The sequence below is a fragment of the Pseudomonas sp. E6002 genome (genome assembly GCF_013385565.1).
Lineage (GTDB): Bacteria > Pseudomonadota > Gammaproteobacteria > Pseudomonadales > Pseudomonadaceae > Aquipseudomonas.
Genome location: NZ_JACAPT010000021.1, coordinates 1 through 89,079 on the forward strand (window position 1 = coordinate 1; position 89,079 = coordinate 89,079).

General features: G+C 60.7%; 80 protein-coding genes, 1 tRNA gene and 3 pseudogenes. 39 read left to right on the forward strand and 45 right to left on the reverse strand.

The features are described 5' to 3' along the window. Positions 1–238: 238 nt before the first annotated feature. From nadA to HX815_RS16670, 3 genes are all read right to left on the reverse strand, one after another. Positions 239–1,297 (reverse strand): quinolinate synthase NadA, encoded by a 1,059-nt coding sequence (gene nadA, locus HX815_RS16660; RefSeq protein WP_003209852.1) that lies wholly within the window; start codon positions 1,295–1,297, stop codon positions 239–241. A gap of 219 nt (positions 1,298–1,516) precedes the next feature. Then, positions 1,517–3,088 carry a lactate dehydrogenase gene (locus HX815_RS16665; protein WP_218168964.1) on the reverse strand — a complete coding sequence of 524 codons (1,572 nt, stop codon included), beginning with the start codon at positions 3,086–3,088 and terminating at the stop codon, positions 1,517–1,519. Positions 3,089–3,216: 128 nt separating this feature from the next. Next, entirely contained in the window at positions 3,217–4,503 is a 1,287-nt protein-coding gene (locus tag HX815_RS16670; RefSeq protein ID WP_003209847.1) for an OmpP1/FadL family transporter, read from the reverse strand. A 359-nt stretch (positions 4,504–4,862) separates the two neighbouring features. On the opposite strand from HX815_RS16670, the gene HX815_RS16675 reads away from it, so the two are divergent. Then, a complete protein-coding gene (locus HX815_RS16675) occupies positions 4,863–6,821 on the forward strand; it encodes a PAS domain-containing sensor histidine kinase (protein WP_177028598.1) in 1,959 nt (652 codons plus the stop codon). Here the strand turns inward: HX815_RS16675 and HX815_RS16680 are convergent. Further along, the gene (locus HX815_RS16680) at positions 6,818–7,723 is read right to left on the reverse strand and encodes a LysR family transcriptional regulator (RefSeq protein WP_003209844.1); all 906 of its coding nucleotides are present in this window, start codon (positions 7,721–7,723) and stop codon (positions 6,818–6,820) included. The genes HX815_RS16675 and HX815_RS16680 overlap by 4 nt on opposite strands. Positions 7,724–7,830: 107 nt before the next feature. Between HX815_RS16680 and lldD the strand changes: the two genes are divergently transcribed. The 5 genes from lldD (at position 7,831) to pstB (ending at position 12,869) form a co-directional block, all read left to right on the forward strand. Then, positions 7,831–8,973: an FMN-dependent L-lactate dehydrogenase LldD gene (gene lldD, locus HX815_RS16685; protein WP_003209842.1), complete on the forward strand. Its 1,143-nt coding sequence runs from the start codon at positions 7,831–7,833 to the stop codon at positions 8,971–8,973. A 169-nt stretch (positions 8,974–9,142) separates the two neighbouring features. After that, the gene (pstS, locus tag HX815_RS16690) at positions 9,143–10,159 is read left to right on the forward strand and encodes a phosphate ABC transporter substrate-binding protein PstS (RefSeq protein WP_102369780.1); all 1,017 of its coding nucleotides are present in this window, start codon (positions 9,143–9,145) and stop codon (positions 10,157–10,159) included. Positions 10,160–10,225: 66 nt separating this feature from the next. Next, on the forward strand, positions 10,226–11,221 hold the full coding sequence (pstC, locus tag HX815_RS16695) for a phosphate ABC transporter permease subunit PstC (protein WP_003209839.1): 996 nt from the start codon (positions 10,226–10,228) through the stop codon (positions 11,219–11,221). Beyond that, on the forward strand, positions 11,218–12,090 hold the full coding sequence (gene pstA, locus HX815_RS16700; protein WP_003209837.1) for a phosphate ABC transporter permease PstA: 873 nt from the start codon (positions 11,218–11,220) through the stop codon (positions 12,088–12,090). The genes pstC and pstA overlap by 4 nt, the downstream gene beginning before the upstream one ends. Then, positions 12,090–12,869 (forward strand): phosphate ABC transporter ATP-binding protein PstB, encoded by a 780-nt coding sequence (gene pstB / locus HX815_RS16705; protein WP_003209835.1) that lies wholly within the window; start codon positions 12,090–12,092, stop codon positions 12,867–12,869. Before pstA ends, pstB begins: the two co-directional genes overlap by 1 nt. A gap of 118 nt (positions 12,870–12,987) precedes the next feature. On the opposite strand, the gene HX815_RS16710 is transcribed toward pstB, so the two are convergent. The 18 genes from HX815_RS16710 to HX815_RS16795 all read right to left on the reverse strand — a co-directional run bounded on the left by HX815_RS16710 (position 12,988) and on the right by HX815_RS16795 (position 26,876). Beyond that, positions 12,988–13,063, reverse strand: a tRNA-Lys gene (locus HX815_RS16710). A 63-nt stretch (positions 13,064–13,126) separates the two neighbouring features. After that, the gene (gene queC, locus HX815_RS16715; RefSeq protein WP_177028599.1) at positions 13,127–13,804 is read right to left on the reverse strand and encodes a 7-cyano-7-deazaguanine synthase QueC; all 678 of its coding nucleotides are present in this window, start codon (positions 13,802–13,804) and stop codon (positions 13,127–13,129) included. Position 13,805: 1 nt separating this feature from the next. Then, positions 13,806–14,453, reverse strand: a complete 648-nt coding sequence (queE, locus tag HX815_RS16720) for a 7-carboxy-7-deazaguanine synthase QueE (RefSeq protein ID WP_102369782.1) — start codon at positions 14,451–14,453, stop codon at positions 13,806–13,808. A gap of 164 nt (positions 14,454–14,617) precedes the next feature. Next, the gene (gene ybgF, locus HX815_RS16725; RefSeq protein WP_023659229.1) at positions 14,618–15,451 is read right to left on the reverse strand and encodes a tol-pal system protein YbgF; all 834 of its coding nucleotides are present in this window, start codon (positions 15,449–15,451) and stop codon (positions 14,618–14,620) included. A gap of 6 nt (positions 15,452–15,457) precedes the next feature. Then, a complete protein-coding gene (gene pal / locus HX815_RS16730) occupies positions 15,458–15,958 on the reverse strand; it encodes a peptidoglycan-associated lipoprotein Pal (protein WP_003209827.1) in 501 nt (166 codons plus the stop codon). Positions 15,959–16,013: 55 nt separating this feature from the next. Further along, positions 16,014–17,294: a Tol-Pal system beta propeller repeat protein TolB gene (tolB, locus tag HX815_RS16735; RefSeq protein WP_032868196.1), complete on the reverse strand. Its 1,281-nt coding sequence runs from the start codon at positions 17,292–17,294 to the stop codon at positions 16,014–16,016. Between the two features lie 17 nt (positions 17,295–17,311). After that, on the reverse strand, positions 17,312–18,385 hold the full coding sequence (gene tolA, locus HX815_RS16740) for a cell envelope integrity protein TolA (protein ID WP_177028600.1): 1,074 nt from the start codon (positions 18,383–18,385) through the stop codon (positions 17,312–17,314). Then, entirely contained in the window at positions 18,385–18,837 is a 453-nt protein-coding gene (gene tolR / locus HX815_RS16745) for a protein TolR (RefSeq protein ID WP_161635741.1), read from the reverse strand. Before tolR ends, tolA begins: the two co-directional genes overlap by 1 nt. A gap of 23 nt (positions 18,838–18,860) precedes the next feature. Beyond that, entirely contained in the window at positions 18,861–19,556 is a 696-nt protein-coding gene (gene tolQ / locus HX815_RS16750; RefSeq protein ID WP_003209819.1) for a protein TolQ, read from the reverse strand. 1 nt (position 19,557) lies between these two features. Continuing rightward, positions 19,558–20,013, reverse strand: coding sequence for a tol-pal system-associated acyl-CoA thioesterase (gene ybgC, locus HX815_RS16755; protein ID WP_008432379.1), 456 nt, complete (start codon positions 20,011–20,013; stop codon positions 19,558–19,560). Positions 20,014–20,151: 138 nt separating this feature from the next. Then, complete coding sequence (gene ruvB, locus HX815_RS16760; RefSeq protein WP_003209815.1) at positions 20,152–21,210, reverse strand: Holliday junction branch migration DNA helicase RuvB; 1,059 nt, start codon at positions 21,208–21,210, stop codon at positions 20,152–20,154. Next, positions 21,211–21,822, reverse strand: coding sequence for a Holliday junction branch migration protein RuvA (gene ruvA, locus HX815_RS16765; RefSeq protein WP_003209814.1), 612 nt, complete (start codon positions 21,820–21,822; stop codon positions 21,211–21,213). 115 nt (positions 21,823–21,937) lie between these two features. After that, positions 21,938–22,462 carry a crossover junction endodeoxyribonuclease RuvC gene (gene ruvC, locus HX815_RS16770; RefSeq protein WP_003209812.1) on the reverse strand — a complete coding sequence of 175 codons (525 nt, stop codon included), beginning with the start codon at positions 22,460–22,462 and terminating at the stop codon, positions 21,938–21,940. Between the two features lie 155 nt (positions 22,463–22,617). Then, positions 22,618–23,364 carry a YebC/PmpR family DNA-binding transcriptional regulator gene (locus HX815_RS16775; RefSeq protein WP_003209810.1) on the reverse strand — a complete coding sequence of 249 codons (747 nt, stop codon included), beginning with the start codon at positions 23,362–23,364 and terminating at the stop codon, positions 22,618–22,620. Between the two features lie 151 nt (positions 23,365–23,515). After that, positions 23,516–25,291, reverse strand: coding sequence for an aspartate--tRNA ligase (gene aspS / locus HX815_RS16780; RefSeq protein ID WP_003209808.1), 1,776 nt, complete (start codon positions 25,289–25,291; stop codon positions 23,516–23,518). Positions 25,292–25,399: 108 nt separating this feature from the next. Next, the gene (locus HX815_RS16785) at positions 25,400–25,621 is read right to left on the reverse strand and encodes an FmdB family zinc ribbon protein (RefSeq protein ID WP_003209804.1); all 222 of its coding nucleotides are present in this window, start codon (positions 25,619–25,621) and stop codon (positions 25,400–25,402) included. A 218-nt stretch (positions 25,622–25,839) separates the two neighbouring features. After that, on the reverse strand, positions 25,840–26,193 hold the full coding sequence (locus tag HX815_RS16790; RefSeq protein WP_043225921.1) for a ribbon-helix-helix domain-containing protein: 354 nt from the start codon (positions 26,191–26,193) through the stop codon (positions 25,840–25,842). A gap of 209 nt (positions 26,194–26,402) precedes the next feature. Next, positions 26,403–26,876: a Dps family protein gene (locus HX815_RS16795; RefSeq protein WP_003209800.1), complete on the reverse strand. Its 474-nt coding sequence runs from the start codon at positions 26,874–26,876 to the stop codon at positions 26,403–26,405. 428 nt (positions 26,877–27,304) lie between these two features. Between HX815_RS16795 and HX815_RS31825 the strand changes: the two genes are divergently transcribed. Further along, positions 27,305–27,907, forward strand: a complete 603-nt coding sequence (locus HX815_RS31825) for a cold-shock protein (RefSeq protein ID WP_003209798.1) — start codon at positions 27,305–27,307, stop codon at positions 27,905–27,907. 85 nt (positions 27,908–27,992) lie between these two features. Here the strand turns inward: HX815_RS31825 and HX815_RS16805 are convergent, their stop codons facing one another. Further along, a complete protein-coding gene (locus tag HX815_RS16805) occupies positions 27,993–28,199 on the reverse strand; it encodes a SlyX family protein (RefSeq protein ID WP_003209796.1) in 207 nt (68 codons plus the stop codon). Between the two features lie 3 nt (positions 28,200–28,202). Then, a complete protein-coding gene (locus HX815_RS16810; protein WP_003209794.1) occupies positions 28,203–28,628 on the reverse strand; it encodes an HIT domain-containing protein in 426 nt (141 codons plus the stop codon). 883 nt (positions 28,629–29,511) lie between these two features. Between HX815_RS16810 and HX815_RS16815 the strand changes: the two genes are divergently transcribed. Then, positions 29,512–30,783 carry an OprD family porin gene (locus HX815_RS16815; RefSeq protein WP_003209790.1) on the forward strand — a complete coding sequence of 424 codons (1,272 nt, stop codon included), beginning with the start codon at positions 29,512–29,514 and terminating at the stop codon, positions 30,781–30,783. Positions 30,784–30,974: 191 nt separating this feature from the next. Here HX815_RS16815 and HX815_RS16820 read toward each other — a convergent pair whose 3' ends face one another. Then, positions 30,975–31,817 carry a mechanosensitive ion channel family protein gene (locus HX815_RS16820; protein WP_003209787.1) on the reverse strand — a complete coding sequence of 281 codons (843 nt, stop codon included), beginning with the start codon at positions 31,815–31,817 and terminating at the stop codon, positions 30,975–30,977. 134 nt (positions 31,818–31,951) lie between these two features. Beyond that, on the reverse strand, positions 31,952–32,437 hold the full coding sequence (locus HX815_RS16825; RefSeq protein ID WP_003209785.1) for a YajQ family cyclic di-GMP-binding protein: 486 nt from the start codon (positions 32,435–32,437) through the stop codon (positions 31,952–31,954). Positions 32,438–32,563: 126 nt separating this feature from the next. Between HX815_RS16825 and HX815_RS16830 the strand changes: the two genes are divergently transcribed. Genes HX815_RS16830 through HX815_RS16840 form a run of 3 tightly spaced genes read left to right on the forward strand, consistent with a single transcriptional unit; the run spans position 32,564 to position 36,145 of the window. Further along, positions 32,564–33,481 (forward strand): putative 2-dehydropantoate 2-reductase, encoded by a 918-nt coding sequence (locus tag HX815_RS16830; RefSeq protein ID WP_177028601.1) that lies wholly within the window; start codon positions 32,564–32,566, stop codon positions 33,479–33,481. 46 nt (positions 33,482–33,527) lie between these two features. Then, a complete protein-coding gene (locus HX815_RS16835; RefSeq protein WP_003209782.1) occupies positions 33,528–35,564 on the forward strand; it encodes an ATP-binding protein in 2,037 nt (678 codons plus the stop codon). A gap of 2 nt (positions 35,565–35,566) precedes the next feature. Beyond that, positions 35,567–36,145: a cob(I)yrinic acid a,c-diamide adenosyltransferase gene (locus tag HX815_RS16840; RefSeq protein ID WP_008432363.1), complete on the forward strand. Its 579-nt coding sequence runs from the start codon at positions 35,567–35,569 to the stop codon at positions 36,143–36,145. A gap of 148 nt (positions 36,146–36,293) precedes the next feature. Here HX815_RS16840 and HX815_RS16845 read toward each other — a convergent pair whose 3' ends face one another. The 3 genes from HX815_RS16845 to secA form a co-directional block, all read right to left on the reverse strand. After that, a complete protein-coding gene (locus HX815_RS16845) occupies positions 36,294–37,238 on the reverse strand; it encodes a Nudix family hydrolase (protein ID WP_102369787.1) in 945 nt (314 codons plus the stop codon). Between the two features lie 41 nt (positions 37,239–37,279). After that, complete coding sequence (gene argJ / locus HX815_RS16850; protein ID WP_003209777.1) at positions 37,280–38,497, reverse strand: bifunctional glutamate N-acetyltransferase/amino-acid acetyltransferase ArgJ; 1,218 nt, start codon at positions 38,495–38,497, stop codon at positions 37,280–37,282. 122 nt (positions 38,498–38,619) lie between these two features. Next, positions 38,620–41,355, reverse strand: a complete 2,736-nt coding sequence (gene secA / locus HX815_RS16855; RefSeq protein WP_003209775.1) for a preprotein translocase subunit SecA — start codon at positions 41,353–41,355, stop codon at positions 38,620–38,622. 305 nt (positions 41,356–41,660) lie between these two features. On the opposite strand from secA, the gene HX815_RS16860 reads away from it, so the two are divergent. Further along, positions 41,661–42,116: a DUF721 domain-containing protein gene (locus HX815_RS16860; protein ID WP_008432358.1), complete on the forward strand. Its 456-nt coding sequence runs from the start codon at positions 41,661–41,663 to the stop codon at positions 42,114–42,116. Positions 42,117–42,238: 122 nt separating this feature from the next. Here the strand turns inward: HX815_RS16860 and HX815_RS16865 are convergent, their stop codons facing one another. Further along, complete coding sequence (locus HX815_RS16865) at positions 42,239–43,717, reverse strand: helicase HerA-like domain-containing protein (protein WP_177028602.1); 1,479 nt, start codon at positions 43,715–43,717, stop codon at positions 42,239–42,241. A 196-nt stretch (positions 43,718–43,913) separates the two neighbouring features. Here HX815_RS16865 and HX815_RS31925 point away from each other — a divergent pair. After that, a pseudogene (locus HX815_RS31925) lies at positions 43,914–44,945 on the forward strand (cache domain-containing protein); the annotation flags it as partial. A gap of 93 nt (positions 44,946–45,038) precedes the next feature. After that, positions 45,039–45,803 (forward strand): methyl-accepting chemotaxis protein, encoded by a 765-nt coding sequence (locus HX815_RS31930; protein WP_371132408.1) that lies wholly within the window; start codon positions 45,039–45,041, stop codon positions 45,801–45,803. 10 nt (positions 45,804–45,813) lie between these two features. Here the strand turns inward: HX815_RS31930 and HX815_RS16875 are convergent, their stop codons facing one another. Together HX815_RS16875 and purU are read right to left on the reverse strand one after the other, a co-directional pair. Beyond that, a complete protein-coding gene (locus HX815_RS16875; protein WP_023659227.1) occupies positions 45,814–46,014 on the reverse strand; it encodes a hypothetical protein in 201 nt (66 codons plus the stop codon). Positions 46,015–46,098: 84 nt separating this feature from the next. Continuing rightward, a complete protein-coding gene (purU, locus tag HX815_RS16880) occupies positions 46,099–46,947 on the reverse strand; it encodes a formyltetrahydrofolate deformylase (protein WP_003209762.1) in 849 nt (282 codons plus the stop codon). A gap of 349 nt (positions 46,948–47,296) precedes the next feature. On the opposite strand from purU, the gene mvaT reads away from it, so the two are divergent. Next, a complete protein-coding gene (gene mvaT / locus HX815_RS16885) occupies positions 47,297–47,671 on the forward strand; it encodes a histone-like nucleoid-structuring protein MvaT (protein WP_003209760.1) in 375 nt (124 codons plus the stop codon). A 90-nt stretch (positions 47,672–47,761) separates the two neighbouring features. Here the strand turns inward: mvaT and sbcB are convergent, their stop codons facing one another. Next, positions 47,762–49,189: an exodeoxyribonuclease I gene (sbcB, locus tag HX815_RS16890; protein ID WP_003214166.1), complete on the reverse strand. Its 1,428-nt coding sequence runs from the start codon at positions 49,187–49,189 to the stop codon at positions 47,762–47,764. Positions 49,190–49,378: 189 nt separating this feature from the next. On the opposite strand from sbcB, the gene HX815_RS16895 reads away from it, so the two are divergent. From HX815_RS16895 to HX815_RS16920, 6 genes are read left to right on the forward strand one after another with little or no spacing between them, the layout of a single operon-like run. Further along, a complete protein-coding gene (locus tag HX815_RS16895) occupies positions 49,379–50,071 on the forward strand; it encodes an RDD family protein (protein WP_003214165.1) in 693 nt (230 codons plus the stop codon). Next, complete coding sequence (locus tag HX815_RS16900) at positions 50,068–51,048, forward strand: stage II sporulation protein M (RefSeq protein ID WP_177028604.1); 981 nt, start codon at positions 50,068–50,070, stop codon at positions 51,046–51,048. Before HX815_RS16895 ends, HX815_RS16900 begins: the two co-directional genes overlap by 4 nt. After that, the gene (locus HX815_RS16905) at positions 51,035–52,564 is read left to right on the forward strand and encodes a DUF4129 domain-containing protein (RefSeq protein ID WP_177028605.1); all 1,530 of its coding nucleotides are present in this window, start codon (positions 51,035–51,037) and stop codon (positions 52,562–52,564) included. Before HX815_RS16900 ends, HX815_RS16905 begins: the two co-directional genes overlap by 14 nt. Further along, positions 52,561–53,718 (forward strand): DUF4350 domain-containing protein, encoded by a 1,158-nt coding sequence (locus tag HX815_RS16910; protein ID WP_177028606.1) that lies wholly within the window; start codon positions 52,561–52,563, stop codon positions 53,716–53,718. The genes HX815_RS16905 and HX815_RS16910 overlap by 4 nt, the downstream gene beginning before the upstream one ends. Next, complete coding sequence (locus tag HX815_RS16915; protein ID WP_177028607.1) at positions 53,715–54,695, forward strand: MoxR family ATPase; 981 nt, start codon at positions 53,715–53,717, stop codon at positions 54,693–54,695. The genes HX815_RS16910 and HX815_RS16915 overlap by 4 nt, the downstream gene beginning before the upstream one ends. A 7-nt stretch (positions 54,696–54,702) precedes the next feature. Then, positions 54,703–56,034, forward strand: coding sequence for a DUF58 domain-containing protein (locus HX815_RS16920; protein ID WP_177028608.1), 1,332 nt, complete (start codon positions 54,703–54,705; stop codon positions 56,032–56,034). 16 nt (positions 56,035–56,050) lie between these two features. Here HX815_RS16920 and HX815_RS16925 read toward each other — a convergent pair whose 3' ends face one another. Together HX815_RS16925 and HX815_RS16930 are read right to left on the reverse strand one after the other, a co-directional pair. After that, positions 56,051–56,410, reverse strand: a complete 360-nt coding sequence (locus HX815_RS16925) for a PilZ domain-containing protein (protein WP_008432342.1) — start codon at positions 56,408–56,410, stop codon at positions 56,051–56,053. Between the two features lie 226 nt (positions 56,411–56,636). Continuing rightward, on the reverse strand, positions 56,637–57,011 hold the full coding sequence (locus tag HX815_RS16930) for a tol-pal system YbgF family protein (protein ID WP_003214151.1): 375 nt from the start codon (positions 57,009–57,011) through the stop codon (positions 56,637–56,639). A gap of 175 nt (positions 57,012–57,186) precedes the next feature. Between HX815_RS16930 and pyk the strand changes: the two genes are divergently transcribed. Beyond that, complete coding sequence (gene pyk / locus HX815_RS16935) at positions 57,187–58,638, forward strand: pyruvate kinase (RefSeq protein WP_177028609.1); 1,452 nt, start codon at positions 57,187–57,189, stop codon at positions 58,636–58,638. A 199-nt stretch (positions 58,639–58,837) separates the two neighbouring features. On the opposite strand, the gene HX815_RS16940 is transcribed toward pyk, so the two are convergent. Then, positions 58,838–59,587 carry an enoyl-CoA hydratase-related protein gene (locus HX815_RS16940; RefSeq protein WP_003214147.1) on the reverse strand — a complete coding sequence of 250 codons (750 nt, stop codon included), beginning with the start codon at positions 59,585–59,587 and terminating at the stop codon, positions 58,838–58,840. Between the two features lie 30 nt (positions 59,588–59,617). After that, positions 59,618–60,550 carry an iron-sulfur-binding ferredoxin reductase gene (locus HX815_RS16945; protein WP_102605688.1) on the reverse strand — a complete coding sequence of 311 codons (933 nt, stop codon included), beginning with the start codon at positions 60,548–60,550 and terminating at the stop codon, positions 59,618–59,620. Between the two features lie 216 nt (positions 60,551–60,766). Between HX815_RS16945 and HX815_RS16950 the strand changes: the two genes are divergently transcribed. From HX815_RS16950 to HX815_RS16970, 5 genes are all read left to right on the forward strand, one after another. Then, positions 60,767–62,290, forward strand: a complete 1,524-nt coding sequence (locus tag HX815_RS16950) for a fumarate hydratase (protein ID WP_003214142.1) — start codon at positions 60,767–60,769, stop codon at positions 62,288–62,290. Between the two features lie 217 nt (positions 62,291–62,507). Continuing rightward, positions 62,508–64,274, forward strand: a complete 1,767-nt coding sequence (locus tag HX815_RS16955; protein ID WP_008435493.1) for an ATP-binding protein — start codon at positions 62,508–62,510, stop codon at positions 64,272–64,274. After that, entirely contained in the window at positions 64,268–65,593 is a 1,326-nt protein-coding gene (locus HX815_RS16960) for a sigma-54 dependent transcriptional regulator (RefSeq protein WP_177028610.1), read from the forward strand. The genes HX815_RS16955 and HX815_RS16960 overlap by 7 nt, the downstream gene beginning before the upstream one ends. 289 nt (positions 65,594–65,882) lie before the next feature. Beyond that, on the forward strand, positions 65,883–67,202 hold the full coding sequence (locus HX815_RS16965; protein ID WP_010169987.1) for an MFS transporter: 1,320 nt from the start codon (positions 65,883–65,885) through the stop codon (positions 67,200–67,202). Positions 67,203–67,325: 123 nt separating this feature from the next. Beyond that, complete coding sequence (locus tag HX815_RS16970; protein WP_177028611.1) at positions 67,326–67,958, forward strand: flavin reductase family protein; 633 nt, start codon at positions 67,326–67,328, stop codon at positions 67,956–67,958. A 140-nt stretch (positions 67,959–68,098) separates the two neighbouring features. Here the strand turns inward: HX815_RS16970 and HX815_RS16975 are convergent, their stop codons facing one another. Both HX815_RS16975 and HX815_RS16980 read right to left on the reverse strand, forming a co-directional pair. Then, on the reverse strand, positions 68,099–68,347 hold the full coding sequence (locus HX815_RS16975; protein ID WP_003214132.1) for a hypothetical protein: 249 nt from the start codon (positions 68,345–68,347) through the stop codon (positions 68,099–68,101). 43 nt (positions 68,348–68,390) lie between these two features. After that, a complete protein-coding gene (locus HX815_RS16980) occupies positions 68,391–68,732 on the reverse strand; it encodes an antibiotic biosynthesis monooxygenase family protein (RefSeq protein ID WP_003214130.1) in 342 nt (113 codons plus the stop codon). Between the two features lie 326 nt (positions 68,733–69,058). On the opposite strand from HX815_RS16980, the gene HX815_RS16985 reads away from it, so the two are divergent. Further along, positions 69,059–69,988: an AraC family transcriptional regulator gene (locus tag HX815_RS16985; protein ID WP_177028612.1), complete on the forward strand. Its 930-nt coding sequence runs from the start codon at positions 69,059–69,061 to the stop codon at positions 69,986–69,988. A 29-nt stretch (positions 69,989–70,017) separates the two neighbouring features. On the opposite strand, the pseudogene HX815_RS31935 reads toward HX815_RS16985, so the two are convergent. The 5 genes and pseudogenes from HX815_RS31935 to edd all read right to left on the reverse strand — a co-directional run. Then, a pseudogene (locus tag HX815_RS31935) lies at positions 70,018–70,119 on the reverse strand (N-acetyltransferase); the annotation flags it as partial. Between the two features lie 21 nt (positions 70,120–70,140). Further along, positions 70,141–71,610, reverse strand: coding sequence for an ATP-binding protein (locus HX815_RS16990; RefSeq protein WP_087694634.1), 1,470 nt, complete (start codon positions 71,608–71,610; stop codon positions 70,141–70,143). Further along, complete coding sequence (locus HX815_RS16995) at positions 71,600–72,331, reverse strand: response regulator (RefSeq protein WP_003214124.1); 732 nt, start codon at positions 72,329–72,331, stop codon at positions 71,600–71,602. The genes HX815_RS16990 and HX815_RS16995 overlap by 11 nt, the downstream gene beginning before the upstream one ends. Positions 72,332–72,485: 154 nt before the next feature. Next, positions 72,486–73,442: a glucokinase gene (locus HX815_RS17000; protein ID WP_003214122.1), complete on the reverse strand. Its 957-nt coding sequence runs from the start codon at positions 73,440–73,442 to the stop codon at positions 72,486–72,488. Further along, positions 73,439–75,265 (reverse strand): phosphogluconate dehydratase, encoded by a 1,827-nt coding sequence (edd, locus tag HX815_RS17005; RefSeq protein WP_177028613.1) that lies wholly within the window; start codon positions 75,263–75,265, stop codon positions 73,439–73,441. The genes HX815_RS17000 and edd overlap by 4 nt, the downstream gene beginning before the upstream one ends. Positions 75,266–75,486: 221 nt before the next feature. Between edd and gap the strand changes: the two genes are divergently transcribed. The 8 genes and pseudogenes from gap to HX815_RS31945 all read left to right on the forward strand — a co-directional run bounded on the left by gap (position 75,487) and on the right by HX815_RS31945 (position 84,493). Beyond that, a complete protein-coding gene (gap, locus tag HX815_RS17010; protein ID WP_003214117.1) occupies positions 75,487–76,488 on the forward strand; it encodes a type I glyceraldehyde-3-phosphate dehydrogenase in 1,002 nt (333 codons plus the stop codon). A gap of 184 nt (positions 76,489–76,672) precedes the next feature. After that, positions 76,673–77,191: an RNA polymerase sigma factor gene (locus HX815_RS17015; RefSeq protein WP_003214115.1), complete on the forward strand. Its 519-nt coding sequence runs from the start codon at positions 76,673–76,675 to the stop codon at positions 77,189–77,191. 61 nt (positions 77,192–77,252) lie between these two features. Beyond that, a complete protein-coding gene (locus HX815_RS17020; RefSeq protein WP_177028614.1) occupies positions 77,253–78,221 on the forward strand; it encodes a FecR domain-containing protein in 969 nt (322 codons plus the stop codon). A 117-nt stretch (positions 78,222–78,338) separates the two neighbouring features. After that, positions 78,339–80,918 carry a TonB-dependent receptor gene (locus tag HX815_RS17025; protein WP_177028615.1) on the forward strand — a complete coding sequence of 860 codons (2,580 nt, stop codon included), beginning with the start codon at positions 78,339–78,341 and terminating at the stop codon, positions 80,916–80,918. 131 nt (positions 80,919–81,049) lie between these two features. Continuing rightward, positions 81,050–81,658, forward strand: coding sequence for a biliverdin-producing heme oxygenase (locus HX815_RS17030; RefSeq protein WP_003214109.1), 609 nt, complete (start codon positions 81,050–81,052; stop codon positions 81,656–81,658). 170 nt (positions 81,659–81,828) lie between these two features. Continuing rightward, complete coding sequence (locus tag HX815_RS17035; protein ID WP_003214107.1) at positions 81,829–82,230, forward strand: YbaN family protein; 402 nt, start codon at positions 81,829–81,831, stop codon at positions 82,228–82,230. A 265-nt stretch (positions 82,231–82,495) separates the two neighbouring features. Then, a pseudogene (locus HX815_RS31940) lies at positions 82,496–83,635 on the forward strand (HAMP domain-containing protein); the annotation flags it as partial. A gap of 102 nt (positions 83,636–83,737) precedes the next feature. Next, complete coding sequence (locus tag HX815_RS31945; protein ID WP_371103562.1) at positions 83,738–84,493, forward strand: methyl-accepting chemotaxis protein; 756 nt, start codon at positions 83,738–83,740, stop codon at positions 84,491–84,493. A 149-nt stretch (positions 84,494–84,642) separates the two neighbouring features. On the opposite strand, the gene HX815_RS17045 is transcribed toward HX815_RS31945, so the two are convergent. Next, a complete protein-coding gene (locus HX815_RS17045) occupies positions 84,643–85,206 on the reverse strand; it encodes an NAD(P)H nitroreductase (RefSeq protein WP_003214103.1) in 564 nt (187 codons plus the stop codon). 139 nt (positions 85,207–85,345) lie between these two features. On the opposite strand from HX815_RS17045, the gene HX815_RS17050 reads away from it, so the two are divergent. Genes HX815_RS17050 through HX815_RS17060 form a run of 3 tightly spaced genes read left to right on the forward strand, consistent with a single transcriptional unit; the run spans position 85,346 to position 88,969 of the window. After that, positions 85,346–86,773: a di-heme oxidoredictase family protein gene (locus HX815_RS17050; RefSeq protein WP_177028617.1), complete on the forward strand. Its 1,428-nt coding sequence runs from the start codon at positions 85,346–85,348 to the stop codon at positions 86,771–86,773. Between the two features lie 31 nt (positions 86,774–86,804). Next, positions 86,805–87,869 carry an imelysin family protein gene (locus tag HX815_RS17055; protein WP_102369806.1) on the forward strand — a complete coding sequence of 355 codons (1,065 nt, stop codon included), beginning with the start codon at positions 86,805–86,807 and terminating at the stop codon, positions 87,867–87,869. A 2-nt stretch (positions 87,870–87,871) separates the two neighbouring features. Then, complete coding sequence (locus tag HX815_RS17060) at positions 87,872–88,969, forward strand: DUF1513 domain-containing protein (protein ID WP_008435520.1); 1,098 nt, start codon at positions 87,872–87,874, stop codon at positions 88,967–88,969. Positions 88,970–89,079: the final 110 nt, after the last annotated feature.

Sequence of the window (89,079 nt, forward strand, 5' to 3'; positions counted from 1 at the left end):
GGGTAAATCGGCAAGGATGCCGATTTAGCCGCGCCGGGCCATGGATGGCCCGTCGCGGCGGCCCGCGGAACCGGGCCGGAGTGCGGGCATGCCGAGCCTAAGCGAGGCACCGAGTGGTGGGGCAAAGACCTTTTGGTTACTTTTGGGGCGTTTGCCAAAAGTGACCCGCTGTAAGAGCGGAACCATAGGTGGCCGTTACCGCAGCAATGGACATGTACACAAACCAACCCACCGCAAATCAAGCATTCCCCGCCAACCTCAACCGAGCCGCCTGAGTAAAATCCAACATCCGTTTCAGCGGTCTAACCGCCTGCGGAATCACCGAAGGCTCAACAAAAATCTCATTACTCCCCTCACGCAAGCACTGCAGCGTGCGCTCCAGGGTATTCATCGCCATCCACGGGCAATGCGCACAACTGCGACACGCCGCCCCATTCCCCGCCGTCGGCGCCTCGACAAACACCTTGTCCGGGCACAGCTGCTGCATCTTGTAGAAAATGCCGCGGTCGGTGGCCACGATAAACGTCTTGTTCGGCAACCGCTGCGCCGCCGCAATCAACTGGCTGGTAGACCCCACCGCATCCGCCAACTCAATCACCGAAGTGGGCGACTCCGGATGCACCAGAATCGCTGCATCCGGGTACAACGCCTTCATGTCCTCCAACTGCTTGGACTTGAACTCCTCGTGCACGATGCACGCACCATCCCACAGCAACATGTCTGCACCCGTCTGACGCTGGATATAGGTGCCCAGGTGCTTGTCCGGCCCCCAGATAATCGTCTCGCCGTTATCCATCAGGCTTTCGACAATCTCCAGCGCACAACTGGAAGTCACCACCCAATCAGCACGGGCTTTCACCGCCGCCGACGTGTTGGCATAAACCACCACGGTGCGCTCAGGGTGCTGATCACAGAATGCCGAGAACTCATCCACCGGGCAGCCAAGGTCCAGAGAGCACGTGGCTTCCAGTGTCGGCATCAGGATGCGTTTTTCAGGCGTGAGGATCTTGGCCGTCTCCCCCATGAATCGCACGCCCGCCACCAATACGGTCTTGGCCGGGTGCGCCGCGCCGAAGCGGGCCATTTCCAGGGAGTCGGAGACACAGCCACCGGTTTCTTCGGCCAGGGCCTGAATCACCGGGTCGCAGTAGAAGTGTGCCACCAGCACCGCGTCCTGAGCCTTGAGCTCGGCGGCGATGGCGGCGCGGTAGCCCGCCTCTTCTTCGGCGCTCAGCACCTTGGGCTGCTTGGCGTCGAGGTGGGCTTGGACCAGAAGGCGTTCGGAAATTTGCGTCATGTTCGCAAGACCTGCAGGCGCAGTTGCGCGAAAGTCGAGTGTACCACCGGCTCTGGAGCCTTTCGGGCGCCGCCGGACGAAGTGATTGTGTTCATCAAGCACGGTGAAGCTGCGCAAGGCTACAGAATATCGAATGGTTTCAAAAGCCTAATCTGGGATTCGGCCAGGCATGAAAAAGGGAAACCCGGCCAGGGGTTTCCCTTTTTTACAACGACCGGTTTAACCGGGCAAAGCGGACGGATCGTCTTGCAGCAACGCCCACTGATGCATGTTCGCCAGGGCATCCTTCAGGATGGTTTCATCGGCGCCCTTGGCACTCTTGCCTTCCCGCGCCGCATATTCCAGCAGTACCAGGTAGTCGCGATGGCTGGTGGCCTCGTTCGGTACCACGCTGTCTTTAACCAGTCGAGCCATCTCGTATCGCTGGGTGCGGGTGTTCTGGCTGGCGCTTTGGTCCACGGAGGCGTTGGTCAGGAAGCCATCCTTGTAGGTGATGTTCGCCGCACTGCTGGCCTTGTCGTCGACCTGCACATAGAGGTAGTTCTGCGACTCGCGCCTGGTATCGAAAGCCGGCGGCTTCCCGCCATCCAGGCCCTGATGGAAACTGGCCTTGAGGCTTGATCGCTGGACCTGATCGATCGTGCGATTGGAGAGGTCATTGCCGCCGATGCGCGTTTTCTGGGAAATCCCATAGGCAAACGTATCGGTTTCCCCTGGGCGCGCCGGGTTGGGGGAGCTGGCCGCCTGGCTGATGGAGGCCTTGAAATCCGCCAGGCCCGTCAGCAGACCTTGATCTGCCGCGCTGCGGGTCAGCGGCGCAGGCGCTTTGGCGCCCTGCGGGTAGTTGCTGTTCATGGCGGTAAACGCATCCTTGAACATCGCCATCAGGTCAGCATCGGCTTTGCCCCGCGACTGGGCCTTGTCGAACTGGGCCAGGTAGCTTTTCAGCGCGATTGCCTGTTGCTTGGCGTTGCCGAGGATGCCGGCGTTCTTCAGATCGACCGAGAGATTCACTTCCCCCGCCGGGCTACTCATGCGCGTGGTGCGGCCCTGGCTGTCCGCATGGAATGCAAGCGTGAGGTCGTCAGTATTGCTCACTTTCAATTTGCCGCTGAGGTCCACCGAAGCCAATACGCTGGAATCAAACTGCGTCAGCTTGCTCAGCTCGAGTTTCGGCGGCTGGGCGGCCAGGCCGTCGATCGCGTCCTGGAAGGCTTCGCCCAACTTGGCGACTTCCTTGAGTTCGGCGGCGCTGAGGGCGCCACCGTCCACCTTCGCCTGCGCGGCCAAGCCTCCGAACTGGCTGGCCAGGCTGAAGGTGACGGTCTTGCCGCTGGCCGTCTTGACGGTCAGGCTGACCAGGTTGTCGGCCCTGCTGTGCAGCAGCGCCTGTTGAACCTTGAGTTCGGCGGGGCTTTGGGTCCTGGAAGAGCTGGTGCTCAGCGCCGACTGGGAAATGTCGGTACCGCTCTTCGCAAATTGTTCGATCAGGGTGGCGCCCAGGCCGCTGAAGCCTGTGCCTCTGGGCAGTGCAGGGAAATTCGTGCTGATCGCTTTGGTGACCGCATCGTCGCTGTCACTTTCCCAGGCATTGATCGGCCCATGGCCGGGCAATTGGCCGTTGCGGGAATACGTCTCGGCTTGAACGTCTACCGTGACATTGCCAAGGCTGACCACCGAGGAAGGTCGCACGGCAGCGGCGTCCGTTTCTGGCGCCTGCGTAGCTGGCGGGGTAACGGCGGGTCGATTGGTAAGGGCGATGGCCGAGCTGATCGGCGAAAGCGTAGTCATGACGATCCCTGTCTTGAGCTGGATTGCAGCCAATTTAACCAAGACAGGGAAGGTTTGGTAGCGCGACCGATACAATTGCTAGCAAAGAGCCATGTCAGAAAACTGACTCTTTGCCCTCTTCCGGTGCATCAGAAGCGGTAAGTCACCGAACCGCCGAAACCGTTGGCGCTGTTTTCATACTTGGCGTCGTAGGTCAGCGCCAGTTGCGGATTATTGTCGCGGACCTTGATCGGCTCTTCTTTCAGATAGGAATAAGCGACGTCGAAGGTCAGGTTATCCACTGGCGTCCAGCCAGCGCCCAAGCTGAACACCGTGCGATCGCCCGTAGGAATACGTACGGACCGGTCGGTGTTGTTGGTGGGCGTCTGGTCCACCGAAAAGCCGGTACGCAGCACCAGTTGCTTGTTCAACTGGTACGACAGGCCGATGGCGTGAGACCAGGTGTCATGCCAGTGCTGTTCTTCGGTGATGGAGTTCAGGCCGGCCAGTTCGGTGGCGAGGTCAGAGACGCCACTGTTGTTGATCGTAATCTTCTTCAACTGGCTCCAGCGGGTGTAGGTGCTGCCGACGTACAGGGTCCAGTCATCGTTGAGTTTATGGGTGACCGAGAAGTCCACGGACGACGGCGTGGTGACATCCAGCTTGGCGTCATACCGCTGCGGGCCGCCATCCACCAGGTCGGTGAGCACCCCCGAGGCGTTGGTTTTGCCCGACAGGTGATACACAACCTGCGAGTGGTAGGTCACACCAATGCGCGTGCTTTCAATCGGCTGCACCAGGATACCGGCGTTGAAACCGGTGGCGGTGTCGTCGCCCTTGACCTTTACGTTTTCCGTGCCGAGGCCAAATGCCGGGACCTTGGAGTCCAGTTCGCCACTGATACGGTTGAAGGTCGGACCGAAGCCCACCGAAACCTTGTCGTTGAAGGCATAGCTGACGGTTGGCTGCACGGTGATGACTTGAACCTTGCTTTTGTTGCCAAAGCCATTGCCCTGGAAGCTGTGTTCATAGTCGGTCACGAGGCCGAACGGCGCGTAGATTCCCAGGCCAAACGCCCAGTGTTCATCAATCGGCGTCACCAGGTAGCCCATCGGTACGGCGATGCCGGGGACCATATCGCCTTTGTTGGTGCCGGGGTTGTCCACGCCACCTTGGCTGGAGCTGGCATCCTTAATGTTCGACTTGGCATCCAGGTAGGTCGCCCCGATGCTCACTTCATTCTGCTTGAGGCGAGACATACCCGCCGGGTTGCCAAACACCGTGCTGGCGTCATCCGCGGAGGAGGAACGCCCGGCGTAACCGGTCCCCATTGAACTGATGCTTTGTTCGTTGAGGGCGAAACCACCGGCAAACAAGGAAGTGGAGGCAAGGGAAATCGACAGCGCCAAAGCGCTCTTGAAGAGTTTTTTATTCATTATTAGAACTCGAATTATTGGGCAGCGAGGGGAAGCTACCAATCTTCGAGCGGGCAAATTATGAAGAGTTTTTCATGCGCAAAATTGTCCGACAATCCTAGTTTTTTCAAGGACTTCGATGGTTTTTCCAGCACTTATTCAGACCCCGGAACCTGAATATGACTGACGGGTTTTAATCTCGCCGTCACGCTTGGAGCATGCCGGATTGCCTGCCATCGAATAAGCGTCAAGGCGCTGGTGATATAAGTGTCGCAATGACATGATGACGGCCATTTAACACGCGTGGCAGCACTCAAATGAATAGCACTATCGGGACGGGTCCTGAGACAAACAGCCCACCTGAATCTGGCGAGAGTGATTTGTCCGCCGCGGGCCTCAACCACAGCGAAGCCTTCACCGAACGCGTGCTTGCCAGCATCAACGATTGCATCAAGGTGCTGGACCTCGACGCCCGCCTGACCTTCATGAGCGAAGGCGGCAAGCAGATCATGGAAGTCAGCGACTTCAATGCGATCCGCGGCTGCCCCTGGCCCGACTTCTGGCACGACCAGGGCAATCTCGATGCCAAGGCTGCCGTTGAAGCCGCCAAGGCCGGTCGCAATGCCAGCTTTGTCGGCGCTGCCCACACCCTGGCCGGCAACCTTAAATGGTGGCACGTGAACGTCAGCCCGATCATGGGCAGTGACGGCCTGCCGGAGAAAATCCTCTGCGTGTCCCGGGACATCACGCCCCTGCGCGAAGCCGAAGAGTCCCTGCGCAAACTCAACGAGTCCCTGGAACAGCGGGTGGTCGAACGCACTCGCGATCGCGACCGTATCTGGCGCCTGTCGCCGGACCTGATGCTGGTGGCACAACTCGACGGTGTGATCTCCGCCGTGAACCCGGCCTGGACACGCATGCTCGGCCACGCCGAAAACGACCTGGTGGGCAGCCAGTTGCTGGCCCTGGTTCACCCCGACGACCTGGCCGTCTCATCCTCGGCGGTCAGCCGTTTGGGCGATGGCAAGAACTTCCCCAATTTCAAGAACCGTTACCGCCACCAGGACGGCAGCTACCGCATGATCGCCTGGACGGCCGTGCCCGACAGCGACTACATCCACGCCGTGGGCCGCGATATCCAGGCTGAGGAAGAAGCCAAGGAAGCCCTGCGACTGTCGGAAGACGCCCTGCGTCAGTCACAGAAACTGGAAGCCATCGGCCAGCTCACTGGCGGTGTCGCACATGATTTCAATAACCTGCTGACGGTGATCAAGTCCTGTGCCGACTTGCTCAAGCCACCTGCCCTGAGCGAAGCACGCCGCGTGAAATACGTGGAAGCCATCGCCAGCACGGTCGATCGCGCGGCCCGCCTGACGGCACAGTTGCTCACATTCGCCCGCCGCCAGGCTTTACGACCCGAGGTGTTCAACGTCGGCGAAAGTGTAAAGCGGGTGGGCGAGATGATGGACAGCCTGACCGGCTCGCGGGTCAAGGTAAGCATCCAGGTGCCTGACGACGCCTGCTTTATCAACGCCGACGAAAGCCAGTTCGATACCGCGCTGGTCAACATGGTGGTGAACGCCAGGGATGCCATGGCTGGCAACGGGCATTTGACCATCACCGTTTCGACGGCAACCTGGCTACCCTCGGTTCGCGCTCACCCGGTACGTGTCGCCGATTACGTGACCATCGAACTGGCGGACACCGGCTCGGGTATCCCGCCGGAAAAACTCGACGCGATCTTTGAGCCCTTCTACACCACCAAGGGTATCGGCCAGGGCACCGGCCTGGGCTTGTCCCAGGTGTACGGCTTCGCCAAGCAATCAGGCGGGGAAATCCTGGTACAGAGCGAGTGCGGCAGGGGTAGCCAATTTACGCTGTACCTGCCCAAGGTCGAGCCAAGTGCCATGCCGGTACCTCAAGACACCAGCGTTTCGCCCATCGTCTCAGGCTTGTGCGTGCTGATGGTCGAGGACAACGCCGATGTGGGCCTGTACACCTCGCAAACTCTGGAACAGATGGGCTTCCACGTGCTGTGGGTGCCGGATGCGAACAGCGCGCTGGAAGCCCTGGCTCCCAACCCGGAAAGCTTCCAGGTAGTGTTCTCCGATATCTCCATGCCCGGCATGAGTGGCCTGGAGTTGCTGGACGCAATCGAAGCCTTGTACCCATGGCTGCCGGTGGTGCTCACCACCGGCTACAACGATGAATACGCGCGTATCGCCCAGGAAGAGGCCAGCCGTTTTGTCTTGCTGCAGAAGCCGTATTCCACCGAGGTGCTGGCCCTGCTGCTGCAAAAAGTCGTCAAGAGCCGCCTGCCCCTGGTCGCACAAGGCTAGACCGCAGGCCGGGTCGTGTCCGGAACATTCCCCATCTCCAGGGCCAGATCCAGCCAGGCCCGCGCCGCCGGTGGCAAGTGCGCCTGTCGCCGCCAAGCCAGGGCGATGTGCCAATCAGTCTGGGGCTCGTCCAGCTGGATCAGGGCGATGCCGGCGTGCAGGTGTTTGTAAGCCAGCATGCTCGGTAGAAACGCGACACCCAGGCCTGCGGCAACCAGGTCGACGATAAAGTCGATCTGGGCACTGCGGGCGGTGATACGCGGGACTACGCCTCTGCGCTCGCAGGCTGTGAGAATGATCCGGTTAAGCGCAAACCCGGCCTCGAACAGAATAAAGGGCGAGTCAGCCAGGTCGGAAAAATCGACGCTTTTACGCCCGGCCAAAGGATGGTCGATCGGCATCACCACCATCAGTGGCTCGACGCGCACATCCTGATATTCAAATTCTCCCGCCACCGGTACCAGCAACGCGGCCAGGTCCACCTCCCCGGCCTCCAGGCATTCGCCCAACTTCTTGCTGCCATGCTCGATCAGCTCGATCTCGATTTCCGGATAACGCTGTCGATACAAGGCAAACATCGCCGCAAACAGCACCCCACTGCCCACCGGCGGCAAGCCGATGCGCAATACACCGCGCTTGAGCCCCAGCAAGTCGTTGATCTCGGCCACCAGGTCACTGCGCTCCGCCAGCAACACCAGCGCTCGGCGGTAGGCAATTTCGCCGGCGGCCGTGAGCTCGCTCTTGTGGCCGATGCGATTGAACAGCGGCGTGCCCAATTCATCTTCCAGAGTCTTGACCGCCTTGCTGACGGTAGACTGGGTGAGCGAAACCACCTCGGCTGCTTGTGAGAAGCTGCCCTGGCGAACTACTTCGACAAAGGCCAGCAACGTACGAAGGTTCATGAGTATTCCGTTTGCGACTTGATTCAAGTTGGAAAAGTTGTTTTTACCATGAAAGGCCTTTGTCTATCCTCACCCCACCGTTTTCTTCACTCGGGGCATCACTGTTCATGATCATTTCGTCTGCATCGGATTACCGCGAAGCCGCCCGCCGCAAACTGCCGCGTTTCCTGTTCGACTACATCGACGGCGGCGCCTACGCCGAACACACCCTCAGGGCCAACAGCTCGGACCTGTCGGATATCAGCCTGCGCCAGCGCATCCTGCGCAACGTCGAAAGCCTGAGCCTTGAAACCACGTTGTTCGACCAGCCATTGGCGATGCCGGTGGTCCTCAGCCCGGTGGGCCTGACCGGCATGTTTGCCCGGCGTGGTGAAGTCCAGGCGGCGAAGGCGGCAGCGAACAAGGGCATTCCGTTTTGCCTGTCGACCGTTTCCGTGTGCCCGATCGAGGAAGTGGCGTCCCAGAGCCCGCAATCGATCTGGTTTCAGCTGTATGTGCTGAAAGACCGCGGCTTCATGAAAAACGCCCTGGAGCGCGCCCAGGCCGCCGGGGTGAAAAACCTCGTGTTCACGGTCGACATGCCCACCCCCGGCGCGCGTTATCGCGACGCCCATTCGGGTATGTCCGGTGCCTACGGGCCGCAACGCCAAATCCTGCAGGCCATGACCAAACCGGCCTGGGCCTTCGATGTGGGCCTGCTGGGTCGCCCCCACGACCTGGGCAACATCTCCAAGTACCTGGGCAAGCCCACCCAACTGAAGGACTACATCGGCTGGCTGGCCAACAACTTCGACCCTTCCATCAGTTGGAAAGACCTGGAGTGGATCCGCGAATTCTGGAAAGGCCCGATGATCATCAAAGGCATCCTCGACCCACAGGATGCCAAGGACGCGGTGAGCTTTGGTGCCGACGGCATCGTCGTATCCAACCACGGCGGGCGCCAGCTTGATGGCGTGCTGTCCACAGCCAAGGCACTGGCGCCTATCGTACAAGCCGTGGGCAGCGATCTGACGGTGCTGGTGGACTCCGGCGTACGCTCGGGGCTGGACGTGGTGCGCATGCTCGCGCTGGGCGCCAAGGGCGTTCTGCTGGGCCGTGCACAGGCTTACGCACTGGCCGCCGACGGGCAGCGTGGCGTGGAGAACCTGCTGGATATCTTCGCCAAGGAAATGCGCGTGGCCATGACGTTGACCGGAGTCACGTCGATCGCCCAGATCGATGAGTCGATCCTGGTGCGCAGCCAGGGTTGATCAGTGCAGCGACCTCGGAACATCCCTTCCGGGGTCGCCCACAGATATTTCTAAATGTTTCTTCATAAAGCCAAACCGTCATTAAACAGACACATTTCAGGAATTAAATCGTCACGTCCCAGGCAGGTGGAGTCCTCCACCTGCCCCCTTCCTTTGAGGTGTCGTCGTGATGTTGCTGACCAAAAAGAGTCTGTCAGTGTTGTTCACTGCCCTGTGCCTGAGTGGTGTCGCTCACGCCACTGACGTCACGGGCGCAGGCTCCAGTTTCGTCTACCCGGTGCTGTCCAAGTGGTCCCAGGAATACAGCAAAAGCTCCAGTGACCGGATCAACTACCAGTCCATCGGCTCCGGTGGTGGTATCGCCCAGATCAAGGCGGCTACCGTGGACTTCGGTGCGTCCGACGCGCCGCTGTCGGCGGATGAACTGAAGGCCGGCGGCCTCGGCCAATTCCCAAGCGTGATTGGCGGCATCGTGCCGGTGATGAACGTCGAGGGCGTTGCAGCTGGCCAGCTGAAACTCGATGGTGATGTGCTGGCGAAGATCTTCCTCGGTGACATCAAGGCCTGGAACGACCCGGCGATTGCCGCCCTCAACCCCGGCTTGAAACTGCCGGGCGCGAATATCACCGTGGTCCACCGCTCGGACGGCTCGGGCACCTCGTACAACTTCACCAACTACCTCTCCAAGGTCAGTGATGGCTGGAAAACCAAAATCGGTTTCGGCACCACCGTGCCGTGGCCGGTCGGTGTGGGCGGCAAGGGTAACGAAGGTGTTTCGGCCTACGTGAAGCAGATCAAGAACTCCATCGGCTTTGTTGAATACGCCTACGCCCTGCAGAACAAGATGACCTACGCCTCACTGAAGAACGCGTCCGGCAAATTCGTCGAGCCCAACGCCAAGGCCTTCCAGGCAGCGGCTGATACTGCCGATTGGGCCAACGCCCATGACTTCAACCTGATCATGACCAACGCACCGGGCGAGAACGCGTGGCCGATCACGGCGACCACCTGGATCATCATGTACAAGCAGGCAAAAAACGTTGAGCAAAGCCAGGCCGCTTTCAACTTCTTCAAATGGTCGTTGGAGAAAGGTCAGCAGCAGGCTGCGGCATTGGACTACGTAGCGTTGCCCGATTCCCTCGTGACCCGGATCGAAGGTTACTGGAAGTCTGACTTCGCCCACTGATCCGCCTCTATAGCCCCCTTCCTCAAGCATCTGCATGCTTGATGGAGGCGGGTGAGCACTTCTGATATGAACGACACCGTGCAACCCTTGGTTATGACTACTCACGCAAGCGACGTGTCGGGTGATAGCCGCGCCGCTCGCGATCAGCGCCACGATCTGTGGTTCAAACGCTCGATGTTCGGGGCCGCGATGCTGGTGCTGCTGCTCTTGGCAAGCATCGCCGCCTCCACCCTGTGGGGCGGTGGCCTGGCCTTCAAGACCTTCGGTTTCGGTTTCATCACCAGCACCGAGTGGGATGCGGTCAACAACCACTTTGGCGCCCTGGTACCGATCTACGGCACCTTGGTCACCTCGTTGCTGGCGTTGCTGATTGCGGTGCCGGTGAGTTTCGGCATCGCGATTTTCCTCACCGAAGTGGCGCCGCCCTGGCTCAGAATGCCGGTCGCCTCCGCCGTTGAATTGCTCGCGGGCATTCCCTCGATTATCTATGGCATGTGGGGCCTGTTTGTTTTCGGGCCCTTTATGGCTGAACACTTGTCACCCTGGATCAATGACTACCTGGGTGCGCTTCCGTTTATTGGCTCGCTGTTCCAGGGGCCACCGCTGGGCATCGGGATGCTGACCGCCGGCATCGTGCTGGCGATCATGATCACGCCGTTCATCACGTCGGTGATGCATGAGGTTTTCCGCAGTGTGCCGACTCAATTGAAGGAGTCGGCCTACGCACTGGGCAGTACTACCTGGGAAGTGGTGTGGGACATCGTCCTGCCCTACACCCGTTCGGCAGTGGTCGGCGGGATCTTTCTCGGCCTCGGTCGCGCCCTGGGTGAAACCATGGCCGTCACCTTCGTGCTGGGCAACGCGCAACAGTTCTCCGCCTCGTTGCTGATGCCCAGCAGTTCCATCGCGTCCGTCATCGCCAACGAGTTCAGCGAGGCGTACACCGACCTGCATCGTTCGGCGCTGATCGCCCTGGGCTTCCTGCTGTTTATCGTGACATTCGTGGTGCTGGCACTGGCGCGGCTGATGCTCATGCGCCTGTCCCGCAAGGAGGGCCTATGAGCAGCAACGAACGCCTGTACCGCAAGCGTGCCTTGAAGAACCGGGTGGCCATGCTGCTCAGTTGTGGCGCGACAGTCTTTGGCCTGCTGTGGCTGGCGTGGATTCTGCTGACCACCATCATCAACGGCTTTCAGGCGCTCAACCTGCGCCTGTTTACCGAGATGACGCCGCCACCCGGAACAGACGGAGGCCTGGCCAACGCGTTTTATGGCAGCGCCCTGATGTCCGGGATTGCGCTGCTGATTGGCACGCCCATCGGGCTGATGGCCGGTATCTGGCTGGCGGAATTCGCACGGCACTCGCGCCTGGGTACCACGGTGCGTTTCATCAACGACATCCTGCTGTCCGCGCCGTCGATCGTGCTGGGCCTGTTCATCTACACCGGGGTGATCCTGCCGCTGAACCTGCTGACCAATCACCAGGTAGGTTTCTCCGCCATTGCCGGTGCCCTGGCGCTGGCCTTGCTGGTGATTCCGGTGGTGGTGCGCACGACCGACGAGATGCTCCAACTGCAACCTTCCACCATGCGCGAGGCGGCCCTGGCCCTGGGCGTACCCCAGTGGAAACTGACGTTGCAGATCGTGTTGAGAGCGGCCAAGGCCGGCGTGGTGACCGGCATTCTGCTGGCGCTGGCGCGGATTACCGGGGAAACCGCGCCGCTGCTGTTCACCGCCTTCGGCAACCAGTTCTGGAGCAGCAACCTGCTCAAGCCGATTGCCAGCGTGCCGGTGGTTATTTTCCAGTACGCCATGAGCCCCTTCGATGACTGGCACTCCCTCGCATGGGCAGGCGCCTTGGTACTGACGATGTTCGTGCTGGTGCTGAGCTTGCTGTCTCGCCTGATTCTTTTGCGCAATAGGTCCCACTGATGCAATCGACCCGCCTTGACCCTGAAAAAACCAAAATCCGTGTCCGTGGATTGGAGTTTTTCTACAACAACCAACGTTCGCTGAAATCCATCGACATCGACATTCCGGAAAAACGCATCACCGCGATCATCGGCCCATCGGGCTGCGGCAAGTCGACCTTGCTGCGGGTGTTCAACCGTATCTACTCGATGTACCCGAAGCAGGAAGCCCGCGGTGAAGTGCTGCTCAATGGCGAAAACATCCTCGCCCCCGGCTACTCGATGAACCGCCTGCGCAGCCACGTCGGGATGGTCTTCCAGAAGCCGGTGCCGTTCCCGATGTCGATCTACGACAACATCGCCTATGCCGTGCGTCACCACGAAAAGCTGTCGCGCCGGGAAATGGATGATCGAGTCGAGCAAGCCTTGCGCGGCGGCGCGCTGTGGGATGAGGTGAAGGACAAACTCAAACAAAGCGCCCAGAGTCTTTCCGGCGGACAACAGCAACGCCTGTGCATCGCCCGCACCATTGCGCTGCGCCCACAGGTATTGCTGCTGGATGAACCGACCTCGGCGCTCGACCCGATTTCCACCGGGCGCATCGAGCAGTTGATCACCGAGCTGAAAGAGCAATACACGGTGATCATCGTGACCCACAACATGCAGCAGGCCGCCCGGGTGTCGGACAGCACGGCGTTCATGTTCATGGGCGAACTGATTGAGCATGGCAATACGGATGAGATCTTCACCAAGCCGAAGATGAAACAGACCGAGGACTACATCACCGGGCGGTTTGGCTAGCTTTAACAAAAAAGCCGATCACTCTCTGTCGCGAGAGTGATCGGCTTTTTACTGGGCAAAAAAAAACCCGGAAATCCTCACTTGCGTGGGCCTTCCGGATTTTCTAAACCGCCAAAAATGGTGGGTCGTGTGGGATTCGAACCTACGACCAATTGGTTAAAAGCCAACTGCTCTACCAACTGAGCTAACGACCCGCTGTGTGGTGGCGCGTATAATACTGATTTCTAAGGATTATTCAACACCTTATTTAAAATAAATCAGAAATAACGCGTTGGGTCAGTAATTCCGGCCGCTTGGAAGCCCTCTGCACGCAGTCTGCAGCTGTCGCATTTCCCACAAGCGCGACCATCAGTGTCTGCCTGATAGCAGGAAACAGTCAGCGAGTAATCGACGCCAAGTCCTACGCCTGCCTTCACGATATCGGCCTTGCTACGGTTCTGCAGTGGCGCCAGGATGCGAAAGCCCTGCCCTTCTACACCGGCCTTGGTCGCCAGGTTGGCCATGCGCTCGAACGACTCGATGTACTCGGGACGGCAGTCCGGGTATCCGGCGTAGTCCAGGGCGTTGACGCCGATGAAGATGTCGCGGGCATTGAGCACCTCGGCCCAGCCGAGGGCCAGGGACAGCAAGACCGTGTTGCGTGCCGGCACGTAGGTCACCGGAATGCCTTCGCTGGGGCCTTGCGGCACGTCTATGGAGCTGTCGGTCAGCGCCGAGCCACCCATGCCGTCGAGATTCAGGCCGATCACCTTGTGCTCCACCGCGCCCAGGTCTCGGGCGACACGGGCGGCAGCGTTCAGTTCGGCACGGTGACGCTGGCCGTAGTCGAAGCTCATGGTGTAGCAGCTGTAGCCTTCTGCACGGGCCATGGCGACCACGGTCGCGGAGTCGAGGCCGCCGGACAGCAGGATCACCGCACGTTTTTGATCAGTCATCTCAGCGCCCCGGCTCATCGTTCCACAGGTACTTGTGCAGCTGCAGTTGCAGACGCACCGGAAGGTTGTCTGCAACGACCCAGTCGGCCAGGTCGCGAGCATTCAGGTCATGATGGCTGGGGGAAAACAGCACTTCGCCGGCCCGGCGGTCCAGACCATACTGGATCAGCTTGGAGGTCGCCCAGTCGTAGTCTTCACGGGAACAGATGACGAACTTGACCTGGTCGTTGGCCGTCAGCAGCTCAATGTTCTCGTAGCGGTTGCGGTGCACTTCCTTGGAGCCTGGGGTCTTGAGGTCGACGACTCGGCTGACCCGAGGGTCGACTGCAGAGATATCGAGGGCGCCGCTGGTTTCCAGGGACACCTCGTAACCGGCATCGCACAACTGCTTGAGCAAGGGAATGGCATTGGGCTGTGCCAGTGGCTCGCCACCCGTGACGCAGACATAACGCGGCTGGTAACCGGCCACCTGCTCAAGGATGTCTTCAAGGGTGCGCACGGTGCCGCCGCTGAAGGCGTAGGCGCTGTCGCAGTACTGGCAACGCAGCGGGCAACCGGTGAGGCGCACAAATACAGTGGGCAGCCCGGCAGTGCGCGTTTCACCCTGCAACGAGTAAAAAACTTCGGTGATACGTAATGTGTCTTGCATAGTCGCCACGGGCGTAACAGCTAAACAGGCTGTCCGCCTCCGTCAGGCACTTCAAGGAATTGCGCCAACGCGTAAACCCCAGGAAGCGTGTTTCATAAAAGGGCGTGGATTCTAACGAAAAAACCCGCGCAGGGCGCGGGTTTCTTCTGAACGGGTTGCGACGCTTACATGCGTTGCAGATCCCGCTGAGCCAACTGGGCCGCAGAGGTACCCGGATACTGGGCCACCACCTGCTGCAGAATGCCTTTGACCTTGTCGGTATGACCCAGGCGGCGTTCTACGTCAGCCAGTTTGTACAGCGAATCCGGCACCTTGGCGTGCTTGGGGTACAGCTGGCTGACCTTGGCAAATGCCTGGCCTGCGCCCTGCAGATCACCCTTGGCCAGGTTCACCTCACCCAACCAGTACTGGGCGTTGCCCGCGTACTGGCTGTTCGGGTATTTGCGCAGGAATGCGGTAAAAGCCTGGCTGGCCTTATCGAAATCCTTGGCTTTGATCAGGTCGAAGGCTGCATCGTAATACAGCTTTTCCTTCGCCGGATCACCCGGTTCGCTGCTGGCGGCAGGGGCTTGGCTGGCAGCCGCGGCCCCTGCCGCTGCACCACCGGCGGCGCTTGCGGCGCCACCGGCAGAAGAATTATCAGGAGTGGCGGCTGGTGTAACGCCGGCTCCAATGCGTCGATCAAGATCCTGGTAACGCTCCAGGCCTTCTTGCTTCAGCTGGTTCACTTGATTCTGCAGAACCTCAATCGTGCCTTGTTGCTGCGACAATTGATCCTGCATGCGTTGCAGCTGGTTGAACAGTTCGCCCTGTGCCGAAGGCGCGGCAGTTGCCGCGCCCCCGGCATAGGCGCCGTTCGTGCCATAACCCGCTGGCGGATAACTGCTCCCGCTATTGTTATAGCCAGAGTTGCTATCTTCCACAGGAACCGCAGCCCACACCGCAAGCGGTGCCAGGCTGAGAGCCAATACAGTTAGAGCACGACGGCACGTTCGCATGACGAATTACTTACGCAGTTCGACGCGACGGTTTTGAGCCCAGGACTGCTCGTCGTGGCCAGTAGCAACTGGACGCTCTTTACCGTAGGAAACCAGTTCCAGTTGGCCTGGAGCAACACCTTGCAGAACCAGGTAGCGCTGAACGGCTTTCGCACGACGCTCGCCCAGTGCCATGTTGTACTCACGAGTACCACGTTCGTCGGTGTTACCTTCCAGAACAACGCGAGCGCCGTTAGCTTTCAGGTCCTTCGCGTGAACGTCCAGAGCGCGCATGGCTTCTGGTTTCAGGTCCGAACTGTCGTATTCGAAGTAGAAAGTGGTGATAGCGCGCAGAGCAGCTTCTTCGCTCAGGGAGCCGTCAACTGCACCAGTGTTAGCGCCGTAACCAGCGTTTGGATCAACAGCTGCGCCTTCACCGGCATTGTCGCCGCCTTTAGACGAGCAACCAACGGCTACGGACAGAGCCAGAGCCAGAGCAGCAAACTTACCAAACTTCAGCATTTCCATCGTGAAACTCCTAATGAACCCCAGTGTGTTAAGTACTTCTTTTTGTAGCGCCGCGTCAGTTCAGGTAAGGGGACCAGGACGGTTCTCTGACTTCGCCTTGAGCGGTAGGAAGCGGGAGCCTTACGCGTCCATTAATGGACACGAGCATCAAGACTCCCCGGCCCTGCTGGCGGGTGGCGTAGATTACCATGGTGCCGTTGGGCGCAACAGTAGCTGACTCATCAAGGTTAGTATCTGTAAGGATTTTTACGGTTCCACGCTGCAAATCCTGGGCCGCAACCCGGAAATTAGTGAAACCATCCTGACGGTGAATCATCACCAACGTCTTTTCATCAGCCGAAAGCTTCGGTGCAGCGTTGTAGTTACCAATAAAGGTCACTCGTTCGGCGCCGCCGCCGTTGACGCTGGTTTTGTAGACTTGCGGCTTGCCGCCACGGTCGGAGGTGAAGTAGATGGTCGAGCCATCCTTGCCCCAGAACGGTTCGGTGTTGATGCCCGGGCCGCTGGTAACACGGCTCAGTTGGCGCGAAGCCATGTTCATCACGTAGATGTCCGGGTTGCCATCCTTGGACAAGACGAATGCCAGGCGTGAACCATCCGGCGACCAGGCTGGCGCGCCATTCAGGCCTTCGAAGTTGGTGATCTGCTCACGGCGACCGGTATCGATGTGCTGGACGAAGATCCGTGGACGCTTCTGTTCAAAGGACACGTAGGCGATACGCTTGCCATCTGGCGCGAAACGCGGCGACAGGATCGGCTCACGGGATTGCAGCAGCGTCACTGCACGCGCGCCGTCATAGTCGGAACGCTGCAAAGTGTAACGAGTGTTGTCTACCGAAAAACGCTCGGCCGTTACATAGAGCAAGCGCGTGGAGAAGGCACCCTTGATCCCGGTCAGTTTTTCAAACGACTGGTCGGAGATGTAGTGCGCCATGTCCCGCAGCTGATCCGTGGTGCCCGACACGCTGCCGGTTAGCACTTGCTGCTCGGTCGCGACGTTGAACAGGGTGTACTGGATCTGGAGGCGACCGCCGGCGGGCGTGATGCTGCCCACCATCAGGTACTGGGCGTTCAGCGCTTTCCAGTCACGGAAGATGACTTCGCTGGCCTGGGTCGGCTGGCTGATCATGTTGCCTTTGTCGATCGGTGCGTAGTAGCCGGAGTTGCGCAGGTCATCGCTGATGATCTGCGACATGTCGTCCGGCAGCACGCTGCCGCCCTGCCAGCCAAACGGCACAACGGCGATCGGGGTGGCCCGATCGCTACCGCTGGTGACCAGGATGTTCTTTTCATCCGCCGCCGCTATCCCTGCCATGCAGCAAATAACGACAAGCATTCCTCGAAGAAGGTTTCTCACAAGGCTAGATCCTCAGGTGTGAATGTCATCTTGAATGAACGGTAGGGAGCGAAGTCGCTTGGTTTCATTCCCTGCATCTCGGTCAACCGGCCAATGTTCTTGACCGCTGCTACCGCCGAACTGTCGAACGAACCGTCGCCACTGGACTTGGCCACGCTGACCGAAGTCACCGTACCGTCCGGCAACATGCCGATCTGCAGCACTACTGTCATGCCTTTACGTGCCGAAGGAGGACGGGTCCACCCTTCCGCTGCCCGTGAACGAATCAGGTCGTCGAAACTGCCCGCGACTTCATCACCACGTTCATCGGCCAAGGCTTGCTGGCGCTGCGGCGTGTCGGAAAGCAAATCGGCCAAGGCCTGGGCCTTTTTGTCTTCGGTCGATTTACGCGCTGCTTCCTGGGCCTTTTTCTTGGAGGCATCGGCAGCAGCTTTCTTCTTCGCATCGTCGGCGATCTTCTTCTTCGCCTCGTCAGCTTCAGCTTTCTTCTTGGCGTCGTCCGCGGCTTTCTTCTTCGCGTCTTCGACTATCTTTTTCTTCGCGTCTTCAGCGGCCTTTTTCTTGGCCTCTTCTTCGGCAGCCTTCTTGGCTTCTTCTTCAGATTTCTTCTTGGCTATATCAGCCAATTGTTTCTCTTCAGCCTTCTTGGCTTCGGCAGCTTTATCGGCTTTCTTGGCTTCATCAGCCTTTTGCGCCTCTGCAGCTTTCTTCGCCTCGTCAGCCTTTTTCGATTCCTCGGCCTTTTGAGCCGCCTCTTCTTTCTTTTGTTCCGCAGCAGCCTTCACCGCTTCCTGCTCGACCTTCTTCTGTTCCATCTGCTCGACTTCAGTCTGGCGCGCAGCCGACTTCTGGGCCTCACCCGCAATCTTCTGATTGGTCTGGGTGGTGGCCTGGCTTTTCGATTTCAGCTGATACAGGGTCGCCTGCACGATCGGCTTGGCTGGCGGCAGGTCCGGGGTCATGGCAGAGCTGACGAACAGCATGCCAAACACCAGGACGTGCAGGGCAATTGCCCAGACGCTAGGCCAGAAGTAGCTTTCCGAGGCGGACGGCTCTCGCTGTTGGTGCATCAGGGCGCCTCGGTAATCAAGCCAACATTACCGACCCCGGCCTTCTGCAGCCCGCCCATGGCGCCCATGACGGAGCCGTAGTCGACGACCTTGTCGCCGCGAATGAACACCTGGGTGTGCTTGCCACCTTCGTTGCCGGCGCGAATGATCTTGGTCACGGCATCAGTCATCTGCGGCAAGGTCATGGCCTTGTCCTGCTGTTTCTGAGTGTCGACTTCGCTGCCAAGGTTCCAGTAATAGGTCTTGTCAGCCTTGATCGAAATGGTCAGGACCTGGGTGTTGTTGTCCTGCGGCAAGGCTTCGCTGGAAACCTTGGGCAGATCAACCTTCACGCCCTGATTGAGCATCGGCGCGGTCACCATGAAGATAACCAGCAGCACCAGCATCACGTCGATGTAAGGCACTACGTTCATCTCGGCGACCGGCTTGCGCTTTTTGCGAGCTCGAGCGATTAAAGCCATTGGGAATTACCTGCTTATTCTTCGCTGGTGTGCACTTTACGGTGCAGGATCGCCTGGAATTCATCGGCGAAGGTGTAGTAACGGCTGATCAACGTTTCGCCACGAGCGGCAAAACGGTTGTAGGCGATTACTGCGGGAATAGCTGCGAACAGGCCGATGGCGGTGGCGATCAGCGCTTCGGCGATACCCGGGGCCACGGTGGCCAGGGTCGCTTGCTGGGCCTGGGCCAGGCCGCGGAAGGAGTTCATGATCCCCCATACGGTACCGAACAGGCCGATATACGGGCTGACGGAACCTACGGTGGCGAGGAACGGCAGGCTTTGCTCAAGCTTTTCTTCTTCGCGGGAGATGGCGACGCGCATGGCACGGGCCACGCCTTCCATGACCGCTTCCGGGTCAACGCCTGGCTGCTGGCGCAGACGGGAGAATTCCTTGAAGCCGGCGCGGAAGATCTGCTCGACGCCCGAATCCGGGTCCGGGTTGCTGCCCGCCTGGCGGTACAGCTTGGACAGGTCGATACCCGACCAGAAGCGCTCTTCGAAGCTCTCCAGGGCACGTCGACCAGCACGCAGCAGGTTGCTGCGCTGAAAAATCATGACCCAAGAGGTAACCGATGCGGCTACCAGGACCAGCATCACCAGTTGAACCACGACACTGGCATTGCTGACCAGGCTCCACATGGAGGAATGGTCGACGACGGTAGGTTCCACGCTAAATCTCCTGCTCTGAATGTTTACCCGCGCCGCTCACGCCGGCAAAGGCCGCGCGTAGAGTTTCGGGAATGGCCCGGGGTTTCAAACTATTGGTGCGAACACAGGCCACCAGGAACTGCCCCTCACAGAGCAGCGTTGCATCCGTAGCCCGCCTGACCTGCTGTTTAAAGCGCAGGCTGGCACGGTTCAATTCGGTTATTTCTGCGCTGACCAGCAGCTCGTCGTCCAGTCGCGCCGGCGCGTGGTAACGCGCCTCGCTGGAATGCACGACAAACAACAGGTCCTCCCCTGCCAGCTGGGATTGGGCAAAGCCCAGCTCCCGTAGCCGCTCGGTTCGAGCCCGCTCCATGAACTTTAGGTAATTGACGTAATAAACGATGCCGCCAGCATCGGTGTCCTCGTAATAAACGCGACAGCGATGTGCGAACGACTGATCCCCGTTTTGCGCGCGCATACTCTAGTGCTTACTCCTCAGGTTGCCAATCCGGCCAGGCAACTGTTTTTCATTCTGTGGCACATTTCTAACGAAAGAATGACGACGCCAGCCACTAGGACAGCACAAACTCCGAATAAATCGAATCGCCAAGCGTTTTTAATCGTCTACTGCATCGAGGAATTCGTCTACTACGGGCATCTCGCCCAATCGTGACGGAATGTTTAACCCAAAGTGCAGATACGCATGCCGGGTGACCACACGCCCCCTTGGCGTGCGCATGATGTAGCCCTGCTGAATCAGATACGGCTCCAGTACATCCTCAATCGTATGCCGCTCTTCGCTGATGGCGGCGGCGAGGCTGTCCACGCCCACCGGGCCGCCGTCGAACTTCTCGATCATGGTCAACAGCAGGCGCCGGTCCTGGTGATCAAAGCCATGCTCATCCACATCCAGCAGGTTCAGCGCCAGGTCTGCCACGGGCTTGGTGATATGCCCCTTGGCCCGCACTTCGGCAAAGTCGCGCACCCGGCGCAGCAGACGGTTGGCAATCCGCGGGGTACCACGGGCGCGGCGGGCGATTTCAAAGGCGCCTTCCGGGTCCAGGGGCAAGCCAAGGATGCTCGCCGAACGGCTGACGATGGTGGCCAGATCCGCCGTGCTATAGAACTCTAGACGTTGAACAATCCCGAAACGGTCTCGCAGCGGGTTGGTCAGCATGCCCGCACGGGTGGTCGCACCCACCAGCGTGAACGGTGGCAGGTCGAGCTTGATCGAGCGCGCCGCCGGGCCTTCACCGATCATGATGTCCAGTTGGAAGTCTTCCATGGCCGGGTACAGTACTTCCTCGACGATGGGCGAAAGCCGGTGGATCTCGTCGATAAACAGTACGTCGTGGGGCTCCAGGTTGGTCAGCAGCGCCGCCAGGTCGCCCGGGCGCTCCAGCACGGGGCCGGAGGTGGACTTGATCGACACGCCCATTTCCTGGGCGATGATGTTGGCCAGGGTGGTCTTGCCGAGCCCGGGCGGGCCGAAGATCAACGTGTGGTCCAGGGACTCGCTGCGCCCGCGCGCGGCCTGGATGAACAGCTCCATCTGCTCGCGCACGGTGGGCTGGCCGATGTATTCGGCAAGGCTCAGGGGGCGAATCGCCCGGTCCTGGATTTCTTCACGATCACGAGGCCCGGTGGCCGCGATCAGACGATCAGCTTCAATCACTTAAATCATTCCCTTCAGGGCGCGGCGGATCATGTCTTCGCTGCTCAGGTTCTTGTCCTTGATGGCTGACACGGCCTTGCTCGCCTCTTGCGGCTTGTAGCCCAGGGAGATCAGCGCGCTGACCGCATCGCTTTCAGCGCTGGCCACCGGCACACCCGGCGCATCAGGCTGGTTGGGCACCAGGGCAAACATGCTCGGCACAACCTCCCAGGCCTTGAAGCGGTCTTTGAGCTCCACCAGCAGGCGCTCGGCGGTTTTCTTGCCAACGCCCGGTACCTTGGTCAGCGCGGACGTGTCCTGGGCCGACACACAGCGCACCAATTCATCCACTTCCAGGCTCGACATCAGCGCCAGCGCCAGCTTCGGCCCCACGCCGTTGAGGCGGATCAGCTCACGGAAAAAATCCCGGTCACGCTTGCCAACGAACCCATAGAGCAATTGCGCGTCTTCGCGCACCACCAGGTGAGTGTGCAGGGTCAGCGGTTCACCGACCGACGGTAAGCGGTAGAGGGTGGTCATGGGCACTTCAAGCTCATAACCCAGCCCGTTTACATCCAGAATCAGGTGCGGTGGCTGTTTCTCAGCCAGGGTGCCGCGCAAGCGTCCAATCACGTTCGAATCCTTAAGAATCGGCTCAAATCAAGGCCTGGCCGGTAATAACGCGGGCATGCCGGCCGACAGCACAGGCCGTTCATGCACCCCACGCAGAATGAATGCGCTGATGCTATCAGAGACGCAGCCGGCCGCCACGACTGCGTGCGGTCCCCAAGCCATGGGGCATCAGGCTGGAACGGGTATGGGCATGGCAAATGGCAATGGCCAGGGCGTCGGAGGCATCGATTTGCGGTTTGGCGGTGAGTTTGAGCATGTGCATGACCATCATCATCACCTGCTCTTTATTGGCAGCACCGGTACCGACCACGGCTTGCTTGACCTGGGTCGCGGTGTATTCAGCGATCTCCATGCCCTCCTCGGCTCCGGCCACAATGGCCGCACCGCGGGCCTGGCCGAGCTTCAGGGCGGAGTCGGCGTTTTTCGCCATGAACACTTTTTCGATGCCCATGGTCACTGGCCCATAGGTCTGGATCACTTCACGCACGCCGCGATACACGATCTGCAAGCGCTCGGCCAACTCGCCGGCGCCGGTACGGATACAGCCCGACGCCACGTACACGCAGCCTCGCGGGGTCTGTTGGACCACGCCAAAGCCGGTGATTCGCGAACCGGGGTCGATACCTAGGATTAGAGTCATAACGCCTGCAGTTGGATAAAAAATTCTTGATATAGCCAAGATCAAAATGTGGGAGCGGGCTTGCTCGCGAAGGCGGTGTATCAGTCACCGTATTGACTGACTGACACGCCGCCTTCGCGAGCAAGCCCGCTCCCACATTAGATCTGCATCATCCTTCAGCCTAGCTGTTCAGCCACCGATTCCGGAATATCGGCATTGGAATAGACGTTCTGCACGTCATCCAGGTCTTCAAGCATGTCGAGCATCTTGAGTACCTTCTGCGCCCCGTCCAGGTCCAGCTCGGCGCTGGTGGTCGGCAGCATCACGATTTCCGCGTCTGTGCCTTTGAAACCAGCCGCTTCCAGGGCGTTACGCACCGAATAGAAGCCCGCGAACGAGGTGAACACGTCGATGGAACCGTCTTCGTTGGTCACCACGTCGTCGGCATCGGCCTCCATTGCCGCCTCAATCAGCGCATCTTCATCCACGCCCGGCGCGAAGGAAATCTGCCCCTTGCGCTCAAACAGGTAGGCCACCGAACCGTCAGTGCCGAGGTTGCCGCCACATTTGCTGAACGCATGGCGCACGGCAGCCGCGGTACGGTTGCGGTTGTCGGTCATGCACTCGACCATCACCGCCACGCCACCCGGGCCGTAGCCTTCGTAGCTCAACTCGACCATGTCGTCTGTATCGGCCGCACCGGCACCACGGGCCACGGCGCGGTCGATGATGTCGCGGCTCATGTTGGCGCCGAGGGCTTTGTCCAGGGCCAGGCGCAGGCGCGGGTTGGAACCCGGGTCACCGCCACCCTGGCGCGCGGCAACAGTCAGCTCGCGAATCCACTTGGTGAAGATCTTGCCTTTCTTGGCATCCTGACGCTCTTTGCGGTGCTTGATGTTCGCCCACTTGGAATGGCCAGCCATAACACAACTCCGAAATTCTGTAGAAACCTGTCGATCCCGCCCCAGGCGGGACTTCCCTCTTTAACGTGCAGCCCTTGTAACGCAAAGGCGCATCCGAAGATGCGCCCTTAGCTGACAATGTAAAACCTTATCGCGCTTTCACGCTGCGGCCTTACTCAGCCTTTGGTGTCTCGCGCAGACGGATATGCAGCTCGCGCAGTGCCTTGGCATCCACCACACCCGGCGCTTGCGTCATGACGTCGGCAGCACTTTGGGTTTTCGGGAAGGCAATCACTTCACGGATCGACTGGGCACCGGTCATCAGCATCACCAGACGGTCCAGGCCAAAGGCCAGGCCGCCATGGGGTGGCGCGCCGTATTTCAGGGCGTCGAGCAGGAAGCCGAACTTCTCTTGCTGCTCATCTTCGTTGATGCCCAGCAGGCGGAAGACCGATTGCTGCATTTCCTTGCGGTGGATACGGATCGAACCGCCACCCAGCTCGGTGCCGTTGAGCACCATGTCGTAGGCACGGGACAGAGCGCCAGCCGGGTTGGCTTCCAGCTCTTGCGGCGTGCACTTCGGCGCGGTGAACGGGTGGTGCAGTGCGCTGAAGCTGCCGTCGTCGTTTTCTTCGAACATCGGGAAGTCGACAACCCACATCGGCGCCCACTGGCAGGTCAGCAGGTTCAGGTCGTTGCCGACCTTGATCCGCAGTGCACCCAGCGCTTCGCTGACGATCTTCGACTTGTCGGCACCGAAGAACACGATGTCGCCGTCAACTGCGCCAACACGATCCAGGATCACATTGAGGTTGGCTTCAGGGATGTTCTTGACGATTGGCGACTGCAGGCCTTCGACGCCCTTGGCGCGCTCGTTGACCTTGATGTACGCCAGGCCCTTGGCACCGTAGATGCCGACGAACTTGGTGTAGTCGTCGATCTGCTTGCGCGGCATGCTCGCAGCGCCAGGCACGCGCAGTGCGGCGATACGGCATTTCGGGTCGTTGGCCGGGCCGCTGAACACCTTGAAGTCGACATCTTTCAGTTGGTCTTCAACGTCAACCAGTTCCAGCGGGTTACGCAGGTCTGGCTTGTCGGAACCGTAACGGCGCATGGCTTCTTCGAAGGTCATGTGCGGGAATTCGCCGAACTCCAGGTTCAGCACTTCCTTGAACAGGTTGCGGATCATCTGCTCGGTGATGCCCATGATCTCTTTTTCATCGAGGAAACTGGTCTCGATGTCGATCTGAGTGAATTCCGGCTGGCGGTCGGCCCGCAGGTCTTCGTCACGGAAGCACTTGGCGATCTGGTAGTAACGGTCGAAGCCGGCAACCATCAGCAGTTGCTTGAACAGCTGTGGCGATTGCGGCAGGGCGAAGAAGGAACCGGCGTGGGTACGGCTCGGCACCAGGTAGTCACGGGCGCCTTCCGGGGTAGCACGGGTCAGGATCGGCGTCTCGACGTCGAGGAAGCCGTTCTCGTCGAGGAAGCGACGGATGCTGGTGGTCATGCGCGAACGCAGGCGCAGCTTCTCGGCCATTTCCGGGCGACGCAGGTCCAGGAAGCGATAACGCAGGCGGGTTTCTTCGCCAACGTCAGAGAACTCGTTCAGCGGGAACGGCGGGGTTTCCGACTCGTTCAGCACTTCCAGTTCGTAACCCAGCACTTCGATCATGCCCGACGCCATGTTGGCGTTGGTGGCACCGGCCGGACGCAGGCGAACCTTGCCGGTGATCTTCACGACGTACTCGCTGCGCACGCGATCGGCGGCGGCGAAGCTCTCGGCGCGGTCCGGATCGAACACCACCTGGGCCAGACCATCACGATCACGGATATCGAGGAAGATCACCCCGCCGTGGTCGCGGCGACGGTGAACCCATCCGCAAAGGGTGATTTCCTGACCTTCCAGGGTCTCGTTCAGTTGGCCGCAATAGTGGCTGCGCATCATGATAGTGGTTTCGCTTCTCGTAATTCGAAATTCGGTGGAGGCCCGCCTCATCACCGTACAGCTAAGTCAGGTGACGGATAATGCAGGAGCCTGCGCGTAGAGTTCAACTCAGTCTGCTTTGTCGCCGCCGGCCAGATTCTTCTTCGAACCGGTCTTGAAGTCGGTCTCGTACCAACCGTTGCCACTCAGGCGAAAGCCCGGCATGGACAACATCTTCTTGAGCTCCGGTGCCTGGCAGGCAGGGCAATCGACCAGCGGCGCTGCGCTGATCTTTTGAATGGCTTCCAACTGATGACCACAGGAAGCGCATTGATAGTCGTACATGGGCATGGAGATGTCTCGGCGATCAGATCATTACTGCGCCACGCCCTGCCCTGGCTCTATCCTGTGGGAAAGTCCCGGCATGCGCAGCAAAGCCCGGGATTATATCTGGTAAATCGAGGCTGTGCAGCCGTAGCGGCGCGCTGCTCTTTATATAGATGACTGCAGCAGGCTTCTGCCGGGCGCCCGAGCCGGGGCAATCCCGGGACGGGCGCCCGGCACAAGGTTCATGCAGGGTCCGGCTGGACACTGGGCGCGACAAGCCGCCCTTTCAATACATGCACCACGCAAACCACCCTGACCAGACCGCTGAAGTTCTTTACACCGCCATAACGCAAGTGCACTTCCCGGTCCACGTAAGACAGCAGCGCACTGACCGAACACGTATTGATCCTGGCGATCTCCGCGAGGATATTCCAATACACCTCTTCGAGCCGCAAACACGTCGAAAAACCATTAAGCCGAACCGATCGGGACAATGGCCTGGCCAAGTTCATATCGAACCCCTTGGCAAAGGGATCTACCTTTATCTTGTGCAATCCGCACGTTTCCATAACTCCATTACCTGCTCCGCGTGACATACACTTGACACTCCATTGCCTGACGGCCACTCATGTTCTCGTTGGCCGTTGAGCTATAAAACATCAAGACGACAAGTGCAGCCAGAAGACAGGGAGCCGATCACCGTAGGACAAGCCAACGCGCGTATCAGGAAGCTCGCGGAATCACGGAAATCGCCGGGAAGCAGGCATGCGAGGGGCGTCAGCTCGACGCCCTCCCGCCACCGGTGTTATTTGTTTTCGAGCAGGGAACGCAACATCCATGCGGTCTTTTCATGCACTTGCATACGCTGGGTCAGCAAGTCCGCCGTCGGTTCATCACTGACTTTATCCAACAACGGGAAGATCCCCCGGGCTGTGCGAGTCACCGCTTCCTGGCCTTCGACCAGTTGCTTGATCATGTCTTCAGCGCTCGGCACACCCTCTTCTTCCTTGATCGAAGAAAGTCGCGCATACACCGAGTAGGCACCCGGTGCGGGAAAGCCCAGGGCACGAATACGCTCTGCGATTGAATCCACCGCCAGCGCCAGTTCGTTGTACTGCTCTTCAAACATCAAGTGCAGTGTACGAAACATGGGCCCCGTTACGTTCCAATGGAAGTTGTGGGTCTTCAGGTAAAGTACATAGGTATCGGAAAGCAGTCGCGAAAGTCCATCAACGATTGATTTACGGTCTTCTTCACTGATACCAATATCGATTGCCATGTGTTTCCCCTTCAATTGATAAAAATTCATTGATCAGGTGCAGGACCACTCTAGCAAGAGTGCCGGCCGTGCGCAGCCTGGCTGACCCTTTCGAGGTGCGGCAAATCGCCCCTTGCAGAGCGGGCTTGCCCGACAGGCAAGGCTTCAACAGCTACCGGAAAAATTACCCAGCACCTGCGAAAAAGCCTGCACCTGTCTAGGACAAGTGTTTGACGCAGAAATGCCGTGCCCCTTGTAACAGCCTGAAATGCTTGATTTGAGTAGGCACAGGCTTTGCTGTTAAATAGGCAGCGTGTCGCCGCCGATATTTTTCGCGGCAAGCGGCATAGGCTGATACCCGTGCACGTGCCCAACGCCTCCCATTGTTCAGAAGCGAACCGTGCCCGTCAGCTCTTCCTTGTGATCCGTCTTAACGTGAGTTAATCAAAATGTTGAAAATCGTCCACCTGCTAACGGGCGCTGCAGCTTTGCTGCTGTCCTTTATCCCCAGCCTGCGATCAGAGACCCTGCCTTACCTGCAGCAACCTGACGCTCTCTACCTGACCTTCTTTGGTCTTCTTAACCTGACACTGGCTCCAGTCATTCCATACTGGAACAAAGGCCCGCGTCATCAACTGCAAAACCTGGTCAGCGCCCTGCTGGTCCTGGCTGTTGTCGTGCAAACCCTCACCCTGCTGGCGCCTATGCCTGAAGTGGGTGGCCACCCGGCCGTCCTGCTCAGCCTGGCAATCGCACTGGTCGCCATCGTTCTTCATCTGGCCATCAGTTTTTACCGCTCCTCCCCGGCCGCTGCGTCGCAAAGCTACGACATGACCAACCGGGATACCGGGACCGTCAAGTGGTTCAACACCTCCAAGGGCTTCGGCTTTATTTCCCGGGATTCGGGCGACGATATCTTCGTCCACTTCCGGGCGATTCGCGGCGAAGGCCATCGCGTACTGGTGGAAGGCCAGCGCGTGGAGTTCTCCGTCATGAACCGTGACAAGGGGCTGCAAGCTGAAGATGTGATCGCCGCATTGCCGCGTCGCTGATTCCAGCACCCCGAAAAAAAGAAACCGCGATGCAGCCTGGCTGCATCGCGGTTTTTTTATGCCCGGGGGGTCAACCCCTGCCTTATTAATAATGAGGCGGCGGCGCCTCTTCCTCGGACGACTCGAACTGGCCGCCCATTTCTTCCTGGCGCTTGAGCAACGCAGTCATCTGCAACTGCAGGCGTTCCACGGCACGCTGCTGGGTGACCAGGATGTCATTCAGGGTCTCGATGGTGTCGTCCTGAAAGGCCAGGCGGCTTTCCAGGTCGGTCACGCGGGCTTGAAGATCCATGGCTCAAGCCTCCAGGAACGTGAAGTCGGCCGGCAGGATCTCGCGCAGGCGCGCACGAATTGCCACCACTTGCTCGTCACTGTAGGGCTTCGCCGGGTGCTTGCCCCAGACCGGCGCAGGCCAGGCCGCGTCGTCGCGCTTGCGTACGATCACATGCACGTGCAGTTGGCTGACCACATTACCCAAGGCACCGATATTCATTTTGTCGGCGCCGAACCCTTCGTTCAGCCACTGTGCCAGTGCCGTGCTTTCCTGCCACACCCGCTGCTGGTCGGCGACATCCAGTTGAAACACTTCGCTGATACCGTCGATGCGCGGCACCAGGATGAACCAGGGGTAATTCGAGTCATTGGAAAGCAGCAGCCGACACAGGGGGAAATCCCCGATAGGCAAGGTGTCTTGTTGAAGGCGTGGATCTAAGGCGAACACAGCAGTCACTCCCGTTCGGCGGGTCAGGTTTCAGGCGCCCAGCATACCTGCGAATGCCGGTCGCTTCACGGCGAATGCGCGTGGCCGAATACGCGCCCAAACAGGACGCCACGAAAAAAAGCGCACCATTTCGAGACAGGCCAATATTTCAGCTACGCTAAATGACCAATGTATCCAATTCTGGTCAAAGTCGGGACGCGGAACATGCTTCAAGACCTTGAGCCAGACGGCTTTCAAAAGGCGAAGGCAGAACGGGAGCAGAAACGCAGTCAGTGAAGCACTGCACCAAAATGACCCATTTGTGCTTCAAAGGGATCCGCCAACTACCCACCGAACGGGGTGAACCGGTAACGTTTTGCTCTGGTACAGGTTTTATGCGCCACCGAACCGGAGTGCGGCAGGCGCGTCAAGGCCAAACCAAACGGCGTAAAAAGCCCGTGCTTATGCGGTTTTTACAGGCCGTTGACACTTTTCACGAAAAAATCACATTCGGTTACGGGTTTGTGCACGCTTGTTGCATTCACACCCATATCGTCGACAACGGCACCGGCGGGAAGCAGGTGTTTCGCGACGGAAAATAACAGCGGTTCAATGCCTGACAGGGATGAGTTGAAACTTTCAGGGGTGACTTTTCCACCCCGCTTCCAAGGTTTTAAAACAGCATTGAAGTTGTCAGTCCGGTTACAAGTGGACTGTGAATTTGCGACATGGAGCTAGCAATTTACGACAGGCCCGTAAAGAAGCTGAAAGGATAGATGTGCAAGTATCGTCAATAATGTCTGCGTGATATAACTTTGCGCCGACACAAAAAAGAAAGAGCCGCCCAGACAAAAATATAGGTGGGACGGCAGTACTCTTCCTAAAACCAAAGGAGCAAATCACGATGCGCGTGATGAAGTGGAGCATGATCGCCCTGGCTGTTTCAGCAGGCACCTCGCAGTTCGCAATGGCGTCCTCCCAGGACGATTCCAAGGGCTTTGTTGAAGACAGCACTTTCAGCATCAACACTCGCCTCCTGAACTTTAGCCGCGACTTCCGTAACAATGACACCGGCAAGAGCCGCGTCGACGAAACCGGTCTGGGCTTCAACGGCCTGTACCAGTCGGGCTTCACCCAAGGCACCATCGGTGTGGGTGTCGACGTCATCGGTCTGTTGGGCGTCAAACTGGACAGCGGCAAGGGTCGTTCCGGCACTGGCCTGTTTCCAACTGGCTCCGACGGTCGCGCTCAGGATGATTACTCCAAGGGCGGCGGCGCAGTTAAGTTCCGTATCTCCGATACGGTCCTGAAAATCGGCGACCAGTACACCACCGCGCCTGTATTCGCTTCCGATGACAGCCGTCTGCTGCCTGAATTGCCACAGGGTATCTCGCTGACCAGCAACGAGATCAAAGGCCTGAAACTTGAAGGCGGTCACTTCACTTCGAGCGTGGCACAAGCCCAGACCTACCGCGACAGCCTGGGCCTGACAAAAACCGACTTCATCGGTGGTGTCTACGCCCTGACTCCAGAAGTCAGCGCCAGCCTCTACTACGCGAAGACCGAAGACTACTGGAAGAAAACCTACGCCAACCTGAACTGGACCCATGCGCTCAGCAATGAGCAGTCCCTGGCGGTCGACTTCAACATCTACAGCACCAAAAGTGATGGCGCTGGCCTGCAACGGGCTGAGAAAGACGGCACCACCAAACTGGACAACCGTGCCTACAGCTTGCAAGGCGCGTACACCATCCAGGCTCACACCTTTACCCTGGCCTACCAGAAGGTCAGCGGTGACGGTGACTACGGCTACGGCGTAGACGGCGGCGGCACGATCTTCCTTGCCAACTCCATCGCTCGTTCCGACTTCAACGCTGAAGACGAGAAGTCGTTCCAGGCTCGCTACGACCTGAACATGGCGACTTTCGGCGTACCAGGCCTGAGCTTCATGACTCGCTACGTCAAAGGTACCGGCGCCAACACCGCCGACACCTCGAACGGCAAAGAGTGGGAACGTGACATCGAAGCCAAGTACGTGATCCAGAGCGGCCCGGCAAAAGACCTGAGCCTGCGCGTGCGTCAAGCCACTTATCGCTCCAGCGATGGTGTGTACTACGGTTCGGCGTCCATCGACGAACTGCGTCTGATCGCGCAATACCCGCTGAACATCTTGTAATTGGCAGTTTGATTACAACGATGACTTAGGGTTTCGGCCCTAACTAAAAAGCCGCTCACTTGTTCGCAAGTGAGCGGCTTTTTTATTGCAACTTAATCTCAACAACCGGATAACTAGCAAGCTAACTATCTAGTTTAATCCTGCGTAACAAACCTGACATATCGGCCAGGTTTAATCATCCAGTCACACTATTACTTCCCAGCACTTTCCTGCATGACGCGAATAACCCGTTGTGGAAACGGAATATCAATCCCCGCCGCTTTCAAACGGTCACGTGCCAGTTCATTGAACATGAACATCACATCCCAGTAATCCGAAGTCTTGGTCCAGACTCGCAGGGATACCGTGATCGAACTGTCGCCCAAGGTCGAAACTACCGCTGCCGGCGCAGGATCAGCCAATACGCGTGGATCCTTGGCCAGTTCCAGCAGCACTTCGCGTGCTTTCTGCAGGTCGGCTTCATAGTCGACCCCCACGTCAAACACCACCTTGCGGGTCGGCTGACGGTTGGTGTTGGTGATGAGGCCGTTGGACAGGCTGCCATTGGGGATGATCACCGTCTTGTTGTCGCCGGTGCGCAACACGGTGTGGAAGATCTGGATGCTGTCGACGGTACCGGAAGTGCCCTGGGCTTCGATCCAGTCACCAATGCGGAACGGACGGAACAACAGAATCAGCACGCCGCCGGCGAAGTTCGCCAGGCTGCCTTGCAATGCCAGGCCGATGGCCAGGGTGGCGGCGCCGATCGCGGCAACGAACGAGGTGGTTGCGACGCCGATCATCGAGGCCACGTTGACCACCAGCATGACCTTGAGCGCAATGTTCGCAAGGCTGGTAATGAAGTGTTGCAGCGCCAGGTCAGCATTACGCAACGCCAGCAAACGCCCTACCCGGTGGGTCAAGACGTTGATCAGCCACCAACCAATGGCCAGGGTGACCACTGCCAGCAAAAATCGGCTGCCGTATTCCATGATCATCGGTAACCACGACTCCGAGGTCTTGATCAAGTGATCCACTTCAGCGTTCAAGTCCATCTACATTCTCCTGTTTGCCGGATGTGCGGCCTTATCAATCCCCACATAACAAATGAGCCCCGAAGGGCTCAATCGTTTCTGCAGGTTCTGGGCGTGGGACGTCAAAAACGTCCACAGGTTCCCGAGGGGTCCACTCAGTCGCGGAAGTTATTGAACTGCAGCGGCATGTCGAAGGTCTTGGCGCGCAGGGCAGCAATGGCCTCCTGCAAATCGTCACGCTTCTTGCCGGTGATACGCACCTGCTCGCCCTGGATGGCGGCCTGGACCTTGAGCTTGGCGTCCTTGACGTGAGCGACGATTTTCTTCGCCAGCTCCTTGTCGATGCCTTCCTTGAGCACGGCTTCCTGCTTCATCAGCTTGCCGGACGCATAGGCATCCTTGATTTCGAGGCATTGCGCGTCGATCTTGCGCTTGACCAGAGACAGCTTGAGGATCTCAATCATCGCTTCCAGCTGGAAGTCGGCTTCCGCGGTCAGGTTGACGGTCAGCTCTTTTTCCTTGAACTCGAAGCTGCCCTTGCCCTTCAAGTCATAGCGGCGATCCAGCTCCTTGACGGCGTTCTCGACGGCGTTGGTGACTTCATGTTTGTCCAGTTCGGATACCACGTCGAACGACGGCATGTAATTTCTCCAATAAAAAAGGGGCGCGGCTCAGTAGAGATGGAGCACGCCCGGGCTAAAATGCCCGGGCATTATAGCGGTTCTTTCGCCTCGTTCACTGCGGGCAGCCTTACGGAGTAAAAACTGATGTCGACCACCTGGCACGTCCTCGGCGCCGGCAGCCTCGGAACACTGTGGGCCGCCCGCCTGGCCCGCGCCGGTCTGCCCGTGCGCCTGATCCTGCGGGATCCCGGGCGGTTGGCGAGTTATCAGACGGCCAATGGCCTGACCCTGGTCGAGCAAGGCGTGGCTCACACCTACCCGGTCGTCGGCGAAACCTCCGACAGCCCTGGGCCAATTCATCGCCTGCTGGTGGCGTGCAAGGCCTACGACGCCCAGGAAGCCGTCGCACAGCTGGAACATCGACTGGTGCCGGACGCCGAACTGATCCTGTTGCAAAACGGGCTGGGCAGCCAGGACGCAGTCGCCGCCCAACTGCCCCAGGCACGCTGCATCTTCGCCTCCAGCACCGAAGGCGCGTTTCGCGAGAGTGACTGGCGAGTAGTGTTTGCCGGCCATGGCTACACCTGGCTGGGGGATGCTCGGCACCCTACTCCGCCGCTGTGGCTGGATGACCTGCAAGCCGCCGGCATTCCCCATGAGTGGAGCACCGACATCCTCACCCGCCTGTGGCGCAAACTGGCCCTGAACTGCGCCATCAACCCGCTGACCGTGCTTTACCAATGTCGCAATGGCGAGCTGCAAGCCCATCAGTGCGAAGTGGCCACCCTGTGCGCCGAACTCGCCGACCTGCTGGAATGCTGCGGCCAACCCGCTGCCGCAGAAGATTTGCACAGCGAAGTGGAACGGGTAATCCAGGCCACGGCGGCCAATTACTCCTCGATGTACCAGGACGTGGCCAGTGCCCGACGCACCGAAATCAGCTATTTGCTGGGCTATGCCTGCCAGGCGGCCGCCCGCCACCAACTGAGCTTGCCGCACCTGCAACAACTCCAGGCGCGCCTGGTACGGCAACTGTCTGCACGCGGATTGCCCAGCGACTGAAGCACGCGCTACCCTGCCTGCTTGTTCCTTTGCAGCGAAAACCTTGATGCCACTGCGCCAGCGTCTCGAAAATCTACCGGTTGGGCAGAAACTGCTGGCGGCCCTGCTGGTTTTGTTGACCACCGTCTTGCTGGTGGCCAACCTGACCTTTATCAGCGCCGCCTACTGGATCTCCCAGGAAAGCATGGCGCCCCAGGCCTTGCAGGCCATCGGTCGGCTGGTGTCCAACCCGTCGCTCGCCGCCGAGTCCCTGGACTCACCGCTCAAGGCGCAAACCCTGCTGGATGAACTGACCAGCTACTCGCCATTGCGGGCCGCGGCCTTATACGACGGAGATGGCACGCGCCTGGCCCAGCTGCAACATGCCAATCGCCTGCACCTGCCAGATAATTTCCGGGACATTGAAACCTGGCGTACCACCGAATTTCGCAGCAACCAGGTGATCACCCTGCCCCGTGCCGGCAAACCGTCCGGGCACTTGCTGCTGGTGGCCAGCAGCGAACTGCCGGTGGCTTTCTATACCGGGACCTTCACCGCCAGCCTGGGTATCCTGATCTTCAGCGTGTTGCTGTGGCTGGTGATCGCCCGGCAGATCAAGCGCCTGATTACCCGGCCGATCCATGAACTGGAAGAATTGTCGCGCCAGGTCACTCGGGAAGAGAACTACGCCCTGCGCGCCGGTCGCGGCAATCATGATGAAATCGGCAGCCTCGCCGAAGCTTTCAACACCATGCTCTCGCGCATTGAAGCCCGTGAGCAGCAACTCAAGCGCGCGCGGGACGATTCCCAGGCCGCCTACGATCAAGCCCAGGGCCTGGCGGAAGAAACCCGCCACACCAACCGCAAGCTGGAACTGGAAGTGCAGGTGCGCAGCAAGATCGAGAAAAAGCTCACCGGCTTCCAGAACTACCTCAACAGCATCATCGACTCGATGCCCTCGGCGCTGATCGCCCTCGACGAACAGCTCTACGTCACCCAGTGGAACCAGGAAGCCAGCGCACTTTCCGGGACCCGCCTGGACGAGGCGCTGAACCAGCCGATTTTCCTCGCCTTCCAGCCGCTCAAGCCGTTCCTGCCGCAGATCAAGGCCACGGTAGAGCAACACACCGTGGAGCGGATCGAGCGCGTTACCTGGGTCAAGGATGACGAACCCAAGCACTACGCCCTGACCTTCTACCCGTTGATGGGCGGTGCCGGGCGCGGCGTGGTGATCCGGATCGACGACATCACCCAGCGCCTGTCCCTGGAAGAAATGATGGTGCAGTCAGAGAAAATGCTCTCGGTCGGTGGCCTGGCCGCCGGCATGGCGCACGAAATCAACAACCCGCTGGGAGCGATCCTGCATAACGTCCAGAACATTCGCCGCCGGTTGTCCAACGAACTGCCGAAAAACCTCGAGCACGCCGAACAGGCGGGCATCGACCTGGACTCGGTCAACCGCTACCTGCAAAGCCGCGAAGTGCCACAGTTGCTCGACGGCATCCAGCAGGCTGGCGCCCGGGCGGCGAAAATCGTCACCCACATGCTCAGTTTCAGCCGCCGCAGCAACCGGCAGATGGCGCCGTGCGACTTGCCGGCCTTGATCGACCAGGCGGTGGAAATTGCCGGCAACGACTTCGACCTCACCGTCGGCTTCGACTTCAAGGGCCAGGCGATCATCCGCCAGTTCGACCCGCAACTGGGCCCGGTCCCCGGCACCGCCAACGAACTGGAGCAAGTACTGCTCAACCTGCTGAAAAACGCCGCCCAGGCCATTCATCAGCGCGAAGACGGCAGCGAGCCCGGCCGGATCATCCTGCGCACCCGGCTCAACCCGCCGTGGGCAGAAATCCAGGTGGAAGACAACGGCATCGGCATGAGCGAGAACGTGCGCAAACGCACGTTTGAGCCATTCTTCACCACCAAGGAAATCGGCCAGGGCACCGGGCTTGGGTTGTCGGTTTCGTATTTCATCATCACCAACAATCACAAGGGGCAGATGGAAGTGCATTCGACCCTTGGCCAGGGTACCTGCTTCACCTTGCGCCTGCCCCTGGCGGGCAGCCAATTGCCACCCAACGAACTCACTCAACTGGAGCGCTAACCATGGGCTTTCGCCTGTCGAAAATTTACACCCGTACCGGCGACAAGGGCGAAACCGGCCTGGGCGACGGCCGCCGCGTGCCCAAGGACCATCCACGGGTGGAGGCGATTGGCGAGGTGGATGCGCTGAACAGCCAGTTGGGTTTGTTGCTGGCGGGATTGGAGGAACAAAGCGGGCAGCATCCAGCGTTGAAGGATGTGATCGAGGTGCTGACACCTTGCCAGCATCGTCTGTTTGACCTGGGCGGCGAATTGGCGATGCCGGTGTACAAGGCGCTGAACGCGGCGGAAGTCGACCGGCTTGAGGCGGCGATCGATCGCTGGAATGAAGAGGTCGGGCCGCTGGAGAACTTCATTCTGCCGGGTGGTTCGGCGTTGATTGCCCAGGCCCATGTATGCCGAAGCCTGGCTCGCAGTGCGGAGCGCCGGTGTCAGCACCTGAATGCAGAGGAACCGCTGGAAGGCGTCGGGTTGGCGTACATCAACCGGCTGTCGGACTTGCTCTTTGTGGCAGCCAGGGTGATTGCCAAGCGCCAGGGCGTTGCAGAGATCTTGTGGCAGGCGGCGGCAAAGCCGCACTGATGCTTACTGACCGATTGCAACCTGTGGCGAGGGAGCTTGCTCCCGCTGGGCTGCGTAGCGGCCCCAAAAAAGCGGGAGCGCTGCGCACTCCAACGGGAGCAAGCTCCCTCGCCACAACAGCTCCCCTGGCCACTCGCCAGGGTTATGCCTAAACCTCAGGCCAGAACGCCCGAATCCCCGCCACACCTTGAGCACCAGCCTCCCAGGCCTTTTCCCGCTCAGCAGGACCCACCCCACCGAGCAAGAACACCGGCTTGCTGAACCCACTGATCAACTGCTGTGCCTGCTCCCAGCCCAACGGCTCGGCATCAGGATGAGTCTGGGTCGGCTGCACCGGCGACAAGGTGACGAAATCCACGTCCATCAACTCCGCCAAGGCTAATTCCTCAGCATTGTGGCAAGACGCCGCCAACCAGCGATCCTTCGGCAAAGGACGTCCCTTGCTGGCGTACTTGCGCAGTTGCGCCGAGGTCATATGCCAGCCGGCCGCGGGAAAATCCCCCAGCCATTCAAACGGCCCCTTGAGCATCAGTTGCGCCTTGCCCGCACACAGGCCCACGGCGTCCACCGCCAGGTCACGGTACTTGGGGTCGTAACCGTTGGGGGCACGCAGCTGAACCAGTTTGATGCCACCAGCGATGGCTTTTTGAATACCGCGCAGCAGGACGGGTGTCTCCAGCTCGCCCGGAGTGATCAAGTAGTCAGCCGGTAAACGCGCCGCCGCAACGATCGGCGCATTGGCTGCCGGAAACTCATAGTTCGGCAGGTCCCGCTGGGCCACCCACTCAAGGGGTTGGCCTTCGGCACCGTGGGGCTCGCCGGTAAAGGCCGAGACTTCCCAGACATCCAGCAACACCTGTTTGTCCGGGTAATCATGCTGCACCTTGATCAACGGGCGAGCCGCCGTGACCTGGATGCCCAGCTCCTCCTGCAATTCACGGGACAGCGCGGTAGCGACCGACTCATCGGCCTCCACCTTGCCACCGGGAAACTCCCAGAGGCCGCCCTGATGCTGGGTATCGGCGCGGCGCGCCAGCAGAATCCTGCCGTCGACACCCCGGATGACCGCTGCTGCTACATGAACTCGTTTCACCGCACTATTTCCTCTGAATCGGTTTGAAGACCTGCCTGGTATCAGGTGCGGTATTCCGCGTTGATCTTCACGTACTCGTGGGACAGGTCAGTGGTCCAGATGGTTTCGCTGCACTCACCGCGACCCAATTCGATACGGATGGTGATTTCTTCCTGCTGCATCACCGCCGAACCCTGGGCTTCGGTGTACGTCTCGGCCCGGGCGCCACGGCTGGCGATGCACACTTCGCCGAGGAACACGTCGATCTTGCTCACGTCCAGGTTCGGCACGCCGGCACGGCCCACAGCGGCCAGGATACGGCCCCAGTTCGGGTCGGAGGCAAACAGCGCGGTCTTGATCAGCGGCGAGTGAGCCACGGTGTAACCGACATCCAGGCATTCCTGGTGGTTACCGCCGCCGTTGACTTCAACCGTCACAAACTTGGTGGCGCCTTCGCCGTCGCGCACGATGGCCTGGGCCACGTCCATGCACACTTCGAACACCGCCTGCTTCAACGCGGCGAAATACGCGCCGTTGGACGAGGTGATTTCCGGCAGGTCAGCCTGGCCGGTGGCGATCAACATGCAGCAATCGTTGGTCGAGGTGTCGCCGTCGATGGTGATGCGGTTGAAGGACTTGTTGGCGCCGTCGAGCATCAGGTTTTGCAGCACGTCACGGGAGACTTTGGCGTCGGTGGCGATATAGCCCAGCATGGTCGCCATGTTCGGGCGAATCATGCCGGCGCCTTTGCTGATGCCCGTGACGGTAACGGTCACGCCTTCGTGCACAAACTGACGGCTGGCGCCTTTTGGCAGAGTATCGGTGGTCATGATCCCGGTAGCCGCAGCCGCCCAGTTATCCACCGACAGGTCATCCAGCGCTGCTTGCAACGCGCCTTCGATTTTCTCTACCGGCAGCGGCTCACCGATCACACCGGTGGAGTACGGCAGCACCTGGCTGGCGTCCACGCCGGTCAGCTCCGCCAGCTTGGCGCAGGTGCGGGCAGCGGCGGCCAGGCCAGGCTCGCCGGTCCCGGCGTTGGCATTGCCGGTGTTGGTCAACAGGTAACGCACCGGGCCTTCGACACGCTGTTTGGCCAGAATCACGGGCGCGGCGCAAAACGCGTTCAGGGTGAACACACCCGCGACGGTCGAGCCTTCGGCACAGCGCATCACCACCACATCCTTGCGCCCCGGGCGCTTGATGCCCGCCGAAGCGATACCGAGTTCAAAACCGGCAACCGGGTGCAACGTGGGCAAAGGACCAAGACCAACAGCCATGAATGCGCTCCTAAAAATATTGGGTGTGTACCCCGTCGCTATCGACGGTGACGAAATGGCAAAACGCCGCGACGGCTGATGCCGGTCGCGGCGCGGGGGTGTTGCAGCGTCAGGCGAAAATCTTAGTTGATTTCGCCGTGGCAGTGTTTGAACTTCTTGCCCGAACCGCACCAGCACAGTTCGTTGCGGCCCAGCTTCTGTTCGTTGCGCACCGGGGCCTGGGCCAGGGCCACATCGACCTCTTCGCCCAATACTTCCGGAGCCTCAAGACCAGGCGCTTCGTCGTGCTGGAACTGCATGCGCGCAGCCAGTGCCTCGGCTTCCTGACGCAGGCGGGCTTCTTCCTCGATCGGGTCTTCGCGACGCACCTGAACGTGGGACAGCACACGAATCGAATCGCGCTTGATCGAATCCAGCAGTTCGGAGAACAGCGTGAACGACTCGCGCTTGTACTCCTGCTTCGGGTTCTTCTGGGCGTAGCCACGCAAGTGGATGCCATGACGCAGGTGGTCCATGGTCGACAGGTGGTCTTTCCACAGGTCGTCCAGCACACGCAGTACGATTTGCTTCTCGAAGGTGCGCAGTGCTTCGGCACTCGCCTGCTCTTCTTTCTCGTTGTACGCGGCCAGCAGCTCGGTCATGAGCTTCTCGCGCAGGGTTTCTTCGTACAGGTGGTCGTCTTCGTCGAGCCATTGCTGGACCGGCAAATCGACACCGAAGTCGCTCTTCAACGCAGCTTCCAGGCCGGCAACATCCCACTGCTCAGGCAGGGACTGTGGCGGGATATGGGCGCTGACGGTGGCGTTGAGCACGTCCTGGCGGAAATCGGCAATGGTCTCGCCGATGTTGGTGGCAGCCAACAAACTGTTACGCATGTGATAAATCACTTTACGCTGTTCGTTGTTGACGTCATCGAACTCGAGCAGTTGCTTACGAATGTCGAAGTTACGGCCTTCTACCTTGCGCTGGGCCTTCTCGATGGCGTTGGTCACCATGCGGTGTTCAATCGCCTCACCGGACTGCATGCCCAGGGCTTTCATGAAGTTCTTCACCCGATCCGAGGCGAAGATGCGCATCAGGCTGTCTTCCAGGGACAGGTAGAAACGGCTGGAACCGGCGTCACCCTGACGACCGGCACGACCACGCAGCTGGTTGTCGATACGGCGCGATTCGTGACGCTCGGACGCGATCACCTGCAAGCCGCCGGACTCCAGCACTTGCTGGTGGCGCTTCTGCCAGTCGGCCTTGATCTGCGCGATCTGCTCAGGGGTCGGGTTGTCCAGGGACGCAACTTCCACTTCCCAGTTACCGCCCAACAGGATGTCGGTACCACGACCGGCCATGTTGGTGGCGATGGTCAGTGCGCCCGGGCGACCGGCCTGGGCAATGATCTCGGCTTCTTTTTCGTGGAACTTGGCGTTGAGGACCTTGTGCTCGATGCCTTCCTTGGCCAGCAAGCTGGACATGTGCTCGGAAGTTTCGATGGTGGCAGTACCCACCAGCACTGGACGGCCCTGGGCCATGCATTCCTTGATGTCGGCGACGATTGCAGCGTATTTCTCGTCGGCGGTCAGGAACACCAGGTCGTTGAAGTCTTTACGCGCCAGCGGCTTGTTCGGCGGGATAACCATCACCGACAGACCGTAGATCTGGTGGAATTCGAACGCTTCGGTGTCGGCTGTACCGGTCATGCCGGACAGTTTGTTGTACAGACGGAAGTAGTTCTGGAAGGTGGTCGAGGCCAGGGTCTGGCTTTCAGCCTGGATGTTCAGGGCTTCCTTGGCTTCGATCGCCTGGTGCAGGCCTTCCGACAAACGGCGACCCGGCATGGTACGACCGGTGTGTTCGTCGACCAGTACGACCTGGCCGTCCTGCACGATGTATTCAACGTTGCGATGGAACAGCTTGTGAGCACGCAGGCCCGCATATACGTGGGTCAACAGGCCCAGGTTGTGCGCCGAGTACAGGCTCTCGCCTTCGGCCAGCAGGCCGATCTGGGTCAGCATGTCTTCGACGAACTGGTGACCGGCTTCGTTGAGTTCGACCTGGCGGGTCTTCTCGTCGATGGTGAAGTGACCTTCTTTGGTCACCACGCCTTCCACTTCCTCGATGTGTTGCTCAAGGCGCGGGATCAGCTTGTTGATCTCGGTGTACAGGCGCGAGCTGTCCTCGGCCTGACCGGAGATGATCAGCGGGGTACGGGCTTCGTCGATCAGGATGGAGTCGACTTCGTCGATCACGGCAAAATTGAGTTCGCGCTGGAATTTTTCTTCCATGCTGAACGCCATGTTGTCGCGCAGGTAGTCGAAACCGAATTCGTTGTTGGTACCGTAGGTGATGTCGGCAGCGTAGGCGGCGCGCTTCTCTTCCGGCGGCTGGAACGGCGTGACAACGCCGACCGTCAGGCCGAGGAATTCGTACAGCGGACGCATCCAGTTGGCATCCCGGCGGGCGAGGTAGTCGTTCACCGTCACAACGTGCACGCCCTTGCCGGACAATGCGTTGAGGTAAACGCCCAGGGTAGCTACCAGGGTCTTGCCTTCACCGGTACGCATTTCGGCAATCATGCCTTCATGCAAGGTCATGCCGCCGATCAACTGGACGTCGAAGTGGCGCATGCCCATGACACGCTTACCGGCTTCGCGGGCGACCGCAAAGGCTTCGGGAAGCAGCTTGTCGAGGGTTTCACCTTTGGCTATGCGGGCCTTGAACTCTTCGGTCTTGGCGCGCAATTGCTCGTCCGAAAGGGCAACCATCTGCTCTTCGAAGGCATTGACCAGCTGCACCGTCTTGAGCATGCGTTTGACTTCGCGCTCATTCTTGCTTCCAAAAAGTTTCTTTAACAAAGGCGCAAACATATCGGCAGGTTCTTCCACACATAGGGATGGAGGGCGCCCCGTGAGTCGCCCGAGCAGCCCTCACGGCCGCATGCGAACGAGCATTCTACCCGGAAACGTGGGTGAGGAAAGTGGCGTTATTCCACGATGCTGGCACGGCGCTCTTGGAGGGCTTGTTTAAAATAAGGGCTTTTTGCTGAACTTCAACCCATTCAGGTAATAAGTTACTCGTTGATTTAATGGATAAACTGCCGCTAATGCAATGGCGGCGGTGTCGCAGACGCTTTCTGCTACCATGGCCTCTCTGTTACTTAAGGTGTCTAGTCATGGCATTTCGCCCTCTTACGGCCCGAGCTCCCGCCGTGTTGCTTCGCGAAGCCAAGCCTTTAAAAGCCATCTTCGGCCATGCGCAACGCCTTGGTCATCTGCAACGCCTGGTAGAAAGCCAACTGCAGCCCGCCGCCCGCGAACACTGCCATGTGGCCTCGTGGCGCGAGGGCAATCTGCTGCTGATCGTCACTGACGGCCATTGGGCGACGCGCCTGCGCTACCAGCAGAAACGTTTGCAGCGCCAATTGATGGCCTTCGACGAATTCGCCAGCCTGACGCGCATCCAGTTCAAGGTGCAACCGCCGACCGTGCCGCAAGGTGCGGTGGGGCACACGATGGATTTGTCGGAAATCGCCGCCGAAACCATTCAGGCCACGGCAGACGGGATTACCGATCCGAACTTACGCGCTGCGCTGGAGCGGCTGGCCGCTCACGCCAAACCCAAAACCTGAGACCTGGCGCATAACCAAATGTGGGAGCGGGCTTGCTCGCGAAGGCGGCGTGTCAGTCACTGCATATATTGACTGATCCACCGCTTTCGCGAGCAAGCCCGCTCCCACATTTGATCCCATCATTATTTACGTTTGCTGCCACCCAACAACGACCCCAGTAACCCGCGCACCAACTGCCGGCCCATCTGATTGGCCGCCTGTTGCATCGCCGATTTCAGTGCCTTGCCTGCCGTAGTACCGAGGAACGCACCGGCCTTGTCGGTGAAGCTCGGTTCTTCAGCTGCGGGCGTCGCCTCCTGTTGCGGCCCCAGGTCCTTGCGCGCCATCAACACTTCGTACGCCGACTCACGATCAATCGGCTTGTCATAGCGCCCCTGCAATGGCGAACTGGCAATCAGTGCTGCCCGCTCAGCTTCGCTCAGTGGCCCGATCCGCGATTGCGGCGGCGCCACCAGCACGCGTTGGACTACCTCAGGCGTCCCCTTTTCCTGCAAGGTTCCCACCAGCGCCTCACCCGTCCCCAATTCGGTCAGCACCGCCAGCGCATCAAATGCCGGATTGGGCCGGAAGCCATCGGCCACCGCCCGCAGGGACTTCTGCTCCTTGGTGGTGAACGCCCGCAGCCCGTGCTGGATGCGCAAGCCGAGTTGCGCCAGCACGGTGTCCGGCAAGTCCCCGGGAGACTGGGTGACGAAATACACACCGACGCCTTTCGAGCGAATCAGCCGCACCACTTGCTCCAGGCGATCCTGCAAGGCCTTGGGGGTGTCGGCAAACAACAGATGCGCTTCGTCGAAAAACAGCGCCAGCAGCGGCTTGTCGGCATCGCCACGTTCCGGCAGTTGCTCGAACAGTTCGGCCAACAGCCAAAGCAGGAAGGTCGCGTAGACCTTCGGCGCCTCATGCACCAGCCGGCTGGCGTCCAATAGATGAATACGCCCGCGGCCGTCACTGGCCGGTTGCAGGATGTCTTCGAGTTGCAGCGCCGGCTCGCCGAACAACGCTTCGGCACCCTGCTGCTCCAGCACCGCCAGGCGCCGCAACAGCGCCTGGCTGGAACCGGTGGTCATCAGGGCCGCGTCTTCCCCGAGCAACTCCGGGTGATAGCGCAAATGGTTCAGCAGCGCCTTGAGGTCCTTGAGGTCCAGCAGCAACAGGCCTTCACGATCGGCCACTTTGAAGGCTGCGTAGAGGGCCGATTGCTGGCTGTCGGTGAGCTCCAACAGGCTGCCGAGCAACAGCGGGCCCATTTCACTCATGGTGGTGCGCAACGGATGACCGGATTGGCCGTGGATATCCCACAACGTCACCGGATACGCCTTGGGCGTGTAATTAAGGAAAGGCATGCCGGCTATGCGCTCGGCGACCTTGCCCTGAGGGTTGGCCGCAGCGCCCAGGCCACACAGGTCACCCTTGATATCGGCGGCAAATACCGCGACGCCGGCGTCGCTGAAGGCTTCCGCCAGGCGCTGCAAGGTCACGGTCTTGCCGGTGCCGGTGGCGCCTGCGATCAGGCCGTGGCGGTTGGCCAGGCGCATCGACTGGGCAATCGGCTGGCCCTGAAGATCTGCACCAATAATGAGTTGCGAGGAGTCAGGCATTTTGTCACCCATGGTTAATCTTTGGCGCTGAATGGTCGATACAGATAAAGCGAGAGACCCAAAAAGTCTTGGAAAAACAGGCCGGATAATTCCTGCAGGAGCAGATGGAAATATCACACTTTTTTTGACGCAGCCATTCCGCGCGCCCCAGAAGGACGTGCATCGGATATTAAGACCATAGCGGACCCCACAAGCCATGAATAAAAATCTGCGTTTCAGCCATAAAATCCTGCTTGCCGCCGCTCTTGTCGTCATTGCCGCCTTTGCGTTGTTTACCCTCTACAACGACTACTTGCAGCGTAATGCGATTCGCGACGACCTGAACAACTACCTGCATGAAATGGGCGATGTCACTGCCAGCAACATCCAGACCTGGCTTACCGGGCGCATTGTGCTGATAGAAAGCGCCGCACAGAACATCGCCATCAACCCGGATTCAACCAGCGTCGCCAGCCTCCTGGAACAGAAGGCCCTGACGTCCTCGTTCATGGCCACGTACCTTGGCGACAGCAAGGGCGGCTTCGTCATCCGCCCCGATACCAAGATGCCCGACGGCTTCGACCCACGGGTACGCCCCTGGTACAAGGGCGCGCAGGGCAGCAACGGCTCAACCCTGACCGAACCCTACATTGACGCGGCCACCGGCCAGTTGATCATCTCCATCGCCACCCCCAGCACCAAGGCCGGCCAGAGTGTCGGCGTGGTGGGCGGCGACCTGAGCCTGCAAACCCTGGTAGACAACATCGGTGCCCTGAACTTCGGCGGCATGGGTTATGCCTTCCTGGTCAGTGCCGACGGCAAAGTGCTGGTACACCCGGACAAGGGCCTGGTGATGAAAACCCTGGCCGACGTCTATCCGAACGACACCCCCAGGATCAGCAGCGACTTCAGTGAAGTCGAGGTAAACGGCAAGACACGTATCGTCACCTTTACCCCGATCAAGGGCCTGCCCTCGGTGAACTGGTACCTCGGCCTGTCGGTGGATAAAGATAAATCCTTCGCCATGCTCAGCGAATTCCGCACCTCGGCGATCATCGCCACGATCATCGCCGTGGTCATCATCATCGCCCTGCTGGGCATGCTGATTCGCATCCTCCTGCAGCCACTGCACGTCATGACCCGCGCCATGGAAGACATCGCCGACGGTGAAGGCGACCTGACCCGCCGCCTGACCATCCAGAACCACGACGAATTCGGCGTGCTTGGCAGCGCTTTCAATCGTTTCGTGGAGCGGATTCACACCTCGATTCGCGAAGTTTCCTCGGCCACCGAGCAGGTCAATGAAGTGGCCCTGCGGGTGGTCAGCGCCTCCAATTCCTCGATGGTCAATTCCGACGAGCAGGCCAACCGGACCAACAGCGTCGCGGCCGCGATCAACGAGCTGGGGGCTGCCGCCCAGGAAATCGCCCGCAACGCCGCGCAAGCCTCCAACCAGGCCAGCGACGCCCGGCACTTGGCCGAAGACGGTCAGCAGGTGGTGGAGCGCAATATCAAGGCGATGAACCAGTTGTCGCAGATGATCAGCGCCTCCAGCACCAATATCGAAGCGCTTAACAGCAAGACAGTGAACATCGGGCAGATTCTGGAAGTGATCACCAGCATTTCCCAGCAAACCAACCTGCTGGCCCTCAACGCGGCGATTGAAGCCGCACGGGCCGGGGAAGCCGGGCGCGGCTTTGCGGTGGTGGCCGATGAAGTGCGCAACCTGGCGCACCGCACCCAGGAGTCGGCGCAGCAGGTGCAGAAGATGATCGAGGAGCTGCAAGTCGGCGCCCGGGATTCGGTCAGCACCATGAGCGAAAGCCAGCGGCACAGCCAGGACAGTGTGGAAATCGCCAACCTGGCGGGCGAGCGTCTGAACAGCGTGACCCAGCGTATCGGCGAAATTGACGGGATGAACCAGTCGGTAGCCACCGCTACCGAGGAACAGACCTCGGTGGTGGAGTCAATCAACATGGACATCACCGAGATCAACACCCTCAATCAGGAAGGTGTGGAAAACCTGCAATCAACCTTGCGGGCCTGTTCCGACCTGGAACAGCAAGCGGCGCGCTTGAAACAACTGGTGGGTAGTTTCCGGATTTGATCCCGCCGGGTCAGCGGCTGCCTTGCACAGCCGCTGACGCCTTTTCTTCAGGCAATTCGGATGTGTCCTGCAATTGTTCCCACAACTCGGCGGCGCCTGGAAACTCGGTGCCGTCCTCACTGCTCAGGTCATCCGGGTCATATCGACTCAAACAACCCTCTCCCAGCGTCGCGGGGGCTTTGGAAGTCGCCTTGTCCAGTGGATCGCTCATGCTCCAGTCCTCACCCGCGCTCGAAAAAAGGGCCTGTAGCGATTTAACGCCCAGGCCCTTCATTCTTCAATCAAAACACTTCAATCAGAACACGACAGTCTTGTTGCCGTGCACCAGTACCCGGTCTTCCAGGTGATAGCGCAGGCCGCGAGCCAGCACCATCTTCTCGACGTCACGGCCAAAACGGACCATGTCTTCGATGCTGTCGCTATGGCTGACACGCACCACGTCCTGCTCGATGATGGGACCGGCGTCCAACTCTTCGGTGACGTAGTGGCACGTTGCACCGATCAGCTTCACGCCACGCAGGGATGCCTGGTGATACGGCTTGGCACCCACAAACGATGGCAGGAAGCTGTGGTGAATATTGATCACCTTGCCAGCGTATTCACTGCACAGCTCCGGCGGCAGAATCTGCATGTAGCGCGCCAGTACCACGACGTCCGCATCGTGCTGCTTGACCAGGCGCGAGACCTCGGCAAAGGCCGGCTCCTTGTCCTGCGGGTTGACCGGGACGTGGTAGTACGGAATGCCATGCCACTCGACCATGCTTCGCAGGTCGTCATGGTTGGAAATCACGCAGGAGATCTCGCAGTCCAGTTCATCGCTGTGCCAGCGGTGCAGCAGGTCTGCCAGGCAGTGGGACTCACGACTGGCCATCAGGACCACGCGTTTTTTCTGTTCCGTGTCGGTGATGCGCCAGGTCATCGAGAACTCTTCAGCGATCGGCGCAAATGCCTCGCGAAATGCCTCTAGACCAAAGGGCAGCGTATCGGCACGAATTTCGTGACGCATGAAAAACCAGCCGCTGAGATTGTCCGAGTGATGGCTCGCTTCGGTGATCCAACCGTTGTGGGAAGCCAGAAAGTTACTGACCTTGGCAACGATGCCAACCCGGTCCGGGCAAGCAATCACCAGCCGAAAAGTGCGCATTAGGGGGAAACTCCAGAACTTCGCAAAGGCCGCCATTCTAGCGATTGCGCAGAAAAACTGCAGTATTCCTCAACGCTTATTCTGATCGGCTGCGTCAACCCTGCCCCTTAATAGCGTAAGGTTTTTCCCCACTATGTGTGCAAACGCGTGGACTCCGGCAGTAAGCCAAGACTTAACCAGAGTATCTTTAGGCCATCCCCCTTACTAATTAACTCAATTCCACGCTTTTGCCACAAACAACCAAAGTAAATTACATAAATGCGGCCTTAAATGTTTACTTGGGCAAACTGTCTGACTATTATTGAGCCACTATCCCCTTTCACCCAGCGCCCTGCATAAGGTAGTCCCCATGTCCCTGATCAACGAATATCGCGCCACCGAAGAAGCTATCAAAGAGCTGCAAGCCCGTTTGAAGAACCTGTCCCAAGACGACAAACTGCAAACCGAGCTGGAATTCGAAGGCAAATTGCGCACCCTGATGGGCGAATACTCCAAATCCCTGCGTGACATCATCGCGCTGCTGGATCCGGATTCGAAAGTTAAGGCTCCACGTGGCGCCGTAAAAGCTACCGGCACCAAGCGTGCACGCAAGGTTAAACAATACAAAAACCCGCACAACGGCGAAGTGATTGAAACCAAAGGTGGCAACCACAAGACTCTGAAAGAGTGGAAAGCCAAGTGGGGCGGCGACGTGGTTGAAGGCTGGGCTACCCTGCTGGGCTAAGCCTCGCCAGGACGCTGCGTGATACGCAACGCAATAAAAAACGCCAGCTTGCTGGCGTTTTTTATTGTCCGTATTTTACCGGGAAGCTGATTACAGACTCATTCGAGTCGCTAAGGCATCAACATACTCCTGCCATTCATCAAGCACCTGGCGCTGAAACGGTGTGGCACTAACAGCCAACTCAAGACACGCCTGCTTAAAACCCTCAAGGGTGTTTGGCGCGCCCCATTGAGGGTCTGACAAACGTTGCTGACAGAAAACTCTCCAGCGTTGTTGCTCTTCACTATTCAAGGTGTCTGGAAAGTTGCGTGCACGATAGCGAAATAATAATTCAGGCAAACGTTCATCATCGAAAGGCCATTGCTGGCGCGCTAGTTGCGCCGGCTCGGCGACTCTCACTTGCTCACATAAACGTCGATCACGATCCCCGATAAAACCATCGTATAGCTGCTGCTCGGGATCGGCGCTTGGCGCAAAATCTTCCTCGGCGTAAATCGCCGCCAGTTTATCGCGCCATAGTTCCTGTGCGTCGCTTAGCCGCAGGGCCCGCGCATCACACTCATCCATATCCAGCTGCAAACGCTCGCGGTCTTGCGGCCGAAGCACGCTCAACGGTGCGACCACCGGGCAACGATTGATGTGCAGCAACTTGAGCGGTACCGGCAACTCACCTTCGGCCAGCTCGTCGCGGCGAGTATATAAGCGCCGGCGCAAGGTATCGGCGTCCTCGTCCAACAGCCCTTGCGGATCGAGACCCAGGTCGCAGACGATCAATGCATTGCGATTGCGCGGGTGCCACGCCAGCGGCAGCACCACCCCCAGGTAATGACGCTCGGCAGAAAAACGACCGGAAATATGCACCATCGGCTGCAACAACCGCACCTGGTCCATGACCCGTTGTTTGCTGCGCAGTTGAAACAGCCAGTCATAGAGCTTGGGTTGCTTCTCGCGGATCAACCGGGCCAGGGCGATGGTGGCGCGCACATCGGACAAGGCGTCGTGGGCCTGGCCGTGGTCGATGCCGTTGGCGGCCGTCAACCGCTCAAGCTTGAGGGTGACGCGCCCGTCCTGTTCCGGCCAGACGATCCCGTCAGGGCGCAGGGCGTAGGCAGTGCGCACCACGTCGATCAGGTCCCAGCGGCTGTTGCCGCCTTGCCATTCCCGGGCATAGGGATCGAAGAAATTGCGGTACAAGCTGTAGCGCGTCATCTCATCGTCAAAACGCAAGGTGTTGTAGCCCGCCCCGCAAGTGCCCGGGGTGGCCAGCTCGGCGTGCACCCGGGTCATGAAGTCGGCTTCGGCCAGGCCTTTTTCCGCCAGCACGCCGGGAGTGATGCCAGTGATCGCGCACGCTGCCGGATGCGGCAGGATATCGTCGCTGGGGTGGCAGTAGAGATTGACCGGCGGCCCGACCTCGTTAAGCTCGAGGTCGGTGCGAATACCGGCTACCTGCAGCGGGCGGTCGGTACGCGGATTGATGCCGGTGGTTTCATAGTCGTACCAGAAAATGGTGGTCACGGGCTATTCCTGTGCTGAAGACCGGCAAAGTCTAGGCGCTTGCAGGCATCGGGGGCCAGCGCTGTGTTCCCTGTACAAATATTCAGTAAATCGTTGAGTGGTTGCTTCCACCGTCGACACTGCTAGCATCGGTCTTTCCAACCCCGCCGCTGCCGCCCAGGCGCCAGCGCCGCACTGCCAAGGACCGCGATGCCACCTGCGCCACTGGATACCCGCTACCAGATCGAGACCCCGGAGGGTATCGACCTGCCCCTGCGCCCGGCCGGCCTGCTGGTACGCTCACTGGCCTTTGCCTTCGACCTGGGTTTGCGCGGCCTGATTCTCGGCATCCTGTTTATCGCATTGGCCTTTCTCGGCAACCTGGGCATTGGCCTGGGTTCGCTGCTGCTGTTCCTCGTCAGTTGGTGGTACATGGTGCTTTTCGAAGTGCTCAACCAGGGCTGCTCGCCCGGCAAGCAGGTCATGGGCCTGCGGGTGGTACAGGACGATGGCACGCCCATCGGCTGGTCCGCCTCGCTGATCCGTAACCTGCTGCGCTTTGTCGACATGCTGCCCTTCGGCTATTTCCTCGGCGCCATCAGTTGCCTGCAACACCCAAACTTCAAGCGCCTGGGCGACCTTGCGGCCGGGACCCTGGTGATCTACCGCGAACAACCGCTTTCCCGCCCGCAAGTGCCCCAGGCCCCGGCGCTGCGCCTGCCGTTCGCCCTTGAGCTGAACGAACAACGGGCGATTCTCAGCTTCGCCGAACGCCAGGGCGAACTGTCGGCCGAACGGGTTAACGAACTGGCCGCTATCCTGGCCACGCCCCTGCAGGTCTCCCCTGCCCGCGCCGTGGCAGAACTCAACGGTGTGGCCCGCGGATTGTTGGGGCCAGCATGAAACAGAGTCTTTTCGAAAGCCGCCATCAGCCACAATGGCAAGCCTTTGCCGAGCAATTGACGCAGTTGGAGAAAGACAAAGCCAAAGGCGCCGACTTCGTCGACTTCCCTCATCAATACCGGCAGTTGTGCCAGCACCTGGCCCTGGCCCAAGAGCGCGGCTACAGCAGCTACCTGGTGGACCCGTTGCAGCAGCTTGCCTTGCGCGGCCATCAACAGTTGTATCGTCATCGCAGCCGGATGGGGGCAAACGTGCTGAGCTTCCTGCTGGCCGATTTCCCCAGGCTGGTTCGCGCGCAATGGCCATTTGTGCTGGCTGCCGGCCTGCTGTTCTTTGGCAGCCTGCTCGGCATTGCCTTGCTGGTGTACCTGTTTCCGGACTTGATCTACAGCATCGTCAGCCCTCGGCAGGTGGCCGAGATGCAGTCCATGTACAACCCCGATGCCAGCCGCCTGGGCCGGGCAGCCGAGCGCGCTTCCAGCGAAGACTGGATGATGTTCGGCTACTACGTGATGCACAACATCGGTATCGCCTTCCAGACCTTTGCCGCCGGGTTGCTGTTCGGCCTGGGCAGCGTATTTTTCCTGTTCTTCAATGGCCTGATCATTGGCGCCGTTGCCGGGCACCTGACGCAAATCGGCTACGGGCAAACGTTCTGGTCATTTGTCATCGGCCATGGCGCCTTCGAGCTCAGCGCAATTGCCCTGGCTGGCGCGGCTGGCCTGCAACTGGGCTGGGCGCTGATTGCACCGGGGCCCCTCACCAGAGGCGAATCCCTGCGCCTGGCCGCGCGCAAAAGTGTGCAAATGATTTGTGGTGTGATGGTGTTCCTGCTGATCGCCGCGTTTATCGAGGCGTACTGGTCGTCCACCAATGCCGTGGCGCCGTGGGTCAAGTACCTGGTCGGCACCGCCCTGTGGTTGCTGATGGCGGCCTACCTGCTGTTTGCCGGACGGAATCGCCATGCGCCTGAGTGATGCCAGCGTCGTGATCCGCCCGCGTACCTCCTGGGAGGCCATGGACCTCGGCATCCTGCTGGCCCGGGAACATCGACTGCTGTTGATGAGCAGTTGGGCCATCGTGACCTTGCCGGTCTTCGCCCTGTTCAGCGTGCTGCTGTGGAATCACCCCACCACGGCGCTGTTGCTGTTCTGGTGGTTGAAACCCGCCTTCGACCGCCTGCCACTGTATATCCTGTCCAAGGCCCTGTTCGGCGAAACACCCAGCCTGAAACAAGCGCTGCGCCAATCGCCGCGGCTGCTCAGGGGCCAACTGCTGGCCAGCCTGACCTGGCGGCGCTTCAGCCTCAGCCGTAGCTTCGAGATACCGGTGGTCCAGCTCGAAGGGCTGCAAGGCCAGGCGCGCCAACAACGTCTCGGGGTGTTGCAGCAGCGCAACGCAGGCGCCGCTCGCTGGCTGACCCTGATCGGGGTGCACCTGGAAATCGCCCTGTGGTTCGGGTTGATGGCCGTGTTCTATTTCTTCCTGCCGCAAGAGGTCGAACGCGACTGGGATTGGCAGCAACTGGTGCTCACCGCCGGCCACAACTGGCGTTGGCTGGAGCACCTGACCAACATGTTCTACGCCTTGATCCTGGTGTTCTGGGAGCCGATCTATGTCGCCTGTGGCTTCAGCCTTTACCTGAACCGCCGCACGGTGCTGGAAGCCTGGGACCTGGAACTGGTGTTCCGCCGAATGCGCCAGCGCCTGAGTGGTGTGGCGTCGCTGCTGTTGCTGGTGGCCGGGCTGACGCTGATTCCGCCGACCCCATCGGCATGGGCTGATGAACCGGTTCCCCAAACGCCGCTGACTACACAATCGGCCAGTCACTCGATCAAGACGCTGTTGGAGCAGCCACCGTTCAAGAACCCGGAAACGCTCACTCGCTACCGCTTCGGCGAGGATAAAGCAGCCGACAAAAACAAAGCGGCAGGTGATGCCAAGCTGCCAGCCTGGCTGGAAGCATTGCTGAAAAACCTCAACAGTGATTCGTTCAAGCACCTCGCCAAGGGCCTTGAAGTACTGCTCTGGGGATTGCTGGCAGGTGGCCTGGCACTGGTGATCTGGCGCTACCGCGACTGGCTGCATGCCTTTGTCAGCCGCCGCAGCCCGCGCAAACCCAAGGCTGCCAAACCCGTGCCTTCGCAGCTGTTCGGCCTTGAACTGGGGGCTGACACCTTGCCCGAAGACATCGCAGACGCCGCCGAACAGCTGTGGGCAACACAGCCCCGGGAAGCCCTCGGCCTGCTCTACCGTGGGTTGCTCAGCCGCTTGCTGCACGACTTCAACCTGCCGCTGAAAAGTGCCGACACGGAAGGTGAAGTCCTGGAACGTATCCGCCAACTGCAACAACCGCAGCTGCTGGCATTCAGCGGTGAGCTGACCCGTTACTGGCAAAACCTTGCCTATGGCCATCGCCTGCCGCCTGCCTTGGCGCAACAACAGCTATGCAGCGATTGGCGAACCCTGTTCGGTTCGGGAGCGGCGCAATGAACCGGCCGTTGCTGTGGGTCGGGCTGCTGGTCGCGGGCTTGCTGGCAGCCGGCGGTTTTTATGCCTGGCACAAGGCGATTCCTTATCAGGAAGTGGTCGATCGCGGCCCTTCACCCGAAGCCCTGGCCAACCCCTACCTGGCAGCTGAACACTTTCTGCGCCAGCAGGGCCTGGTGGTGGAACATGCCAACAGCCTCGAACGGCTGGCCAGCCTTTCGCCCAAGGGCAACAGCCTGCTGTTGCTGGGCGAGCGCAGCAACATGAGCCCGCCGCAGGTCGAGCAATTGCTGCAGTGGACCCGGGCTGGCGGCCATCTGCTGCTGGTAGCCGAAGCGCTGTGGGATGAGGACACCGGTGAAAGTGGCGACCTGTTGCTGGATCGTGTGCAGATACACCAATCCTTCAGTGAAGAATTCGACGCTCCGGCACCCGCGCGTAAAAAGAAAACGCCGGACCTGACCAAACTCTATGTGGACAACGAAACAGCGCCGGCCTATTTCAGCTTCGACACCGACTTCAACCTCACCGACCCCAGGCACCTGGCACAATTCTCGGCCAACAGCGCCCGGTCGACGCACCTGATGCAGGTCAACCTCGGGCAAGGGCGTGTGACCGTGGTCACCGACAGCGACCTGTGGAAAAACCCGGGCATCGGCCTGCACGATAACGCGTGGCTGCTCTGGTACCTGAGCCAGGGCACCCAGGTCACACTGCTGTTCAACACTGATGTCGAGGACCTGTTCAGCCTGTTGTTGCGCTACTTCCCCCAGGCACTGGTGGCACTTGCCGCACTGATCGCCCTGGGCCTCTGGCACGCCAGCCTGCGCCAGGGTCCGATCCGGCAACCGGCGCCCAAGGCACGGCGGCAATTGCAGGAACACTTGAACGCCAGTGCCGACTTCCTGTTGCGCCGCAGCGGGCAAGACAGCTTGCTGCAAGCTTTGCAGCGCGACATCCAGCGCACCGCTCGGCGCCGTCATCCCGGGTTCGAACACCTCGATACAGCCGAACAATTGCGGGTGCTTGAACGCCTGACCCGCCAACCCTCCCTTGTTATCAGCCAGGCCCTTGACCCACCTGCGACGAAACGGCTCTCCAGCGCCGATTTCAGCCGCCAGGTGGCCTGCCTGCAAACCCTCAGGAATGCCCTATGAGCGAATTTCCCGCCACTGACCCGATTCAGCGCGCCAGCCAACTGGCCCAGGCCTTGCGCGTCGAACTGCGCAAGGCGGTTATCGGTCAGGACCCGGTGATCGATGACGTGCTCACGGCGTTGATCGCGGGCGGCCATGTGTTGCTTGAAGGGGTTCCCGGCCTGGGCAAGACCTTGCTGGTACGCGCGCTGGCACGCTGTTTTGGAGGCGAGTTCGCGCGCATCCAGTTCACCCCGGACCTGATGCCCAGCGACGTGACCGGCCATGCCGTATACGACCTGCATACCGAACAGTTCAAGCTGCGCAAGGGACCGTTGTTCACCAACCTGCTGTTGGCTGACGAGATCAACCGTGCCCCGGCGAAAACCCAGGCAGCGTTGCTGGAAGCCATGCAGGAACGCCAGGTAACCCTTGAAGGCGAGGCGCTGCCCATCGGCCAGCCGTTCATGGTACTGGCCACCCAGAACCCCATCGAGCAGGAAGGTACTTACCCGTTGCCCGAAGCCGAACTGGACCGTTTCATGCTCAAGGTGCGCATGGACTATCCCGAGGCACAGCAGGAACTGGACATGGTGCGCGAAGTCACCCGCTCGTCCCGAGCCGACATGCTCGACGTACAGCCGCTGCGCACGGTGCTGCAAGCCGAAGACGTGCTGCTGTTGCAACAGATTGCCAGCGAGTTGGCGCTGGATGAGCGGGTGCTCGACTACGCCGTGCGCCTGGCCCGCACTACGCGCAGTTGGCCGGGCCTGACCATCGGCGCCGGGCCCCGGGCCTCCATCGCCCTGGTTCGCGGTGCACGGGCGCGGGCCTTGCTGCGCGGGGGCGAGTTCGTGACCCCGGACGACATCAAGGGCTGCGCCCTGGCAGTGTTGCGCCATCGGGTGCGTATTGCCCCGGAGCTGGATATCGACGGGTTGGAAGTCGACCAGGTGCTCCGGCAATTGCTGGACCAAGTCCCGGCGCCACGCCAATGAGACGCCCATGAGACCAACCCGCCTGCTGTTGACCTGGCTCGGTGTACTGCTGGGCCTGAGTATCCTGCTCGGCGCACTGGTGGCGCTACAGGTCAAGGTGCCAGACGCCCTGCACTCAGTGACGTGGGGCCTGCTGCTGGCCCTGTTGCTGCTGGCCTTGCTGGATGCCAGCCGCCTGCGCCGCCGGCCGTCCCCGCGCGTGCGACGGCAGATGCCCGGCAGCCTGGCACTGGGGCGCTGGGGGGAAGTGCGGCTAAGCCTGGAGCACGATTATCCCCAGCCGTTGGCGGTCCAGGTATTCGATCATGTGCCTGACGGCCTGGCGGTGGAGGACCTGCCGCAGTCCATCGAACTGCGGCCCGGCGAGCACAGTGAACTGGGTTATCGGCTAAGGCCCCAAAGGCGCGGGCATTTCAGCTTTACCCGCTGTGAAGTGCATCTGCCCAGCGCCCTGGGGCTATGGTCGGCCCGGCGCCTGATCGACGTCAGCGACGCCACCCGGGTCTACCCGGACTTCGCACGCCTGTATGGCGCGCAGTTGCTGGCGGTGGACAACTGGCTCAACCAGCTGGGCGTACGCCAGCGGCAACGGCGTGGGCTGGGCCTGGAGTTTCACCAGCTGCGTGAGTTTCGCGAAGGTGACAGCCTGCGCCAGATCGACTGGAAAGCCACCGCCCGGCAACGCACGCCCATTGCCAGGGAGTACCAGGACGAGCGCGACCAGCAGATCATGTTCATGCTCGATTGTGGCCGCCGTATGCGCAGCCAGGACGCCGAACTGTCGCACTTCGACCACGCGCTCAACGCCTGCCTGCTGCTCAGTTATGTAGCCTTGCGCCAGGGCGATGCCGTAGGGCTGTGCACCTTTGCCTGCGACCAGCCGCGCTACCTGGCGCCGGTCAAGGGCAGTGGCCAGCTCAACCTGTTGCTGAATGCGGTGTATGACCTGGACACGTCCCGGCGTACGGCCGATTACCAGGCGGCCGCCAGCCAACTGCTGGCCCGGCAGAAACGTCGCTCGCTGGTGATCGTAGTGACCAATTTGCGGGATGAGGAAGATGAAGAGTTACTCAGCGCCGTAAAGCGCATCAGCCGCCAGCACCGGGTAATGGTCGCAAGCCTGCGGGAGGAGGTCCTTGACCAGTTACGCCAGGCTCCCGTGCAAACCCTGCCCGAAGCCCTGGCCTACTGCGGCACGATCAACTATCTCAATACCCGGGACGAACTCCACGACCGCTTGAACGCCCACGGGCTGTCGGTACTGGACACACTGCCTTCGGACCTGGGTGCCGCCCTGGTGACCCGCTACCTGGGCTGGAAAAAAGCCGGCGCGCTATGAACGCCGGATGCAGCACCTAGGCAGAGGCCTGCAACGGATCAAAGCTGAAGTAATCCAGCAGCGCGCTGATCACCTCCCCATATTCGGCAGGGGCCTGGGATATGCTGAACCCGGAATCGTAATGCTGGGGGTTTATATCCTCATGACACCACAGGCAGGTGGCCGTGAGGTCTACCGCCTGCACCTCACCCTCAGGCCCGGGGATCTTCAAGCGCAGCTCGAACTCCACATCGACCATCATGGGTAACTGGCTGATCAACATCAGGCCCTGCTCGGAAACATTGCCCAGATAGCCGATTGGCTTGTCCGTCAGGCGGTTGAACACTTGAAGGAAGCAAGGTAACTGATGCCGCTCGATCCGTCGGTGAGTAAACATGATGAGGTCGCCATCCAATGGCCATATATGTGGCCGCTCCAGTGATTCGAAACGAGCCTGAAGGCCCGCTCTCCCCGGATATCGGTGCGACAACCGCAAACGGGTTGCCACTTTTACAGCTGCCAAATCCGGGAACGCCATCCGTTTGAATAGAAACTTATACAAACTGACATTCAAAGATTAGCCCAAGACTGGCAACGAGCCAGCTATGGCATGACAAATATCATCACAACGACGCCGGCCGCGGCTGGGCAACGCTCGCGCCGGGGTAATGCCCCAGTTGCTGCAGGGTATCCAAACGGGCACGGGCACGGAATGCGTACTCGCTCGCCGGGTACTGGCTGATGATGAACTGATAGGTTTGCGCCGCATCGACAAACAGCTTCTCGCGCTCCAGGCACTGCCCGCGCAACATCGAGACTTCCGGTTGCACGTAGCGCCGGGAACGGCTTTCACGGTCGACCTGGGACAACTCAAGGGTGACCCGCTGGCAATCGCCCACACCGTAGGCGCGGTACGCATTGTTCAAATGATGGTCCATCGACCAACGGGTGCAGCCGACAACACTGACGGCCAGGGCAGCAATGATCACGATTCGCATGGGGGTTCTCCTGTCTTGTGCAGTGTATCGACCCTTCATCGAAAATCTTCAAGGTTGTTCATCTGTTCATGCAGAGTGAAAACAAGCGAATCATCGATAAGTAGTGCAAACGAACAATGACTACAACCAAAGAGCATAGTAGCCTTCCCCAGCGCTTGAACTCAGGAGTCCGTGCATGTCCGTCCGTCGTACCAAAATCGTCGCCACCCTTGGCCCGGCCAGTAACTCGCCGGAAGTCCTCGAACAGCTGATTCTGGCTGGCCTGGACGTTGCCCGTCTGAACTTCTCCCACGGCACCCCGGACGAGCACAAGGCTCGCGCCAAGCTGGTGCGTGACCTGGCCGCCAAGCATGGCCGCTTCGTGGCGTTGCTGGGTGACCTGCAAGGCCCGAAAATCCGTATCGCCAAATTCGCCAACAAGCGGATCGAGCTGAAGATCGGTGACCGGTTCACCTTCTCCACCAGCCATCCCCTGACCGAAGGCAACCAGCAAGTCGTGGGTATCGACTACCCGGACCTGGTGAAAGACTGCGGCGTGGGCGACGAACTGCTGCTGGACGACGGCCGTGTGGTAATGCGCGTCGACACCGCCACCCCGACCGAACTGAATTGCACCGTGATCATCGGCGGCCCGCTGTCGGACCACAAAGGCATCAACCGTCGCGGCGGTGGCCTGACTGCCCCGGCCCTGACTGAAAAAGACAAGGCCGACATCAAGCTCGCCGCCGAAATGGAAGTGGACTACCTCGCGGTATCCTTCCCGCGCGACGCCGCCGACATGGAATACGCCCGTAAACTGCGCGACGAAGCCGGCGGCACTGCCTGGCTGGTGGCGAAGATCGAACGCGCCGAAGCCGTGGCCGATGACGAAACCCTCGACGGCCTGATCAAGGCTTCCGACGCCGTGATGGTTGCCCGTGGCGACCTGGGTGTGGAAATCGGTGACGCCGAGCTGATCGGTATCCAGAAGAAAATCATCCTGCACGCACGTCGCCACAACAAGGCGGTGATCGTTGCGACCCAGATGATGGAGTCGATGATCCAGAACCCGATGCCAACCCGTGCCGAAGTGTCCGACGTGGCCAACGCCGTGCTCGACTACACCGACGCCGTGATGCTTTCAGCTGAAAGTGCGGCTGGCCCGTACCCGCTGGAAGCCGTGCAGGCCATGGCACGCATCTGCGTCGGCGCTGAAAAGCACCCGACCAGCAAGACCTCCAGCCACCGTATCGGCAAGGTCTTCGAAAGCTGCGACCAGAGCATCGCACTGGCGGCCATGTACACCGCCAACCACTTCCCGGGTGTGAAAGCGATCATCGCCCTGACCGAAAGTGGCTACACGCCGTTGATCATGTCGCGCATCCGTTCGTCGATCCCGATCTACGCGTTCTCCCCGCACCGCGAAACCCAGGCCCGTGCGGCCATGTTCCGCGGCGTCTACACCGTACCGTTCGACCCGGCATCGCTGCCGCCTGAGCAAGTCAGCCAGGCCGCGATCGACGAGTTGCTCAAGCGCGGCGTCGTGGAGAAAGGCGACTGGGTCATCCTGACCAAGGGCGACAGCTACCACACTATCGGCGGCACCAACGGCATGAAGATCCTGCACGTTGGCGACCCAATGGTCTGATTGACCGCTCGCTGAAAAACAAAAGCCCTGCCATGTGAATGGCGGGGCTTTTTGCATTGCAAATTGGCTTGTGTGTTGGCTTTACTGGCCTATTCGCGAGCAAGCCCGCTCCCACATTTGATCGCGTACATCCTGAAGAAACACGGTCGAATGTGGGAGCGGGCTTGCTCGCGAAGACGGCCGACCAGTCAACGCTCATTCATCTCCGAGTGATAAACCCCGACAACGCCGCAATCGCCTCCGGCGACTTCAACCTCTGGGTAAACAACGCCCCCTCCTCCTCGATGACCTTGCGCAACTGCTCGCGATCAACGCTTTTCATCAGATGCTTGCTGACCTGCACCGCGCCCGGCGCCAGGGTCTCAAACCGTCCAGCAATTTCCCGCGCCTTGGCCAGGGCCGATTCACCGCTGCCCAATGCCTCGGTGGCAATGCCCCAGGCGGCAGCCTGTTCGCCGGTAAACCCTTCACCCAACAGCAGCAACTCCGCCGCCTTGGCATGCCCCAGCAAGCGCGGCAGGATCAAGCTGGACCCAAACTCCGGACACAGCCCCAGGTTGACGAACGGCATGCGCAACCGTGCATCCCGGCTGACATACACCAGGTCACAATGCAGCAGCAGCGTCGTGCCAATTCCCACCGCCACGCCCGCCACTGCCGCAATCACCGGCTTGCGGCAGTTGAGCAAGCTGCGCATGAAATTGAAGACCGGGCTGTCGAGATCCGCCGGCGGTTGTTCGAGGAAGTCGCCAATATCGTTACCGGCGGTGAAGCACTCGCTGCTGCCCTGGATCAGCACGGCATTCACGCTGGTATCGGCATCCGCCTGCTCCAGCGCCTCGGCCAATTGGCTGTACATGGCGCGGGTCAGGGCATTTTTCTTGTCCGGGCGATTGAGCTGCAAAATCAGCAACCCGCGTTCGCGTTGCTGCAGGATGGCATCGGTCATGACAAATCTCGCGGCTGGGAAATTCAGCGCTCAACCACGGGGCAGGAACACATCGGCCAGCAGTTGATTGCGCGGCAGTCCGGCCAGGAACAGGCGCTTGGAAAAGGCCTCGACACTGGCCGGGTGCCCGCAGAGTAAAGCCAGAGTTTGCCGGGAAACAAGCCGCAGTTGCGCCAACGCCTGCGTCACCTCAGCCGCTGTCCATAGCTCAACGGTCACGTTCGGATGCGCACCAGCCAGCTGGGCCAATGGCCCGGCGAGGTAATGACCGCCCGCGTCATGGGCCAGGTGAATGACCCGGATGGCGCCCTGGTGATCCTGGCGCAAGGCCTCGCGCAACACGCCCCATAGCGGGCCGAGTCCGGTGCCCGAGGCCAGCAGCCAGAGCGGCCGCGATTGCCAGTCGGGGTCGTACTGCAAGGCGCCGCCCCGCAATTCGCCCAGGCGCAGGCTGTCACCGGCCTTGAATTGGCGGGCGGCGTCGCTGAATTCGCCGGGCAGGCGGCAATCAATGTGAAATTCGAGAAACGGATCTTCCTGGGGCAGGCTGGCCAATGAATAAGGCCGCGCAACGCTGCCGGCCCACAACACCAGATGCTGCCCCGCCCGGTAGCGCAAGCCGCGTTCGGGTTGCAGCCGCAAGCGCAGTACACTCGGGGTCAACCAATCGACGCTCAACACCGTCGCCGGCAACCCGTCACGCAGCGGGTCGAAGGCTTCGACCTGCAAGTCACCTGCGACCTGGCACTGGCACGCCAGGCGCCAGCCATCCTGGCGCTGCGCCGGGCTCAGGGCATCCGGCTGGTTGTCCTGGATATCACCCTGGCAACGCACCAGGCAGGCATGGCAGCTGCCGGCGCGGCAACTATAAGGCACGGCCACGCCCGCCTGGTTCAGGGCATCCAGCAGGTTGCTGCCGGCGGCTACCGACCAGTGGCGTTCACCGACGTGAAGTTCAGGCATCAAGGGTCTCGGATCAAAAAGGCGTCTACAGGGAATCACGCCCGGTAGAGTTTGACCATAGTCGGGTGTATCGGCCACCGTGGCGGGTTATACTGCCGCGCCTTTTTAGCGTCGCGCCTGCACCACTTTGGCGTGCCTTGGAAAGGTGGCTTCAGCCGACCGATGCAACACTGACGCCACCTTTATTGAATGTTCCCTTATAGAGGAGCGCGACTCATGACCGTGATCAAGCAAGACGACCTGATTCAGAGCGTTGCCGACGCCCTGCAATTCATTTCCTACTACCATCCCGTTGACTTCATCCAGGCGATGCACGAGGCCTACCTGCGCGAAGAATCGCCAGCGGCCCGTGACTCCATGGCTCAGATCCTGATCAACTCGCGCATGTGTGCCACCGGCCACCGCCCGATCTGCCAGGACACCGGGATTGTCACCGTATTTGTACGTGTAGGCATGGACGTGCGCTGGGATGGCGCCACCATGAGCCTGGACGACATGATCAACCAAGGCGTGCGTCAGGCCTACAACCTGCCGGAAAACGTCCTGCGGGCTTCGATCCTCGCCGACCCGGCCGGTGCGCGTAAAAACACCAAGGACAACACCCCTGCCGTGATCCACTACTCCATCGTCCCGGGTAACACCGTGGAAGTGGACGTGGCCGCCAAGGGCGGTGGTTCCGAGAACAAGTCGAAAATGGCCATGCTCAACCCGTCCGACTCGATCGTCGACTGGGTGCTCAAGACCGTTCCGACCATGGGCGCCGGCTGGTGCCCACCGGGCATGCTTGGCATCGGCATCGGCGGCACCGCCGAGAAAGCCGCGGTAATGGCCAAGGAAGTGTTGATGGAGTCCATCGACATCCACGAGCTGAAGAAGCGCGGCCCGTCCAACCGTATCGAAGAGATGCGCCTGGAGCTGTTCGAGAAGGTCAACCAACTGGGCATCGGTGCCCAGGGCCTGGGTGGCCTGACCACCGTGCTCGACGTGAAAATCATGGACTACCCGACCCACGCGGCTTCGCTGCCGGTGTGCATGATCCCCAACTGCGCCGCCACCCGTCACGCGCACTTCGTGCTCGACGGCTCGGGCCCTGCATCGCTCGAAGCGCCACCGCTGGACGCCTACCCGGAAATCGTCTGGGAAGCCGGCCCGTCGGCCCGTCGCGTCAACCTCGACACCCTGACCCCGGAAGACGTGCAGAGCTGGAAGCCGGGCGAAACCGTGCTGCTCAACGGCAAGATGCTCACCGGTCGCGACGCCGCGCACAAGCGCATGGTCGAGATGCTGAACAAGGGCGAAACCCTGCCGGTGGACCTCAAGGGTCGCTTCATCTACTACGTGGGCCCGGTTGATCCGGTGCGCGAAGAAGTGGTGGGGCCTGCCGGTCCGACTACCGCCACGCGGATGGACAAGTTCACCCGCCAGATCCTCGAGCAAACCGGCCTGTTGGGCATGATCGGCAAATCCGAGCGCGGCCCGACCGCTATCGAAGCGATCAAGGACCACAAGGCGGTTTACCTGATGGCAGTGGGCGGCGCGGCTTACCTGGTGGCCCAGGCCATCAAGAAATCCCGCGTCGTGGCGTTCGCCGAGCTGGGCATGGAAGCGATCTACGAGTTCGACGTGAAAGACATGCCGGTCACCGTTGCCGTTGATAGCAAGGGCGAGTCGGTACACATCACCGGTCCTGCCATCTGGCAGAAAAAGATCAGTGAAAGCCTGGCGGTTGAAGTTCAGTAAGCATTTCCCCTGCAAGGATAAAAGGCGACCACTACGGTCGCCTTTTTTTGTTTCATGCACCTCTCACTGTGGCGAGGGAGCTTGCTCCCGCTCCAGTGCGCAGCGCTCCCATTTTTTTGGGGCCGCTACGCGCCCCAGCGGGAGCAAGCTCCCTCGCCACAACAGCCATGCGCCTCATGCTATGGTGCTCGCCCCTAATTGCACTGTTCATCTTCGTATGATTGCGATTCCCCGTCCGCTGCGTTTGACCTTCTACTCCTTGCTGATCATCGCCGGCGCGGTACTGGCTGCCGCCCTGGCTACCCGCCACGCCGAACGCCTGGCCCTGGTGGATGACGCCGCCCGCGCCAATCAGCAGCTCATGCTTTATGGCAACTCCCTGCACACCCTGATCGAACGCTACCGCGCCCTGCCCGCCGTGCTGGCCCTGGACTCGGAAATGATCAGCGCCCTGAAGGGCCCGCTGGACACCGCCACCCAGGATTTGCTCAACCGCAAGCTGGAGCGCATCAACGGTGCCGCCCAGTCTTCCACCCTGGAACTTATGGACCGCAACGGCCTGGCCGTGGCCGCCAGCAACTGGAACCTGCCCAGCAGTTATGTGGGGCACAACTACGCGTTTCGCCCGTACTTCAGCCAGACCCTGAGCCAGGGCACCGGGCGTTTTTATGCGGTGGGCGTGACCACCGGGATTCCGGGGTATTTCCTCTCCAGCGCGGTGGTCGGCGAGAACGAGCAGTTCCTCGGTGCCATGGTGGTCAAGCTGGAATTCCCGGAACTGGAGCGCGAGTGGGCCCAGGGCAATGACTTGCTGCTGGTCAGCGATGCCCGGGGCATTGTGTTTATCGCCAATCAGCCGGGCTGGCGCTACCGCGCGCTGCGTCCGTTGTCGGACAGCGACCACGCCGAACTCAAGGCCACCCGCCAATACGACAAGAAACAATTGCTGCCGCTGGACACCGAAGCCTTGCAGCGCTTTGACGAAAACAGCCACCTGATGCGCGTCGACGGCCCCGACGGCAAGGCCAATTACATTTGGGAATCCCTGCCGCTGAAGGCCGAAGGCTGGACCTTGCACCTGCTGCGCAAGCCACAATTTGCCTTTGAAGACCAACGCAACGCCGGCCTCGCCGCCGCCGGCTCATGGCTGGCGCTGGTGTTCCTGGTGCTGTTCCTGACCCAGCGCTGGCGCCTCGCCCGCTTGCGCCAGCGCAGCCGCGAAGAACTTGAACAACTGGTGGAAGAACGCACCCGCGCCCTGCGCACCGCCCAGGATGGCCTGGTGCAATCCGCCAAACTGGCAGCGCTGGGGCAGATGTCTGCCGCCCTCGCTCACGAAATCAACCAGCCATTGACCGCCCAGCGCATGCAGTTGGCGACTCTGCGGCTGCTGCTGGACCATGGCCGGGTGGACGACGCCTACCAGGCCCTGACCCCGCTGGACGACATGCTCACACGCATGGCCGCGCTCACCGGCCACCTCAAGACCTTCGCCCGCAAGAGCCCCAGCGGCCTGCGCGAACGCCTCGACCTGGCGACGGTGGTGGACCAATCCCTACACTTGCTCGATGCGCGCCTGCGGGACGAAGCCATCGGCACCGTACTGGACCTGACCCGCCCCGCCTGGGTACGCGGCGACGCGATCCGCCTCGAACAGGTGCTGATCAACCTGCTGCGCAACGCCCTCGACGCCATGGCCGACAAGCCACGCAAGCGCCTGGAGATCCGTCTGCACGCCGATCAGCAGCTATGGCACCTGACCGTCAGCGACAGCGGCGGCGGGATTGCCGAGGAAAACCTCAACAGCGTGTTCGACCCGTTCTTCACCACCAAGCCGGTAGGCGACGGGCTCGGCTTGGGGCTCGCCGTGTCGTACGCTATCGTCCACGAACTTGGCGGGCGCCTGAGCGCCGGCAATCAAGGTGACGGGGCGATCTTTACCCTGACCTTGCCCATCGCGCTGGAGACGCCAGACCTATGTTGAACGCGGTGATTGTAGTCGATGACGAAGCCAGCATTCGCACGGCCGTCGAGCAATGGCTGAGCCTGTCGGGCTTTGAGGTGCAGTTGTTCGGCCGCGCCGAAGAATGCCTGGCGCAATTGCCCAGGGACTTTCCCGGGGTGATCCTGAGCGACGTGCGCATGCCCGGCCTCAGCGGCCTGGAGTTGCTGGCTGAAGTGCAGCGGCGTGACGCCGACCTGCCGGTGATTCTGCTCACCGGCCACGGCGATGTGCCGATGGCCGTCGAAGCCATGCGCGACGGCGCCTACGACTTCCTCGAAAAACCCTTCAGCCCCGAAGCCCTGCTCAGCAGCCTGCGCCGGGCGCTGGACAAGCGCGGGCTGGTGCTGGAAAACCGCCGCTTGCATCAGCAGGCCGATCACCGGGCCCAACTGGAATCGAGCCTGCTGGGGGTGTCCCGGGGTTTGCAGAACCTGCGCCGGCAAGTCCTGGACCTGGCCGGCTTGCCGGTCAATGTGTTGATTCGCGGCGAAACCGGCAGCGGCAAGGAACTGGTCGCCCGTTGCCTGCATGATTTCGGCCCCCGGGCGAAGAAGCCGTTTGTGGCGCTGAACTGCGCGGCGATTCCCGAGCAGCTGTTTGAAGCCGAGCTGTTCGGCCATGAAAGTGGCGCGTTCACCGGCGCCCAGGGCAAGCGCATCGGCAAGCTGGAATACGCCAATGGCGGCACGCTGTTTCTCGATGAGATCGAAAGCATGCCGCTGGCCCAGCAGGTGAAATTGCTGCGGGTGTTGCAGGAGCAAAAACTCGAACGGCTCGGTTCCAATCAAAGCATCAAGGTGGACTTGCGGATCATCGCCGCCACCAAACCCGACCTGCTGGACGAAGCTCGCGCCGGGCGTTTTCGCGAGGACTTGGCCTATCGCCTGACCGTCGCACAACTGCGCCTGCCGCCGCTGCGTGAACGCCGGGAAGACATTCCCCGGCTATTCGAGCACTTTGCACAAAGCGCCGCCGAGCGCCTGGGCCGCAACTTCGCGCCGCTGAGCGGACCCGCGCTGGGGCGCCTGCTCAGCCATGACTGGCCGGGGAATGTGCGGGAGCTGGCCAATGCCGCGGAACGCCAGGTGCTGGGGCTGGGTGAACCGGAGCCGGAAGGCATCGAAGCCGGGCAATCGTTGGCGGCGCAGCAGGAAGCATTTGAAGCCCATTGCCTGAAAGCCGCGCTGACCCGGCACAAAGGCGATATCAAGGCGGTGCTGGCCGAGCTGCAACTGCCACGGCGCACCTTCAATGAAAAAATGCAGCGCCATGGCCTGGCGCGGGATACGTTCCTCTAACCCGATCGTTCCCACGCTCCGCGTGGGGATGCAGCTCTGGACGCTCCGCGTCCGCCCTTAAAATCGTGACGCGGAGCGTCACAGGATGCGCTCCCACGCAGAGCGTGGGAGCGATCTTCGTCGGCGGATTTCCGCTCATCACCCTTCAATCATCAGCGATTTTCCGCTCAAAAAAATCTCCAAACCCTTCTAGACCGGGCCTTCATCGGCTTGGCACAGCTCCTGCTATAGCCCAGCCAGGCTGCGCTACCGCGCGCTCCACAAAAACAATTAGATGAAGGATCCTTAAATGGATAACTCCAACTCCCTGCCTCTGGGGTCGGCGGCTGCGCCGGCAAAAGAACGCACCACCTCCAGCCGTATCAGGTCGATCTTCAGCGGATCGGTCGGCAACATGGTCGAGTGGTACGACTGGTACGTCTACGCGGCTTTCTCCCTGTATTTCGCCAAGACCTTTTTCCCGAAAGGCGACACCACCGCCCAGCTCTTGAACACCGCCGCGATCTTCGCCGTGGGTTTCCTGATGCGTCCGATCGGTGGCTGGCTGATGGGCCTGTACGCCGACAAGGTCGGGCGTAAAAAGGCCTTGATGGCCTCGGTGTACCTGATGTGCTTCGGCTCTTTGCTGATTGCCCTGAGCCCGGGCTATGAAGCCATTGGTATCGGTGCGCCGATCCTGCTGGTTTTCGCCCGCTTACTGCAGGGGCTGTCGGTCGGCGGTGAATACGGTACCTCCGCCACTTACCTCAGCGAAATGGCGACCAAGGAACGTCGGGGCTTCTACTCCAGCTTCCAGTACGTGACCCTGATCTCCGGCCAGCTCATCGCCCTGGCGGTATTGATCGTGCTGCAACAATTGCTGACCACCGAACAACTGTACGACTGGGGCTGGCGTATCCCGTTCGCCATCGGCGCGCTGTGCGCGGTAGTGGCGCTGTACCTGCGTCGTGGCATGGAAGAAACCGAGTCGTTCACCAAGAAAGAAAAGGCCAAGGAAAGCGCAATGCGCACCTTGATGCGCCACCCCAAAGAACTGATGACCGTAGTCGGCCTGACCATGGGCGGCACCCTGGCGTTCTACACCTACACCACCTACATGCAGAAATACCTGGTGAACACCGTCGGCATGAGCATCTCCGACTCCACCACCATTTCGGCGGCCACGCTGTTCCTGTTCATGTGCCTGCAACCCATCATCGGCGGGCTGTCGGACAAGGTTGGCCGCCGGCCGATCCTGATCGCCTTCGGCGTCCTCGGCACGCTGTTCACCGTGCCGATCCTCACCACCCTGCACACCATCCAGACCTGGTGGGGCGCGTTCTTCCTGATCATGGCGGCGCTGATCATCGTCAGCGGCTACACCTCGATCAACGCCGTGGTGAAGGCCGAATTGTTCCCCACCGAAATCCGCGCCCTGGGCGTTGGCTTGCCCTATGCGCTGACCGTGTCGATCTTCGGCGGCACCGCTGAATACATCGCGCTGTGGTTCAAGAGCATTGGTATGGAAACCGGTTACTACTGGTACGTCACCGCGTGTATTGCGGTGTCGCTGTTGGTGTATGTGACCATGAAGGACACCCGCAAGCATTCGCGGATTACTACGGACTAAGGGTTCTGCCAGGATAAAAAAGGGGCTGTGTCAGTGTATGACACAGCCCCTTTTTCATTGGCGAACACTCCACCTGAGTGCACTATGATGCCCTTCCCCGAACCACCAGCAGGAAACCCGGCCATGTCCGACGATATCCATTTCTACGAACCCGCCAACGGCCACGGCCTGCCCCATGACCCGTTCAATGCGATCGTCGGCCCGCGCCCGATTGGCTGGATTTCGTCCCACGACAGCCAGGGCCGCTTGAACCTCGCACCCTACAGTTTCTTCAACGCGTTCAACTACATTCCGCCGATCATCGGATTTTCCAGCGTCGGGCGCAAAGACAGCCTGAACAACATCGAACAGACCGGTGAGTTCGTGTGGAACCTGGCCACCCGCCCGCTGGCCGAGCAGATGAACCAGAGTTGCGCGCCGGTATCACCCGAGGTCAACGAGTTTGAATTGTCGGGCCTGACGCCGGTGGCTTCAAAGGTGATCGCCGTGCCTCGCGTGGCCGAAAGCCCGGTGTCGTTCGAGTGCAAGGTGACGCAGATCATTCAACTGCAGCGCGCCGACAAGGAGCTGGTGCCAAGCTGGTTGGTGCTCGGCGAGGTGGTCGCGGTGCATATTGCCAAGTGGCTATTGAAAGACGGGGTGTACGACACAGCTGCCGCCCAGCCGATCCTGCGTGGAGGTGGCCCGGCGGATTATTTTCAGTTGGGGCCGGAAGCGCTGTTCAAAATGTACCGCCCAGGCGCCGCGCAACGCTGATTGGAACGAGATAAAAATGTGGGAGCGGGCTTGCTCGCGAAGGAGGCGTGTCAGTCCATGCATATGCCAACTGATCCACCGCATTCGCGAGCAAGCCCGCTCCCACACAAGCCGCTCCCACATTTGGATCAGCGGTGTTTTTAGTTGGCGGAAGTTGCCCAAGAGAGCTGACCGTCTTCATCTACATCGACCAAGCGCTCCAGTTGCAGAGCTGCGGCATCGTCGGCGTCGGAGGCAGTCTTGAACGTCTGTCCATCGAGGATCTTGTGAAAGCGCGGTGCGCCCATGCCATCCAGCGCCTTGACGGCGATGGCGGCGCTATAGCCACCCTCTTCTTCACGCACCAAGGCGGAAACGGCTTCGTGGTGGGCAAACTCTTTACGTGCCATGTTGCAGGTCCTGGCCAATGGGAAAGGCGGCCATTCTAAAGCACTAGCCCGCCAGTTGCAGGTACTCGCCATAGGCATTGGCCGCCGAGGCGTCGGTAAAGGTCTGGAAGTCCATGCTGCGAACCACCATGTCATTCAACAACTCGGTGAAGACCATCAGCGCCGGCGAGCTGAAGTAGGCACTCATCGCCTGCTCGCTGCTCCAGAAGCCCGACACCAACCACACATCCGGGTCGGCCAGGGAGTGCTGCAACGAGAATTGCAGGCAACCCTGAGCCTGGCGGCCCGGTTCGATCAAACTGCTCAAGCGTGCACCCAGTTCGGTGCTGTACCCGGTACGGGCACGGATAAAGGCCATATGGCTCGCGGGAATGGGGGTGGACATGTTCGACTCTCCCGTTGAGAAGTGATGCTCGGCAAGCACTGTGAGGGCGTGTTGCCACAGGATCAAAGATACGGGCGCGGGGTTGGATGCGGTTAGTCAATTCCTGCCGGCTTATTGCACAATCCTGCGAGATGCGTAGATATAGCAATCGGCCTGCGAAGTTTATTCCCGGCATGACTGCCGTATTTCAGGGGCATGACAGGCCCCGGCTTGCCTGATTCACGATTTTTCGCAGGATCAGGCAAGGATTGTGCAGAATCGAAATACCGCTTTTTGCAAAGCCGCCCTTAAGCTGTGCCCATCGTCAAAGCACCAGAGGATGTCCCATGTCGTCGCCCGAACTTCGCTCCAAACCCCTCGACGCCGATATGGAAAAGCAGCGCGCAGAACTCGCCGGCATCGTTCGCCGGCATACCTGGGAGGATGGTTCCTACGGCACGGCGATCACGTCGCTGTATCTCAACCGTCATAACTCCCCGCGTGAATTCACGCCGGTGCTGGTGGAACCCGCACTGTGCATCCTCGCCCAGGGTCGCAAGGAAGTGCGTTTGGCGGATGAAGTCTTCGCCTACGACCCGCTCAATTACCTGGTGTTTTCGGTAGCGATGCCGGTGGCCGGGCGCATCCTTGATGCCACGCCGGAAGACCCCAACCTGTCGATTCGGGTGAATATCGACCCGGCACAGATCACCGCACTGATTGCCGAAGCCGGGCCGATGGGCGTGCCCCCGCGCCCGACCTCCCGAGGGATGTATGTCGACCGCCTGGACAGCCAGCTACTGGACGCCGTGCTGCGCCTGACCCGATTGCTCGACGCACCGAAAGACATCGCAATGCTCGCGCCGCTGATCAATCGGGAAATTCTCTATCGCCTGTTGCGCGGTCCACAGGGTTATCGGCTGTATGAAATTGCCGTCGCCAACAGTCAGAGCCATCGGGTGAGCCAGGCGATCACCTGGTTGAACGGCAACTACGAACAGCCCCTGCGCATTGATGACCTGGCCAAGGAAGTGAACCTCAGCGTCTCGACCTTGCACCACCGCTTCAAGGCGATGACCGCCATGAGCCCGTTGCAGTACCAAAAACAGTTGCGCTTGCAGGAGGCTCGGCGGTTGATGATCGCCGAGGGCCTGGAAGCCTCGGCGGCGGGGTATCGGGTGGGCTATGAGAGCCCATCGCAGTTCAGCCGCGAATACAGCCGGCTGTTTGGTGCGCCGCCGTTGCGGGATCTGGCCAGGTTGCGCCAGAGCGTCTAACCACGGTTATAACACCGGATACTAATAATGTGGCGAGGGAGCTTGCTCCCGTTGGACTGCGCAGCAGTCCCATCTTTTGGGGCCAGTTCGCGCCCCAACGGGAGCAAGCTCCCTCGCCACAAGTACTCAATCAGCTGCGGTATTGGTGGCGTTCAATCCAGGCCACGAGGCAGTTGCAAGGTCACCCGCAAACCGCCCTCCCGCAGATTCTGCAAACTCACTTCACCGCCATGGCTGTGGGCAATGTTGCGGGCGATGCCCAGGCCCAGGCCGTAACCCTGTTGCTGCCCGGCCAGGCGGAAGTGCGGCTCGAAGACCTGCTCCAGGCGCTGTTCCGGCACGCCCGGCCCTTCGTCGTCGACGTGGAGGATGAACTCCGCGCCATCATCTTCGATATGCAAATGGGCGTTCTGCCCGTACTTCAGGGCGTTGTCGATCAGGTTGCCGATGCAGCGCTTGAGCGCCAGCGGCTTGCCCGGATATGTCGTAAGTGCCCGACCATGTTGGGTCACGCGCCCATTGCCGTTGGGCGCCAGGTACGGCTCCACCAGGCAGTCGAGTACGTGGTTGAGGTCCACCGGTTCGATGTTTTCGTGAATGTCGGTGTCTTTCACACACTGCAGCGCGCCTTTGACCAGCAACTCCAGTTCATCCAGGTCGCGGCCGAACTTGGTTTGCAGGTTCTCGTCTTCCAGCAATTCCACCCGCAACCGCAGGCGTGTGATGGGTGTGCGCAGGTCGTGGGAAATGGCGCTGAACAGCTGGCTGCGTTCGGTCAGGTAACGGCTAATGCGTTCGCGCATTGCATTGAACGCGCGGCCTACTTCCACCACTTCGCTGCCGCCGCCTTCGGCCACCGGCTCCACGTCGGCGCCCAGGGACATGTCCCGCGCCGCCCTCGCCAGGCGCTTGAGTGGACGGCTTTGCCAGTGCACCAACAGGCCGATAAACAGCAGCAGGAAGCCGCTGGTGAGCACGATAAACCACACCTGCTGGTATGGCAGGCCTTGTTCTTCGAGGCTGGTATACGGTTCGGGCAGCAAGGAGGCAATGTAGAGCCATTCGCCCTGGGCCAGCTGGATCTGGGTGACCAACACCGGCGGATTCACCGGTTCCAGGGTCAGCGCGTAATGCGCCCAGGAGCGCGGCAACTCATCGAGTTTCAAGCCGGCGTTGAAGATGCGCAGGTCTTCGGCGCTGACGAACTCCACCGAAACATGCACGTCGCTGCCCAGGGTCTGGCGCAACACTTCTTCGACAGCACCGAGCACTGCATGCTTGCGCGGGGTTTCCGGCAATACCGCCATGTCCAGGGGCTTATCGTTGAGCGTCACCACAAACCGGGTACCGCCCATGCTGCGCAACTGGTCCAGTACCAACGGCCGGAAGGCCACCGGCAACGAGCGGAAATAACTGACGCTGGCGGTCATCGAATGCGCCAGGCTGCGGGCGGCGGTTACCAGGCCTTCAAGCTGGGTAGCGCGCAATTGCGAGACCCAGATCACGCTGGACAACGCCTGGGCAAACAGCACCGCCAACAGGGTCAGCAGTAACATCCGCCCCAGCAGCGAACGCGGTACCGGGATGCGCCGGCGCAGTTCACGCAGGCGCTCAGTGGGCATTGCCGGCAACCACGCTGGCTGCCAATTGATAGCCACTGCCGCGCACGGTGCGGATCAGCCGGGGTGGTTTTTCGGTGTCGCGCAGGCGTTGGCGCAGACGGCTGACGGCCATGTCGACAATCCGGTCCAGGGGCATCAGGTCGCGGCCACGGGTGGCGTTGCCGATGGTGTCGCGGTCGAGGATTTGCTGGGGGTGGTCGAGGAACAGTTTGAGCAGGGCAAAATCGGCGCCGGAAAGAATCACTTCCTCGCCGTCGACGTGGAACAGCCGGTGGCTGACCATGTCCAGGCGCCACTCGCCAAACACCAGCACCTCGCCGCCGCTGCGCTCCTGGCCAAACTGGCAGCGCCGCAACAAGGCCTTGATACGGGCCTGCAACTCACGGGGGCTGAAGGGTTTGCCGATGTAATCGTCGGCACCCAGCTCCAGGCCGATGACGCGGTCGGCTTCGTCGGAACTGGCGGTGAGCATGATGATCGGCACCTGGGCCTGGCGTGGGTGCTGGCGGATCCAGCGGCAGAGGCTGAAACCGTCTTCGTCCGGCAGCATCACATCAAGGATCACCAGGTCGCACGGGGCTTCGTTCATCGCCTGGCGGAACCCCGCGCCATCCGGCACGCCGCGCACCTGGAAACCGGCGCGGCTGAGGTAGGTTTGCAGCAACTCGCGGATTTCCTGGTCGTCGTCGACCAGGAGAATGGATTTACTGATTACGCTCACGGGGTCCTCCTTGTTGTTATGGCCAAGCTTAAGTCATTTGTTGCCCTTGAGGCCGCCTTCGCGAGCAAGCCCGCTCCCACATTCGACCTCACTCATCCAGTTGGAATGGGATTGAATGTGGGAGCGGGATTGCTCGCAAAGAGGCCATCACTGCCTACGCAAATGCCTGCTCAAGCGCCACACCAGCACCTGTCAACCCTGAGTACGGTGCCGTCACCAGCCACACCGGAATGCCTTTGAAGTAGTCGCTCATGCAGCCCTTGTCGCCAAAACTCCTGGCAAAACCACTCTTGATAAAGAAATCGGCAAAGCGCGGGATCACCCCACCCACGATGTACACCCCGCCACGACCACCGGTGGTCAGCACATTGTTACCGGCGACGCGGCCCAGCCAGATACTGAACTGGTCCAGCACTTCCAAGGCAATCGGGTCGCCCGCCAGGCCAGCGGCAGTGATGGCCTCGGGAGTTTCCAGAACCGCCTCGTGACCGTCCACCGCGCAGATCGCCCGGTACAACCTGGGCAAACCGCCACCGCTCAAGGCAGTTTCAGCGCTGACATGGCCGATCTCATTGTAGATGTGCTGCCACAGCTGGGCTTCACGCGGGCTGCTCACGGGCAGGTCGACATGGCCGCCCTCCCCCGGCAATGCCGCCCAACGGCCATGGCCGAGGTCGAGCAAGGTGCCCACGCCCAGGCCAGTGCCCGGGCCAATCACCACCGCAGGGCGCAACGGCTCCGGCGTGCCTTCGCACACCACGCGGAATTCGTCGGGCTTCAGGCGGGTCATGCCCAGGGCCATGGCCGAGAAATCATTCACCAGCAGCAGCTCGTCCACCTGCAAGGTCTTGCAGAACGCAGTCTTGCTCAGGCGCCAGTGATTGTTGGTGAATTTAAATTCATCTCCACTCACCGGCCCCGCGACCGACAGGCACACCGCGCCAATCGAGCCGATGGCCAAGCCTTCTTCCTTCAGATAGACCTGGATCGCCTCCTCCGGGCTGGCATGATCCGCCGTCGCATGGACGCGGATCGAATGCAGCTCCTGATCCCGCCACAACGCAAAACGGGCGTTGGTACCACCGATATCACCGACCAGCGCTAGCTTCACTTAAGTGTCTCCAAGGCAGAGGTAAAGGCGCTGGCGCCCTGCTCTGCGGAGCTTGCAGCCAAACGCATAAACGCAAACAACTCGCGACCGGCCCCCACGTTATTGCCCAGAAGGCCCGTGGCAGGCGCGCGCGCGGCAAATTCTTCGGCGTCCACCTTAAGCTCCAAGGTGCCTTTGACGCCATCCACGCGAATGATATCGCCATCGCGCACACGTGCCAGTGGCCCGCCGCTCTGGGCTTCGGGGTTGACGTGAATCGCGGCGGGAATCTTACCCGAGGCGCCGGACATGCGCCCGTCTGTTACCAACGCCACTTTGAAGCCACGATCCTGCAACACGCCGAGGAACGGGGTCATCTTGTGCAATTCCGGCATGCCGTTGGAGCGCGGGCCCTGGAAACGCATCACCGCAACAAAGTCTTTTTCCAACTCACCGGCCTTGAACGCGTCGGCCAGGTCTTGCTGGTCCTGGAACACCACGGCCGGGGCTTCGACGATTTGATGTTCGAGGGCCACGGCGGAGACCTTCATCACACCCCGGCCAAGGTTGCCTTCCATAACCCGCAGGCCGCCTTCCGGAGAAAACGCACGGGCCACGGGACGCAGGATGGTTTCGTCGAGGCTTTCGACCGGGCCTTCACGCCATACCAGCTCGCCGTCCACCAGGAACGGTTCCTGGGTGTAGCGGCTCAGGCCATGACCGGCCACGGTGTTGACGTCGTTGTGCAGCAGGCCGGCTTCCAGCAGTTCGCGGATCAGGAACGACATGCCTCCCGCCGCCTGGAAGTGGTTGATGTCGGCCTTGCCGTTTGGATACACGTGGGACAGGGTCGGCACCACCTCGGAGAGGTCGGCCATGTCATCCCAAGTGAGGATGATGCCCGCCGACATGGCGATGGCCGGCATGTGCAGGGTGTGGTTGGTGGACCCACCAGTGGCGTTGAGGGCGATGATGGAGTTGACGATGGATTTCTCGTCGACGATCTCGCCGATCGGCGTGAAGCTGCCGTTGGCCTTGGTCAGGCGCGTGACCTGGTGCGCGGCTTCGCGGGTCAGGGCGTCACGCAGCGGCGTGTACGGGTTGACGAACGAGGCGCCCGGCAGGTGCAGGCCCATGACTTCCATCAGCAACTGGTTGGTGTTGGCGGTGCCGTAGAAGGTGCAGGTGCCCGGGCTGTGGTAGGACTTCATCTCCGATTCCAGCAGCTCTTCGCGGGTGGCCTTGCCTTCGGCGTAGCGCTGGCGCACGTCGGCTTTCTGTTTGTTGGAGATCCCCGACGGCATCGGGCCGCCCGGTACGAAGATCATCGGCAGGTGGCCGTAGCGCAGGGCGCCCATCATCAGGCCGGGGACGATCTTGTCGCAGATACCCAGCATCAGCGCGGCGTCGAACATGTTGTGGGACAGCGCTACCGCTGTGGACATGGCAATCACTTCGCGGCTCAGCAGGCTGAGCTCCATGCCTGGCTCGCCCTGGGTCACGCCGTCGCACATGGCGGGGGTACCGCCGGCGAACTGGCCAACAGAGCCGACCTCACGCAGGGCCTTTTTGATTTGCTCGGGGAAATGTTCGTATGGCTGGTGGGCCGACAGCATGTCGTTATATGACGAAACAATTGCCACGTTGGCGGCGTTCATCATGCGCAGGCTGTTTTTGTCTTCGGTGCCACACCCGGCCACGCCGTGGGCAAAGTTGGCGCATTGCAGCTTGCCGCGCATCGGGCCGTCGCTGGCAGCGCCGCGAATGAGCGCAAGGTATGCCTCACGGGTTGCACGGCTGCGGGCGATAAGCCGTTCGGTGACCTCAAGTACGCGGGGATGCATGTATAGAACTCCAGGCTAACGGATGTGGCGACCTGAGTGTCTATGCTGGTCAAAAGCCCGCCGCGAAGAGGTTGGCAGGGTGTTGCTTGACCAATCGGACCAGTTGATTCAGGTCACTCGTTGTAGATTGAACAAAATATTGCCACTAAAAAGGCTTGTTTTCTATTTTTATGCGAATAATCTTGTAATTCTTACAACAAATCGACGACAGGCACCTTCCAATGACTCTACGTATCGCTATCAATGGTTTTGGCCGTATTGGCCGTAATGTCCTGCGCGCACTTTATACCCAAGGCTACCGTCAGGATTTGCAGATCGTCGCCATCAACGATCTCGGCGACAGCTCGATCAATGCCCACCTGCTTAAATACGACACCGTCCACGGTACTTTCGACGCAGAGGTCGCTCATGATCAGGAAAGCCTGACCGTGAACGGTGACCGGATTGCCGTGAGTGCCATTCGCAACCCGGCCGACCTGCCGTGGGCTGCGCACAAGGTGGACGTGGTGTTCGAATGCACCGGTCTGTTCACCGACCGTGACAAGGCCGCCGCCCATATTACCGCCGGCGCGCGCAAGGTAATCATCTCGGCCCCGGCCAAGGGCGCCGATGCCACCGTGGTGTACGGGGTAAACCATGACATTTTGCGTCAATCCCACCAGATCATCTCCAACGCTTCCTGCACCACCAACTGCCTGGCGCCCGTGGCCCAGGTGCTGCACCGCGAGCTGGGCATCGAAAGCGGCCTGATGACCACCATCCACGCCTACACCAACGACCAGAACCTGACCGACGTCTACCACACCGACCCGTACCGCGCGCGCTCGGCCACCCAGAACATGATCCCGAGCAAGACCGGCGCTGCCGAAGCCGTGGGCCTGGTGCTGCCGGAACTGGCAGGCAAGCTGACCGGCATGGCCGTGCGTGTACCGGTGATCAACGTGTCGCTGGTGGACCTCACCGTGCAACTGAAAAAAGAAGCCAGTGCCGAGCAGGTCAACGCGCTGCTGAAAGAAGCCAGCCAGCACTCGAAAATCCTCGGCTACAACACCCTGCCGCTGGTTTCCAGCGACTTCAACCATAACCCGCTTTCGTCGATCTTCGACGCCAATCACACCAAGGTCAGCGGCAAACTGCTGAAAGTGCTGGCCTGGTATGACAACGAGTGGGGCTTCTCGAACCGGATGCTGGATAACTGCCTGGCGCTGTGCAACGCCGAGTAATGCTCGGCCTGTAGGAGCGAGCTTGCTCGCGAAAAACGCAAAACCACCGCGTTTATTCAGGATGCCAGCGATATCGTTGACGCCCTTCGCGAGCAAGCTCGCTCCTACAGTAATCCAAAGTGCCACTTGCCATTTGCGTTGATGATAAGCATTATCATTCGCTGCAAATCGGTCTGGTATCACTGTGAGCCAATCTCGTTTCAACCAAGTCTTCCTCACCCAACGGGTGATTTTGCTGCGCACCTTGCAGCGGATGGTGAATAACCACAGCACCGCCGAGGACCTGTTGCAGGAAACCTACCTGCGCGTTACCCGGGCCCTGAGCGAACGGCCGATCGACCACCTCGAACCCTTTGTCTACCAGACGGCGCGCAACCTGGCGCTGGATCACCTGCGCGCCCGCAGGATTCAGGCCCGCACCCTGCAGGAAGATGTCCCGCTGGACGTCCTGCAAAGCGTCGCCTCCCCCGTCAGCACCCCCGAAGACGCGACACAGGCCGAGCAATTGCTCGAGCACCTGAGTGTCAGCCTCGGCCAGTTGAGCGCCCGCCAGCAGCAGATATTCATCCTCAGCCGCCTGCACGGTTGCAGCTATCAGGAGATCGCCGACAAGCTCGACGTGTCCCTGAGCACCGTGCAGAAGGAACTGAAACTGATCATGGCCATCTGCATAGGTGTGGCCGAAAGACTGGATCGCCCTTAAGCTTTGGCGGCACAGTCTGTAGGACTATTGATTAAAACGTGGCGAAGACCCGAGGAACACCGTGACGGAACCGAATCAACGGCACCCCCATGAGCTGGCTCATGAGGTGTTGCAAGACGCGGCCATGGACCAAGCCCTCGACTGGCTGATCGCGTTGCAGTGCCCGCAACCCGGGCAGCAGGCGGAATTTGAAGCCTGGCTCGCCAACGACCCGTTAAACGCCGAAGCCTTCATCAAGGCCCAGACTGCCTGGGGCGGCGCGCCCGTTCACAGCGCTGCCGTCGCCCTGAATGCGCCACGCAAACCCAGCGCCTGGCGCCGTATCAAACCGCACTGGAAGCCCCTGGCCACTGCCGCCGTGTTGCTGCTGGGCCTGTTCAGCTTCAGCAACCTGCCTATGCGCCTGCAGGCCGACCATCTGACCGTGGTGGGCGAGCGCCAGCGCCTGCAGTTGGACGATGGCTCGAAAGTGTTGCTCAACACCAATTCAGCCTTCTCCAGCAGCATCAAGGACCACCAGCGCATCGCCCGCCTGTATCAGGGCGAGGCGTTTTTCGAAGTGCTGCCCAGCCGTGGCCTGCCCCTGGAAATCGACGCCGGCCCGGTGCGCGCCAGCGTGAGGGACACCTCTTTCGCGGTGCGCTACTTGAACGGTGAAGCCCAGGTTCAGGTACAGCGCGGTGATGTCGACCTGAGCAACACGTTTGACGACGCGCGGGTGCGCCTGAGCGCCGGTGAAAGTATCCGCATCGGGCCCAAGGGCTTCGGCCAACCGGCCAAGCTCGACACCACCAAGGACCTGGCCTGGGTCGAAGGCCGGCTGATCTTCGAAAACTGCCCGATGAGCGAAGTGCTGGCCGAATTGCGTCGCTACTACCCCGGCTGGATCGTCAACAACAACGACAGGCTCGCCAGCGTGGCCGTCACCGGCAATTACCGGCTCGACCAGCCGCTCGACGTGGTGCGCTCCCTGGCCCACATCACCTCGGCCAAGCTCTCGGAATACCCGGCGCTGGTGATCCTGAACTAAATGAGAATTATTTTTACTCGATAGCCAGCGACGATACGTCTCGTTATAGCCAATGCAACTGATTCCTATTTGATTCAGTGCGCAACTATAAGATTCGTACCTTCCGGAGCGCTCTCGATGTCGTCTCGTTTCAACCGCCGGTCCTCTTCGCCCGTTCGCCGCCAGGGCTTGTCGCTGCTGACGGCTGCAATCCTGTTGGCCGGTGCGCCCGTCATGGCCGCCACCGCCGCCGAGCCTGCCAGCCGCAGCCAGGGCAATTACAGCTTCAGCATCGAGCAGCAATCCCTGGTCTCGGCGCTGAACGCCTTCACCGCGGTGACCGGCTGGCAAGTCGGCCTGCCGGCAGAACTGGGCCAGGGTGTGTCGTCCCCTGGCGTGCGCGGCTCATTGCCGGCGGATAAAGCCCTGGACCGGCTGTTGGTGGGGACCAACCTGGGTTATCGCAAACTGGGCAACAACAACATCGTGCTGGAAAAACGCGTCGCCGTCGGCGCCATCACCCTGCAACAGATGACCATCAGTGCCACCCGCCAGGAACAGGCCGTGGACAGCGTGCCCAGCACCGTGACCGTGCACGACCGCGAAGAACTGGACCGCCAGAACGTCAACACCATCCGTGAACTGGTGCGTTATGAGCCAGGTGTTTCGGTGGGCGGTGCCGGCACCCGCTCCGGCAATGCCGGCTACAACATTCGCGGGATCGACGGCGACCGCATCCTGACCCAGGTGGACGGCGTCGAGGTGCCGGACAACTTCTTCAACGGCCCCTACGCCAAGACCCGCCGCAACTACGTCGACCCGGAAATCGTCAAGCGCGTGGAAATCCTGCGCGGCCCGGCCTCGGCCTTGTACGGCAGCAGCGCCATCGGCGGCGCGGTGAGCTATTTCACCCTCGACCCCAACGACATCATCAAGCCCGGCCAGGACTACGGCGCACGCCTGAAGACCGGCTACAGCTCCGCCGACGAGAGCTGGCTGACCTCCGGCACCGTCGCCGGTCGCGTGCAGGACTTCGACGGCTTGCTGCACCTGAGCCAGCGCAACGGTCACGAGATGGAATCCTACGACGGGAATAACGCCACCGGCCTGGCGCGCACCGGCGCCAACCCGGAAGATGCGCGCACCACCAACGTGCTGGCCAAACTGGGCTGGAACTACGGCGAAGACAACCGCCTGGGCCTGACCTACGAGAAGTTCAAGGACGATCGCGACACCAACCTGAAAAACGCAGTGGGTGGCCCGTTTGTCGGTGGCCAGGGCTTCAACTTCTACCGCGGCCGCACGGGCAACGACACCATCACCCGAGAACGCTTCGGCATCGAAAACAAGTTCGCCCTCGACTCGCCGATTGCCGATCACATCAAGACCAGCCTCAACTACCAGATCGCCAAGACCGACCAGACCACCGCAGAAATCTACCAGCCATCGCGCAAGGTATTGCGCACCCGCGAGACCCTGTACGAAGAGAAGCAATGGGTATTCGACGCGCAGTTGGACAAGGCTTTCAGCATCGGCGAAACCGACCATGTCGTGACCTACGGCACCACCCTCAAACAGCAGAAAGTCACCGGTTCCCGTGAAGGCGCCGCGACCTGCCTGGCGGTCGGCGCAGGCTGCACCGCCATCGGTGCACCAAGCCCGTCGGCCGCCGACAGCGTGAAAAAAGCCAGCGACTTCCCGGATCCGACCATCAACTCCTACGCGCTGTTTGCCCAGGACCAGATTGCCTGGGACAAGTGGACCTTCCTGCCCAGCGTGCGTTACGACTACATCCAGCTCAAACCCAAGCTGACCCAGGAATTCCTCAATACCGTTGACCCGACACGCATCTACGACCACAGCGACTCGGAAAAGAACTGGCACCGTGTAACGCCCAAGTTCGGCGTGACTTACGCCCTGACCGAGCAATACACCTGGTTCGGCCAATACGCCGAAGGCTATCGCACCCCGTCGGCCAAGGCCTTGTATGGCCGCTTTGAAAACCTGCAGCAGGGCTACACCGTCGAACCCAACCCGGACCTCAAGCCGGAAAGCAGCCGGGGCGTCGAAACCGGGATTCGCGGCAACTTCGACTCGGGCTCGTTTGATGTGGCGGTGTACTACAACAAGTACCGTGATTTCATCGACGAAGATGCCTCGGTTGCCGGTGGCACCGTCCAGCAGTTCGAAGCCAACAACATCAAGCACGCCACCATCAAGGGCGTGGAGGCCAAGGGCCGCTTGAGCCTCGACGCATTCGGCGCACCGCAGGGCCTGTATACCCAAGGCTCGATTGCCTACACCTACGGGCGCAATGACGACAACGGCGAACCGTTGAACAGCGTCAACCCGCTCAAGGGCGTGTTCGGCCTGGGCTATGACCAGCAGAACTACGGTGCTCTGGTCAGCTGGACCCTGGTCAAGAAACAGGACCGCGTCGACAGCACCACCTTCTTCGCCCCTGACGGCAACAGCGCCAACGGCCCGTTCAAGACCCCGGGTTTTGGCATCGTCGACCTGACCGGCTTCTACAAGGTCACCAACGACGTGACCATCAACGGCGGCCTGTACAACCTGACGGACAAGAAATACTGGAACTGGGATGACGTGCGCAGCTACGACAGCGTCGGCGAAGCCGGTGTGACCGGCCCGGCCAACCTCGACCGCCTGACCCAGCCGGGCCGCAACTTTGCGATCAACCTGATCTGGGACATCTGATCCATGGAGCCTCATCCCGACGCAATTTAATCCGCGCCGGGGTGAGGATTTTTTACTGTGACGCGTCTTCTGGTTCGTCTAGTTCATAACAGCCTGGCAACCAGACGCTTTCTCTTCTCAAGGACTCCCCGATGACCGCCTCCCCTACCGCAGAACGTGCAGCCCTGCGCTCCCAGCGCCTGAACCAGATCACCAACGAACCGCACACCAAGCTCGATGCGTTGGTGAAGGCCCATGCACCGTTTGAAACCCAGGCCAACTTCGCCCGCTTCGTGGTCGCGCAATACCTGTTCCAGTCGGAGCTGGTGGCGCTGTACAACGATGCCGAGTTGATCAAGATCGTCCCTGACCTCGCCGAACGCTGCCGTGCCGAAGCGGCCAAGCTGGACCTGGGCGACCTGGACACCGAAGTACCGGCACCGGTGGCCGGCGCGGTGAAAAACCCGAGCAAGGCCGAAGCCCTGGGGTGGCTGTTCGTGTCCGAAGGTTCCAAGCTGGGCGCCGCGTTCCTGATCAAGCGCGCCGTGGGCCTGGGCCTGAGCGAAACCTTCGGTGCCCGTCACCTGGGCGAGCCGGCAGGTGGTCGCGCTGAAGGCTGGAAGCGCTTCACCCGCACCCTCGACGCACTGGAATTCACCGCTGAAGAAGAAGCCGAAGTGGAGAAAGGCGCGATTGATGCGTTCGTGCGCTTCACCGTGTTGCTGGAACAGGCGTACGCTAGCGCCCCTGAACTGGCCTGATTCCCTGATTGGAATGCAATCAAATGTGGGAGCGGGCTTGCTCGCGAATGCCGTGGTTCAGTCACCAGATATATTGACTGAACCACCGCATTCGCGAGCAAGCCCGCTCCCACATTTTGATCCGGTTTCACTTTGAATCCTTCGTAAATCCATCCATGCAAACCGCACCCATGACCGGCAAAACCCAATCCTCATCCAAAATCGCCCGCGTCCTGTTCGGCCTGCTGGCCTACGTCAGCCTGGGCATCGGCTTGATTGCGATTGTGGTACCGGGCTTGCCCACCACCGAATTCATCCTGCTGGCCGCCTGGGCCGCCACCAAAAGCTCGCCGCGCCTGAGTGCCTGGCTGGAAAACCACCGGCTGTTCGGGCCGATCCTGTTCAATTGGCGCAATGGCAGGATCATCGCCCGCCGGGCCAAAGTCAGCGCCACCGTGAGCATGCTGCTGTGCGCCGGCCTGATGCTGGTGATGCTCGACCACGGCTGGCCGATCTACCTGGCCATCGCCGGAATGAGCATGGGCAACCTGTGGATCTGGTCGCGACCGGAACGTCTCCCGCAACCCACCTGACCCCCCCCACTACCGCTCATCGGCTCCCGCTCATGAACTGCCGGCCCAAGCCGATGTTCCGGGCATAGCGCCGAATGGACTCGCCTGAGCTTGCATACTAATAAGTCCATTCGCGGGTACTTCTATGTTCGACACCCTCTCCATTCGCTTGAAAATCGTGCTGTTGTCCGGTCTGTGCCTGCTGGGGGTGATTGCCCTGGTGGTCGGCATGAACCTGTACCAGACCAACCAGAACGACGAACTCATCAGCGATTCAAGCTCGCGAATGCTCACCGACAGTGTGCAGAACCTGCTGCAGGCCAAGGCCGCCGAGCAAGCGGTGCAACTGCAAAAAACCTTCGGTGAAAGCCTGTTGGTGGTGACGGCCCTGGCCGACCAGATCAAGGACCTGCGCACTCTGGCCGCCAAGCGCTCGCTGGATGCCGGGGCCTTGCGTGAAGAACTCAACCACAGCCTGAAAACCGCCTTCGACCGCAACACCAAGGTGCTCGGCATCTGGCTGTCGTTCGAGCCCAACGCCCTCGATGGCAAAGACAGTGAATTCGTCAATGATGCCGCCCGTGTGTCCAACGAAAAAGGCCGCTTTTCCAGCTACTGGAGCCGCGCTGGCGGTGAAGGCCTGAACACCGTGATGGTCGAGGATGACCTGACCAAGACCACCCTCAACCTCAGCGGCACGCCCTACAACATCTGGTACACCTGCCCGCGGGACACAAAAAACACCTGCCTGCTGGACCCGTATGAAGACACCGTGGCCGGCAAGCCGGTGTTGATGACCACCATTTCCCTGCCCCTGCTGGTCGACGGCAAAGTGATCGGCGTGGTCGGTGTGGACCTCGCCCTCAACGCCCTGCAAGCGGCGACCGATGCGGCGCAAAAAGAACTGTTCAACGGCGCCGGAATTCTCGAAATACTGTCCGGTAACGGCTTGATCGCCGGCTACAGCGGCGAGCCGGCCAAAGTCGGCAAAAACCTGGTGGACACCCTCGGTGCCGAAGGCAAAGAGATCGTGCAACTGCTGGCCAGCGATACCCGCAAGATCCGCGAGGAAGACGGCACGATTCGCGCCGTGTACCCGGTCAAACCGATTGCCGACGCCAAATCCTGGGGCGTGGTGATCAAACTGCCCAAACAAGTGCTGCTGGCAGACTCGCTCAAACTCCAGGCGGTGCTCGACAAGGCTCAGGCCAGTGGCACCGTCAAGGCGTTGCTGGTAGGCGCAGCCGCCGGGCTGCTGGGCCTGTTGCTGATCTGGCTGACCGCCACCGGCGTGACCCGGCCGATCAACAGCGTGGCCGCCATGCTCAAGGAAATCGCCAGCGGCGACGGCGATCTCACCCAGCGCCTGGCCTACGGTAAAAAAGATGAACTGGGGGAACTGGTGAACTGGTTCAACCGCTTCCTCGACAAGCTGCAGCCGACCATCGCGCAGATCAAGCAAAGCATCACCGAAGCCCGTGGCACCGCCGACCAGTCCTCGGCAATCGCGCGCCAGACCAGCGAAGGCATGCAGGTGCAGTTCCGTGAGATCGACCAGGTGGCCACCGCCTCGAATGAAATGAGCGCCACCGCCCACGACGTGGCCAACAGCGCCTCCAACGCCGCCAGCGCGGCCCGCGGCGCCGACCAGTCAGCCCGTGAAGGCATGCAGATTATTGAACGCAGCACCCGCGACATCACCACCCTGGCCGAAGAAGTCAGCAAGGCCGTGACCGAAGTCGAAGCCCTGGCGGTGAACAGCGAGCAGATCGGTTCGGTACTGGAAGTGATCCGCAGCATTGCCGAACAGACCAACCTGCTGGCCCTGAACGCTGCGATTGAAGCGGCGCGAGCCGGGGAAAGCGGGCGCGGTTTTGCGGTGGTGGCCGACGAGGTGCGCAACCTGGCCAAGCGTACCCAGGACTCGGTGGAGGAGATTCGCCTGGTGATCGAACGCATCCAGACTGGCACCCGTGGAGTGGTGGCGACCATGCATTCGAGCCAGACCCAGGCGCAGAACAACGCCGGGCAGATTCATCAGGCGGTGCAGGCCCTGGGCAAGATCAGCGATGCAGTAACGGTGATCAGCGACATGAACCTGCAAATCGCCAGCGCTGCCGAGCAGCAGAGTGCGGTGGCCGAAGAGGTCAACCGCAATGTCTCGGCAATCCGCACGGTGACCGAAACCCTGACTGGCCAGGCCACCGAATCGGCGGCCATCAGCAGCCAGCTCAATGCCCTGGCCAGCCAGCAGATGAAGCTGATGGATCAGTTTCGGGTTTGACCCGGGCTTGAAGCCAGTAAGCACCCAATGTGGGAGCGGGCTTGCTCGCGAATACGGTGGATCAGTCGGTACATGTATTGACTGACACACCGCATTCGCGAGCAAGCCCGCTCCCACACAAGCCCGTCCACATTTAGAATCGCGGTGCCTTATTGACCCGTCCAGGCTGCCACAAACGGCGCCAGGTCTTCTTTCGGCGCGGTACGCGGCGGGTTTTGTGGGGTGCCCAGGTAGAGGAAACCAATCACTTCCTCATCCGCCTTCAGCCCGAGGCCTTTGGCGACATGGGCCGAGTACGACAACTCACCGGTGCGCCACACCGCGCCGATCCCCTGGGCGTACGCCGCCAGCAGAATCCCGTGAGCCGCACAGGCCGCCGCCAGCAGCTGCTCGGATTTTGGCACTTTGAAATGTTCTTGCAGGCGGGCAATCACCACCACCACCAACGGCGCCCGCAGCGGGCCGTTCTGCGCCTTGTCGATCGCGGCCTGGGGCGCGTCGGCGTCCTGCAGGCGGGCGGCTTCGGCCAGCAGGGTGCCCATGCGCTCACGTGCCGCACCCTCCACCGTCAGGAAGCGCCAAGGGCGCAGTTGGCCGTGGTCGGGCGCGCGCATGGCAGCGGCGAACAGCAGGTCGCGCTGCTCCTGGGTCGGTGCCGGGTCCAGCAGTCGCGGCACGGAAACACGGTTGAGCAAAGCGTCGAGAGCCTGCATTGGCCACCTCCAGAGAAAAATGTGCGGTCATTCTAGCGGGAATGAATCGGATACCACCAAACGATAATTGCTCTTATTCAATCCGCCCTGCCCTGTTAGACTTTGCGGCCTTATTTTCAGCCTACGTTCAGGAAGACTGATGTCCCGTTCGCCCCTTCGCCTGTCTGCACTGTTGATGGCCTTGAGCCTGAGTGCCTGCGATGACGCCCCGCGATTCACCAAGGCCGAGCCTGGTGAAGCGCGTGCCGGTGGCGCGACCACGGTGAGGAAGACCGACCAGAACGCCTTCTCCCTGCCCTCGGCCAACCTGTCGCCCACCCGGCGCCTGGACTTCAGCGTCGGCAACAGTTTCTTTCGCAGCCCCTGGGTGATTGCCCCGTCCACCACCACTGCCCGCGACGGGCTGGGGCCGCTGTTCAATACCAATGCCTGCCAGAACTGCCATATCAAGGATGGCCGTGGGCATCCGCCATTGCCCGATGCGCCCAACGCGGTGTCGATGCTGGTACGCCTGTCGATTCCCGATGCGCCGCCCTATGCGAAGGTCATCGAGCAACTGGGTGTAGTCCCCGAGCCGGTCTATGGTGGGCAATTGCAGGACATGGCCGTGCCCGGCGTCGCCCCGGAGGGCAAGGTGCGGGTCGACTACACACCGCTCGACGTCCGCTTCAAGGACGGCACCGTGGTCGAATTGCGCAAGCCTGCCCTGCAAATCACCCAGCTCGGTTATGGGCCGATGCACCCCGACACGCGCTTCTCGGCGCGGGTTGCACCGCCGATGATCGGCCTGGGGCTGCTCGAAGCGATCCCCGACGCCGACATCCTGCGCAACACCGACCCGAAAACCGCCGACAAGGAAGCCATTGTCGGGCGGGCGAATTGGGTCTGGGACGACGCGCAACACAAGACCGTACTCGGTCGATTTGGCTGGAAAGCCGGGCAACCGAACCTCAATCAACAAAATGTTCACGCGTTCTCTGGTGATATGGGCCTGACCACCTCCCTGAGACCGTTCGATGACTGCACCGATGCACAAGTGGCCTGCAAACAGGCGCCCAACGGCAATGGCCCGGATGGCGAGCCTGAGGTCAGCGACAACATCCTGCGCCTGGTGCTGTTCTACACCCGCAACCTGGCCGTCCCCGCCCGCCGCGACGTCAACGCACCGCAAGTGCTGGCCGGGAAAAACCTGTTCTACCAGGCCGGTTGCCAGGGCTGCCACACCCCGCAATTCACCACGGCGCCCACCGCCGCCGAACCTGAATTGGCTAACCAGGTGATTCGCCCCTACAGCGACTTGCTGCTGCACGACATGGGCGACGGCCTCGCCGACAACCGCAGCGAATTCAAAGCCAGTGGCCGCGACTGGCGCACGCCGCCGTTGTGGGGCATTGGCCTGACGCAAGCCGTCAGTGGCCACACCCAGTTCTTGCATGACGGCCGCGCCCGCAACCTGATGGAGGCCGTGCTGTGGCACGGCGGTGAAGCCCAGGCGGCGCAGCAGCATGTGTTGTCGTTCAATGCCGAGCAGCGCGCCGCGTTGCTGGCATTTCTGAATTCTTTATAAGCTTTGTCCTAATTACAGAAGGGAGCTCGACATGTTCCGTCCCAAGTTGTTGTTCACCAGCCTGGCCGCCCTCGCCCTCGGTGCGTGCTCGCCCCAGGATCCGCAAGCGGTGACCTCGGCGGCCATCGCCAAGCAAGTGATCCTGCCGACCTACAGCCGCTGGGTTGAAGCCGACCGCCAACTGGCCGTCAGCGCCCTGGCCTACTGCCAGGGCAAGGAAAGCCTGGAGACCGCCCGCGCCGACTTCCTGCACGCGCAAAAGGCCTGGGCCGAGTTGCAACCGCTGCTGATCGGCCCGCTGGCCGAGGGCAACCGCTCGTGGCAGGTGCAGTTCTGGCCGGACAAGAAAAACCTGGTGGGTCGTCAAGTCGAGCAACTGGTGACCGCCCAACCACAGATCGACGCCGCCACCCTGGCCAAATCCAGCGTCGTGGTGCAGGGCCTGTCGGCCTACGAATACATCCTCTACGACGCCAAGACCGATCTGGCGGACGAGACGCAAAAAGCCCGCTACTGCCCGTTGCTGGTAGCCATCGGCGAGCGCCAGAAACTGCTGGCCGAAGAGATCCTGTCGAGCTGGAACAGCACCGACGGCATGCTGGCGCAGATGACCAAGTTTCCTAACCAGCGCTACGCCGATTCCCACGAAGCCATCGCCGACCTGCTGCGGGTTCAAGTGACTGCGCTGGACACCCTGAAGAAAAAACTCGGCACCCCGATGGGCCGCCAGACCAAGGGCATCCCGCAACCGTTCCAGGCCGATGCGTGGCGCAGCCAGTCGTCCCTGCAAAGCCTGGAAGCCAGCCTGGCTGCCGCCCAGACCGTCTGGGTCGGCGTCGACAACAAAGGCCTGCGCGGCCTGTTGCCTGCCGATCAAAAGCCATTGGCTGACAAGATCGACGCCGCGTATGCCGCCTCCCTGAAACTCTTCGCCAGCAACCAGCGTACGCTGAATGAAATGCTGGCCGACGATGCCGGGCGCCAGCAACTCAACGATATCTACGACAGCCTCAACGTCGTCCACCGCCTGCACGAAGGCGAGCTGGCCAAGGCGCTGGGCATCCAACTGGGCTTTAACGCCAACGACGGTGACTGATGATGCTCAGGCGACAGGCTTTGGCCCTCGGCAGCGTGCTGCTCAGTGCGATCACTTTGGGCGGCTGGACGCTGTTCAAGCAGAAGGGCAAAAGCCCGCTGCTGCTCTCGGCGCGGGATGACAGTGATGGCAGGCACTACGCCGTCGGCTTTCGCCTGGACGGCAAGCAGGTATTTGCCACCGAGGTCGGCCAGCGCTGCCACGACATCATCAACCACCCGACGCTGCCGATTGCGCTGTTTGTCGCCCGCCGGCCGGGCACCGAGAGTTACCTGATCGACTTGCGGGACGGGGCGCTGCTGCAAACCATCACCTCCAAGGCCAATCGCCACTTTTACGGGCATGCGGTGGTGCACAAGGATGGCGAGTGGTTGTATGCCACAGAGAACGACACGTCTGACCCGGGTCGCGGTTTGCTGGGTGTGTACCGGTTCGAGGGTGAGCGGCTGGTGCACACCGGGGAGATTTCCACCCATGGCATCGGGCCGCACCAGGTGTCGTGGATGCCTGATGGCGAGACGCTGGTGGTGGCTAACGGCGGGATTCGCACTGAGGCTGAGAGCCGGGTGGAGATGAACCTGAATGCCATGGAGCCGAGCCTGGTCCTGATGAAGCGCGACGGGACGCTGTTGAGCAAGGAGACCCTGGGCCAGCAGATGAACAGTGTGCGGCATATGGGGATTGCCAGCGACGGGACGATCCTCGCGGGGCAGCAGTTCATGGGGGCGTCTCATGAGCGGTCGGAGTTGCTGGCGATCAAGCGACCGGGGCAGGCGTTTGTGGCGTTTCCGGTGGCGGATGAGCAGTTGCAGGCCATGGGGCACTACACGGCCAGTGTGGCGGTGCACAGCGAGTTGCGGCTGGTGGCGTTGACGGCGCCACGGGGGAATCGATTCTTTATCTGGAACATGGACAGCGCGCAGTTGCTGCTGGACGGGCCGTTGCCGGATTGTGCCGGGGTGGGTGCGGTGGCTGACGGGTTTGTGGTGACTTCCGGGCAGGGCCGTTGCCGGTTTTATGATTGCCGGCAGGTGCCGTTGGTGGGCAAGCCGCTGGAGTTGCCGGCGGGGCTTTGGGATAACCATCTGCATCTGGTTTGATTGGGGGGCATATCCGTTGCTGCGGTAACGGCGGCTTATGGTTCCGCTCTTACAGCGGCTCACTTTTGAAAAGCGCAAAAGTAAGCAAAACGCTCTTGCCCCACCACTCG

What these genes read in the sequence shown, in the direction of transcription:
- nadA (WP_003209852.1), bottom strand. Translation starts at nt 1,297, where the DNA reads ATGACGCAAATTTCCGAACGCCTTCTGGTCCAAGCCCACCTCGACGCC.
- HX815_RS16665 (WP_218168964.1), bottom strand. Translation starts at nt 3,088, where the DNA reads ATGACTACGCTTTCGCCGATCAGCTCGGCCATCGCCCTTACCAATCGA.
- HX815_RS16670 (WP_003209847.1), bottom strand. Translation starts at nt 4,503, where the DNA reads ATGAATAAAAAACTCTTCAAGAGCGCTTTGGCGCTGTCGATTTCCCTT.
- HX815_RS16680 (WP_003209844.1), bottom strand. Translation starts at nt 7,723, where the DNA reads ATGAACCTTCGTACGTTGCTGGCCTTTGTCGAAGTAGTTCGCCAGGGC.
- lldD (WP_003209842.1), top strand. Translation starts at nt 7,831, where the DNA reads ATGATCATTTCGTCTGCATCGGATTACCGCGAAGCCGCCCGCCGCAAA.
- pstS (WP_102369780.1), top strand. Translation starts at nt 9,143, where the DNA reads ATGTTGCTGACCAAAAAGAGTCTGTCAGTGTTGTTCACTGCCCTGTGC.
- pstC (WP_003209839.1), top strand. Translation starts at nt 10,226, where the DNA reads ATGAACGACACCGTGCAACCCTTGGTTATGACTACTCACGCAAGCGAC.
- pstA (WP_003209837.1), top strand. Translation starts at nt 11,218, where the DNA reads ATGAGCAGCAACGAACGCCTGTACCGCAAGCGTGCCTTGAAGAACCGG.
- pstB (WP_003209835.1), top strand. Translation starts at nt 12,090, where the DNA reads ATGCAATCGACCCGCCTTGACCCTGAAAAAACCAAAATCCGTGTCCGT.
- queC (WP_177028599.1), bottom strand. Translation starts at nt 13,804, where the DNA reads ATGACTGATCAAAAACGTGCGGTGATCCTGCTGTCCGGCGGCCTCGAC.
- queE (WP_102369782.1), bottom strand. Translation starts at nt 14,453, where the DNA reads ATGCAAGACACATTACGTATCACCGAAGTTTTTTACTCGTTGCAGGGT.
- ybgF (WP_023659229.1), bottom strand. Translation starts at nt 15,451, where the DNA reads ATGCGAACGTGCCGTCGTGCTCTAACTGTATTGGCTCTCAGCCTGGCA.
- pal (WP_003209827.1), bottom strand. Translation starts at nt 15,958, where the DNA reads ATGGAAATGCTGAAGTTTGGTAAGTTTGCTGCTCTGGCTCTGGCTCTG.
- tolB (WP_032868196.1), bottom strand. Translation starts at nt 17,294, where the DNA reads ATGCTTGTCGTTATTTGCTGCATGGCAGGGATAGCGGCGGCGGATGAA.
- tolA (WP_177028600.1), bottom strand. Translation starts at nt 18,385, where the DNA reads ATGCACCAACAGCGAGAGCCGTCCGCCTCGGAAAGCTACTTCTGGCCT.
- ybgC (WP_008432379.1), bottom strand. Translation starts at nt 20,013, where the DNA reads ATGCGCGCGCAAAACGGGGATCAGTCGTTCGCACATCGCTGTCGCGTT.
- ruvC (WP_003209812.1), bottom strand. Translation starts at nt 22,462, where the DNA reads ATGACTCTAATCCTAGGTATCGACCCCGGTTCGCGAATCACCGGCTTT.
- HX815_RS16775 (WP_003209810.1), bottom strand. Translation starts at nt 23,364, where the DNA reads ATGGCTGGCCATTCCAAGTGGGCGAACATCAAGCACCGCAAAGAGCGT.
- aspS (WP_003209808.1), bottom strand. Translation starts at nt 25,291, where the DNA reads ATGATGCGCAGCCACTATTGCGGCCAACTGAACGAGACCCTGGAAGGT.
- HX815_RS16785 (WP_003209804.1), bottom strand. Translation starts at nt 25,621, where the DNA reads ATGCCCATGTACGACTATCAATGCGCTTCCTGTGGTCATCAGTTGGAA.
- HX815_RS16790 (WP_043225921.1), bottom strand. Translation starts at nt 26,193, where the DNA reads ATGTCACGCGGAGCAGGTAATGGAGTTATGGAAACGTGCGGATTGCAC.
- HX815_RS16795 (WP_003209800.1), bottom strand. Translation starts at nt 26,876, where the DNA reads ATGGCAATCGATATTGGTATCAGTGAAGAAGACCGTAAATCAATCGTT.
- HX815_RS31825 (WP_003209798.1), top strand. Translation starts at nt 27,305, where the DNA reads ATGTTGAAAATCGTCCACCTGCTAACGGGCGCTGCAGCTTTGCTGCTG.
- HX815_RS16805 (WP_003209796.1), bottom strand. Translation starts at nt 28,199, where the DNA reads ATGGATCTTCAAGCCCGCGTGACCGACCTGGAAAGCCGCCTGGCCTTT.
- HX815_RS16815 (WP_003209790.1), top strand. Translation starts at nt 29,512, where the DNA reads ATGCGCGTGATGAAGTGGAGCATGATCGCCCTGGCTGTTTCAGCAGGC.
- HX815_RS16820 (WP_003209787.1), bottom strand. Translation starts at nt 31,817, where the DNA reads ATGGACTTGAACGCTGAAGTGGATCACTTGATCAAGACCTCGGAGTCG.
- HX815_RS16825 (WP_003209785.1), bottom strand. Translation starts at nt 32,437, where the DNA reads ATGCCGTCGTTCGACGTGGTATCCGAACTGGACAAACATGAAGTCACC.
- HX815_RS16830 (WP_177028601.1), top strand. Translation starts at nt 32,564, where the DNA reads ATGTCGACCACCTGGCACGTCCTCGGCGCCGGCAGCCTCGGAACACTG.
- HX815_RS16835 (WP_003209782.1), top strand. Translation starts at nt 33,528, where the DNA reads ATGCCACTGCGCCAGCGTCTCGAAAATCTACCGGTTGGGCAGAAACTG.
- HX815_RS16840 (WP_008432363.1), top strand. Translation starts at nt 35,567, where the DNA reads ATGGGCTTTCGCCTGTCGAAAATTTACACCCGTACCGGCGACAAGGGC.
- argJ (WP_003209777.1), bottom strand. Translation starts at nt 38,497, where the DNA reads ATGGCTGTTGGTCTTGGTCCTTTGCCCACGTTGCACCCGGTTGCCGGT.
- secA (WP_003209775.1), bottom strand. Translation starts at nt 41,355, where the DNA reads ATGTTTGCGCCTTTGTTAAAGAAACTTTTTGGAAGCAAGAATGAGCGC.
- HX815_RS16860 (WP_008432358.1), top strand. Translation starts at nt 41,661, where the DNA reads ATGGCATTTCGCCCTCTTACGGCCCGAGCTCCCGCCGTGTTGCTTCGC.
- HX815_RS16865 (WP_177028602.1), bottom strand. Translation starts at nt 43,717, where the DNA reads ATGCCTGACTCCTCGCAACTCATTATTGGTGCAGATCTTCAGGGCCAG.
- HX815_RS31930 (WP_371132408.1), top strand. Translation starts at nt 45,039, where the DNA reads ATGGTCAATTCCGACGAGCAGGCCAACCGGACCAACAGCGTCGCGGCC.
- HX815_RS16875 (WP_023659227.1), bottom strand. Translation starts at nt 46,014, where the DNA reads ATGAGCGATCCACTGGACAAGGCGACTTCCAAAGCCCCCGCGACGCTG.
- purU (WP_003209762.1), bottom strand. Translation starts at nt 46,947, where the DNA reads ATGCGCACTTTTCGGCTGGTGATTGCTTGCCCGGACCGGGTTGGCATC.
- mvaT (WP_003209760.1), top strand. Translation starts at nt 47,297, where the DNA reads ATGTCCCTGATCAACGAATATCGCGCCACCGAAGAAGCTATCAAAGAG.
- HX815_RS16895 (WP_003214165.1), top strand. Translation starts at nt 49,379, where the DNA reads ATGCCACCTGCGCCACTGGATACCCGCTACCAGATCGAGACCCCGGAG.
- HX815_RS16900 (WP_177028604.1), top strand. Translation starts at nt 50,068, where the DNA reads ATGAAACAGAGTCTTTTCGAAAGCCGCCATCAGCCACAATGGCAAGCC.
- HX815_RS16905 (WP_177028605.1), top strand. Translation starts at nt 51,035, where the DNA reads ATGCGCCTGAGTGATGCCAGCGTCGTGATCCGCCCGCGTACCTCCTGG.
- HX815_RS16910 (WP_177028606.1), top strand. Translation starts at nt 52,561, where the DNA reads ATGAACCGGCCGTTGCTGTGGGTCGGGCTGCTGGTCGCGGGCTTGCTG.
- HX815_RS16915 (WP_177028607.1), top strand. Translation starts at nt 53,715, where the DNA reads ATGAGCGAATTTCCCGCCACTGACCCGATTCAGCGCGCCAGCCAACTG.
- HX815_RS16920 (WP_177028608.1), top strand. Translation starts at nt 54,703, where the DNA reads ATGAGACCAACCCGCCTGCTGTTGACCTGGCTCGGTGTACTGCTGGGC.
- HX815_RS16925 (WP_008432342.1), bottom strand. Translation starts at nt 56,410, where the DNA reads ATGTTTACTCACCGACGGATCGAGCGGCATCAGTTACCTTGCTTCCTT.
- HX815_RS16930 (WP_003214151.1), bottom strand. Translation starts at nt 57,011, where the DNA reads ATGCGAATCGTGATCATTGCTGCCCTGGCCGTCAGTGTTGTCGGCTGC.
- pyk (WP_177028609.1), top strand. Translation starts at nt 57,187, where the DNA reads ATGTCCGTCCGTCGTACCAAAATCGTCGCCACCCTTGGCCCGGCCAGT.
- HX815_RS16940 (WP_003214147.1), bottom strand. Translation starts at nt 59,587, where the DNA reads ATGACCGATGCCATCCTGCAGCAACGCGAACGCGGGTTGCTGATTTTG.
- HX815_RS16945 (WP_102605688.1), bottom strand. Translation starts at nt 60,550, where the DNA reads ATGCCTGAACTTCACGTCGGTGAACGCCACTGGTCGGTAGCCGCCGGC.
- HX815_RS16950 (WP_003214142.1), top strand. Translation starts at nt 60,767, where the DNA reads ATGACCGTGATCAAGCAAGACGACCTGATTCAGAGCGTTGCCGACGCC.
- HX815_RS16955 (WP_008435493.1), top strand. Translation starts at nt 62,508, where the DNA reads ATGATTGCGATTCCCCGTCCGCTGCGTTTGACCTTCTACTCCTTGCTG.
- HX815_RS16960 (WP_177028610.1), top strand. Translation starts at nt 64,268, where the DNA reads ATGTTGAACGCGGTGATTGTAGTCGATGACGAAGCCAGCATTCGCACG.
- HX815_RS16965 (WP_010169987.1), top strand. Translation starts at nt 65,883, where the DNA reads ATGGATAACTCCAACTCCCTGCCTCTGGGGTCGGCGGCTGCGCCGGCA.
- HX815_RS16970 (WP_177028611.1), top strand. Translation starts at nt 67,326, where the DNA reads ATGTCCGACGATATCCATTTCTACGAACCCGCCAACGGCCACGGCCTG.
- HX815_RS16975 (WP_003214132.1), bottom strand. Translation starts at nt 68,347, where the DNA reads ATGGCACGTAAAGAGTTTGCCCACCACGAAGCCGTTTCCGCCTTGGTG.
- HX815_RS16980 (WP_003214130.1), bottom strand. Translation starts at nt 68,732, where the DNA reads ATGTCCACCCCCATTCCCGCGAGCCATATGGCCTTTATCCGTGCCCGT.
- HX815_RS16985 (WP_177028612.1), top strand. Translation starts at nt 69,059, where the DNA reads ATGTCGTCGCCCGAACTTCGCTCCAAACCCCTCGACGCCGATATGGAA.
- HX815_RS16990 (WP_087694634.1), bottom strand. Translation starts at nt 71,610, where the DNA reads ATGCCCACTGAGCGCCTGCGTGAACTGCGCCGGCGCATCCCGGTACCG.
- edd (WP_177028613.1), bottom strand. Translation starts at nt 75,265, where the DNA reads ATGCATCCCCGCGTACTTGAGGTCACCGAACGGCTTATCGCCCGCAGC.
- gap (WP_003214117.1), top strand. Translation starts at nt 75,487, where the DNA reads ATGACTCTACGTATCGCTATCAATGGTTTTGGCCGTATTGGCCGTAAT.
- HX815_RS17025 (WP_177028615.1), top strand. Translation starts at nt 78,339, where the DNA reads ATGTCGTCTCGTTTCAACCGCCGGTCCTCTTCGCCCGTTCGCCGCCAG.
- HX815_RS17030 (WP_003214109.1), top strand. Translation starts at nt 81,050, where the DNA reads ATGACCGCCTCCCCTACCGCAGAACGTGCAGCCCTGCGCTCCCAGCGC.
- HX815_RS17035 (WP_003214107.1), top strand. Translation starts at nt 81,829, where the DNA reads ATGACCGGCAAAACCCAATCCTCATCCAAAATCGCCCGCGTCCTGTTC.
- HX815_RS31945 (WP_371103562.1), top strand. Translation starts at nt 83,738, where the DNA reads ATGCAGGTGCAGTTCCGTGAGATCGACCAGGTGGCCACCGCCTCGAAT.
- HX815_RS17045 (WP_003214103.1), bottom strand. Translation starts at nt 85,206, where the DNA reads ATGCAGGCTCTCGACGCTTTGCTCAACCGTGTTTCCGTGCCGCGACTG.
- HX815_RS17050 (WP_177028617.1), top strand. Translation starts at nt 85,346, where the DNA reads ATGTCCCGTTCGCCCCTTCGCCTGTCTGCACTGTTGATGGCCTTGAGC.
- HX815_RS17055 (WP_102369806.1), top strand. Translation starts at nt 86,805, where the DNA reads ATGTTCCGTCCCAAGTTGTTGTTCACCAGCCTGGCCGCCCTCGCCCTC.
- HX815_RS17060 (WP_008435520.1), top strand. Translation starts at nt 87,872, where the DNA reads ATGCTCAGGCGACAGGCTTTGGCCCTCGGCAGCGTGCTGCTCAGTGCG.